Origin of the sequence: Shewanella sp. DW31 (assembly GCF_015767295.1) — a bacterium.
In the GTDB taxonomy this organism is placed as follows: domain Bacteria; phylum Pseudomonadota; class Gammaproteobacteria; order Enterobacterales; family Shewanellaceae; genus Shewanella; species Shewanella oncorhynchi.
The window spans coordinates 1-115343 of the sequence record NZ_JADWMP020000008.1 but is presented as its reverse complement, the minus strand read 5'-3'; the positions used below and the strand labels follow the sequence as shown (position 1 = coordinate 115343).

Sequence of the window (115343 nt, the reverse complement as noted above, 5' to 3'; positions counted from 1 at the left end):
CTGATATAAGCTCTCAATATCCGCCAATCATCATCTTGGCACAATACACCAAGGAGCCATCTGGATTTGACTGCATAGCAAAGGTGCTTTAGTCGCGGGATAGATCTACCACTTCTTTCAAGTTTTCTAATGGTACCCACCCTGATTCTTCGCTGACAGCTTTTATACACCATACCCAGCCATTCAACATTCGTGTGCCAATGAGTTGTTCCCCTTCATGCACATTAAGTTCTCTTGCCGTATAGTCCTCAAGCGCCAGCCCGTTGGCATTTTTTAGGCGCTGAATCACTTGACCAGGAACCCAACCAGCATCTTGCCCTGGCGTAGTGCAAAGGAACCAGAGATCCCAGCCTTCAGGGCCTGCATATTTGTCTCCAACGGTAAGAGGATCACCTTTTTTGAACGTAATGGGGTTAGGAAACTCACTTTCATGTGGATTGACAACGATATATTTCTTAGTAATCATGTATTCAGTTAACCTTTTGATAAATATTAGTAAAAATTAACTTTATTCGCTTATTAAAGCACGCCCAATTAACGCTCAGTTTGAGTGAAACTTATCAGTTTTCTATCAGACATACTATCCGACAACATACGCATGCACAGTTTTCAAACCAATTATCAGCATAAAAAACTGTAATATTTTGATTTTAAATACGATGACAATAAACTGCATTGTGAGTAGGAAAATGCCAGTTAGCGTAATATGAAGGTATATTCAGTTAGCCAAAAACCGCGCCAATTTGCACGCGGTTTTCAATGGAAATTAACAGCAAGCTAATGAATAATTACAACTTTTTTAACTTATTTTAAGGTCTTCCAAAACATGATCTGCAGCCTGGAATGCCAACGCTGCCAAAGTGAGGGTTGGATTACCCGTTGCAACTGTTGGAAACACTCCGCTACCGACTAAAAACAGATTGCTATGGTCCCAAGATTGCTGACGAGGATTCACCACCGACGTATCTCTGCAGTCCCCCATTCGATACGTCCCCACAATGTGTCCAGCACCGTAAAACGTAAAATTATGGCCCTGATATTCAAAATTATTCGACGTTACTTGACTCTTATCACCATAAAATACCGGCGCAGGCGGAGCCTTGGTATATTCCCGCGCATCAAGGGCGTCAAAGAGTTTGGTCGAAATATCTTTAGCCGACACGAACGCATTGCGCACATAATCCTCCCGTACACGATAGGTTAATTTGGGGCGCGGCAAACCTAAGTTATCTTTCAGCGTCTCCGACAACTCGACACGGTTTTCCGGATCAGGTAATTGTTCAATTAAATAGCCCATACGAATTTGCCGTGTGTAAATACCATTCAAGGTATTCACCAGTGAGGCACCAAATAAGGCGCTATTCGCAGACATGGCGGGATCAAACCGTAATGGAATCCCCTGCTGATTGACAGAATCCCCATTTAATTGCGAATTATTTTGTCCAAATACAAAATCAGCTAAGGTCGTGAATGGATCATTTGCTGCCCACTGCCAACCTTCATTGCCGATTTCAATACGATAGGCGGCACGGTCTTTACGAAAGGCGCCATCACGTAAACTTTCGATACCCGCGGTAGATAAAGGCCCCCGAAAACCATAGACAGGATCTTTCGCCAGACCCCAGGCCAAATACATAATGTGATCCATCAAATTACGCCCCACTTGATCGCTATGGTTGGCGACGCCGTTCGGACAGGCTTTATTACGTTTAGACATGAGCAATAATTTAGGCGTCTCAATCGCGTGAGCTGCAATCACATATTTTTTACCCGTAACGGTACCGCCGCCCGTCGCTATCCCCCCGTGAGTTTGATAGGTCACATAATCAATACCAACAACATCCTTTGTATTTTCATCCACTTGAACATTTGTCGCAACGTGACGATAAAACACATCTACATTGCCGGTTTGCAATGCTCGCCCGAGCGTCACAGTGGCATCGTATTTGGCTTGGATAGGGCAAATAGGAATACAATTTGTATTCCCCGCACATTGACGGCGTTCACCCGGTAATGAATTGCGCCCCTGAGGGGTTGGCGTGACTGACAATTGAATATTGTCGTACACCATATCGCTCACAGCTTGTTCATATTGTTGATCAACTAAAGATGAAATAATGCCAGGCATTGGGTAATCGTAATTCGGCCCATAAACACCATCAGGTGAAACATTAAATCCGCGATAAAGCTGATCCATCGCCTCTTTGTCACCGGCGACGCCAATCTCATTGGTCGCCTGTTCATAATAAGGAACCAGCGCTTGGTAAAATTGTTTTCCACCGGGCCAATCCACGCCCTGCTTATACTGGGTTTGCAACTCAAAATCATTGGGCAATAAATGCAAACTGGTTCCTAGCCAATGCCAAGTTGTGCCGCCGCCAATGCGCTCATAGGAACTCGCAAAAGCAAACTTTGCTTCAGGGCTGTCAGGTTTCAAATGCTCTGGTTGCGGCGTGTAATCGAAATAACATTGCTTTGGATTACGCCATGCGCCAACTTGCAACACGGTATAACGCGGCACATTTTCCTTCGCAGGATCAGGCAATCCGAGTGGATTATCCGCCGTCGATGCCGCTGGATTTTGCGTAGTAGGAGGATAAGGTGATTCAGGTGTTTTGGCATTGGCTTTAAAAAAGGTTTCCATGTAACCACTGCGGTCAACCGGCACTTCCTGCCCTGCTTCGAGGATTAATACTTTTTTCCCCGCCATCCCCAGTTGATAAGCCATGATAGAGCCCGCAATACCAGAGCCCACAATAATGACATCGTAATTGGTTTGAGTGCTCATACAGCACCTCCTTGATGACCCGTATATGCCGACAGTACAGCAGGTGGTTTCGCCCAATAGCCATAGCGATAATTTGAATCCCCCATCGGATGCGCCTGCATAACTTGCCAGACTAAACCTGTGGTATAACTTTTAGCCGAAATCATATCGCTAACCGTGGTTTCCGGCTCTGTATCCGTCGCGGGAATAATGGTTGGCCATGCACCTGAGTACCACATAAAAATTAATTTACGACAGGCCAACACAAAATTAGCCCCGTTATCTGGCGCCAGCATTTGCGTGCCAATTTGTTGATCTGATAATTGCTGCGCTTTTAACGCCGCAAATTTTTGCAGAATAGTTGTAACTAAAGTTGGGTCCTTCGATTCTTCGGTTATTTTTTGCGTAAACACGGCTAAGTATTCGGATTTAATATCCACGGGATCCAACGTCGGGGCAAAAATACTGGTCGCAAAGCCGGTTAATACCGCGCTCAAACCAATAAAGTTATTCATAGTGTCGGCAGTCGCGCCTGTAATATCAGTCATAATGAGTTCCTTTCGTAAATTATTGCGCGCGTTGCAGCAAGTAAGTGAAATCTGCAAAATTACCGTTAGTGGTTGCCGCATTATTGTGACAAGCCATACAGCTGCTTGATGTTTGCTTTACCGAACCTTGGATATAAGTTTCGAGCGTGGTGTTCGCTAAAAATGAGGGAGCAGGCACGCCCGTTGGATCGGTGGGATTTTTGGCATCGGTAGGCCATTGCGTGCTGATCAATTCGTAGTTCTTCCATACCGATCCCGGCACTACAGCGTCGAGTGCTGCGTGATAACTGGCATTTAAGGCTTTAGCATCGGCAGTGATAGGAATAACGCGTTCAACTTGAGTTGGTTTAGTGTGCGGGTTTGCCGGATCCCACGGGCGTGCTGGGGGTTCATTCACTTTGCAGTCAGTACATTTAGGATCGTAAAAATTATATGCCGACAATGATGCTGACTCACCTAGGGTTGGCGCATTAGCGACATGTTCAAAGGTAGACCAAATCCATTGTGGTTCGTCTGCGGTTTTGTGGGCAATGTGAAAACCCACTAGACCGACTTGTTCAAGCGCACACGCGGGCTTGACCCCGTGTTGCTCTTCGGGATTGTTATAAACAAGCGCGTAAGTTGTATAGTAATTCGTCGAATCAAACTTGCCGCCCATTTTTATCCATGAGGCTTTAAGCATGATAGAACCTACCTGCCCGGTTTTACTGTCGCTCGCGGTAAAGTCGACATCGGCATTAAACTGTTTCTGTCCTTTTTTACTGTAGAGGTTATTGTCCAAAATAAAATTGAACATGGTTTCATTGGTTAATATTTCATAACGGGTATAAAGCCCGTTTTGATCAATCAATGGACCCGTTGTAAAAGGCTCGCCACTTTCATCCAACACATTCGGGGTCTTCCCTACTTGCGTTAAATAAATAGTCCCTTGAGGAATGGACTTGGGATCAATACTTTTGCAAACATCCGGCACATTATTGGACTGATCCCACCCAGGTGGTTTTACGCCATCGGGTAAAAAAATCTCCCGGCTTTCCTTCCAATGCAGCCACACGACTGGCTGGTTAGTTTTTTGTCCAATGGTGGACGTGGTATTAGGTGTGCCATCGGCATTTGCTGGCCAGTTAAGTGCAATAAACGATTGCCAAGAAAAATCATCAAAATCATGTTGCAGGCTTTCGAGTGAGAACGGGGGGTTTGCTGTGATTTCCAGTGGCATAACAGGGCTTAACGTGGGTAGCGTTATCGCTGTTTTTGTCTCTACTGGTGCTTCTGCATGTACAGCAGCACTCATACACAAAAAAAGCGTACTGTAGCTAAAAGATTTGATAGACATGAAATTAACTCTCCTTGTTATTGGGACTTATTCAATGCTTAAAACGTTTACAACTCCACTTTCTTTAACGACTTAAAATCAGGGCTTTCACAACACTCGCCACTGCAGGCGTGATGTCACAATACAAATAGCGAACAAAACTTGACCTCAACCAAATCCCAATAAATGGGTTTCGATATTAAAATTGAAGTTTGCTGTTTTGATCGTAGTCTCTGGCTCACTGAGCAGGTCTGAACAGAATGATTGATACGGATAAATATTAACGTCTTTCATTGAAATTCCTTTTCATGATTGCGTTTTATCACGATACCTTGAGCCTAGATAATCCATTGAGGATCACCTCAAATGAAACCTAGTTATCTCAGTGGAAGGGTTAAACACTCCTGTGTTCCCGTAATGAAAACAATTCTATGCTGCAGAAAGAAAAGTAACCTTCTGAAAATATTCCATGTTAAAAGATTGTTTACGTTTCACTTATTGTCAAGCGTGAGGCAGGAGGTTTATTTTTTTGCAAAAAAGCCCGCCGCACGACACGACGATAACAGCGGTAAAAAGCATAATGTGATATCAAGAGTTCAACATTGCTCTGAAGTCTGCGAGGACCAAGCGTGGACAGGAACTAACTAAGCGATCGTAAAATCGGTCGCAACTACGCGTGGCCTAATTCTTATTTGGTAGCCATTGATTCAACAATAACTGTCAAAGTTTGGAAGATTTCGACTCATTTTCATCATTAGATTCTGTAAAGAGTCACTCAGCATCTGATTATATGGCCTTGCTAATGACTTTATAAACACTTTGACTGAAACAGAACACAACTTGTTCTTACTGTTGAAACAGGAAATCTATTTTCTTGTACTGACGAAAACTCTAAGATTAAAAATGATGCCATTTGGGGATGCTTTGACCTACTTAGGTAGCCCTGTGAAATATGATCATATCGTTCCACTTGCTTCCCACAATTGAGCCGCAGTGTACCTTCACAAACTTGTTATTCACCGATGTTTGTGCCCATAACCAATACATTTATACCTTTATAATTCACTTGTTCTATAGGCTTAAACCCATGAGGTAAGTACAAACCTCCAGTTAAATCTTCTGTTTGAAGATATAATTTTTTCACACCTATTTTATGTGCTAGCGATATTATCTCTTTCACAAGTTTTGAGGCGACACCCTGTCCCCTAGCCTGCTGAGTGACGTAAACACCACCAAGCCAAAATTCAAATTCTGGGTATATGTCCATTTCTCGAATTTTTAGCTCTGCTGAACCAGCAAGAACACCATTTACTTTTCCAATGATCAGAATAGGCGCGGTATCTCGATTTATTGATGCAGAGACTTTTTCAACGACTTCCTCCTTGGTATAGCTACCATTGTCTTGGCACCATTCGTTGAAATACCAACTAGCTACCGTGTCTATCGCAGAGGGATTATCGGCAAGTAATGAAATTTCCATATATGTCCTTAGATGTACAACGATTTGATTTTCTTTATGAACAACATCTTACCAACTTAACCTTGTAAGGCAAGCAGCCCACAACCATTGATGTTTGTAGTCAAACTATACTGCGATTTCCACTGACTTTGGTTGATGTCCCGATAATCTCACTTAAAATACTATGTTGCTAATTTAATCCCCCCCCATTGATGGAGCACAGTCAAACTCGCCCGTAACGGGTTACCGTTTTTCAACTTTCACATCCTCAATTAATCTTGGCAGTGGCTTCACATTGTCAAACCGCCACAGGTGAAACATCAGTTTGTTATCCTTATCCCTTACAAAATCGCGATTGTCATCAGCACTACAGCCTACATCAAAGTTATGCAATCCATCTGCTTGAACAAGAGTTCGATTAGCGCTCGGTGCAAACACGACTCGGCCATCGCTGTTGTCCACAGTATTAGCTCGCGGCAGGCTTAATAGACAGCAAGCAAAGTTATATCTATGAATAACATTATGATGATGTTTACTTTGCGGTGGCTTTATTACTTGGCTCAACATCACTGCGTATCCGCAGGAAACTGGCAAATCTGGGTAAGCCATTGACAGTAAGACCAAGATATTTATAGGTAATGATAGTGCCCACTGCGGGGGGATGTTGGCGCTCTGCGAGACTAAAACCTGTGCCAATACTAAAAATTCGGCCGTCTGGCGTTTGCACTTTTAATGCGCCCATCTGCCCTGCAAATTGACCTTTACCAGGGATATAAGCGATAACAGTAGCTTCAGCATCATAATAAGGTTTTAGCTTCATCAAATGAGGATTGCGGCCACTGATATAAGTCGCAGAACTGCGATGCAGTATCAAGCCTTCGGCGCCTTTTGCAACTGAGGCATCGAGTTTTTGATACAGGGCTTCAAGGCTTTCTACTTGGAACTGCACTATGACTTCAAGATAATTCGATTTGCCACTCAGTTCAGTCAGCGCAAATTGATAGCGATGCTGAAAGTCGCCACTCGCCTTGGGGACATCGAACACCATAAATCGCACTTTGCGCCAATCATCATCCTTAGCCGAAGTTTGTCGAACTAAACTCGACATCGCTTCAAACTGACCTCGCCCAAGCCATAATTCACCATCGAGGGGATAATTCGGAAAATTCGCAGTAAGCCAAATGGGTGTGACGATGGAATTTCCCTGCCGAGTGAATAATTCCTTGCCATTCCAGTAACCTCGAACCCCGTCGAGTTTCTCACTAATCAAAAAATTTTGAATATTAATATCTTGCGAAGTTCGAGTTGCATCAAATTCGGTAGCAAGTTGTATGGCAGGTGGTGAGGTTTGTGCGTTAACCGAAAGAGTTAAACCGCAAAGTATAAGCAAGCTGAGCTTAAAAATACTAAAACGGATGAAATGATTAAATGTTAAATTTCGTAACGGGTTTGTATGAGTCATTCCCTTGTCCACGCTGCAATATATCCTTCATCAAGCTTAGGCCGCACGGCTAAAGTTGCACTAAAATAACCGCAAAAGTCACTAACTCCCTAAGTTAACAACGAATGTTGATGATCAAATTTGCTCAGTTAATTGTTTATGCACTTTTCATCTCAGGCTATACTGCGGCCAAATTTATGACTCAGTCAAATGTTAACAAAGACAACAGTAGGATTTATCCACCCTGTTTTGAATGAGTAAAACCTCAGCGCTTTGTCGCTAACGTCAATTGGAAACACTATGAAACCAGCCAATAATCACGGTATTAAGCGCATATTCAGAGCGACGGGATTTTCGATGAAGGGCCTAAAGGCCGCTTGGATCCACGAAGCCGCCTTCAGACAGGAATTAATCTTAACGATAGTCATGTTACCCGTAGCCTTATGGGTTGATATCAGCACTATTGAACGCCTTATGCTGATTTTCACATTGTTTATCGTGTTGATTGTTGAGCTATTAAACTCGGCGATTGAAGCTGTGGTTGACCGTGTCGGCAGTGAAATACACCCGTTAAGTGGCCAAGCCAAGGACATTGCCTCGGCTGCCGTCTTTATGAGTCTTGCGCTTTGTGGATTAACTTGGCTGGTTGTATTAACACCACTAGTGCTTTAATTCTTAGTTTCTAAACTGTCGCATGAGCAATCATTGAGCCATCGTCCCTTAAAAAGTCGATGGCTTGTTTGATCTGGGCTAAGCGGTCATTCTCAGCCCAATACGCAAGATACACATTTCGTGAAATGGCATTCGCGCCGCTGACGAGATGCAATTCGCCGCCGCGCAATGCATGTTGCACTAGATGCTCAGGTAAAAATGCGCAGCCGCCATTATTCAAGATGAAATCTAACGCAATACGTGCTGAACTCGTGTGCAGCGTTGGCACTGGCAGCGAGGCATATTCCTGTGCGTGAACAATATTGAACGCCGTACCCCAATCGACTTTTACATATTGCCCCGGCACAACCGCTTTTACCGTTTGACCTTTTAAGCTCGACACCAACAACAAATTAATTTGCCCCAGTTGTACTATCTCAAATTGATCAAGCTTTGGCGGATCGAATGAAATCGCAATATCTAAGGTACGGTCCATTAGCTGACGCGTCATTGCATTCGCGGGTAGCACTTCGGTGCGCAACGCCACGCCAGGTAAACCAACATGCAGTCCCTGTAAATAACCTTGCAAGTAAGCGTCCCAAATATTCGGCCCTGCACCGATGGCAAGCTGCGTTGTCTGTAACTGGCTGAGGGAAACATCTTGCTTAGCCCGCTCCCATGCTGTTAACACCGCCTCGGCATGACCAAGCATACGTTCGCCTGCTGGCGTGGGCTGAATATTATTACGTTGCCGTTCAAATAAGGCGACACCCAAAATGCTCTCAAGCTGTTTCACCCTAAAACTCACAGCGCTTCGGGTGAGATAAAGATTCTCAGCCGCTTTACCAAAATGGCGAGTACGGGAGACTTCGAGAAAGGTTTTTAGTAAATCGGTATCCATAAAAATTCTTGACCAACATAGGCAAATTTTTTTGATTTATAAATCAATAATACTAGCCAATACTCCAGTTGCAAATCTTTGTATATCAAAAACTAGAGGGTATCTGCCATGTCTGAACAGTCTTTTTTTAACGCTAACAAGGGTTCTGAGACGTTTAACGGCTCAGTTGCTGCCAGTTTTGTCTCTCAAAAACGTTTCTACGACGATGCTAATTTCCCCAAAGGCTTTAAACGAAGCGGCGATTTTACCAATAAAGAAGCTGAACTCCTTGAATTGCATGGTCATGCGATGAAGAATTTAGCGGAAGGAAAAACGCTGCCTTGCACCTCTGATGAAGCCCAATTTGTGGAAGTCGCCAAAGGAAATATCGCGCCCAGTAGCTTGTTAGAGCAGATCTGGGTAAAGTATCGCAGGCTCGCCATGGGGAAACCCTTTTATGCCGTGGTTGGTACAGTGCATTTGCCTGCAACCAAGCCCGAGATAGAAATAGAGGCAGAGGCTGTATTTGATATTGAAGATGATGTTCAGGATGAACCTGAACCCGAGGATAAAGAATGAAGATTAAGGTTTGCTACTAAATGCGTGGTTGGATTTTATATAAAGAAACCGCGACTCAGCTAAAACCTGAATGGTATGAAATTGAGCGTCTACTGGCGGCAGCAAAAGCCGATAACATAGAGTTGGAAGTTTACGCACCTGATGAATTTGATCTGACTGTCACCAGAGAAGATAACAAGAGTATTTTATTGAATGGGCAAGCCGTCGAGCTGCCCGATTTTATCATTCCGCGAATGGGCTCAGGCACGACCTACTTTGCTTTAGCCATTATTCGTCACTTAGAAAGATTAGGGGTATATTGCCTCAATCCATCTAAAGCCATTGAAATCGTTAAAGACAAGTTATTCTCCCAACAATTGTTGGCCGAGAAAAATCTGCCTACGCCTAAAACCATGTTGGTTAAATTCCCCGTCGATATCGCCCTCGTAGAACGCCATCTCGGTTTTCCTGTGGTGATAAAAACACTTTCTGGCTCACAGGGCAGTGGTGTGTTTTTATCCCATAAGGCGCGTGAATTTGACGATTTAATGCAGTTGATTGAAGCGACCAATAAAAACGCTAACATCATTCTGCAAGAGTTTATCGCTAACAGTCATGGGCGCGATCTACGCGTATTCACTATTGGTGGTCGTGTGGCGGGTTGCTATGAAAGACGTGGTCAAGAAGACAGCTTCAAAGCCAATGTCAGTGCCGGTGGTTCAGCGCGTCCATTTCAGATCACTCCTGAAATTGAATGGCTCGCCACCCAAACAGCCAATATTCTCGATCTTGATGTTGCAGGTATCGATTTATTGTTTGATAACGGCCATTACAAAATTTGTGAGGCTAACTCATCTCCAGGGTTTGAGGGCTTAGAGTCCTGTTTGAATGTGGATATTGCCGCGCAAATTTTGCATTTTATTCGCATCCGTTTAGGCATGTTTAATAAAGATGAACCAAGTAGCCCAAAAATCGTGGCTGATAGCGTAGAGGCTGAGACTTCTACCCCGCCACCTCTATCGTCTGCGTCCTCTATCGAAACGAAATAGAAGCACTAGGACATATCAATATCTAGCGGGATCGTACCGCTAGATATTCTCAATATCGATGATTCTCCGCCATGTTTGTGTCTATATCCATTTGTATCTCGCCCCATCCAACACAACAACCCTAAAGCCGTTCAGGCAGGAAACACTTGCCCTGAGTCTTTCAATCCACAATTGATGTGATCGCTCACTCAAATTTCATTCAACCTCACGAGAACCAGCTCTACTTTTGTTTTGAATCACAATTTTTTGCATTTTTTAAAACATTTTGTTCACATTAAAAAATTTGCTGTTAAACTCCAAATGTTGTTTTTTTATGGCACTAAATTCTGACCTTATCGCTAAACATAATAAGAATAATGCAGGAGTCACTCCTTAACATGTCGATCCGCCTATTACCCCTAATCATAGCGTCACTGCTCAGCACTCAAGTGCAAGCCGATGATTTTACTATTCAGTTAGGCGGCTTTTATTCGCAATCAGACACCAATATGGAAGTCACTAACCCTATTTCGGGTAATAATTTCACCTTAGATTATGAGTCCGATCTACAACTTGCAGAAAACGAATTTTTACCCTTTATCGAGTTAAATTATCACTTTAACGAACGGCACAATATCTACCTAGACTGGAAACAGCTTCATCGTAACGCCGAAACCCAAGCCTTAACCAAACCCTTCCAGCTCGAGATTAACGACACCATTTACGATATCAAAGCAGGCGGTAATCTAAATTCAACCTTAAACATTGATGTACTGCGCTTCGGCTATGGCTATGATGTATTTCAAGGCAGTAACTATGATGTCGGTCTATCACTTGGTTTACATACTATGTTTATCAAGACAGGTTTTGAAGGGGTGATTGGTGTTTGCGCTTCATCGGAATTACTCAATAATGTCTGCGGTAGCCAAGCAATTCCGCGCATTGTTGACGAAAATGTCACTGCGCCACTGCCCGACATTGGCATATATGGTCAGTATGAATTTATTCCCGGTTGGCAAATCACCAGCCATGCACAGTATTTCTATATCAAACTCAATGATGTCAAAGGCGAACTGGTTGATATTAAAGTGGGGGTTAATGCGCAAATCACCCCAAACTGGCGTATGAGCGTGGCCTATAACTACTATAAAGTTGACGTTGATATCGCCCAAAATTCGCCGAATAAAGATACTCAAATCGCCGATTACAACATCTATTACAATTTTATTGGCCCTATGCTTTCTATCAGTTATTCCTTTTAATTTTAATGCTATAAAAAATCTCTTCCCATATTGTATTAAACACCCCTTCTCGCTCAAACAGTTGCCCGAACCCTAGCCCAAATTAGTGCTAAAAAATAAGGGCGCCTACTGGACGCCCTCATGATCCAACCCATTAAACCTATTTACGGCCATCCTGCTCACGCTTGGCTTTAAAGTCTGATGATTCAAGCCAATGGGGCCAATCTGAACCATTCGCTAAAGTGGTTATCATACTGGCGATCAAGTCTAGGTCTTGACTCACGCCCTCCAACGTCCAATTTGGATCATAATCATCGGCTCCTTGGTGATATTTATGCGCAATATAGTCAGGATCTGTATCCCCAAGACTCATAAATAACAATCCTGGTACACCTTGCTGGGCCAGCGCAAAATGGTCTGATCTAAACATCAATCCATTCTGTGGTCTTGGATCCGCTTTTACCGAACGGTCTTGGACTTTGGCGGCTTTATCTAAGTATTGCTCCAACTCAGATACCCCTTCCCCATAGCGCAAAATGTAATCCACGCCTTTATTTACATTCATGCCATCGATATTTAAAAAGGCGACGATATTTTTGGTTGGCACACTGGGATGCTGAGCAAAATGCTGTGCACCAATCAGACCCGTTTCTTCTGCAGTAAAGGCACTGAAGAGCACCGAGCGATCCAGTGCCGCCGTGCTAGCCTGCTGTTTGAAGTAACGCGCTAACGCTAAAACCCCCGCCACACCGCTGGCATTATCGACCGCACCGTTTAAAATCTCTGACTTACCGTCTTCAATCACAGTGCCAAGGTGATCCCAATGGGCATGCATCATCACCACTTCGTCGGGGCGCGTTTTACCGGGCAGTAAGGCCGCGACGTTATGGGACTCGGCGCGTTCAATTTTATTGTTTAACGTGAGCTGCGCGCTCAGCTTAAGTGGGATAGCCTTAAAGTTTGGCTTGGCTGCTTGCTGTTTTAAGGTATCAAAATCCAATCCCGCTTTGGCAAAGATTTTTTGTGCGGTTTCGTGCTGAACCCAGCCCATCACGCCCACTTGACCTTGGTTATTATTGGCATCGACCAGAGTAAACTTAGTGCCCGTGTTGGAGTTTTGCACCACTCCCCAGCCATAGGCGGCTGGCGCGGTTTCATGGACAATAAACACGGCCTCAGCGCCTTGACGCGCCGCTTCCTCATATTTATAAGTCCAGCGACCATAATAGGTCATAGCATTACCTTTAAATATTGTTGGATCTTGGGTCGCAAAGCCGGGGTCATTCACGAGTACGATGACCGTTTTGCCTTTTACATCTAGCCCTTGATAATCATTCCAGCCATATTCGGGTGCATTGATACCATAGCCAACAAATACCACATCGCTTTTATTCAGGCTCACGGTGTCGGCGATTCTTTGGGTTCTCGCAGTAAACTCACTACCATTAGCAAACTTCAGCCCACCGATATCAAGCTGCATGTTTTGATCGGCACTAATTTGCGCCAAAGGAACCGCCTGTAAATAGCTATCGCCAAATCCGGGTTTGAGACCCATATCTTTAAATGCTGTCACTAAATAGTCTAAAGTTAACGTCTCACCTTCAGACAAGGGCGCGCGTCCCCCAAAAGCATCGCTCGCTAAGGTTTTCACATCGGTTCGGTATTGCACGAGATCGAGACTTTTCACAAATGCCGTTTCAGCAAAGACAGGTAATGAGATAGTGGCCAACAGACTTGTGGTTATGATTAAATTTTTCACAACTTTCTCCCAAGTTATTATCATTATTTGGTTTTAAGGATAGACTTTACCATATCATCTTTAATTTATGATGGAAGTCTTAGCGCAAACGGAGTCGCTGCATCCAAGAGTAAACGGTAATCATGTTTCCATCTGACCGATATTCTTGTCGTTGACCTAAATCTGACTGCAACAGAATAAAAAATAGCGAAAATTTTAAAATATCCGTGTATTTTCATTGAGTAAGGTAACAATATGTCGCTAGAGTTATTACAAGCCGCTGCACTGAACCTCAAAAAAGCAGTGCCTCTGATGCTCAAACATAAAATTCCGACCACCCCCGTTAACTATGCGCTTTGGTACACTTATGTTGGTGAACAAAATCCCGAATTAAATCAACAACTCGATACTGTTATTGCCCAATACAATACTTGCCCTCCTGTCAGTAGCGAAATCTTGTATCGCCAATATGTTGCCGACCCAGTTGAACTCGATGTCAGAGAAATGCGCCAAAATCTGGATGCTATGGTGACTGAGCTTTCCCAATCACTCAAAGATACTAATCTAGATGCCAATGACTTCCAGTCACGTATCGAAAGTAATTTTGAAAAGCTCAACCGCATCGAAGACGAAGGCTTTAGCGTCGAACAAGTACTCGATCTGGTCCGCAGCTTAGTGAAAGAGTCGGACAATATTCGCTCGAGCACAGAGTTCTTTACCGGTCAGCTGCAGAAGGCTCAAACCGAAATAGACGCACTAAAGAAAAAACTTGAACAAACAGAAAAAGACGTTCTCTACGATGCACTGACGGGCTGCTTTAATCGCCGCGCCTTTGACACTGATTTTGCAGGAATGATAGCCCAAGCCCCCTTAGGCACTTGTGTGATCTTGGCCGATATAGACCATTTTAAAGTGTTTAACGACACCTATGGCCACCAGCTCGGCGACCAAGTGTTACGCGCCGTGGCGAAACGACTACAGGAATCCTGCCGCGATGGCACGAAACTGTATCGGTTTGGCGGTGAAGAATTTGCGATTATTGTCCCTAAAAGTCAGCTACGTATCGCAAGGCAACTGGCCGAAGCTATGCGCCGTGGACTCGAAAAACTCAGTTTAAAAGACAGACGTAAAGATGAACGCATCAATAATATCAGTGCTTCCTTTGGCGTCGCCCAATGGCAAGAAAAACAAACGGGTATGCAATTGATTGAAGCGGCAGACAAATTACTTTATGAAGCCAAACGCTTAGGACGAAATCGTGTGCTGCCTATCAGTAACTGATGGTTATAACTTAGCCTGAAGCCGATAATTCAGCTTCAGGCTAAGATGATTAACAAAGGAACATTTTTTGAAAGCTACATGAAGGATTTAAATGAGATTTCAGATTAATGTTTGAAACTGCGAGAAACAGTTCCAATATTCCCTTGCACGCCACTCCCTATTGAAACGGATACATTCGTACCGTGTGTTTCCATCGACTCATTTTCGACGGGTATCGCCTGCACTACAAACCGTAGTTCAGCACCACCTTGAAGTGAATCGAAGGGATAACACGTAATTAACGTTAAACGATTATCATCGGATGGCGCCATAAATTGAGTTTCGGTTTCATGTACTACCTGAGTCGCCACCACTTCATAAATAATGTGATTGCCTTTAAGCGTTTGTAACGATAATCGACGCCCCACCGCCATGCCATTAAGTATCGCAAAATGCGTGTCCCTGTGGCCGGCAATCACAGTATTGCCTTTTTGCCCCGCTGGCGCACTGGACAACACCAGACTCGGACCAAAGGCCAAATTTCGCCCAGAAGCCCCCGCAAGAACGTATAAACTGTCATTAAGCTCTGCTTCAATATTGTTGTTCGCCGCCACTTGCTCACGATAAATAGACAGCTTTGCCACGGGATAGGTATCCGCCCATGACCAAGGTTTATGGGATTGACCATCAGCCAAGGTTTTAGTCCACGCCTGTTCAATCAAATACTGGGCAAAGTGTGCTTTAGCTTGCATATAGAGTCCCTTTCCTAACAATGTTGCGCCAATTAAAAATAATCCCACCACTAAAAATCGCTGTGTTCTGCTTTTGCTCATCGCGCTTAACTCATCGTTCACTGGTAAGTGCCACCAAGGCCGCCTTCTCTTCCCGTCTTTGTCGAAGAATCGATCCCGTAAGAACCAAGGCGAGTAGCAAGGTCAGTGCACCTAATAACATATCCAAACGGCTTGACGTCGCGGTTTGCGGCAAGGCTCCAAAAGGTTGCCAACCTAAGGGCAAGTGTTGACGAACCACGGCATCACGGCTCATTGCAGTTGAGTCAATTGGGGTTAAGTCCACCGCCACTAAGCTGGTATAGGCGCTGACTAAGTGATAATTCATTGATAAGGCCGTCACTTGCTGTTTGACCTTGTCATCATTCGCGCCATTTTTACTCAACTCCAATGCACCAATCTGTTTACGCGCCCACAGCAAATCTAAACCCGCACCTTGATGGGTCATCAATCCTGCGGAGTTGTCCTGCAGCGAGAGCGACTGTTGCCAGTTTTGATGCCCTTGGCGTCCTGAAATCACTAACTCCTGTGGCTCACGGGCGCTGCGCTTTAAACTCACGAGCACTGGCTCACCGCGGTAAAGATCGGCAATCGGTGATGGCCAGTAATCGGGCACACTGCCATCATCAAAACGCACTTGAATATCGGTTAACACCGGATATTGAATTTTGCTGAGTAAGGCGCTGATCTTCTCATCGACTTCATCCACTTTGCCAATATAAGTAAAAGTGCCACGACCGAGTTCAGCCGCTCTTTGCATAAAGTGAGAATTAGGTGCCGAGCCTATGCCGACAGTAAATAGGCGGCTTTCACCTATTTGATAACGGATCAAATCAAATAACGCTTGTTCATTGCCCACAGAGCCGTCGGTCATAAAGATCACTTGGCGCAAAGGCTGCGTTGCATCAAGCGATACACTGCCCAAGGATTTTGGCAAGGCAGCATCCAGTGCTAACGCCATTTCAGTGCCACCATCGGCCTGTAAACGGCTCACAAACTGACGGGCCCGTGACAAATTCGACGAGGTCGCCGGTAATGGCACTGCTGAGAACTGAGACAAACTGGAGTTAAATTCGATAATGTTAAAACTGTCCTCCGGCTTCAGTCCTTTTAACGCGTATAACAGTGCATTTTTAGCTTGAACGATAGAATCCCCCGCCATAGAGCCCGAAGTATCAATCACTAAAATTAATTCACGGGGCAAACTCGGCTGAGTACTCTTTTCAACCTTAGGAGGCAACACCATGACGAGACTGTAATTATCATCATTTACGCCGCTGGTTTTACTTGTCTCAAGTGTATCCTGAGACAGATTTTCGCCATCGAGCTTATGGGTTTTACCTTGCTGATTAAACACCCAAGCCATTGGGCTAGTGCCCTGCTGTACTCGCCATTGCAGCACAAAATCCCGATTAGCGGGCACACGTTGCGCCAGCGATACATCGACCGCGCCGCTGTTGTCTTGCTTGAGTTTGATGTCATGGTAAGGACTCTCAATGGACGCTTTATCAACCCCCTTTGAGAGTAAAACTTGAATGTCTGCCTTCAGCACAGGATCGCATCCACTAGCGCCGTCCCGCACTGGTGCCACAATCCGGTCAGCATCAAACACCTGCGAACTTGTCACTCGGCTTGATTGGCGAACCAGTGCCATAGGATCATGTGAGTCGCTAGCACTTGAATCCGATGTTAATCCCGGAATATAACGGGGCGCGACCACCAGCGGAAAACGTAAACTAAACAAACCATCTTCATATTTAATGGTCTCCTGATAGCTGATTTCTACAATCAGCTCCTCTTGAGGTGCTAGGTTTGCGACTTCGGTCGTGAACATATTAGGCCGCTCTTGGCTCACTAAGCTGACACGTTTGCCTTCAGCTTTCGCTTGCTCAAAAATCTGCTTGGCATCGGCCTTAGGATGAATTTGCCCTTCGATCACTCTCTGGCCTATATGTAATCGCAACGAATCCACCGCAGCCTCATTGGGCAGCGGGAACAAATATTGCCCATTCAACACAAATTCAGTATTATTGCGAAAAACCTGTTTCACGCTCACGCGATTACTTAAGCCAGAGACTTGCATCGACACTTGTGTATCGAGCGGCAAAGATGGCACCCAAGCACCGCTCGGCTGGCGATAAAGCAACAGCCCCTGCGTAATATCATCGTAATTAATGATGTGTGACTCTGCCGTTCTGTGAGCACTATTTTGCCCGACCAATGCCGAAGCCATATTCTGTGGCACAGATAATGTGCCGGTACTATTCGGCGAAGCCAATGCCACAAAGGGAAAACCCCAACACACGGCGGCGCTGATCAGCAATACCGCTACCGCTTCACTCACTTCTTTTACCCTTTTCCCTGTGATCATCACAAAGGCTTCCTCTATTAACAAATATGAACTGATGTTGGTCGTCATTAATATGAACGACGTAAAATGGACTACTTAAATTGACCGCTAGTCAGCAGCATGCCTGGCCGTCAAGGCCAAATGAGGCTGTAGTGTTAATGTCACGCGGCGGTCGAACACATCCGATTCTCTGTCTTGGTCGGCTTTCAAAGGCGATAAAGCACCAAAGGCTTGAGTGGTCATACGCTCGGCAGTGACGCCTTGCTTAATCAGGTAGCCACGCACCTCCAGTAGACGCTGCTCAGAAAGGGCTTGGTTGTAACTCTCATCACCACGGCGGTCGGCATAACCCTTCAGCTCAAGATTGAGTTCTGGTGACAAATTCATCACCTCAGCCACATCATCTAATTGGGGCAAAAAATGCGATTCAACCTCAGAGGAACCGGTACGAAACTGTACGCTAAGCCCCAAAGCAAGTTCACTGAGCAATTGACGTTGCGCTGACAGCAACTCATCAAGCTCTTGCTGCGCCTTGGTATATTCGCTCGCCCGTTTTTCGGCGGCTTGCTGTTTTACACTCCACTCGGATAACTGGGACTCTTGCAAATGGATCTGTCTTTGCTGAACATGCAATGTGTCTGTATCGCTGACCGATTTGCCAATTAAGGTGCCTGTGAACGCACCAATAATGGCCCCCACTGGACCACCGACTAACGCCCCTACTAAGGCTCCACCACCGAGGCCAATTAGGGCTTCGGGTTGTTCATCCTCGCTTGCGTATTCGTCATCCATCGCTATACCGCTTGCATAGGCATCATTTTCTAGGGTGAGGTCTTGTCCTATCACTTGATTTTGCAGTGAAACCCGCGCCGACACACTGGCTACAGGTGCGCTTAATAAACTCAAAACCAATAGATTAATTAGTGTCTTTTTCATCATCTCATTCCTTTTTGATTATTAGCTGAGCTTGGACTCGTACCTGAAGCAATCCACTCAACACCACATCAGGTCAAACGGGTACAAAACTGAATGGGGCTATTAAACACAAGTGGAATGGCATGAGCAGGGATGGAAAATGGCAATACAACTATCAATTGTGGCAACAAAATGGCAATTGCATTTGTGGCCTTTTTTCTCGGGTAAAATCCTGTATAGTCACGAAAACTTACTCCCCCAAGTCAATAGGAATACGGCTCTATGAAGCGTATCGCCATAGTGGAAGATGAAGCGGCCATTCGTGAGAATTACAAGGACGTGCTGCAACAACACGGTTACAGCGTGCAAACCTACGCCGACAGACCATCGGCCATGCTAGCCTTTAATACCCGTTTACCGGATTTAGCCATTATCGACATCGGCTTAGGTAATGAAATTGATGGCGGCTTTATGCTATGTCAGTCATTGCGCGCCATGTCGAGCACGCTGCCGATCATCTTTTTAACCGCCCGTGACAGTGACTTTGATACTGTGTGTGGCCTGCGTTTAGGCGCCGATGATTACTTGAGCAAAGAAGTGAGTTTTCCCCATTTAACCGCACGCTTAGCCGCATTGTTTCGACGATCTGAACTTGCGGCCAGCCAAACGGCGCAGGAAAACTTGCTCGAACGTGGCCCACTGACCATTGATGCCAACCGCATGCAAGTCTATTGGAACCAGTTACCAATCGAGCTTACTGTGACCGAATTTTGGATGGTGCATGCGTTAGCCAAACATCCAGGCCATGTACGCAGTCGCCATGAATTAATGCAAGAGGCTAAAATCTTTGTCGATGACAGCACTATCACCTCCCATGTGAAACGCATTCGCAAAAAGTTTATCGCTACCGCGCCAGAGTTTGATTGTATTGATACTGTCTATGGTATGGGTTATCGCTGGGACAGCTTAGCCTGATCTATGGCTTAACCAACCTTTAAGCGCGGCGTTGAACCAGATAACCTTGGATGAATGAACTTTTAAACCCATTAATGCTGATCCCTAACTTATGACACGTTTCCCCTTTGGTCTACGCACTAAAGTCATCGGCCTTAGCCTGTTCTTGCTCTGCCTACCTTGGCTGGGGTATCAATATGTGTGGGAAATGGAAAAGTATCTTCGCCACGGCCAAGAACGCACCTTAGAAGGCACCACTCAAGCACTGGCCACCGCGCTGCACGAGCGGCCGAAATTGTTCGATGGGCAAGCGAGTTTTTTAAAGCAAGTAGAAAAAAGCCGCGATCTATACGCCTATCCACTGGCGGGGGCGATTCTACTCGACGGCAAACTCAACGAATGGCAGGAATATCAGCACAGATTTATCAAATACGGTGAGGCGCACCAAATTATGCGTGCCGATCCGAACGCTCCCCTGACCTTAAGCTTTACCCACATGGTCGGCCAATACGATGGTTATCTGTATGCTTTTTTTCAAGTCATTGATCCAACCGTGGTACTGCGGGGTAAAAATGCTCTAAGTGTCGATAGAAACGATCATCTCTCGATTGCGACACTCGCGCCCGACAATAAATTCAAACGCTATATCGTTGCCACGACTCAACCCGGCTGGATCAGCGCCTTCGAATTACCCGCTAATCCTAAGCAAACTGTGCCCGTCACACCTGAGGTACGCATCCAAGGACAATGGGCGACGACAGATGTAGGCTACAATGTAGAGCTGCGTATTCCCTTAGACATGGTCGGCAGCAAACTCGGATTTGCCATTGCCGATGTCAACGACAGCAAATACCGTGATGTGGCTGCAGTTGTCGGCACCTCGGCCTTAGATACGGTCGACAATCTCGGCACTGTGCTGGTACCATCACCGGAAATTGAAAGTATTATCAAAGGCATGAGCCACTATAGCTCACGTATTTGGGTGGTCGATAAACACGGTCGCGTACTGGCAAAATCCGGCGACATTCGCGCGAATGACAGTGTATGGACCCGCACCTTAGAAGATGAAAAGAGCACCGCGCTGTGGGATACCTTCAAGCGTGATTATCTGCATCCGCTGTACTATAAAATTCTCACAAAACCGCCCAAAGACTTTATTGATTCCTTACAAGATTCCACCGAGCTTGACGGCAGTCATATCCAAAAAGCCCTTGCGGGTCAGCAAAGTTCGACTTGGCGGTTAACCCCAGACAACAAAGCTGTGGTACTCGCCGCCGCGAGTCCCATTTGGATTGATAACAATGTGATGGGTGCCGTCGTCGCCGAAGAAACCACCCACGGAATTCGAACTCTACGTAACCGAGCGCTAGAAAAGCTCTTTAACGTGATTTTGACAATAATGAGTATGGGCACCTTGGCGCTGTTCTTCTTCGCCTCGAGTATTTCTAACCGCATTCGTAAATTGCGCGATGAAGCCGAAAATGCCATCGACAGCCAAGGCCGTGTGCGTAATCACCTCAAACCGTCGAAAGCTCGGGATGAAATTGGCGATCTGTCCCGTAGCTTCTCTAGCATTGTGGGGCGACTGGGTCAGTACACTCACTATCTAGAAAACATGTCGTCGCGCCTGTCCCATGAGTTACGTACGCCCGTGGCTGTGGTGCGTTCATCCCTTGAGCATTTAAACCTGCAGACCTTAGATAAAGACACGCAAAAATATGTCGATCGCGCCCAAGAAGGTGTCAGCCGCTTAAGTATGATTTTAAACAACATGAGCGAGGCAACACGCCTAGAGCAGAGTTTAACGCAGGCCGATATCACTAAGTTCCCACTCTCCCAAGTGGTCAGCGGTTGTATGCAAGGTTATCAAATGACCTATCCAGAACAAGGCTTTAGTGTGAAAGTGCCCGAGCAACCACTGATGATGCAAGGGGTGCCAGAATATATCGCCCAGTTAATGGACAAACTTATCGCCAACGCCATTGAGTTTTGCCATAAAGACAGTGCTATCGAAGTCACGCTCACCCAAGTGGGTAAGCAAGCAACTCTGCTTATCAGTAACTTAGGACCTGAACTGCCCATTGATATGTCGGAGCAGATTTTCGATTCCATGGTGTCGGTGCGGATTAATCAAGCCCAAGATAAACCCCACCTAGGCTTAGGTCTGTATATCGCGCGATTGGTCGCCGAGTTCCACCAAGGACAAATCCTTGCCCGTAATCGCAGCGAACATAATGGTGTGGATATCCTTGTTACCTTACCTTTAAATTAAGAACATGCGGGCTTTAAGTTAAGCGTGTTACAGCTTTTAAGCCCTGCGTCATAATCTCAGCAGCTAAAATACAGGAGGCCAATAACATGAGCCAAACTCATCACGTGCCTCCTGTCATTTATGCGGGCAGATGCTAAGATGACCGCCATAACAATCGATTAGAAATGCCAATTATTCTCCCAAATTGTTCAACCTCTTCATTCAACCTAAATGCCAAGGTAATGATCCAATGACAGATAAACATCATCAAGCCACTCAAATCGTCAGCTTAGGTCGAGACAAAAAATGGACCAAAGGCGTGATCAATCCGCCCGTCTTTCGCGCTTCGACTATCGTCTTCGAAACCATGGATGAAATGCGCCACGCCGCGAAAAATAAAACCAATGGCGAGATGTTTTATGGCCGCCGTGGCACCTCAACCCATTTTGCCTTTCAGGCCGCGATTGCCGAACTAGAAGGCGGCGTCGGTACGGCGCTGTATCCTTCTGGCGCTGCAGCGATCAGTGCGGCGCTACTATCATTTTTAAAAACGGGCGATCATCTGTTAATGGTTGATAGCGTGTATGAGCCAACGCGGGATCTGTGTACCCATATTCTCGGGGGGTTTGGTATCGAAACCACTTACTACGATCCGCTGATTGGCGCAGGCATTCGCGACCTCATTCGCCCCAATACTAAGGTTCTGTTTTTAGAGTCTCCGGGCTCAATCACCATGGAAGTGCAAGATGTACCGACCTTGTGCCGCATCGCCCACGAACATGGGTTGATCACTATGCTGGACAACACTTGGGCCTCGCCCATCAATAGCAAACCCTTTGAAATGGGTGTAGATATCTCAATTCAAGCGGCGACCAAATATATCGTCGGTCACTCGGATGTGATGATAGGCACGGCCACGGCCAACGAAAAATACTGGCCACAATTACGTGAACACAGCTATTTGATGGGACAAACCACATCGCCAGACGATGTGTACCTTGCTGCCCGCGGCCTACGTACCTTAGGCGTGCGTATGGCGCAACATGAAAAAAATGCCCTGCAAGTGGCCAACTGGTTGAAAACCCGGCCAGAAGTCGATCATCTACGTCATCCAGCGTTTGATACATGCCCTGGGCACGAATTCTTTAAACGCGACTTTAGTGCCTCCAACGGCTTGTTCTCCTTTATCTTAAAACAGGGCGATGGCGATGCGGTCACCGCACTGGTTGAAAATATGAGTCACTTTAAGATGGGCTTTTCTTGGGGCGGCTACGAGAGTTTAATCCTCGGCATTTTCGGTATTGAAAAAATCCGCTCTGCAACTCAATGGGATGCGAGCAAACCTTTGATCCGTTTACATATTGGTTTAGAAGATCCCGCTGATTTAATCGCCGATCTCAGTGCTGGGTTTGAACGTTTTAACGCTGTATTGGCGGCCAAAGCTAAGTAACGATATTTAATGTGCTAAGTGCTAGCTGAATATAAAAAAGGGGCGGAATAAATATTCCGCCCCTTCTCTTATCGATACTGACACAAATACGAATGTTTACTGCAATATCATTATGCTTATAGCAAATAAACCGCTAAACCATAAACTCTACGGCGATTAATTCGCTTTCGTTCCAATACTTAATGCAGGATCGACCCAAGCCGCAGAGCCATAAAGCGGCACTGTTGAGAGCGCATGTTTATGGCTACCATTGGTCTCTTTCGTCGAATAGGACAAATACAACAGAGTCTGATTTTGCGCATCGTAAATTCTACGCACTTTTAATGACTTAAATAAAATACTCAGGGATTCGGTGAAAATCACTTCGCCGTGTTTCCCCATGTCTATCTTCGCCAGATCGGCCGCAGTAATTGGCCCAGTTTGACGGCAACTGATCCCCATATCGGACGGATCAGCAAAATCTAAATTGGCTTCGATACGACTGATATGGCAAGTCACCCCAGGTATCTTAGGATCGTTTTTAGCATCAATAATCACATCTTTAGTGGTAAAAAGCCCTAAGCTCACCTTACCCACATCGTCACCACAACCCGCAAGCAATAAACCTACAGAGGCCGCAAACACACACTTCAACAGAGTTTTCATTCATACATCCTTTTACATTAGTGCTTATATACTAGCGCTTATATATTAATGCTTAGCGAATAATTTTTGTGCCCAGCGGGTTAATCCGGCTGTCACTGAGCCAAAGTGATCGCCGACCACGACCGGAATATCGGGATAAATACCAGCGATTTTCGCATAAATTGCTGGGCTTCGTGCCGTCCCCCCCGTCACGTAAATCACATCGGGTTTGCACTCTGCTTCAGCGGATAAATCCTCTGTTGCTGAGCGGTTTACCGCGACATTTGTTGCAGCCAAAGTTTTTGCAGCTTGCGCGAGCGCTTGGTGCATCAGGGCTTCCACTTTCGTCAGCGACGGCTCAATGGCATTTTCAAACAATTCACGACTCACACCTGCGTGCAGCGCCGCTTCGATAAAATCCAGATTAACATCAGTATTATCGGTATCTGACAGTGCAATTTTCGCACGCTCGGCTTGGCGAACCAGTTGATAGCTTAACTGCTGCTGTTGCACCTTTAACAATCGCTTCAGTAACTGTGGCTGCTCGGCTTCTTTAACCAATTCATCAATCAATTTACGGCTACTTAAGGTACTGAATTCTCGCTGGGCGCTAATATCATTCACTGCAACCGCATTCCAAAAGGTTTTACTGGGCATAGGTTTGCCATTGATCATCAAGGAACCTAAACCAAAGTGCGGCATAAAGGCATTCATTGCAAGAGCGATATCGAGATCGTTACCGCCGATCCGCTGGCCGCTGTGACCGAGGAAATCTTCACTGCGATCCGCTTTTTGTTTATGGGCGGGTCCCATTTTTACCACAGAGCAGTCCGTTGTACCGCCGCCTACGTCGACGACCAATACCGTTTTGTTGTCGGTCAAGGTCGCTTCATAATCCATCCCCGCCGCTAACGGCTCGAACAGAAAATCAACGTCAATAAAACCCGCGCGTTTTGCCGCTAAGGTCAAAATGGCTTCGGCCTGACGGTTACTCTCTTCACCGCCTATGCCTTGAAAGTTCACCGGACGACCAATAATCGCATGGGTGATCATCGCAGTGCTACCCTGTTTCACAAGGTCTTTTTCAACTAACACAGATTCGGCGCGCACTTTAATGTGCTGCATCATCAAGGTAACAATATCTTCAAACAGGGCCACTTGTTCGGGTCTAAGCCCTGTCGCGCCTAAAAAGGATTTTGGCGAACGGACATAGAATCCCTCCTCCGGCATTTCTAAATACGCGCTCACCGCCTGCTCGCCAACAAATACAGCCTGAACATCGGCATCGAGATCTAACTCATGGCGCACCATACGGGCACGACTCAATTGCGCGGCGCGCTTTTTGGCGTAATCGGCTTTTAACTCAATAGGAAGACCACGATAAACCGCCTCGGCGATCAGTTCCCTGTCCATCGCGTATAAGGTCGAAGGCAAATAAGCTGATTGCTCTGATAACGCCAATAACTGCACACCATCATCCAGCATGATCCCTACGGCGCAGTTAGCACTACCATAATCAAATCCAACAAACATACCTTTTACTCCCGCGATAAAAAAGCCGAGCAAGATAACATAGTTTGCGATAATGCCCAAGGAGTTAACACTGACGGATTTATCCTCAAGGAAGCCGCGCTTGCACAGTTTCTCAAGACTTAAATCGCAGTAACGCGAACAGAATTTAAGCTCAATCCAAGATGATCATCATAAGGTCATATTTCTGTCACACTCGTCATCAAGTTGACATATTTCCCTCGTATCTTTATCCCAGATAAATCCCAGACTGATTTTGGCGTGTACGCAATATTTATCATTGAAATTCCTTCACTTGTCGGCAGTAAATCTGATTGCACAACGGCGGATGAATGCTATTGTATATTGCGCCATGACGCTTGCTTAAAGGAGCTGTGCAGTGTCCCCGAATACCGATAAACTTTCGATTGATAAAGAACTCTCTTGGTTGTCTTTTAATGAGCGGGTATTGCAAGAAGCCTGCGATCATAATGTTCCCTTAGTGGAGCGAGTGCGCTTTTTAGGGATATTTTCCAATAACATGGATGAGTTTTTTAGGGTGCGTGTGGCTGCGGTCAGACGCTCCATTTTGCTGTCATCCCTGCAGGAAGGTCGCAGTAACAGCCGCCATTTAATGGCCAAGATCCAATCGAAAGTGATGGCATTGCAAGAAAGGTTCGATGGCATATACACGGATTTAATGCGCGAACTTGTGCGCCGTAATATTTTGTTAATCAATGAGAAACAATTAAGCGAGTTCCACAGCGACTGGCTGAAAAAGCATTTTAGAGACCATTTCAAACGCCATATCGCGCCGCTTATGGTCAATAATAATCGCGATCTGATCAAGCAAATCAACGACGACGCCACCTATTTGTGTGTGTGTTTGTTCACTAAAGCTCGCCGCCAATACGCCTTAGTCGAAGTGCCGACTAAAAATGTACCGCGGTTTATCGAACTCCCAGCCGAAAAGAGTAAAGCGAAAAAATATCTGATTTTATTAGATAACATTATTCGCCACTGCGTAGATGAACTCTTTGGTCCCTTCTTCGAGTACGATGCTATCGAAGTGTATTCGATGAAGTTAACCCGCGATGCCGATTTTGATATCACTGACGAGCTTGAACAAACCCAGCTTGAGAAAATGACCAAGGGATTGAAAAAACGTCTTACCGCCGAGCCTGTACGCTTAGTGTATGACAAAGAAATGCCTGAACACATGTTGGTGATGCTCAAAGAAAACCTGAACATCAGCTCGACTGAATGTTTGATCCCAGGCGGGCGTTACCACAGCTTTAAAGACTTTATCGCCTTCCCCAACCCGAGCCGCGACTACCTCGAAAACGAAAAACTACCGGCGCTCAATAGTGCAGGTTTTGGCCGCAGTGCCAACAGTTTCGATGCGATTCGGATGGGCGATATCATGCTCAATTATCCGTACCATAAGTTTTCCCACTTTACCGAAATGGTGCGCCAAGCGGCCTACGATCCGGCGGTGCGCTTTATTCGAATTAATTTATATCGAGTGGCGAAAAAATCCCATGTAATGCAATCGCTTATAGATGCAGTGAAGAACGGCAAACAAGTCACCGCCGTCATTGAACTCAGGGCCAGATTCGATGAGCAATCCAACATCGAATGGACCCGCATCTTGGCCGAAGCGGGCGTCAAAGTTCACCACGGTATCACCAGCTTAAAAGTGCATTCCAAGTTGTGTTTAATTGGCCGCGAAGAACAAGGGGAAATCAAACTCTATTGTCACGTCGGCTCAGGCAACTTTAACGAAGGCACGGCGCGGGTCTACACTGACTTGTCGCTATTCACCGCTAATCAAGAAATTGCCCGTGAAGTGGAGCAAGTGTTTGACTTAATTGAGCATCCGTATCGCCGCGATAATTTCCAGCATTTAATTGTGTCGCCCTACGATGCCAGACAAAAACTGAGTCACTTGATTGATAATGAAATCGTCAATGCCCAAAGCCATATGAAGGCGGCGATTACCTTAAAACTAAATAACTTACTCGATGAATCTTTGGTCCAAAAACTCTATGAGGCTTCAGCCGCTGGGGTCAAAATTAAGTTACTCATTCGCGGCATGTGCTCACTTATTCCGCAAATACCCGGGATCAGCGACAACATCGAAGTCTACAGTATCGTCGACCGATTCCTCGAACACTCGCGGGTGATGCTGTTCCACGCGGGTGGAGAGAACAAACTCTTTATCTGCTCCGCCGACTGGATGAGCCGCAACATAGATAACCGCGTTGAAGTGAGTGTGCCGATTTATGATCTGCGCCTAAAACAGATGATAATGGATATTTTATCCTTACAGTTCAATGACAACACTAAAGCACGTGTCATTAACAAGGAACAAAGTAATCCTTATCGGAATCGCGGTAACAAACGAAAAGTGCGTTCTCAAATTGCCATTTATCAATATCTGATTAATTATGAGAAGCGCCAACTGCAAGAATTTAATGCCTTACGTATGTCCACCCATGAGGGTGACGCTGAGCGAGAAGTGAAAACTCAGCCTGACATAACACCTGAGTTACGGGCCAAAGCCAGCTAATCGCTGGCTTTATATCGCTTTGATTGCCTAAGGATAATCCGATTGGTAACCACATATTCGCACACACAGTCATACGCTACGCCCAGCAATGTACTCGCAAACTCTAAATCGCGCCACTTTGTCGCCATCGATATGGGGTCGAACAGTTTTCATCTGGTCATCGCACGCGAGCAAGATGGTAGTTTGCAGATTTTACATAAAGAAAAACAACAGGTTCAGCTCGCCACTGGACTCAATGCGCAAAATATTCTCGACAATGACGCCATAGAACGTGGGCTCAATTGCCTACGGGATTTTAACCAACGATTTTCCAATCTCGACCAAGCGCAAGTGCGATTAGTCGCCACCCACACTCTGAGAATCGCCAAAAACCGCGATCAGTTTATCGAGGCGGCGCTCGCCATCATGCCCTATCCGGTGGAGGTCATTTCGGGCCATGAAGAAGCGCGTTTGATTTATAACGGTATTGCCCAAAGCCAAGTGCTAGGAAAAAGTAATTTAGTCATCGACATCGGTGGCGGTTCTACCGAAGTGGTGATCGGCCAGAAAAATACCCCAACTCAGTTATCTAGCCTGCGCTGCGGTTGTGTGAGTTTTAATGAGCGTTTCTTTATTGATGGGCTCATCACCCCAGCCTCATTTCGCGATGCCCAAAGTGCGGCCGATAAGCAGTTCGCGTCGCTCTCAAAGGAATATTTCGCGGGTGGCTGGGAACTCACCTTGGGTAGCTCAGGCACAGTAAAAGCCATCTGCGAAGCAATTCAAGAAGAGCACGGCGATGAAACCATCACGCTGCCACGACTCAAACAGCTCAAAATCAAGTTAATCAAATGTGGCCATATTAGCCAAATCCAATTTGCCAACGTCGATGATAAACGCATTCCCTTAGTGCCCGCCGGACTTGCCATTTTGATCAGCTTTTTTAGGCGCTTACCGATTCAAAAACTTGAGTTTAGCCCAGGAGCACTGCGTGAAGGCGTACTCTATGAACTGGCAAAGATTGGTCAATATCAGGATATTCGCCACCGCACCGTCGACAGTATTGCCCAGCTTTATCATATCGATATGGCCCACGCGGCTAAGGTACGCGACACTGCTATGGCCTTGTTTGAACAGGTCGCCGATGAATGGCAATTAAGGCCCCATGCGCGCTTGCTTGCCTATAGCGCGACTTTACATGAAATCGGATTACACATTAATTCAAAATCCCTGCACAAACACGGCGGTTACATTATCAGTAACAGTGACTTACCTGGGTTTAGCGAAGCATTACAGCTGGATTTAGCGCGACTTATCACCAACCACAGAAAAAAGCCTAACGAATTAATGCTCGCTGAACTCGATCCCAACCATAAGCTCACGCTCAATCGCCTACTCAGCCTGCTTAGGCTCGCTGTCTTGCTCAATCTTGGCCGTATCGCTAAGACGCTGACCTTAGATCATATTAAAGTGATCCCCGATGGACTCATGCTAGTACTACCAAGCCATAAGCGGAAAATCAGCTTGTTTATGAAAGATTTACAGCGAGAACAAAAACAAATGCTCACCCTTGGAATGAACCTGCGTTTAGTGTCTAGTCTGACTTAGCTGTTACGGCGTTAGCTCAGCCTAACGTGGCCGAGGCGAGTGTGGGTTAGCTCTGTGTGAGTGTATTTAGCGAAGGATTCGGCACTGTTCGGCGCTAAAATATTGCCCTTAATCGAGGGCCATTATCTCGCCTAAAACAAGGTTAAGTTAGCTGTCAATCTGGCTAGGTAACCGGATTTCAACAGCATAGCGGTAGACTTAATCCATGCGCCACAACAGATTAAAGTTTAAAGGATTTTTAACCCTTCACTAAAGCACAAATTCCTGCTCGCGCGTTTGCCGCTGAGTGGGAATTTCTGCTATCATCCACGGCTGACTAATCATAATTCCACGAATTTAAAGATAATCAGAGTCAAACCCTTTTTATCTCGCGATATCAGCCCCATCGCCTGCAGGTACAAGTATGATTAACCACTTTAGTGTGCTTGGTATAAAACCCAGTGCCAAAGAAGACGACATTAAAAAAGCCTATCGACGGCTGTCAAACAAATATCATCCCGACAAGTTGTTAGGCGCCTCGGAAGAGGAAAAGCAGCAAGCCGCCGTACAACTTGAACGCGTTAAAAATGCTTATGATGTGTTGTCCGATCCTAAGCGACGTAACGCGTTTATCAAAGATTTCAATAACGTCATAGTGACCGATCCCGCGAGCGCTATGCGCGAGCTGTGGGATCAATTTTATCCTTGAGCGTTTTCTAGAGTAGTGTCAAATGGTCAAAAAACTGAATATCTCACGCATTAATGAGCTAAAAAATAATGCCTACGACAATATCGAGTCCTACGACGATCCCGATACACCTAAAGCGCTAGAGCAATTTACTAGCCAAATCAAAAAGGTGTTAGAAGCCGATCCTAAGATGCTCGATACTGTGCCTGAGTACCTGCCTGTCGCGCTTTACGGTCGAATTAAGTTTCCCGCCGAAGCCAAACTCAAGTGGGCACATTGGATAAACACGGCAACTCAACCCGAGTGGGATGAGTTTAAAGTCACGATTGGCTTTAACAATGCTGATTTACCTTTAGTGTTAGCCGTGCGTGGTTACTCGGAAACCTTACTAATTGAAAGCTGCGCCGTGCTGTATTTACTTGAAACTCAAGGTAAAGCAACGCCAGCAGCAAAACATCACGACGATGAAGATGATGACAACGATTATGTTGGCACCTCAGATAACGACGACGATGATGAAGGCGAAGAGGAAGATGGCTACTACGATCACTACGATGATGAGGACCGCTAATGAACACTAGTCTCATTGAGATTACCGTCGCCGAAATTAAAGAGTTGGCGGACGTAGAGCCAAAACAAGCGAGCAAACGCTTTGAAATCATTGCAAATACCATGAGCGACGAGCAATTAGTCGAAGTTATCGAACACATGGATATCGTCACGCTGACCCAAATCAACAGTCATCATGATATCTCTTGCCCTTCGATCATGTCTGAACTCATGACCCCAGAACAAATTCGCGACATCGTCTGTCAGCAACCTTTGTACTGGGAAGAAAAAATCAAAAACAATGCCGAAGAGCTTATTCAGCATACCTTTGATTTTTTGACCTATTTAATTCGCATCCAAGATAGCGAAGAAAAGCAAACTGCGATTCTAGAATGTATAGCCGAAGATCCTGCGGGCCTCTTCTACCTGTCGATCCCTTTCATCGAAATGATGTTAGGCGAAAAGCATGAAGATGAAGACGGCTACACAGATCTCTATGATGACGAAGAAGACACTGAAACCATCGGCTACGACAGCCGCGTCGCCAGTGAAGATGCACACAGCCTCAGCATAGACGACCCACGCAGCCTAATGGCCTTGATCCACGAGCTCGCGCCCGATGTGGAAAAAGCCATTAAGAGTCTGCTGCGTAACGAAAGCTCAGGTTGGGAAATGATCATCAGTAAGTTTGTCAACGAGCTGGTTATTCAAGCCAAAGAGAAAAACCAAGTGACGGATGAATACGCTGAAGTCGATGATATGTTTAGCTTTTTGGATTAAGGAATTATTTGATGCAACTGGTACTGCGTGATGTAGATCAAGGCCCCTACCTGAGCAAGGTATTGATCCAAGGCCAAGCAGACGAAACGCTGAGCGGTGAACAGCTGTCACAAATCAAATCCAAAGCCATTTTGATGAGCCTCAAACTGGCCGATAAGTTTTACAACAAGTACAAAATGCACCTGCTTGAACAAGCGGCACACGATGTCATTGGTGTGGTGAGCCTTGGTTTGATGGAGTTATCAAACCAGAATCCGCAGCAGGCAATACGCCTGTTGATCACCGCCGATGGCGTAGTCAAATGCTTTCAAAAAGGCTGGAGCATGCTCAGCACTGTCAGCAAGCACAAACTCGTCAACGGCAAGTCACTGTACGGCGATGTCGACAAGTTCTTGCTTGAACAAGTGTCTAGCCCGCCAGATGCGGAAGAATGGTTAGGCTATGAAGCCTATCAAGATGCCCTGCTTGAACATCAACGCCAACAGTCGATAGCGGCCCTATTGGCACAGTTTTACGCGCAATCGAGCTATGATCCGCTAGATTTTCTCAATCTAGAGAGTGTATTAGCCGAAGCGGTACTGTATCGATTGTTGTTTGATGGCGCCAAAGTCAGACAGGATTTGAAAAAGCGTATCGGCAAAATCACCTTAAAAGAGGAATGGTTTACCCGTGAGCATATCGAATTGGAAACCCAGAAAGCGTTAGCAGAATTACCCGCAGAACTCGCTGAAACCATCAGTAAAGATCTCGGTAAAAACTTTGTCCCCGCCCTACTGCGTACCCTGCACTTTGCGAAAAGCTACCGCGAACTCTTACTCAGCGACGCTTCACCCGAGCGCTTAGAAAGATTCGAACATAAAGAAGGTCTCGTCGGCCTCCTTGGCTGGCCACTCTACATAGTACTTTGATCGGTCCTTTAATCAGTAGTGTGTTCAGTACGTTAACGAGTACTTAAGTCGTTTTAAAATGAGTGCTTTATTGAAAAATAAAGCACTTTTTAATGTCTTGTTTCTCTATGTCCAATCCCATCAATCAGTATTTAGGTCTCAGCTTTGAGTGTTTTTAGCTTTAAAATAAGTAACTTACAGAGATATAACTCTTCAGTTAGATAAATTCTGGAGATTCATCCCTCCTCAGATAACCCCAAATCCGAAACATACCATTTTCTATTGAATAAGGAATTGAATATTGGGCTAATTGTGCGCTTACAACATCAGAAAAGTCCGTCACTCGATCCGCCACTAATCTGCCTAGCCATTCTCTTTTGAATGGATCAACTTCTAACCACTCAATGGTTTCTGCTATTTCAAGCAACTCGTGCCACCACACAGCAGTAAAACCTGCATTAGGGTTTTCATCATAAATCAATTTGTATCGCACATGGGGAGTAAAGTCTTCAGACTCATTTAATGCCTTTTCAAGCTCGCACCACTTTGTTTTATTCATTACAGACGAAAGCTGATGCTCGTTTACATACTTCAAAACTTCAGAATTCATTTTTTAGTGTCTCAAGCGACTAAGTGAAAAACTTAATGATATAGCTTTAATAGATATATATTGCCAATAAAAACTAATTAAAATGACAGATAAAATGATGGGTAATAAATTAGGCCAGCCATTTTTAACCGTGGAGCGCTTATTGGTTTGACCTACTCATATTGGCTTGCCATCGTATTTGCTCGTCGACAGGGTGAATAGAAGCCTAGGGATTCTAAGTTTATGAACGAGAGCCATGGAGGGCGAACTGGCAGTTAAGCATGGATGTTGTTCCAGTCCATCCTAGAATGCCCGACCGCCCCATCCATGGGGCGGACGGTCGTATCGCAAATCACCACGGCTCACCTTTCGAGCATTCGCGTAACCTGTAGGTTTAAAAGGCATACGTAACATACTTTTGGACAAAACCTTGTTAGATAATTCACTCTGCTTAGTCAGATTCGGATTAGCTATTAGTAACGTCTCTGTTGACTGTAAATTAATCAACTCTCGATATTACTAGTCGGAATAGGCATAGCAGGGACATGAATCAATTCTATAAAGATTTGATTCATCTCAAGGGAAAAAAGCGCCCCAGAATAGCTGCAAACGGGGCATTGGGGATAGCGTGAATCAGTCTGATGTAGAGTGATTCACGGGCACGATTTTTAGTTAAACAACCATGAGGAAATCGATGGCTAATGCTCGACTCACCGAGCAGATTTAGTTGGTCGCTCTTTAGACGTGTTTTTTGCACTAAAGCTGACAACTACTATGCTTTTGAATTTATCAATCAACAAATATAGATTCTTCTGAAGAATCAGCATCAAGTAACATTTGAGCAAGGACTTTATCTACCCTCTTACCGTCCATATCCATAATTTCGAGTCGCCAACCTGCAACTTCAACAATATCTGTGGTTTGAGGTATTTTCCCTAATTCATACATTAAAAATCCATTTAGCGTTTGATAACGCCCATCCTCTTCATTTGGCAATTGCTTTATACCTAAAGCGTCTTTTAGGTCAAAAATAGGGATTAGACCATCTAGTAATAATGAGCCATCTTCCCTTTTTATCACCATCTGATCATTCACATCTTCCTGAAAAAACTCACCAGTCAGTGCATCCATCATATCTTGAAGCGTTACCAGCCCTTTCAAATCACCATATTCATCAACAACAAACACCATCTGCGAGCCTGTAGTACGAAAATGCTCAAGTAGCTCCATTCCAGATAAGCTGTTGGGTACAAAGTTACAATTCTTAACGAGATCCACCAATTCTAAACGTTCACCCGCGATAGACTGTGAAAGGAGTTGTTTAGCTGAAATAATACCCACCATATCATCGACATTGTTACGACAAACAGGAAATCGTGAGTGAGGAGACTGCATAACAGTTCGCAGATTTGCATCAAGAGGCAGGTTTAAGTCGAGAAATACAATATCAGACCGTGGCACCATCAAAGAAGAAATAGTACGTTCATCTAATCGAAAAACGTTTTTAACCATCGCATGTTCATTGTGCTCAATCACCCCTGCAGATGAGCCTTCCTGCAACATTGCCTGAATATCTTCCTGAGTCACATTGTCGTCAAGTCTATGCGAAAATCCCATTAGACGCATAAGAGCATGAGTTGAACCGGATAACATCCATACAAATGGTTTGGTTGCTATTGCTAGAAATACCATTGGTTTAGCCATTAGACAGGCAATACTTTCCGCACTGACTTGACCAATTCGCTTGGGAACTAACTCACCAATGACAATTGACACATAAGTGACAATGATGACCACTAGAACGGTTGAAAAGATGTTGGTTAAATCTGGACTTAGACCAAAAGTCTGAAGCCAAAGTGACAAAGGTTCGGCGAGGATGGATTCACCAAATATTCCGTTTAAGATCCCTATTGATGTTATGCCTATCTGCACAGTTGACAAGAATTGCGTTGGATCTTCTGCCAGTTTGAGTGCTGCTTTAGCAGTGCTGCTACCGCCATGAGCAAGGGCAGTTAGCCGTGACTTGCGAGCAGTCACAATGGCGATTTCCGACATAGCAAATAAGCCATTTAACACAATCAAACCAATAAGAATAAAAATTTCCATAGTCGTGGCTCTGGGTTCCGCTTTAAGTTGAACAAGAAAAAATGAATAGACAATTGATACTGAAACTCAATGAGCTCAGCTAAATATCGAAAGATAGCTTAGATACAACTCATGAAATAATCTTCTTAAATAACAAAAGAATATAACGAAAGGACCTTTCCCAGAACGGGCTTGGGGTATGATTTGAAATTCTCAGAACAAACCATCTACTACCTGCTATCAACTTTTTGATTAGCCGTGTATTTGATTGTGTAGAAAGTTGTCTTAACTCATTGAAATAAATGGAAAGACAATGCTTATTGATAATTGCTGCAACAACTGAAGTTACAGCGTATCGTCGGTGAGGGTCCATAATCCTACATAAAAAAGTGATTGTAATTCGCATATTAAACGAAAAGAGAGAGTTGTAAAGTATTAGTAATTAACATAATTAGTACGGATACTTAAGCTCTAATATTAAAAAATTATAGCTTAAGTGTATGAGTAGCGAAGACTACTTAGGTCATCAGTTGTACGGAGCACTTACGTTTTTACCTTACTTAAGCACACTAAGGTTAACAAAAATTTAAGAAAAACACCTAAATTTTAATGAAGCTCTAGTTGATTAGAATAAAACCAAAAGGCATAGTGCGCACATAGATTTTAACCGTTATCGCATTAAAGTGAATTTTTGCAAAGTGTCCTTATCCTATCTCCAATAACAGTGGCACTGAGTGAATGATCCATTTTGTAAGAGTGTAAAAATGCTATACATAAAAGTTTTGGGCAATGGATGCACAAAATGCACAAGTACAGCAGTGTTAATCACTGCTATAGCGACTAATCATGGCATCAGTATTAACTTGATTATGGAGTCAGATCCAGAAGTGATGATGGACTATAGAGTGGTGAGCTCACCAGCGGTTGTTATTAACGAAAGATTAATGCATTGGGGCTCTACTCCCCAACCATACATGGTTGAATCATGGCTAAACATTTTGCGCTGAATTGTTGCATTATCACTGCTCAATAAATCAATAAATCAATAAATCAATAAATCAATAAATCAATAAATCAATAAATCAATAATGTACTTTCTTATTTCACTCTCACTTCAACTCCCAATTAATATTCTATACATATAGAAAACAAAGAAAAATCACACATTATTATTGTTGAATTGTTACCTTATTTTCCAAAATATCTGTAAGCACAACAATACTCATTAACAAAGGCCGGTCAATATCCAAGCTTGATACGACGAGTCTACTGGTTTCAATTAAGAATGGGGCAGAAGCGCTTTAACCCAAAGCTAACGCCAAATACTAGATTTTGCTCCCGAGAATCACTTCAAAGTCTGATCAACTGTAACGGTTTATGAAATCCCTGATGGTCAGGCCTTACTTTTTGGTAGTCATTACTTTATGTATCTCAAATTATCAGACAACAAATGGCTGAACTTCAAGCTGTGGTAAACTTTGGGGCAATAGCTTTTTAGCTAAACGAACAGCAGAAGGGTTAGTTAAGATTGGCATTGTTGCACCTGTAACCTTCTAAAACAGGGATATTTTATTAGAGCCCTCAGGGAGGCTTCTTGTTAAATAAAGAGGTGATGAGTCACTGGGGAAACAATGAAAATTGATGCGTCACAACTGACAACAACTTTATTTTGCTTTTGGGCAAAAAGAAAAGCCCGCGGCTGCGGGCTTGGCGTCACTTTAAATATCAGCGGAATAAAAGGACTGGCTTAACGGTAAGTCAGCGTTGTGGTATCCGTTAACTTGTCGTTATCTTTAACGGTCAGTTCAACAGTGTGTTGTCCACGGCGGGCAAGGCGCAATACCACTTGACCGTTAGCACGGGTGCCATTGTCGAACGTCCACTTATGTTGTTTGATCACACCATCGGCATCATAGCTAGTCGAGATAAACATATCGACTAGCCATAAATTAATACGCTGAATTTGCGCAACGGGTGGTTGTTTAACATTGCCAGCAACCACTGTCAGCATTTGCGACGTGCTATGGGTTAGGCCGTCGTTATCAGTCACAGTTAGCGTGACCAAATACTCGCCGCTTTGGCTGTAACTGTGGGTCACAACCTCACCCACTGCCACAGTGTTATCACCAAAGCTCCACTCGGCTGATACGATTTGTCCATCACTGTCGGTTGAAGTGGATGTCAGTTGCACCGCTGCACCATTCACCACTTGAGTGAAACTGGCCACTGGCGCGACTTTTTCCGCTTCGAGCAAGAGTGAAATCACCACAGGATCGTGATCCGATGAGCGGTAAGCATCACTTGCGAATAAGTCTTGGATTTGAGCGGGCGTCTTAAACTCTTCGTTGTAATCCAATACACGTGGTTCGTCGGTATTGATATGCCACTGCGTCACATCCACCACTTTATCCAGCAGGGCTGCGTTCGCTAAAGCATGGTCCAACTGACCCGATTCAGCCGAGAATACATAGGAATAAGGATTTGGTTTTTCAAGTTTGGCAAACAGCTCACTAAAGCCTGCATTACCTAAGGCCGTTAATGGATCTTCCTTCGCATAGGCGTTCAAATCACCAATCAGCAGTACGCCTTGATCTGGATATTGCTCGCTAATCCATTGACCTGCAGCCGTCGCCGCACGGGTACGAGTGATATTACAGTTGCCTTGACCGTCGTTAAGATCAGGTTCGCCCGCACATTCACTGCCCTTAGATTTAAGGTGATTAACCGCAACAACCACGCCTTCTTCACTGCCGTTCACGCTAAAGGCTTGCGTCAGCATTGGACGGTTTTTACTGTCGTCAAACAGGGGCTGTTGATCGCTATCTAATGGCGAATTCGCACTGGATAAAATACGTGCAGCGCCCTGTGGCGTGACTTTATCACTGCGATAAATCAAGCCGACTGTGATGGCATCGGTGCCAATCGCATTCATGCCTGTTGGCGCGATATAAGCGTAACGTGCTTCACCCACAGCGGCATTCAAACCTGCGACTAAATCAGCAATGGCTGAATTGGCGCCAAAGCCATCGTTCTCGATTTCCATCAAACCGAATACGTCGGCACTAATGCCCACCATGGCGCTGACAATCTTCGCCTTTTGACGCTCAAACTCGCTTAAGGTATTGGCACCACGGGCGGTTGGGAAACCTGCACCTTGGCCATCACCATTGAAGTAGTTAAGCACGTTAAAGCTAGCGACTTTTAGATTACCACCATCAACCAATGTGGGCGCAACTGGGCGTGGGTTTTCCGCCACAAAGTTCACCGTTTCGATTGGCATAATGCGATACAGATTAAAGCCATAGTGCATTACACCTGTGAGCGATGTGGCTTTATCGCCTACACGCACTGTGTTTGATGCGCTCAAACCAGGAGCGGGGAATTGCACAGGATCAGGATTCTGCGCCGTTAAACCGTCATCCAGTAAAATACTGTCACGTTGGTTGGCTGCACTCACAGCTAGCGCATCCGCGCCCGGTGCAGCCACCTGCGTACCAATAAAGTGGCGCTGACTGCCTAATGAAATCTCGCCATAACGACCGAGGTTATAGACTTCATTCACCACTAAATCTTGGCTAAAACGAACACGCATGCCCTCAAAGGGCTCAAAATCATCACTGCTGTTAACTGGTAAGGTCACTAGCGCGGCCGTTGGTAACGTTTGTCCTGTAGCACACAACTTGTGATCAGATAAAGTCGTTAGTTCAGTTAAGCCTTGATATTCAGTGACTTTTGCTTTTAAACGAATACGATCGCCTGCCACATAAGCAGTGGGTGCAGTACCTGTATACACAAACACACCTTCCGAGGTTTGGGGATCGCTATCGGCTTCGTTATCGGCCATTTGTACAAAAATGCCCTTAAGACCTGCTTCTTGATTACTGACGACAACCGCCTCAACCACTAAAGTTTGACCATTGAGAGGGCTAGCAGCGCCCGCGCCTTGGAGCGCATGAATTGCTGTGGCTTCTTCGCCGCACACTAAAGAGCTTGGTGGAGGGTCGACGGGATCGGTTGGCGTACCCGCACTGAACTTACCAAGATCAGAAACATCGTCCTTAGCAAAACCTAGCCAAGTGCTAAAGCTTACTGCATCAGTACTGATAGGATCGGCAATCAGCAGATCAGGATTACGGCGCAGGGTATTATCTTGAGTGGAGAGATCACCACTGCCCCACTCGGCACCGGGATCAACACCGACTTTGCCTAAACTATCAATGACTTGATTTTGATAGGTCAGCTCAATCGCATCGTCGCCATTAAAGAAGCTGGCGCTACTCTGTTGATTTGTGACAGCAAGGATATCGGCAGAAGAGTCATTATCGGCAACCACATAAGTCGCCCCCGCCGCTAAAGAGCCCGTGAGCGCAATGGTCGTGCCGACGTTTGTGCTGCCATTAAAATAGAAGCGCAATTGGTATTGGCTTAAATCAATAGCGCCCGCGGTTGGGTTATACAGTTCGATAGCTTTATTATTGCTGCTGCCTTCGACATATTCAGAAATGATCAAATTATCCGCGCCATGGGCAAGCCCACAAACGCTGCTGATGGCTAACGCCAGCACAGTTTTAGTGTTAAACATTGAGACCCCTAAATGTATTGTTTTAATATTTGGTATTTAATTGATGCGCTTAGATGCTTCAAGGTGATGTCACCTCGAAGACTGACGATACTATAGGCGGTCAAGGTTACAAATTGGTTGCATCAAAGTTGCAACTTAAGGTGGATATTATTCGTGCGATTTAGCGATCAGAACTAGGAAGAAAGCAGTACGGGAGATGCTGGCCGAACTACACAGTGCGGCCAGAGATAAATCGAGGTTAATCAAGTAAGCAGAACAAATGGATGGCAATCATGACAATCATGACAATCATGACAATCATGACAATCATGACACAGGGTTATAATGGCTGAAGCTTTTCATCGAGTAAACTGACGAGCAGTAACTCACCTTGCAAATTCACTCTAAACTCACCGTATTTAGCTTCACTAAAATGATCGGCTTGTCCTTCTTCAAAGAAAAAGCTGTTCGATGCGAGCTTAATTTGATTACCACGGACACGAAACTGCACTCGTAGTTGATCTTTACCGAGTGCTTGGTCGGTATAAAAGTCCACAAAACGCGCCACTTTTTGCCCATCAACAGCCAGTAATAACTGCCCCTGCATTTGTTGCGGCGCTAAGGCACTACGCACATCGCGCGCAATGGCATATTCAAGCGCCATGTAATCACCCTGCATTAATGAGCGCGGATCGACCGGTGCTAATGCAAAACGCACCACTTGACCGTGATTAAGCAGTTGTTCGAATTTGAAAATGCGCCAATTCACGCCAGCGAGAATCGCAACAGTCGTGAACAGTACTATGCCCAGCGCCCATTTATGTGGGGCCGACAGTTTTCCCTTCACATTGCCCATCACATTTCCCATCACATAGTCTCCTTGGCATTTTCATTGGCAGGAAATAACCGCCACATCACTAACCTTGCCACCAACAGCAAGGCGCCTAAGCCCATCAAATAACCAGATTTAAGTAACAGAGTCGTCTCTAGGGAATAATAATACCCGCTGACAAATAACAGCGCCGACACCATTCCCATACCTTTCAACCAAGACTCGTTGCAATAATGACCAAGCAAGATCAATAGAATAGCCGTTGATAAACCCTGCATAGGTAAAGATAAACCGCTAACGATGACTAAACCGATAACACACCCTAGCGCCGCTGGTGAGCTTAGTGATTGCTGGCGCTCGCGCAAGATTGTCACCAATAAAAATCCGCAAATAGCGAAAATAATCAACAGATGAGTCAGTGTCAGCCACAGGCTTTGCTGCCAAGGGCTAAATAAGACTTCAAAAATACTGTCCATACTAAAAGCGTGCATCAACTGCAACGAAAGCAACGCGAGTGCGAAACCATAGATGAGCATCCGAGCCCTGCGATAATGACGCCCGAACTGATTGATATTTAATAACACTAGACTAATGACTACGGCAAAAAGGCTCGGGCTAAAATTGAGCAGTTCAAATTTTGCCATCAGGCCAATCACGCACCAACTTAAGCAAAAAGCGAATACAAACTGGGCTAGCCCATGGGCAATCAAGCACCACAATAACAATGTAATACCCGCCATACAGAGATACCATGTGAGGCTAAAATCATTGTTAATTAAATCAAATAATCCCCATGCCACACTGATCAAACCACTCAAACAGGCGGCAAAAGCAAATTGTTCAATAAAAATCTGTTGCCGCGGTAAAAAATACAGCCCAATCCCCAAGGCTAAATAGGTTAAGCCGATAAATAAAATGACATCTTCTTCAACATGCTCAAAAATGGCACCAAACACTGCCATCATGAAACTCAATAAAAACAACGCCGCTATCCAAGCAGCAAACGCCTGCATAGTGGCAATATACCAAGGGATATCATGGTCTTCTGGCATTTGAGCTGCACTAACATTGCCTTCGGCATACAAAGCTTGCCAGTGTTTGATTAGACTTAATTCACTCGAAGCGTCGATTGACGTAACACTATCAGTGCAGGGTCGAGTGATCATTTCGCTATCCTGTAAACCATTATTGTTGCTCATGAACATCTCCCACGCCCACGATCCCTTGAGTGACGATTCTTACAAACTGTGGTTTAAGTTTCCGGCTTAGCTCCCTCAACCAAATACTCAAACCTGTGCTTGCCAAAATGATATAAAGCCCAATAAACAAAAATCCACCTATGGGGTCATTATCCTCAAACATCAGCTTTATCAGTAACGCGGCGCCTACGGCAATCAGGCTAAAACCGCCCAAGGCCAAGGGATATATGCGTGGTAATCTATAACGAAAAATAACGAATCCGAATATCAGATGGGCAAAATAACCACAGAAGATCCCAGTGCTGAAGCTATCACGTTCAAGGAAATCGTCGAAAATAAGCCAAGTGATTAACCAAGTAAAACAACCCATAGCAAACAATGAACAGGCATATTCAAGGATTGGCGCATGCCAGCGCCCCGCGACTTTGTGGTCTAAAAGTACAAAAGCATAATAGATAAATAAATTCAAACAGATAAAGATCAGCAATTGTCCTTGAGCGCCCCAAAATAATCCCCAGAAATGGGAAAAGGAATCCAGAAATATCCCTATGCTGAGGTTTAACAATCCCACCAGCAACAGCCACAAACCATCAAATCCCGCCACCCAAGCAAAGGGTAATATAACGAATGCCCATAGCGCGAATAACTGCCAAGGATCGGCGCCCGTTTGATAGGTTTGCCCAACTAACGCTAATAAGCCACCAACTAACACACTTGCGGCCAGTAGCACGCCATTGGCGGTCGTCGCACCAAAAGTGCTGTCTTTACGATAAGAACTAACAGGGGAATAAATGTTGGCACGATAATAGAGCCAAGCAAATGCGCTGATAGCGAGTATTATCGCCACTTCAATCAGTCCAAATTTGGCAAATCGCCCCAAAGATTGCCAATTATAAGCAAAGAAAAAAATCACCCCACAGGCAAAACTTAACGCACCGAACCAGAGTAATAAATGAGCGATTAAGCGACGCCAACTCGACCCATCCGGCAAGACTGTCACCTGTCGATAAAGCTTATTCGCCTGCTCTTGCGTGATATGTCCCTGTTCAACCCAACCACACACTTGAGATTTTATCTTGCTCAATGTGAAATCTCCCTCATCCTGTTTGCGCTAGCTTACTATGACAGATTTAAAATTCGCACTTTATCGACAGCATTGAACAAATTAAATTGTGTATACTTGTAAAAAATCATTCATGCTAAAAATAACAAGGGGTGACTATGATATTGAGCCAGTTGTGTCGTCTACTCTTTTGTTTAGCCTTAAGCATTAGCGCATTTACCACGGCTATCGCCCAAGATAAAGTTCAGTCGCCAGCGATTCCCAAGTCAATTCCGACAATTCATGTCGGTGGTTATCAATTTGCTCCCTATGTTCATCAACAACAAGACGGCCGTTACACAGGTCTCACACTCGATATCATTAATGCATTAAATCAAGTACAACAAGAAGTGGTCTTTAAATTTGCCGTCACCAGTATTGAGCACAGATATAAAGCCTATTCTTTAGGTCGCTTCGACATGATGCTCTTTGAGAATCCCGCTTGGGGATGGCAAAAAATAGCGACTCAGTTTATTCCGCTACATATGATAGATGGTGAAGTCTTTATTGCACTTAAAACTAAAGCTCATAACCAAAGCTATTTCAAAAACTTAACCAACAAGTCAATTGCGTTCATCAAAGGATATCACTACCAGTTTGCCCACTTTGAAACCGATGCGAATACGCTGGCAAAGCAATTTCGTCCCTTGTTCGTCAGTCACAATAACGCCTCTATCGAAAGCATTCTGCGTGAACGCGCCGACCTAGCGCCCGTGACTAACTCTTACTTACAGTATTATTTAAAGGTTCATCCAGAAGAGAGAAAATTACTTTTAATATCAGATGAATGGGACCAAAAATACGCCAATGGCATTTTACTCAACCCCAGTTCACAGCTCGATAGCAAAAGGCTCTCACACTGGATTGAACTGCTCATCAATAATGGCAAACTCGCTGAACTCGCCGCCCAATACGGTATTCAATTAACCCCATAATTCGCTGTTTGTTTTTCAAACTCTGACGCTTCAATCGCGATGATTTATCAAGTTCTCATGAGCAATTTACGCGGCAGACAAGAGTGGCCCTAGCATAGCCAAAATACCAATGAGCAAGAAAATCAGCGCTTGCACTATGATCATCTGTCCACTATTTGGTGGACTCAGAGTGGCAATGTAAAACTGCCAAATCGCAAAGATCCCGTAGTTCATCCCGAGGAATAACAACAGGCTAAAGGCATACATCCCAGGGATCACCTTAAGTGCACAGGCTAAAAGTGCAACCGTTGAAACCACAAAAAATACCGATTGGCAGTGAAATAAGCACAGTAGCATTTGCTTGCTTTGCTGTGACACATTCGCCTTCAAGAGCGGCGCCAATAAAACCCGCTTACCATAGATTAAATGGTAGCCACAGACTCCAGCACTCAAAACAGTCGCTGCCATTATTGTTAATACCATAGTGCTCCTATTTAGTACTCATATTTGATTATCTTTGAATATCGTAAACTGAACTAAGAATTTAAAACTGAGGAGAATTTAAACCCAAGGCTTAAATACTTGACCATGTAACTAAGACCCTAAAAACTGCGGTTGAGTTTCAGCCGAGCGAAAATAAGCAACTTGGTTCTAAGCCCCTAAACCAAACAGGGCTAAAATCTATGGGAAAACCGACTCAATATGAATGACCCCATCAGCTCCTTAGTGCTTGTGCTTTAAGCAAAAAGGAGCCATCAGGCTCCTTTTCTTCACAATCCGTAAACGATTACCCTGACTAAAACCTACGATTACATAGTCGCCATAGTCCAATAATTTAAACGCTTTTGTGGATCGGCTAACAGGTTTTTACATTCTTCTTTATATTTACCCATTAACGCACCTAAGTTGCTTGACCCACCTAAGCTTTCGATTTGACGGGCTTTAGCATCGGCAACCGCTTGAGTGACCTCTGCTTCAGAGCTGTATTTCTTAGCTAAATTCTCAGACTCAATTTTAGAACTTTTTAAACGCTCACCCACGGCCTGCATTTGCGGTGCATTCATCGCCCCAATGGCTTCTGAGCTAATTTGATAGTAAGCGGCACATTCAATGGCTTCTTTACTAAACGCTTTTTCTGCTTCATCAGCCCAAACTGCAGTACTGGCACTTAAGACTAAACCACCTAATACTAACGTTTTTACCTGAGTTAACATGTTACTTTTCCTTTTAATCGCCATAAATAAACCTACTCAAGCCCTCGGTGGAGCTCAAGTTCGTAGATATAAAAATCTTGGTTACGCACAAAGCCTAAACCTTCATACAAGCCCTGCGCGCGCTGGTTTTTTTGCTGTGTTTCTAACATCAAATAACTCATATTATGCGCTTTGGCATAACTGGCGGCCTGTAGCACTAACGCCCGCCCAATACCGACACATCGGGCATGTTGAGTCACATACACATCATTGAGGATCAACATAGGGGCCAAACGTAACGATGAAAAACTGGGATACATTTGAACAAAACCTAATCCAAGCCCTTGATTATCTTTGGCTATAAATATCACCGATGAGCCATCTGACACTCTTGAATGAATAAACTGCTCCGCAGCCGCGAGATCATCCCTACGCCCATAAAACTGGCGGTACTCATTGAATAACACTGCAACCTCATGGACATGAGTCACATCTACTCGAGTTATAATGCTTGCCATGGGCCTTTCCTATTTATCATTAGAGTGTTAACGGTCGTTGTCGCAATCGAAATTGCAGACTGTTTTTCACCGTTGGCCACTCGGTATCAATAATGGAATACACCACGGTATCGCGGATCGTACCGTCCTTAAGAATCTTATGATTTCGCAATACACCATCTTGCTTAGCGCCCAGTCTTGCAATGGCTTGTCTCGAAGCTTGATTATGCCAGTGAGTACGGAACTCAACGGCAATGGCGTCTAAAGTTTCAAAAGCAAAGGTCAATAACAGCAGTTTAGCTTCAGTATTAATCCCAGTGCGCTGGGCACGTTTAGCATACCAAGTGTATCCAATCTCAAGACGGCGATTATCAGACTCCCAGTTGCAAATTCGCGTGCATCCGACGATTTCCCCTGACACTCTATCCCGCACCGCAAAGGGAAAACTCTGGCCCTGCGCTTTTTCTTCGAGCGCTTTAGCCACATAGAGCTTCATCTCAGTTGGCTCAGGGACACTGGTAAACCATAAACGCCAAAGTTGACCATCTGTGACGGCGAGACTCAATGCCGCCACATGGGACAAAGATAAGGGCTCAAGTACAATATGCTCACCACTTAAACAACCTAAGTTATCTTCACAGCCCACAGTATCGCCTCCGTTAGATGATATAAAAGTGTGTTGTAGCGCACGTTTTTATCTAGCCTAACATTAAACGAGAATAAAAAAATACCCTATTTTCAGTATGATTGGACAAATTTACCCCATTGTCGGCGGCTTAGATTACCTAAAGCTTAAGAGTGTAAAAAAATTTGAAAAAATGAGTAGAAGGTAGTTAAAACAGGTTGGAATAAATACTGCTGCGGAAGAACACGCCGTGATGGCCAATCAATATCCGAGAAATAGCCAATGACATTGCGCAGTCGCGATAAGTGATTGGTGATTGGTGATTGATGATTGATGATTGATGATTGATGATGACCAAAAGCGGCAATCGAGAGCAAAAACACCTAAACCTGTGGGCAGCATTTAGGCGTTTGTTATCTGGTGAAGTTAAAAGCTAAAGTTAAAAACCATGCACGCTGTTACTGACCCTAAACCAGCCCGCAATGCTATTACGCTGGGCCAAGGTTTTGGTCACTTCATGGGGAAAACGCTCACTGAGGAAAATCACAAAATGGCCCATTTTAGGCGCGATGCGCTCAATCTCAATATCGGCTTCATCATAGATAATCAACTCACCACAATCTGCCGCTTTCCAATCAGGATTTAAGAAAAACACTGTGGTTAAAATACGATTTTGGCTGCCCTTAAGTGCATCAACATGTTTTTTATAAAAGGCCCCAGGCTGATATACCGCATAGTGGCTTTCATAATCGAATAAGCCCATAAACAAGCGACGATTCAAGCCATTTTTGAGTTGTGTCATCAACTCAAGATACTGGGCATCGGGCTCATTTTGCTCTTCTAGCCACTGTATTCTGTCACGGCGAATGTCTGGATTTAAGTGCTGTTCAGAACCTCGACCGATAGAGGCAGCTTTTAATTCATATATTTCAGTTGATTGAATTTTTTCCAATAGTACTTGGCTAATACAGGAAGGAACTAAGTCAGATAAAAAGATATAGCCTTTGTCTACCAAGGCATCAGCGATCACGTCCAGCATTGCTTCACTTAATTGCGAAACCATTATGCTACATCCAAAAAAGGGCTACGCTTTTGCTGTACTCAAGGGCTCAAGGAGGGATTAAGTGAGCCTGATTTTCGAGGGGCGTCGATAAGAGATATGATTGCCATATCTCAACGATAAATTTTGCGAAATTCTAGAATAAAGAAGACGGAATTACAATAAAATAAAAACCTATATAAACAATACGTTAAGGTTAACCAAACAGTTCAACAGGCGCATCATGATCACTAAGCTGCAAACAACGCTCAAAGTGTAATCCAAGTTTGTTTAGCAAAGCTTTTGAAGCACCATTATGGCTGCTAACAATCGCGACAATACGCGCTATTCCTAGGCTTTTGCCTAAGTCCATAGAAGCTTTAGCCGCTTCGAATGCATAGCCCTTGCCCCAATATTGCGGCAAAAAAGCATAACCTATATCGACATTGTCCAGTGTCGGCCGTTTGATTAAACCGCAGATGCCAATGGTGAATCCATTCTCGGCGAGCACTACAGCATAAAAACCAAAACCGCACTCGGCATAACTTTTCATCGGTCCATTGACGATATAATCCTTAGCCTGCACAAGTGTGCGTACTCCTCTATCCCCGATATTCTCTATAAAGCCTTGGCTATTGAGCAAGACTAACATAAAAGAAGCGTCGGCTGGGATTAACTGCCGCAGGATGAGTCTAGGAGTACGCGCAACTTGCATAGAATTTCTCCACTAAAAAAAGAGGCGGATTTATAAATAACGGACGTACTGACTGCCGTCCTTTTGCGGTTTCTTAGGAGCAGTAACGGCTGGCGTACCCACATACAAAAAGCCGACGATTTGATCGTGTGGCTCAAGACCTAAAGCAACATTCACATTCGCATCAAAGGCAAAATCCCCTGTACGCCACACTGCCCCTAAACCTAAGGCGAAGGCAGCCTGCTGCATTGCCATCGTCGCGCAGCCCGCTGCAATGAGCTGTTCAAGCACGGGGACTTTAGGATGTTGCTGCGTTTTTGCCACGACAGTAATTACCATAGGCGCACGCATTGGCATACCCTTAGCTTTATTGACAAAATCCTCATCGGCGCCGCTCGCTTTCGCTGCCTCAACAAAGATATCAGCCAAGGTATCTAACCCTTTTCCTACGGCAATAATAAATTCCCATGGCGCTAGGGCGCTATGATCTGGCACACGAATGGCAGCATCTAAGATGATTTTTAATTGACTTGCATCTGGAGCAGGAGCAGTTAATCGTGGGGTTGATTGGCGAGTGAGTAAAAGTTCAATAGCGTCCAAGTTCTTATCCTAGTTCGATATAAATTGCGCTCAAGCATAGCAAATTGCTGACAAAGAGGCATAAAAAAATCCCACCGCTTGAGTGGGATTTAACTTGTTGAGTGCACTTAACAATCGAGTGGGCTTCAAAATTAAATGCGCTTGAAAATCCGATGCCGTTAACAATTGGGCCCGCTTGAGAAAGACTTACTTAATCCCACAGCGCTTTGCGATGAAATAATCTAGGCTAGTGTAACGACCACCGCCTAAGGTAAAAAGCGCCAGCAACATAATAAAATAGGTGATCGCAAACTCAATCCCATTATTAAGCACAGCTAAGTTACCTGAGCTAGTCAGCCAGTCATAGTTACCGTGCTCCTGCAATATTTCTTTGGCTTTCGCCAGTTTATCCCCTGCCTCAAGCACTCTGTCATTCGTAAGCCAAGAACTACCATCGGCAATCGCTAACCAACCATTTGGCCAATGCACAGTCAATGCGGCGACCAACATAGTGACCATTAAAGGGATAGAAATCAGTCGCGTCGCGAGCCCAAGCAGTAACAAGATAGCGCCAAAGAACTCAGTTCCCGCCGCCAATCCTGCCATTAACGCCGGCATTGGCAGACCTAAGCCCCAATCGGGATTGGCAAACCAAGCAACCGTATCTTCAAAGTGAGCGAGCTTGTTATAGCCTGCTTGCATTAACACAGGTGCAAGGTAAATCCTAAGGGCTAATGGTGCTAAGCCTTCGAAATAGCGGCTCATATTGAGCAGTTTCTGGTAAAGGGATACGAGTGGCATAAGGTCTCTATTTAGTCGTTAGTAGGCTGATTTATTGGCTTGCAGGAATAGACCCTAGCAAGGCAATAAATCTTTCATGGCCTAGGCTTCTTTTTCAATCGCTTCCTGATTCAGTTCCTTGAGATCTTGAATGAGTCCACCTAACTTTTTATAAAAATGCTTAGACTGCTGTTCCGATAAGCTCGCATTCATCGCCAACAACAAAGTCCCAAATGCCTCAGTATTTTTACGTAAAAACACTTTATGTTGCTCTGACTTAAGCTCATCGGGCTGCGTCATCAGCAAGGTCAAACGCTCGGTTAATAATGCTTTATCGGCACGCTGACCCAGTGCAACCTCAAACTGGCGTAACCATTCGTGCCTGTACTCAAGCCACATATCTAAGGTGGATAAACGCTGTTGATTATATTGGTGAATAAGCACTTTTTGCTCCGCAGTTACACTTCCAAGCCAATCATCAAATTGGGTTTGAAGGTTTTCATCGGCATCTTTTTGTAACTGTTCAGGGGTTTTTCCCGCAAATTCTTTAACGAGCTCCTGCTCTTCCTCCCGTAATTTTGTGAGGATCTGCTTCACCTGTTCATCGGACAAAGACATTATGATAGGTAGAAGCTCGGGCAAGGCGAACTCAAACAATCGAAACCAATGCCGCTTAGCAATATTCACATGATCTGCCCATAGCACTGGCGTTAACGTATTGGTTTTTATGAGGCCTTCGACTTCGGTCAATTGCACCACATAATGTGCTAACTCTTTGGATTGATGCCAAATGACAAATTTTTCAATGAGGGCATCAAATGCCTTTTGCTGAGATTTATCTAAGGTAACATAATCCTCTTGCTCCCAGCCGATGGCCCAGTCGAGGAAATGGTAACTGAATTTAGTGGAGCAGGCGCTTAAGCCTAAGAGACACACAAGTAGCATCACGCCTTTTTTCATACTGAATAATCCATCCTAGAATTGTTGCTAATAAGACGCTTGAGACTATATAAAGTTGCTTTTTATATCAAACAAGTTTGTCTAATAAAGGTTTTCAGTATGTTCTACCCGCATGTCCCACCAATCGCGCGGTCAATGCCATAAGGGAATGAACCATTATCATCAGATGGAAACTAAGCACACGCAATAATGACTATTTGGGGGTGATCAGCGGCCAGAAGCAATCAAACCAAGCAAGGTAGTCGGCGCTACGACTGGGTTCTGTTTGCGCTGCCATCAATAATGCCCAGTAGCAAGCAAATACCCAATACATGTCAATGGCAGCAGGCACTGCCGTGACGGCTTGTGCAGTAACATAAGGATGTCCACTCAGATACTGTTTCACCAACACACTTTGCTGATAGGGCGTTAACGCATGTGTCGCTAACACTACAGCTAACTCACACAGTGGATGCGACGCCGTCGCATACTCAAAATCGATACAACACAAGCGGTTATTTTTGAGTAACAAATTATGGGGATTAAGATCGCGATGGCAAAACTGCGGCTTTATTATGCAGGCTGCTAACTCATCACACCAATGTTTGATTTCGATTTGAATTGCAAGCAGCTTAGCCACCCGCTCATTCCAATCGTGAGTATTGCTATCACCAATATCTCTACCCTGCTTCAATGGCACAACACGCCTTAATACTGGCTCACTAAATGTTACAGAAGCCTGATAGGCAAGCATTTGCTGGTGATATTCCTGCCACTGCTCAGTGATGCTAATAGCATAAGGCCCTGTAGGCAGATCGCGTAATTGCAGCAATAACGCCAATAGCAAACAATGGGCTTGGTTAGGGTGCGTTTCTTGTTCTGCTGCCGGATACTGTAAATAATTAAACGTCGATTGTCCCAACACAAAATCAGCTGCACTCGTTTGGCGTTCTAACGCTGGCCAGTGAATTAAGAACTCGTTTTCAATATCGTCACTTTCAATAAAATCACTGAGGTAATAACGCTCATCTTCGCTCACCCACAACAGTTCAGGAGCAAGTTTAGCTTGAGCCAATTGCTGCCAGTAAAAACGCTCCTGCTGGCGGTTGCAAAAACTGTCCGCCGCATCGGCATTCACCCGCAGCACATAACTGCCTGTGGGCGTAGTAATTTTATAATTATGATTACTTAAGCCGCCCGCAAGCTCATGAATACTTAACACGTTAACTAGCCCAGCACTTTTGAGTATGGGGTAAAGTGCTTTGAATGGCTCGCCCACTGAGCGTTGCATCGAGGCGTTTATATCGAGCATTAACTAAGTAACTTCAAGGTATTAGCTTCACGGGCGTCGGCTAACGCGGTTCGCCACAGGAAATACCCCACGACCGCCAGACCCACATAAAGCACGAATAACAAGGATGTCAGCATCAAGCCTTTGCTGAGATAAAGGTAAATCGACACTATGTCGATAACCACCCAATAAAGCCAATTCTCAAGTACCTTTTTTGCCACTAAATAAGTCGTCATCACGGCGAAACAGGTTGTCGCCGCATCTAGATACGGGAATGCGGCTTGGGTATACGTCGCCATACCATGACCAACCAAAAGCGAAATCACGCCCGTCGCTGCGATCAACTTTAAATGGGTTTTCAATGGCCAAGTGGTCACTTTTACGCCTTGATGCTTATCACCACCTTGGGTCCAGAGCCAATATCCATAGAGCGCCATCGCCATGTAATACACGTTAAGCACAGACTCCATCAGTAGCGACACCTTCCAAAACAACACAGTGTAAATGGCGGTACTGGCAAAGGCCGCCGCCCAGCACCAGACGCTCGCCTTCATAGCCAGCAGTAAATATGCCATCGCCAACAATACCGCGAGGGCTTCCCATACGGTCATCACATGGACTTCACCAAAGGCCGTATTAACGCTCTCGACCAAGGTTAACCATAAATCTGTCATAGTGTTGTTCTCATTGCCTATTTGTCGCTTACATGGCGGTCAATCATTATTCGCTGTGGGCTAAATTCAGCTCACCACCGATAAACTTACACACAAATACCGCCTTGCCCCACTTCTCATGGGCAGCTTGCATCTCGGTCGCCAGCATAGTCATCACATCTAAATAATCGCCGCACACTTGAGTTGCCATCGCATTAGTCACACGCTCGATATTGGGATAGCTATCCACGCGGCCAATAAACCACTTGATAGGATCGAGGTAATTTTCATTAAAGGGATACATGCTAATTTCTGCGGTCAGTTTCATTTTAATTCCTTGATATTCTGAAGTAAGGCTGTAGCCCAAATACTGGGCTACAGTTCAGTTAACACTTAAATGATTATGCTCACTTTAAAATGAGCTATTACATAAACTTAACGTTAAAGGTTACGCCAATCTGACGCGGATCGCCGTAACGAATATATTGCTTTTCCGCCCAACCGTTATCTGGCTCATTGCCAAAATAGAAACCACGCACACCGTATTCCTCATTAAACAGATTGCGTCCCCATAAATATGCCGACCATGCGCTCGCCTCATAACCTACACGGGCATTGACGATAGTGTAGGGTTCAGAGCGGGATTCATTGCTGTCTGAATAATAGAATTCACTCTTACCGCTAAGATTCAGGTTAGCAAACCAACCCGAATTGGCACGATAAGTCCCGCCAAGGCTGTAGGTAACATGTGGAGAATGGGCTAGATCGCGGCCAGTTAAATCCACCTCAGTGCCATATTTGTCCTGATACTGGTAGTCACCGTAGGCCGTTTCTAACCAACCTAAGCTTGAGTAAACTTGCAGATTATCCGTGGCATACCAGGTTGCATCTAACTCAGCGCCATAGTTATTCGAACTGCCTGCATTTTCAGTGAACAAGATAAAACGCTGTGGTTTATCGGGATCTTGCTGTGATGCAGCCACCTGTTGATCTTGTCTGTCCATATAGAACAGCGCCAAATTAGTATCGATAAGTCCCGCTAACCAATGGGATTTAAGGCCGATTTCATAGTTATAGAGCGTCTCAGTACTAAACTCTTTTTTATCGTTCAACTCGACGGGCAAAGTCATGTTAAAACCGCCCGCCTTGTAACCGCGCGCAACACGGACATAAGCGTTGTGCGAGTCGTTCAGCACTTTACTCACAGCAATATGACCGCCCCACATGGTTTCGCTCGGGTCGAAATTATCGTTATTCGTATCAGAGTAATGGCTGTTGCGGCGCTCTAAACGTAGCCCCACAGATAAAGCATAATTTGAGCCCAAATCCGTATCGAGCTGACCAAACAGTGCATAGTTTGTCGCCTCATACTCTGAGTCTAAGACTTCATCCGGCGAAGCATTGTATTCAGAATACAATTGGTTATCTTCTTTCAGATTCATGGCATACACACCAAGCAACCAATCAGTACTCTCTGCAAAAATACGGCCCTGCTCGGTAGAACTTAGGCGAAACTCTTGCGACGCGGTTTTACGCTGACCCGTTTTATCCCAAAAATAATCGTATTGACACGGCGCCAGATTGCCATTGTCATCATTGCATTGCTTAGAGGCCCAATATTCTGAGTTAGCCCAATCGCCATCGTAACTGTAATGGTGATCGGTATTGGCAAAAGAGGTTAACGAAGTTAATTCGAAGTTTTCTGCGCCAGAATAGGTCGCTTTAAAACCCGCGCCTGTGGTGCGTTGGCTATCAACACCCGGTTGATCCGATGTTGTCTGGGTTGGTGAATTGGTTAAACTCCACACATCATAGCCATTATCGAAATCGGCATGCAGCACAGTTAAATCAAACTGCAAATCATCAGTCGCATACCAGCGCAGCTTAGCGCGGCCGCTGAATTCATCGCGACCATTGGTATCATCACGGTCTAAATACAGATTATCGTGGTAACCATTTTGCTGATGTTGCTGCATTGACACACGATAAAGCAGCTTGCCAGAATCCGTTAATGGGCCAGAACTGAAACCGCTAAAAGTGCGCAAATCATCATCGCCTAACGACACTTCGCCGCCATGCTCAAACACATCAGTTGGATCGTTACTCTTCAGATAAATCAATCCCGCTAAGGCATTCGCGCCGTAACGCGTCCCCTGCGGTCCACGAAGCACTTCGACCTGCTGTAAATCGTACATGCTCGACACCATACCAATACCGGATAAATCGATATCATCTATGATGTAACCCACGGAAGAATTAGGTGCGCCTTGGTATTGTTCCTGCTCTCCTACACCGCGAATTTGAAAATATTTCGGCCGCGAGCTTCCACCTGACCAGTTAAAATTGGCGATAGAATTAAGCAGATCTTCAAAGTGTTGCGCACTTTCATCTTGAATTTTTTGACTGTCGATAACGGTAATGCTGGAGGGCATTTTTTCTAAGCTTGAACTGCGAAAATCCGCCGTCACCACTATGACTTCCATCTCAGTGCTGGGATCGGGTTTATCGATAGCATCGGTTTGTGCAAATGCAGCAGTGCTCAGCGCTGCAGCGATGGCTAACGCCAGCGGCGCTCGGGCTAAAAATAAGCTTGGCGATACGGTTGAAAATGGAGATTGATGGTTTGACGTTTTACGGTTTGACATAGGACCTCAAATATAATGTTTGAGATCCGGCAACGAATAAGCGATTCAGAAGTGTGCTGTTGATTGGCCCATTCCTACGCCGGTATTAGCCGGATCAGGTTCTAAGGGTTCGTCAGATGACATCTCAGTTTGCAGCCGTTAACGTTAAAATCAGAGTAACATTAATGCACAACAAACACCCCTTGGCGGCGCCTAGTATACATGACAGAAATAAAAAGTGGGCACTCTTATCTCTGCGATTCAATTAAATGTCGCGAAAACCACTGCCCTTCAGTTCGTATGATGAAAATATCTTTAGTAGCCGCCTAAATCCTTTCGTCCATTTGACCGCCTATCATGATAATGCTATAGAAGGTCGCAATTTCGAACACAGTAAGAGGATCATAGTCGATGCAGCTAAAACCTTTATCGAAAGGACGTTATAGCCAGCGATGGGAGCAAGACTATCCACTTATTGAAGCGGTTGTACTTAGCTGTATCAGCGAAATAAAAATGCTCAAAAAAGGCGCTCACCTCATGACGCAGGGGGAAGCGATGGCATCACTTGTATTGGTGAAGCAAGGTCGCGTATCACTCGGCCATACCGCGAGAAATGGTCGGTGTTTTCAATTAGGTACTATTGATTGTGATTCACAGCTGTTTGGCGAAATGGAGTTCTTCACCCAGTACCATTGTCAACTAGACATTATTGCCAGTGAACCCTTAGAAATCATGTTGATTAGCGCTGAAAAACTGCAAGATTGCCTCGGTCAACACCCTCAACTCGCGCTATTTTTCGCTAGTGCAATTGCGATTGACTACCAAGACACAGTGGATATTTTTACTCGGCGACTGCTCTATCCCATCAGTTATAACGTGGCATTTGATATTTACCATGAATACTTAAATGACTTGCCCGTAGATGGCTTTAGTAAACGTTATTTAGAGGCTGAACGATTTGGCACTACCGACCGAGTCTACCGTCGGGCGCTACAAAATCTTGAGGAACGAGGCTTAATTGAGCGGAAAAAAGATGGCATTCGGATTTGTAATCTCAACGCACTCAAGAAATTTGTTGAAGCAGGTATATAACCGCTTTCAACATAACCCACACTCGACTTAATTTAACAACCGAGTGTGGGATGCATGCACAGGTAAATTAACTTACCGATGGCGAGTGTTGTTCCATAGCCGATTTCATCCGACTTGAAACGATCAATAGCATAAATATCGCTGCGTAAAGCAGAGGTATCACATACATCACTGTTTGTAATCCGATAATACGTTCAAAGAAAGAACTGATGGCTGGGCTAAACATCGCCCCTGCACTTCCGCTAATAAGAATATATGACACATTTTTGCTGCTAGCTTTTTTTACAAAAGACACGCCATAAGCAATAAATGCATTATAAAGAGCAGCACACACAAAACCATAACCATAGGTTAAATAAGCTATCCAATTAAGATTATTAGTACTGACAATGGCAGCGGTGATCACCATAGCTAAAGCAATAATACCGACTAAGAAATGGTGAATTTTTACACGAGTCACAATCACAGTCGAAATTAACGCCCCAACTAGCGCAGCGGACCAATACTGGGTAATAATATTACCGGCATCTTCAAACGGAATATCAAATTTTTGTTTTACAAATAAAGGTGCCCAAGTTAAAAAAGTATATAAAGCCAGCATTCCTAAAAATAAACCAATACCTCCACTAATAATGCCGAGATTCCATTCAGACTGTTGTTTCTCTTGTGTTGTAGAAGATTGCTCACAAATAGAGAAATGAGTGAACAAGGTAATAATGACTGTACCGAACGCCACTAAACCTACGGCTAAATAGCTATAACTCCATGATAATGAACTTGTTAATGCATAAGTCGTTATTAATGGAAAAATAACGCCTGCAATATTAAACGTTGCATCTTGCACCACTAACATTGTGCTTTGTAATTTCTCTTGCCACACAGACACCACAATCGTACCAGCAATACATAGACCGATACCGCCACAAAAACCAATTAAGGTCATTGCTACCATCACAACTTGTAGAGAACTGGTTAGATGTAAAGCCAGAGCAGAAAGAGCAACCAGACTGTAACTTATCAAGGTCATTCTTTTGATACCCATTTTTTCAATAAAGAAAAATGCTGCAATCGTCCCCGCGAGTGCACCACCATTGAGCAATGAAAAGATTGATGCAACTTCGTTAACATTAGCGGCAAATTTCTCAGCTATGGGTTCAATCAACATCCCAAATTGGGTCGCAAAGCCCGCCATAATAAAATTGGCGAGAAAACTGATGGCTGTTAAAGTAATTTTATTATTCATTATGTCATTCCATAAGTGAAATGCTAAGGGTTCAAAGGATGGCTTTAAACCTAATTGAGGGCGGTTTCTAACGCGAGCTCGATCATATTATTAAAAGAGAGTTGGCGTTCTTCGGCCGTTGTTTCTTCACCGGTTAAACAATGATCCGATACCGTTAAAATGGCTAATGATTCGATACCTTGTTGGTGTGACAATCCATAAAGCCCCGCCACTTCCATATCAATACCTAATACCCCAAAACGTTCAAGTGCAGGGATCATATCTTCATCGGGATCGTAATAAAGATCACCACTAAAGATATTGCCAACTTTTACACTAATGCCTTTCTCATTCGCTGTGGTATAGGCTTTATGCAATAAAGAAAAGGTCGCAGAAGTTGCCATTTGGTAGCCGCTACTACGCTTAGCGTTAGTAGGTGAATCCGTGCCTGCGGCTTGGGCTAAAATAACATCTCGCATTTGTACATGTTTTTGTGTTGCACCTAAACTGCCAATACGAATAATGCGTTTCACGCCAAAATAATTAATCAGCTCATGGCCATAGAGCACCATAGATGAAATACCCATACCATGCCCCATAACGGAAATGCGTTGTCCTTGGTAAAAGCCCGTGTAACCAAGCATATTGCGAACATTCGTGACTTCTACGGCATCGGTGAGATAGGTTTCAGCGATATATTTAGCACGGAGTGGATCACCCGGCATAATAACAGTTTCAGCAAAATCAGTAGGTTGAGCATTAATATGAGCAGTCATCTTTCTATCCTCATGTGGTAATATGCTGATAGTAGTGCTCAATCACTGAATGTATTTAGGACTAAAGTCCGGATTTCACCTTGCCGTAAACCTTTTTGCTTAAAAATGGGTAATTTATCGCAACTTTCAAGGTCAAAAAGACGAAAGCTTATAACATTTGAATGACCTTAAGATCACTAAAAGTTGATGTAAAACGAATAAAAAGGCTTACTCCTTAAAAGAAGTAAGCCTTTTTAGAACGGGTTTAATATCAAAAAATCAATTAAACACGGAATAAACTAAACAGAAGTAAACTCAAGCTTAGTTTGAAAAGGTTTCACGCACGTATACATCAAATTTAACCACTTGGGCATTAGGTGCAACAGCGCCGACTTGCAATTGCTGTTTGCCGTGTAATTTTACCGATTTCCAGCTGGTCGCTTCATCTTCGATAGTAAAGCCGCTGGCATCGTACCAAGTGAATTTATATTGCACACGCATATCGGAAGAGGATTTGCTAACAATCAACGCTGAGCCCTGCACTAAATCACCGACTCGGCGTGCATCCACACTCTGTACCGCAATGTCTCTGGCAAAGCTGGAATTATCGACGCGGGTTTCACCCAGTGAGCTCACTGAAATCCCTGCGGTATGTGAGGCACAAGCACCTAAGGTAAGCGCTGCGGCCAGTAATAACCCTGTATAAACTTGTTTCATATATTTCTCCTAGTCACGCCACAAAATACGCAGCTAGCGCATCATTTCCTATTAAACGATAAACTAATCGAACAGTGCTGAACTCATGCTTAATAACATAGGCTAAATAAAGCATTCTCAATCTAAAATAGTGAATCAGTCATGCTTCATCAATCTAAACTTAATCAGATTAATCAATCAAAAAATGTGCCCGTGCCGTAGCAATAAGCTGCTTACGATTGGTTTGCCAACAATCAATATTCACGTTAGCGACTCGTCGACCCTGACGGGTAATACGACACTCAGCAAAACTATCCTTGTGCAGACCTGCACGTAAATAGTCGATTGAAAAATCAACGACTTTAGGCACCTTTGCTGTTTGCATAAATACCATTAACTGCACTATCGCTGACATTTCCATAAAGCCCGCAATCACACCACCATGAATGGCGGGCAACACAGGATTACCGATATTGTCATCTTTAGCGGGCAATTTAAAAATCAGTTCATCACCAAAACGCTCCACCTTCATGCCAATAAATTTGGCATAGGGAACGTGCTCAAGTAAATGGCCAAAATCATTAAGTTCAGTGGCGCGTTTAACTATCCCTTGCACATCAATAGGCGCTTTAACCTGTGCGTTTTGAGTTGTACTGGCTGCATCTAGTATCGAATTATTTGCGCTCATCACTCTCTCCTATCGCAGGCACGGCTTCACCCATTAACGCTTGCCTAAAGGCATCACCGACCATTTCAGGGCTGATCCGCATAAAAGAGCCGACGGCATGGGCGATGGGATCGTCAATACTGTCTTGGTAAGCAATTGCACGGGTAAAGGCAATATTAGAAGACAACTTGTAGCATTCTGCGAAACCAAATACAGGCTTATGGGGCTGAGCGGGCTTCATGTAGTCCACCCGTAAATCGAGCGTGGGTGAGATTTCTAACAATTTGAATTTATGGAAAATTGCGCTCACGACTGCACTGCCACAGGCAGTATCCATTAAGGTAGTGATCACTCCACCATGGATAACGCCCGTATCGGGATAACCAATTAATTCAGTGCTGTAGGGCAACTCAATCAACACATGGTGCTCACTCGCCTCCAATACGGTTAAACCGAGACGGCGACACTGAGCGAGTTGATCCACAAACCGCTGCGCCATTTGGGTCAGCGGGAAAAAATCCGAATTGACCTTCATTTTCCTTGGCTCAACATGGGCCCCAGAGGCTCCCCGCCCACAAGGTGGAAATGAATATGATAGACTTCTTGTCCACCATGTTGATTGCAGTTCATGATCAGTCGGTAGCCATCTTTAGCGATACCCGCTTCCGCCGCCAATTTAGCCGCAACCGTCATCATACGGCCAAGCACAGGCTCATCAGAGGCTTTCATCTCATTAGCCGTTGGGATCAAGTGATTCGGCACAATCAAAATATGCGTTGGCGCCTTAGGGGAAATGTCTCTAAAGGCAGTCACAAGTTCATCTTGATACAGAATATCCGCGGGAATTTCGCGACGAATAATTTTGCTGAAAATCGTTTCTTCGGCCATGGGGCGTCCTCCTTGGGTTAGTTGGCATAGTATACTAGCAATTCAATACTTTGTGTCTGCAGATATTTTGCTTTTCATTTGCCAGTTGCAGGCATTTTTGGCAGCATGGCCACCATTAAAATACTCAGGTTTTGCAGGATAAATATGATCCATTACCAGATAATCCCCGTCGATCCGAAAGCCCATTTATTCGCTGTCACTATGACATTATCACAACCCAAGTCAGTGCAGGTCTTTAGCCTACCCGCTTGGCTGCCCGGCAGTTACATGGTGCGCGACTTTGCCAAAAATATCATTGAACTCAAGGCAAAAGATGCACAAGGCCAAACGCTTAAGCCCACCCAACTAGATAAGCAAACTTGGTCGGTTGATAATAATAGCAGCGAAATTATTCTGACTTATCAAGTGTATGCTTGGGATCTGTCGGTGCGCACCGCGCATTTGGACACGACCCACGGCTTCTTTAATGGCAGTAGCGTATTTTTATCTGCCCATGGTTTTGAAGACACTTTACACACCGTCTCTATAGAGCCACCAACAGAGCCAACATCAAGTGACTGGCGCCTTGCTACCAGCATGACTCGCACCAGTGGTGACGATTTTGCCTTCGGCCAATTTTCAGCTAAAAGCTATGACGAGCTCATCGATCATCCGGTGGAAATGGGCTTATTCACCTTAGGGAGTTTTGATGCCTGTGGCGTGCAGCATGATATCGTACTCAATGGTCGCCACCGTGCTTGCATGCCAAGGCTCTGCCAAGATTTAAAGACCATTTGTGAGTATCAGATTAACTTCTTTGGTACGCCTACACCGTTTAAACGTTATTTGTTTATGACCTCAGTATTAGACAATGGCTTTGGCGGTTTAGAGCACAGAGCTTCTACTGCATTAATGTGTTCACGCAAAGACTTACCACTGTCGCTCGATGCGCCAGTCAATAACGACTATCGCACTTATTTATCCCTGTGCAGCCACGAGTATTTCCACAGCTGGAACGTTAAGCGCATTAAGCCTGAATGCTTTTTACCCTATAAACTTGAGGCAGAAACCTATACGCCACAATTATGGGCCTATGAAGGCATCACCTCCTATTACGATGACTTTCTTACCTATCGTGCAGGTCTGGTAGATGAACAAAGCTATTTAGATATGCTGAGTGAGACCTTCACCCGTGTCTATCGCAGCCAGGGACGCTTTAAACAAAGTGTTAAGGACTCAAGCTTTAATGCTTGGACTAAGTTCTACAAGCAGGATGAAAACGCACAAAATGCCATCATCAGTTATTACACCAAAGGGGCTCTGTTTGCGCTGTATTTAGATTTAACCCTGCGCAGCGAAACCCAGGGCAAATACAATCTCGACCATGTTATGCAGATTTTATGGCAGGAATATGCTCTGCAAGATAAAGGCACCACAGATACTTGCCATCAAGCCATCGTGGAACGACTCCTTGGTCGTGATTGCCAAGATCTGTTTGCCTACTTAGATAGTACGGACGATATTCCGTTAGCGGCTTTACTCGCCGAATTTGGGGTCAACTTGAGTCTTCGATCCAGTCAAGGTGCGCAAGATGTGGGCGGCGGGCAAGCGAAAGGTTATGAGATTGCATTCGGCGCGAAAACCCAAGCAGCACCTATAGGATTAAAAATCGTGACTGTCACCCAAGGTAGCCCTGCACACCTTGCAGGGTTAAGTGCAGGTGATGTGTTAATTGCCGCGGATAACCTACAAGTCACAGGACAATTTGAGGCGCAGCTACAGCAATATCCGCTGGGTGAATCCTTGAATCTACATTGGTTTAGACGGGATGAATTGATGACGGGTGAGTTAACTGTTGCTGCCGCGCCTAAGGATACTGTCGCCCTATCCATTCGTGACAAAAGCAAAATAGTGGCTTGGCTTGGACGTTAATAGACTTTCGGCTTAAGAACTCTTTTGAGAAATAATAAAAGGGGCTTTAGCCCCTTTTATCTGAGATAAGACTTAACTTAAACGTATATACGTTTGTATATCAATACTGATATCGACTTAAACCACCACATCGTGCAAATAGGTTTGTGCCCACGCAATCGCTTGACCACGGCTAGACACTCCAATTTTACGGAATACTCGGTACAAATGGGTTTTTATCGTGCTTTCACTGACAAACAACTGATTGGCGATATCTAAATTAGTACTTCCCGTCAACAATGCTTGTAATACTTCACGCTCACGGATAGTTAACGGTTCAGTGTCTTCGAACAATCCAAAATCATCATTTACCCCATTAATGAGCTGAATTGGGATGACCCTATGACCTCGTAAAATATTCGAGAGTCCTAGGCTTATTTCAGTTAAACCTGCATCAAGATAAAACACCCCTGCAGTTGTGGCAGCTTGCATTAAAAAACGTGCATCCACTTGTTTAGGGAACTGTAAATAGACAACTCGCACACTCGGTTGCTCACGGGCAAGTAAACGTTGAAATTGATGGGCTTTTTGAAGATCAACAGTCGCTAAATCGATCACGACCATGGAGGCATTATTATCTTTGATTTTCTCACACATCTCATCAGGGCTGACTTGGGTCAACTTAACGAGAAACTCCTGCGGCCAACGTCCTGCGAGCAATTCCATCAATACTTGCGATCGTGACACTACAATCCAATGTAATATTTTGAACATCCTGCTCACTCCCTGTCTGGTTAACGATTATTCACTTTAAGGATCTAAGATCCTCCAAATACGACTTCAACATCCGTTCAATAGACTTCCAAGTCTACCGTGGTCACGATATTAGCATTAGATAAAACAGATTAAAAAGACTTACGTAAAAAATATTTACCGTACGCAAATCAAAAACTTCTAACACTTTCGTTGACTACACTATCAATCAGAAGTCTTAATTGAAACTGAAAAAAGTTACTGAAATTTTAGGATAAAAGCGTAAGATCATACCAACACAAAAAATAAGGAAATTCCATGTCCAGCAGTAACCCCACCGCTTTTGAAATAAAATCCTATCCTGTGTGGGACAAACCGACGCGATTATTTCATTGGATTAATGTCATTCTTGTGCTCGCACTCATCTTAGTCGGTGGCATCATGATGTATCGCACTGAGCTAGGCATATCTGAGTTAACAGGTAAAATTGGCTTGAAAACTTTACATGTGTGCATAGGATATGCGTTCGCAATAAACCTCATAGTCCGCCTTGTGTGGGGTTTTATCGGTAACAAATATGCGCGTTTCAGCCACATGTTTCCCAATGCTAATAGCAAAAGCGAATTAATAGCTTATAAGACTGAATTAGCCGCGGGGAAAAATCCGCAGTATTTAGGTCATAACCCTAAAGGTAAATTTGCCGTGCTGGCCATCATGTTGCTATTAGTGACCATAATGATCACTGGACTTTTGCGTGCAGGTACAGATATTTATTATCCGCCGCTAGGTAGTGCTGTACAAAGCTATCTTGCTGATACCAATGTCGAACCAACAAGCTTAAAACCCTATGATGCAACGGGTGTGAATGCAGAAAAAGCGGATGCACTTAAACCAATGAAAGGATTGGCAGGTCAAGTGCACGTCTATGCGGTTTATGTGTTGTTACTGCTGATGTTATTACATGTATTTGCGGTGATTTATACTGAAGTAAAACGTCAACCAGGGATTATTTCAGCCATGTTCTCCGGCAAGAAGATCATCCAAGGTCAGCCAAAAGACGAGTAATCGGTTAGTAAACGGATAAAAATAACGCCAGCATTTGCTGGCGTTATTTATTTAGACATGAAGGTATATACCAACTTTTCTAAACGTATTTTTGAGATTATTTTTTCAGAACAGTTGCTGGGGTACGACCATCATCATGGCAACTTTCACAGGTAGGTTTTTGACCGACATTCATATCATGTACCGCATGACAATCTGCACAGACTAAATTACCGTCATGTGGCTTATGCACAGCGTCCATTTCAGCATAGGTACCATGACAACTTTGGCACTGTGCAAATTCAAAAGCACCATCCGCAGAAGGTGTACCATCTTTATGACAGCTTTCGCATCCACCCGACTCAGCATGGAAATCAGACAATTTTTGATCTGCAGCAAATGCGGTTGGCGACAGCGCTAACGCTGCCAGACTTGCCCCGAAAAGCGCACTTAATAGTTTTTTGCTCACAATAGTATCCTCCAATGGCGATTGTCAGTGGAAATTCTTGTCAGGGTGACTTCCATCTCTCAACCAAAATAAATAGCACGACTCGATATAACTTAGCTAAGGATGAACGAATAAGCAAACCCAAACTAAGCGACACAACTTTATCAACATACTCAAGGGTAAAATGTGCGCTGCATCATGTAACCACATGCTTATATAAGAGTTTTACATCTACCTAACCTAGAGGCTACATAATGTAAATCCCTAAACTGGCAAGCGACAGAATAAATCCCCCTTAATCTAAAACTAAAAGCTCGATTCATGATGATACTTAAGACAAAGTGATAATAAAAAGGAATGACAATAAGTGAATGGGTACAGAGTACTAGACGAGGATGCTTTAAATAGTGAAGGCACAACATTCAACCAAAACGCCTCTGGCACTTAATTCAAATGCCAGAAGGAATTGCGATAACAGTTAACTCGCCCACTATAACCAATGATACAAATAGCTATTAGACAGGTAGGCATCAACTCGCATCAAGTTTATTGTCAGCCTCAAGCTCTGTTTTAGGCCAAGCGTTAATCACGGCTTTGACCAACGATGCTAATGGAATGGCAAAGAATACTCCCCATACACCCCATAAACCGCCAAAGACTAAAACGGCCGCTATGATGATCACCGGATGCAAATCCACCGCATCGGAGAATAAAATAGGCACGAGTAAATTACCGTCGAGCGCCTGAATAATACCGTAACCCAACATTAAATAGCCAAATTCAGAACTAAAACCCCACTGAAAAAATGCCACTAGGGTGATAGGTAATGTAACTAAGGTTGCACCGACATAAGGGATCAATACCGATAACCCCGTTAACACACCAAGCAACACCGAATATCGCAGTCCCATCAAGGCAAACAAAATATAAGTTGCGACACCAACAACCACGATTTCGATCACTTTGCCACGAATGTAATTAAAAATCTGTTGGTGCATTTCAAACCACACTTTACGCGCTAACTGGCGATTTGCGGGAAAAAATCGCTTACTGCCGCTAATCAGTTGATCTTTATCTTTTAAAAAGAAAAACACCAGTAAGGGCACTAAAATCGCGTACACCATCAAGACGAGTAAAGAAGCTGAATAACCGATTAATTGCTTAGCAATATCCAACACATGTTGAGTATCGAGCAGTTTTTTAAGCTCACCAACCATCAGATCTAACTGCTCTGGATTGATAAATCGTGGATATTGATTGATCAGTGTTTGTATTGTCAGCAAGCCTTTATCTATCATGCTAGGCAAGTCGGCAATTAAGCTAACACCTTGACGCCACACACTCGGAATTAAGCCAAATGTCAGTAAAACCACGATTCCCAAAAACAACACAATAACCAAGGACGCACCAGCGGTGCGATTAATCCCCAATTTAAGCATTTGCGCCACAGGCCATTCCAATAGAAATGCCAACACAAGAGCGACCAACAGCGGAGCAAGTAAACCTGCCGCAAAATAAATCACTAGCGCGAGCCCGACAAGAATAGCCATTAAGGTCACAGCTTGTGGATCACTAAAGCGCTCTTGGTACCAACGAGAAAAAACAGTAAACATGGATCATTCCAATATAGTGATGGCTGGCGAGGCTTCCCAAACGCTCAGGAAAGTTTATTTATCATGATGCTATTCGAGACTTTACTCAGTTAGACTTTCGCTTCTACACGTCAGCTAAATCAAAAAATAAACTGACAAGAGTAAACAACCGAGCCTGAGCGGCACTCTGGCTCAGAATTAAGCGATTAATGTTAGTCTAAGAGGATTTAAACATAAAAATCCTCAATTTATCCCTGAGATAGATCAACTTTGGTGACCATCAAGGCTAACAGACCTGCATCATTACGCAACTCTTGCACGACATGCCCTTGTTTTTTTAAATATTGGGGAACATCTCGCCGCGAACCAGAGTCTAAGAGTAAGATATGCAACTGCTCACCCTCTCGCATTGGCTTCAATGCAAGCTTCACTTTCACTAAGGGTACTGGACAACGAAAGAGCGTTAAATCAATAAAAATCATAATGAACTTGCTATAGACGAACTTGGGCCATTATCCTAAGTTGCACCTCAAACTACAAGCTAAGTGCAGTATCTGCCTTTAGTTGAGATAATTAGAAATAAAAGGATCCGCTTGCGTAACTTGACTTTTTTGACTCGATTCAAACCTTTTGTTGCAGGCGCACTCTCCTTGATGCTGCTAACCTTCGCCGCCAAAAGCTTTGCCAACAATGACTTACCGGATTTAGGTACCGCCGCAGTTAACACCTTCAGCCTTGAAAAAGAAATGGTTTACGGTGATGCTTATATGCGCATCATTCGCTCATCGGCACCTATGCTAAATGACCCCGTGTTGAGTCAATATCTTACCGAGCTTGGCAATAAACTGGTCGCCCATGCCACAGGCGTAAAAACGCCGTTTTATTTTTTCCTATTACAAAATGATGAAATCAACGCCTTCGCCTTCTTTGGTGGCCATGTTGCCGTGCACACAGGCTTATTTCTCAATGCCGACAATGAAAGCGAACTCGCTTCAGTATTAGGCCACGAAGTGACTCACGTTACTCAACGTCACCTTGCCCGATCCCTTGAAGCACAGCAAAAAAGTAATCCTGCAACAATTGCCGGTTTACTCGGCGCCATTTTGTTAACGATTGCAGTACCACAAGCAGGTATGGCGGCGCTTGCGACAACCCAAGCCATGGCGACACAATCGAAAATCAACTACACCCGTTTGCATGAAAAGGAAGCCGATCGCATCGGAATGCAAATTCTAGTGGATGCAGGCTTTAATCCTAATGCTGCAGCGGATTTCTTTGGTAAATTAGCCAGTCGTTATCGCTTTACCACCACACCACCACAAATGTTATTAACTCACCCATTGCCTGAATCGCGGATCACTGAAGCCCGTAACCGTGCCGAGCAATACCCTAAACGTTATATCCCTGATAATCTTAATTTTCAGCTAGCAAAAGCTCGTATTCAAGTCCGTTTTTCCAGCTATAGCGACGAAGCAGTATTAAGCATGTTTGATCGGCAGCTCAACAAACAGACCTATACCTTCAAAGAGGCAGCACTTTATGGCAAAGCGCTGGCTTTATATAGATTGAAGAAGTTTAATGAATCAGAAAAAATCGTCGATGAGCTGTTAAAAATCGATGATAACAACCTGTTTTATATAGACACTAAATCTGATTTACTGATCGAACGTAAGGACTATGCAAAAGCGATTACTATGCTCGAAGCCCAGCGTAAAATGAAACCAACGTCTCAAGTGATCAATGCCAACTTAGCCAATATATATATCGAAGCCGATCAAGCCCCCAAAGCAATCCCTTTGCTGGAAGATATGATTTTCCTCGATAAACAAAATGAACTGCCTTATCAATTGTTGACTATGGTGTATAAAAAAACCGGCAATCAAGCATTGGAATATTTTTCCACCGCAGAGCTGATGGCCTTAGGTGCTAATTATAAGGGCGCAATCGATCAACTTAACTTTGCCTACCGTGCATCCGAAAATAATCCATTACAGCTTGCACGTATTGAAGCACGTATTCGCCAGTTTAAAATGGCTGATAAAGAGATGGATGCGCTTAAGTAATAAGTTGTTTTACAAATAGATTAAAGACAATTACCCATTTATGCGCCCCGAACACACTGACGGGGCGCGGTTTTTTCTGTTATTATCCGCGCCATTGTTATTTCAGCCCGTATTGAGCCTCTAGTACTATGACCCAAGCGACGATTTACCATAACCCACGTTGTTCAAAAAGCCGTGAAACCTTAGCTTTACTCGAGCAACAAGGCTGCGACATTACCTTAGTGGAATACTTAAAAAATCCCCCTACGGCTAAAGATATCGGCGACATTCTGGTTAAATTAGGCATCAGTGCTCGCGAATTAATGCGCACCAAGGAAGCAGAATATCAAGCCTTGGGACTTGCAGACTCATCACTAACAGAATTGCAGTTGATTGAGGCTATGGTCAACACACCTAAACTCATCGAACGGCCAATTGTGCTCGCCAATCAAAGCGCAGCCATCGGCCGTCCTCCTGAGAATGTACTTACTATTCTTTAACCCATAATTTTTAAACAAAAATGGCTTTTATTTTCAACCCTTAGGTAGACTTATGACGTCCAACACCTTATTTATCCTTAGCCGTTTAGGCTACTTTGCGCTAGTGCTGCTGTTAGGCGGTTGGTTTGTTGGCCAAGGGATTAGCGGTGAATACACCCTGCTATTTAGCCTCTTATGGATAGTGCCGTTATTACTACCCGCAAAGGGAGTTTTCCAAGGTAATCCATACACTTACGCTTGGGCAAGTTTTATTCTGTGCTTATATATGTTACATGGGCTCACCCTGCTTTATGTCACCAATGATGCCTTCGCTTTTGCCTTAATCGAAGTATTATTGATTGGCGTACTGCTAATCGCTTTCCCATTTTATGCCCGCATACGTGGTCGTGAACTGGGATTAGGCCTGAAGAAAAAATCTAAAGAATAGTCCGTTCAATGTATTTTCAGTGCCGTCTCACCTTGCTAGGTATGGCGGCATTTTTTATATTAGAAGGCCAAACCTTGGCTCAAATATCCCTTATGATCTCAGTCTGAATACCCATTTTAACCTTAGTTCTAACCTCCGTTCCGACGTCAATTCCCATCACGACAAAATTAACACTTATTATACTTACACTGACTTTTTGCAACTAAGTGCCCGTGTTATAGTCAGTTTCTCACAGTATAAGCGTCCCATGACGCCACAAAAGTCTAAATAGCACAGCAGAGTTAACAAGGGAGAATGGTGTAATGGGAATGTCGATACCACTGAAATTTTTCGGATTTATGGCCTGCTCGGGCCTACTTGCGGCATGCGGAGGCGATGGTGATAGTCAACCAGATGATAGTGTAGTAACGCCCCCCTCCACTTCACTAGCACGCTGCACAGATAGCATTTCGCCACTCATTACCACCACGTCATCCTCAATTCGCTTTCAAACCGAGCAAAATTATGTGGCGGGTCAATCTAGTATTATCATTGCCAATATCCTAAATCGTGACAGCCAAGACTTAACCTTCCGTTGGCAGCAAATCGATGGCCCTAACATAGCACTAGTCAGTCAAAACAGCCCTGTATTAGCCTTTGATACTCCCACCGCAGGCGGCTACCGTTTTAGCTTGCATGTGACGGGCAGTAATCTAGATGCCACCGGAGAAATTGGCATTAATGTCGATCCCGCATCGACGGGTGTGCTAAACGTCCGTCAAGATCACCAAGTGGTTGAAGGCAATAATGTGAGCTTAAGACTCGGACAACAATCGGAATTAAGCGCAGCAAATATCTCTTGGTGTGTAGCATCTGGCCCAGATTTAATGGTCGATGTGAGCGATCCGTTTAGACCCTTGTTTACCGCGCCAACGGTCACCCAGGATACAATCACTCGGCTCAAAGTGAATGCCAACGTCAATGGCAATCAGCTTAGCGATGATGTCTTTGTGCTAACAACCTCGGTGCCAGCGATAAGCTCACCATACTTCGATACCCCAGTTGCGCGCACCCATGCCTATCGTCCGACTTCACCTTACGCCAATGTGCTAGCAAACTGTGTTTACTCCAATCAGCTTAATGATAGCTGCACTATCAATACCTTACCTTTGATAGGTCAAACCTCAAGCGATCTCAATCACGAGACGATTCTAAATCGAGTACTGGTTTCCCACGATTGGATGGGTGATAACTTTGCCGCTTTCTTAGCCCAGATGGACCCCAATAGCGACTTTGCCCGCCTGTTACAATCCGTTACAGCCGTGGTGATTAGCTATGATGTACGCCCTTCTTTTTACTGGGTAGTCACAGGGGCAATTTATCTCGATCCCAATGATTTATGGCTTACGCCAAGCCAACGCGACACTATTAATGAAGCGCCGGATTACCGCAGTAATTTTGGAAATGATCTTAACTTTGTGATGCCTTGGCGTTATGTAAAAGATAACCAATATGCCTCCCTTGGCGTGCCTATCACCGTCAGAGCAAACCGCACATTAGCGCAAATCAACCCCAATCTGGCCTCCTTGTTGTATCACGAGCTCGCCCATGCCAATGACTTTTTTCCACGCAGCGTGCATGCCACACTCACAGGGCCAAGACTGTTAGATGACTACAGCCGCCGCAATGCCAACAAGAGTCTAATTTCAGATCAAGTCAGCAAAACCTACCCATTAACGAGTACTGAAATGATGGGACTTGCCAATGTTAGTTTCCTCGGTGCAGCGGCGAGTAATGTGCAAAAGACCTATCAAGCATCGGATGTCAGTACTTTCTTTTCTGCCGATATCGCCAGCGACTTCTATGCCTATTCCAGTACCCGTGAAGACACGGCCATGTTATTTGAGGAAGCCATGATGAGTTATCGCTATCAAATATTGCGTGATGTCGCCGTCACCAATAAACCTCCGATATTAACTGCGGATTCGCTGATTATTGACTGGGGACAAAGGGGAAGAATTGCGCAAGACAGTCTAGAAAATCGCGCCGCGTTGGTGATTGATGAAATGCTGCCAGAGCTTAATGGGATCAGTCTGATCGAAAGCCTACCCGAGCCAATTAATATGGTGCAAGGTCAAAGCTGGCGTCAAACACTGGCAATATCGCCTGCGAATACGCAGCTCAAAGGCCAAAGCAATTCAGCTGCAATTAATGCCGAGTCTCGTTTTGAAGCCGAACTTCGCTTAAGTGGTGACCGTCACCAGCATCCACAACAATAGCGTTTTAAATTTTAGATAAACAAAAGCCCGTATGCATTAAACATGACGGGCTTTACTCTTTTTGGCTTTAATGCCAGTAGGTTTTGTATCTTCAGAACGAACGCAAACCATGCTGTATCTAAAGGTGTAGCATCTCTTTGGCAAACGGAATCGTGAGCTTACGCTGATGCACTAATGAGGCTTTATCTAACTTATCCAATACATCAAACAAGGTCCGCAAATCCCGCGCCATACGGTTCAGTAAAAAACGCCCGACATCTTCCGGTAATTGCAGGCCACGCATAGCGGCGCGGCGTTGCAGTGCGGCAAGTTTTTCATCATCTGCCATGGGTTGCAGTTGGTAATTCAACCCCCATTGCATACGTGAAACAAGATCTGGCAAGAGGAACCCAGCATCCGCAGGAGACGAGCTGCCGCTGACCACTAAGGCGCAATTCTTATTTTCTGCGACGCGATTGTAGAGATCAAAAATCGCCTCTTCCCAAACGGGGTGGCCGGCGATGGCATCGACATCATCAATACAAACCAAATCCAACTGTTCTAAGCCTTCAAGCAATGCGGTCGAAATACTCGCATGTATGCCTAAGGGAATATAAAAGCTGCGACGCTCCACTTCATTAGCGTGCGCGCAAGCAGCGTGCATTAAATGGGTTCGACCCGATTTAACTGGGCCCCACAAATAAATGGCAGCTTCACCATGCCCTTCGGCATTCGCTCTCAATTTTTGAATAAGCTCATCATTACCCGCTGCGGGGTAATAACTATTAAAGGTTTCGTCATCTGGCAAATGCACAGGTAACGAGAGTTGCAGAGGTGAGTTTAAGGGCACTCGGTCTTCTCAATATTAAATAAAAACAATGCCGTGCTTAACTAAGCACGGCCGATAACATCTTAATGTAAACGCCATTCATACACAGGTTTGCCAGTTTGATTAGAGACAGGGCTAAATTCACCTGCACTCACAGGTGCGACCACAGAAATACGCGGCTCTAAGCTTAATAAGCGTTGTAAATCCGTCTCTGAGCCGAATAAATCTAACGAAAAAGTCACTGTATTACCTTGAATATGCGTTAACGTGGCATTTTTAATCGCGCTGAGTTGCTTCAAATATTTTTCAACTTCAACTAATTGCGCCATTTTTTGGATATTAACGAAGGTAACACTCGCACCAAGCTGAGTACCAGTATCGGCAATCGCATACTTAGTAAAATAGTATTCACCTAACGCCGCCATCATAGCGGTAATCGCTTGGGCCGAATTTTCAGCAGTACCGTTGTAACTGAATAACGGTGGCGTCAAAGAGTCAATGGTAGCCTTAGTATAAAGATTTAAACGATAACGAACCTGATTCCCGGCGGCATCAATTGCCACTAGCGCCAAAAAGTCAGCTTGATAGCGGCCAGATACACTCGCCACGATGTCGGCAAACATCCCTTTAATATCGTTAGGATTTATACCCATCAACTCATCAAGATCTAAGATAGGCAAGAGTACAGGTATACCGCGGGCATAGGAAAAATCGCTAAAAATCTTACGTTCGGCTAACGCAGATGAGTCGCCCAATATCATAGTGTCGCCATCACCAGGCATAGCGACCCAAAATAACGTCAGCGGGCGTTGAGTTCCCCAAACGGGCAATTGTGCCTGACGCAGTAACGCCACTATGCGGCGGTGCTCAAAACTCGCGGTCAACAGCAATTGGCCATTTTGCTCGATATAACCATACTGGCTCAGCAAGGTATCAGGATTACTGAGCTGAGATTGGATCAGGCTGTTATCGAGGGATCGCGCCGTCCCAGTGTTCTTGATAATGACATGCTCAAGTGCACTTTTTAAGGCTTTGTCGCGTTCAGCAACTGCGCGCGAAGACACAGGCACATTGGCCTCATCTAATTTACTCACCTCAACAGCATTGACGCTATTAATCGTGAACAGACAATATAGAAATGCAATTAAGCTCGGCTTCAATAGGAATTTCAGCATCTTTGAGTAGTTGAAGTAGCGTCAGATGAGGCAAATTGTACCATAGTTAGCGCCTTAAGCGAGTCTTGCCAAAATTTAGCCCCATTTCCGTGCCAGCCATAGCACAGAAAACCCAAACAGTGATCAACGTCGGCAAAACAGGCGATTTTCTTCTGCTCAAAATCCAACAAACTGTTATCATTTGGCGGTTTACCCTAAATTAACGAGAATAATAAATGAGACGACTCGCTATCCCCCTACAGGGCGCGCAAATGCTATTTGTGGCCTTCGGTGCCCTAGTACTAATGCCGCTACTTACAGGACTCGACACCAGTGTGGCATTGTTTACCGCTGGTATCGGTACCCTACTCTTCCAATTGATTACTAAACGCCAAGTGCCTATCTTCCTCGCATCTTCCTTCGCCTTTATTGCCCCCATACTTTATGGCGTGCAGACTTGGGGAATTCCATCCACAATGGGCGGCATTATGGCCGCGGGCGTGGTCTACGTCATGCTCGGCGCCTTGGTTAAAGTGCGCGGTACTGACTTTATTCACAGACTATTGCCCCCAGTCGTAGTGGGACCTGTGATCATTATTATCGGCCTTGGCTTAGCCCCCGTGGCAGTGAATATGGCATTAGGCAAGAGTGGTGATGGTAGCTTGACTTTAGTCGCTACAAATACGGCGTTATTTATTTCGCTCGCATCGCTTGGTACCACTATCGCGGTGGCGATTTTCGCAAAGGGCCTACTCAAAGTGATGCCGATTTTAGCAGGTATTATAGTAGGTTACAGTTTAAGCCTAGCCTTTGGTATTGTTGATTTTGCAGTCGTGACCGCTGCAAGCTGGATTGCTATTCCTAAATTTGTCGCGCCAGAATTAAACTGGTATGCCATCGCATTTATGATCCCAGTGGCAATCGCCCCTGCGGTAGAACATATAGGTGATATTCTGGCGATATCCAACGTCACGGGTAAAGATTTTATGAAAAAACCCGGCCTGCATCGCACGCTAACGGGTGACGGGATTGCCACAATTGCAGCCGCAGCCTTTGGTGGTCCACCTAACACGACTTACTCAGAAGTGACAGGTGCAGTAACCTTAACCCGAAATTTTGATCCTAAGATCATGACTTGGACTGCCATTACCGCCATCACTTTAGCCTTCGTTGGCAAACTAGGTGCGCTGATGCAAACTATTCCCGTCCCAGTGATGGGCGGTATTATGTGTTTGCTATTTGGTTCCATTGCCGCAGTTGGCCTCAACACCCTTATTCGTAATCATGTGGATTTATCTGAGCCACGTAATTTAAGTATTGTCGGTGTTACCTTAGTCTTTGGTATCGGCGGCATGGCATTTGGCATAGGTTCATTCAGTCTGACTGGTATTAGCTTGTGCGGTATTGTCGCTATTACCATGAACTTATTATTACCCGCGACTAAGCCACACAATAAACACCACGAGTCTGATGTGACGCCTCATTAATTACGGCTTGAAGACACGATCAATTTCGAAGTAGGTCGTTGAAAAATGACCACTTTATAAAATTGATCGTTTCTTAAGAAACCACCATAAAAAAGGCCGCTGTGATATCAATCACGGCGGCCTTTTTTATGAAGCAATATTTTTATGAAGTAAGAATTAACTCTTACTCTTCAGTCTTGATCTTAGCGGCAGCCGCTTTGATCAAAGGTTGTAATTCGCCTTTTTGGAACATGTCCACTACGATATCACACCCACCGATCAACTCGCCTTCGATCCACAATTGTGGGAAAGTCGGCCAGTTAGCAAACTTAGGTAATTCTGCGCGAATGTCTGGATGCTGAAGAATATCCACGAATGCAAACTGCTCGCCGCAGTTAATCATGATCTGAGCTACCTGTGACGAGAAGCCACAGCTTGGTAACTTAGGAGAGCCTTTCATATAAACAATGATAGGGTTTTCCGTGATCTGCTGCTTAATTTTCTCTACTGTTTCCATTTTGATTCCTAAGTAGGATGACGTTGACTCAATGCGACTATTGTACGTCAGCTAGACGCAGAACAAAATCCCACAGTTTGTAAGGTTATGTCGACATTTGATTTTTCGATGGCGTCTATCTAGTCAATTAGCTAAACAATGATTCACATCACAAATTTTATCGGTACAATAGTCATAAGTGAGCACGTTTAAGAAACGATAACCTAAGACCATGGAGAGATACTAATGGCTTTCGAATTACCCGCATTACCATATGCAAAGAACGCACTAGAACCACACATTTCTCAAGAAACCATAGAATACCACTACGGCAAGCACCACAACACTTATGTTGTGAAGCTAAACGGCTTAATCGAAGGAACTGATTTCGCTGGCAAATCTTTAGAAGATATCATCAAGACTTCTACGGGTGGCGTATTTAACAACGCAGCTCAAGTGTGGAACCACACTTTTTACTGGAACTGCTTAGCCCCTAATGCTGGCGGCGAACCAACAGGCCCAGTTGCTGATGCAATCAATGCCGCTTTCGGTTCATTCGATGCATTCAAAGCGCAATTTACTGATTCAGCAGTAAACAACTTCGGTAGCGCTTGGACATGGTTAGTGAAAAAAGCCGATGGCACTCTTGCTATCGTTAACACTAGCAATGCAGCAACGCCACTGACTGACAGCACAGTAACGCCAATCATGACAGTTGACGTGTGGGAACACGCTTACTACATCGATTACCGTAACGTGCGTCCTGACTATCTTGCCCACTTCTGGCAATTAGTTAACTGGGACTTCGTTAACCAAAACTTCGCAGGTTAATTCATTTAACCTAACGTAGTTTACTGCCGAATGAGCAGTGGGTTAATCCCAGTAAAAAGAGTCCTAGTGGCTCTTTTTTTATGCCCCTCGTTTGCCGCCCATCCCTTATCCCACCGATTTATCCTCCGCTAACTACAAGTGCAATAATTGCGTTTGCAACTATTTGTTATTGTTTTTATTTGATATTTTTTTGACACAGATAGTGAGTTTGTGTCTAAGATTAGAGTAGGAGGCTGGCTAGCCAGTTATCCGTTCCATGACATCACTGGCGTTTCAGGGGGTTTATATGGGCATTTTCGAGCATTACCAAAAGCGCTACGAACAAAAACTCGATGAAGAATATTCTTTGCAGGAGTTTCTGGACATCTGCAAGGGAGATCGCAGCGCTTACATGTCAGCATCAGAGCGACTACTGCTTGCAATTGGTGAAGCAGAAGTCATTGATACCGCAAAAAATCCAACACTTAGCCGTATTTTTTCGAATCGACTTATTTCACGCTATCCCGCATTTAAAGATTTCTTCGGCATGGAAGACGCCATAGAGCAAATTGTGGCTTACCTAAAGCACTCGGCTCAAGGATTAGAAGAATCCAAACAAATTCTATACCTACTGGGCCCAGTGGGCGGCGGTAAGTCATCGCTAGCCGAAAAACTCAAAGCCCTAATGCAAAAAGTGCCCATTTACATTCTGAGCGCGAATGGAGTCCGCAGCCCAGTCAACGATCACCCCTTCTGCCTGTTTGATGTGGAAGAAGATGGACAGCTGTTAAAAGATGAATTCAACATTCCCAACCGTTATCTGAAAACCATCATGTCGCCTTGGGCGGTAAAACGTCTGCATGAGTTTGGTGGCGATATCTCCAAATTTCGCGTGGTGAAAGTCTTTCCATCCATTCTGGACCAAGTGGCAATAGCGAAAACTGAACCCGGTGATGAAAACAACCAAGATATTTCGTCCCTTGTCGGTAAAGTCGATATTCGGCAGCTCGAACATTTCTCCCAAGATGATCCCGATGCTTACGCCTATTCAGGCGCATTGTGCCGTGCAAACCAAGGGGTGATGGAATTCGTCGAGATGTTTAAGGCACCCATTAAAGTGCTGCATCCACTACTAACTGCAACTCAGGAAGGTAACTATAACGGCACAGAAGGCTTATCGGCCTTGCCCTATAGCGGGATTATTCTGGCTCACTCAAACGAGTCCGAGTGGTCAACCTTCAAAAACAACAAAAACAACGAAGCCTTCCTCGACCGTGTTTACATCGTCAAAGTGCCCTACTGTTTACGGGTCTCAGAAGAGCTGCAAATCTATCAAAAACTGCTAATCAACTCTGAGTTATCGAAAGCGCCCTGCGCTCCCGGCACCTTAGAAACCTTAGCGCAATTTAGTGTGTTGTCACGCATCAAGCCGCCTGAAAACTCCTCCATCTACTCTAAGATGCGGGTATATGACGGTGAAAGCCTGAAAGATACCGATCCTAAGGCTAAGTCTTACCAAGAATACCGTGATTACGCAGGTGTCGATGAAGGCATGAATGGACTATCCACCCGTTTCGCCTTTAAGATTTTGTCGCGGGTATTTAACTTCGACCATTCAGAGATCGCCGCCAACCCAGTACATTTATTCTATGTCCTCGAACGACAAATTGAACAAGAACAGTTCCCCGGCGATACCGCCGAACGTTATCTTGAATTCCTAAAAGGTTATTTGATCCCTAAATATGTGGAGTTTATCGGTAAAGAAATTCAAACCGCTTACTTAGAGTCTTACTCTGAATATGGCCAAAATATCTTCGACCGCTATGTCACTTACGCCGATTTTTGGATACAAGATCAAGAATACCGCGACCCAGAAACAGGTCAGCTATTCGACCGCGCCGCCCTCAATGCTGAACTTGAAAAGATTGAGAAGCCAGCGGGGATCAGTAATCCTAAAGATTTCCGTAATGAAATCGTCAACTTTGTGCTGCGCGCCCGCGCGAATCATGAGGGTAACAATCCGCTCTGGACCAGCTACGAGAAACTTCGCACAGTGATCGAGAAGAAAATGTTCTCCAACACAGAAGATTTACTGCCTGTTATTTCCTTTAACGCCAAAACGTCGAACGACGATCAACGCAAACACGATGATTTCGTCAATCGCATGATGGAGAAAGGCTATACCAAAAAACAAGTCCGACTCTTGTCTGAGTGGTATTTACGAGTTCGTAAATCTTCTTAAACTTGCGCTAACTAAGTATAGGGCTTTGGTGTTGCCAAAGCCTTCGCTGGGTTTTGGGAGGTGCGTATGGCGAACTTTATCGATAGACGGTTGAATGCGAAAGGAAAAAGCACAGTCAACCGCCAACGCTTTATCAATAGATATAAGCAACAAATTAAAAAAGCCGTCAGCGATGCAGTGACTCGTCGCAGCGTAACGGATGTAGATAAAGGCGAAAAAATCAGTATCCCAACACGGGATATCAGTGAACCTATGTTTCACCAAGGCAAAGGCGGTGTCAGGGATAGAGTGCATCCCGGTAATGACCAATTTACCCGTGGCGATAAAATTGACCGACCACCTGGTGGTTCAGGCGGCGGTTCGGGCAAAGGTGAGGCCTCAAACTCGGGTGAAGGCGACGATGACTTTGTGTTCGAAATCTCTAAAGATGAGTATCTAGAGTTATTGTTTGAGGACTTAGAACTCCCCAATCTACAAAAAAATCGCCTCAATAAACTGGTGGAATACCAAATCTATCGTGCTGGGTTCACCAATGATGGCGTCCCCGCTAACATCAATATTGTCCGTTCATTACGTTCATCCCTTGCACGTCGCATTGCTATGTCGGCCAGTAAAAAGAAACTATTAAAAGAGTTAGAACAAGAACTTGCTGAACTGGAAAATATTCCAGGTACTAAGGCTGAGTTGATTTTGGATTTAAAAGCTCAAATTGAGGAATTAAAACAAAAGATTGCTAGAGTGCCGTTTATCGATACCTTCGATCTGCGCTTTAATAATTATGCGAAACGAGAAATCCCCTCTAGCCAAGCTGTGATGTTCTGTTTAATGGATGTGTCTGGTTCTATGGATCAGGCAACTAAAGATATGGCAAAACGCTTCTATATCTTGCTGTATTTGTTCCTCACTCGTACCTATAAAAATTTAGAAGTGGTTTACATTCGTCACCATACCCAAGCCAAAGAAGTCGATGAACACGAGTTCTTTTACTCCCAAGAAACGGGCGGCACCATAGTGTCCAGTGCATTGAAATTAATGCATGAAATTCAACAAGCCCGCTACCCCGCCGATGAGTGGAATATTTACGCAGCCCAAGCATCCGACGGTGATAACTGGGCTGACGATTCACCTACCTGTAGGCAATTGTTAGAACAAAAAATATTGCCACTCGTGCGCTACTACAGCTATATCGAAATCACCAATCGCGCCCATCAAACCCTGTGGCGCGAATATGAATCCCTGCAACAGCATTACGACAACATCGCCGTGCAGCATATACGTCAAGCCGAAGATATTTACCCTGTCTTTAGGGAGCTATTCAAGAAACAAGCGGTTTAAGGGGGCACTATGGGGATAACTAAATCAACATCTTGGACACCACTGAGCGATGGTCCCGACTGGAGCTTCGAGCTACTGCAAGACTACCTCAAGGAAATTGAGCGGGTGGCAGCGCTCTATAAACTCAGCACTTACCCAAATCAAATTGAAGTCATCACTGCTGAACAGATGATGGATGCTTATGCTGGCATAGGCATGCCCATAGGTTACACCCATTGGTCTTTCGGCAAACGTTTTATCGAAACCGAGCAAGGTTACAAACGTGGCCAAATGGGGCTCGCCTATGAAATTGTAATTAACTCTAACCCCTGTATCGCTTACTTAATGGAAGAAAACACCATCACAATGCAGGCGCTGGTGATAGCTCACGCCTGTTTCGGACATAACAGCTTTTTTAAAAACAATTACTTATTTAAGACATGGACAGATGCGAGCTCGATTATTGACTACCTTGTCTTTGCTAAAAACTACATCAGTGACTGCGAGCAAAAATACGGTGTAGAACAAGTCGAAAGCGTCATAGACTCCTGTCATGCGCTAATGAACTATGGTGTCGATCGTTATAAACGTCCCTCTGAAATCTCATTCAGGGAAGAACAAGCAAGACAAAAGGATCGCGAGGCTTACCTTCAAAGCCAAGTAAATGATTTATGGCGCACCATTCCGACCCATCAACATGAGCAGTCTCAATCTAAAAAACGTCGTTTCCCCGCCGAACCGCAGGAAAATATTTTATATTTTATCGAAAAAAACGCTCCTTTGCTTGAACCATGGCAAAGGGAAATAATCCGTATTGTGCGTAAAATGGCGCAATATTTTTATCCGCAAAAACAAACTCAAGTCATGAATGAAGGCTGGGCAACCTTCTGGCATTACACTATCTTGAATCACTTGTACGACGATGGCGTGGTTACTGACCGCTTCATGATCGAGTTTTTGCAAAGCCATACAGGCGTTGTGGCCCAACCCGATTACAACAGTCGTTATTACAGCGGCATCAACCCATACGCCTTAGGTTTTGCCATGTTCACCGATATTCGGCGTATTTGTGAAAATCCAACCGATGAAGATAAAGCTTGGTTTCCCGACATTGCTGGCAGCGATTGGATTGAAACCTTACACTTTGCGATGCAAAACTTTAAAGATGAAAGTTTTATAAGCCAATATCTCTCACCTAAAGTTATCCGCCAATTTAAATTGTTCGGTATCCATGATGATGAGAAACGCAATTATCTTTCGGTATCTGCAATCCACGATGAACGGGGCTATCAAGATATTCGCCAGTTACTATCACAACAATATAACCTGTCTAATATTGAGCCGAATATCCAAGTACATAATGTAGAAATCAACGGTGATCGATCCTTAACCTTACATTATGTGCCAAATAACGATATTCCCTTAGCCAACAGCCATAAAGAAGTATTAAAGCATTTACATCGATTATGGGGTTTCACTGTCACCTTAGAGCAAAAAAATGCAGATGCGAGTATTAGCGTCTTAGCATCCTGCCCTGAAGCCAATAAACCAGAATAATAAGCACAATAAAAAGGCCGTTTCCAATTGAAACGGCCTTTTTGTTTATTTAGCGCTATCTTAACGCGATATCACTCACAGAGTTTAATGATCTTGAGCAATAGAAGCCGGCATATCTTCGCGTAATTGTAACCACATCTTACCGCTATTCATGCCATAGGTACGCATTAGCGCAGAGACATCGAGGTAATTTTTCGCCTGAGCCAACAGTTCTAATTCTTTGTAAAAGTTCAATGCTAATAAACGCGCATCTGAGCTGGTAAAGTAATAACGACCAACTCGACTATACAAACCTTTAAATCCGTTTAATATCAAAACGTAAAGCGGATTTCCTGACGAAAACGCTAAGGTGTGATGCAGTAAGTAGTCAAATTCAGCATAGGATTCAGCCGTATCTTCAAGCTGGTGTATCTTTGCAAGTACCTCCACAGCGGTATCCGGGTTATAACGCAAAGCACCGCGAAAATAGATAGCACTGACGTTCGTTCTAGCTGACAAGAGTTGGTCAACCAATACCGGAAAACCCTCGGGATTCAAATCAGCAATAGTCTCAAGAATGTTTAAGCCTGAGGTTTCCCAAAAGTTGTTAACCCGTGTTGGTTTGCCATGCTGAATTTTCAACCAACCGTCACGCGCCAAGCGCTGTAGCACCTCACGCAAAGTGGTGCGAGTCACACCAATCAATTCTGAAAGCTCACGTTCAGCCGGTAAAATGGACCCTGGAGGAAATTTGTTTTCCCAAATTGATCTCACAATATACTTCTCTGCAAAACTTGCAGGTCCTTTGGCATTGATAATCATCAGCCCACTTATCCAGTTGTTGTGCGTCGTAATGGTCACTGATCATACCAGAGCGGTAAAAAATGGAAACCATTCACTTAAAATCACTGTGTTATCGCCGTGTAAATGTCACAGAATCGTTCAAAAAAACGACCAAGGTCAATACAGGATGGGCCAATTTTGCCGCTTAGCTCCGCTTTTTGAAATGTCGGTATCAGTAACTCATTACATTAGCTTTCTCTTTAGGCTAGACTCATTTAACTAACGCAGGTATTGATAATAATCACGTGCAATTTTTAACATAATTAGAAGAGAGGCTGCCATGCCGGCGACAATGAGTCAGGCGTTTATTGGGAACTTCTTAGGAAATTCTCCTAAGTGGTACAAAACCGCAATACTGTCATTTTTAATTATCAATCCAATACTCTTTTTCTATGTCGACCCCTTTGTGGCTGGTTGGGTATTGGTGCTTGAATTTATTTTTACCTTAGCAATGGCATTAAAATGCTATCCATTACAGCCTGGCGGATTATTGGCAATTGAAGCCGTCGCGATCGGAATGACATCGGCAAGCCAAGTCTTACATGAAATAGAAGCCAACCTCGAAGTATTATTACTCTTGGTGTTTATGGTCGCTGGTATATATTTCATGAAGCAATTGCTGCTATTTGGCTTCACGAAGATCATTACTAAAGTGCGCTCTAAAATTTTAGTGTCATTAATGTTTTGTTTGGCTTCAGCCTTTTTATCAGCCTTCTTAGATGCGTTAACGGTTATTGCCGTCATTATCGCGGTCGCTGTGGGTTTCTATTCTATTTACCACAAGGTCGCTTCTGGAAAAGATTTCGGCGCTGATCACGATCATACCTCTGAAGGTAAAAATGATGATGGTGAAGATCAGTTAAACGAAGAAGAACTCAGTGCATTCCGTGGTTTCCTACGTAATCTGTTAATGCATGCGGGTGTGGGTACTGCACTGGGCGGCGTGTGTACTATGGTCGGTGAACCACAAAACCTTATTATCGCCGCGCAAGCAAATTGGCAATTTGGTGAATTCGCCGTGCGTATGTCACCCGTTACTGTTCCAGTATTAATCTCGGGTATCTTAACTTGTTACTTAGTTGAAAAATTTGGCATTTTTGGTTATGGCGCTAAGTTGCCAACGGCCGTTCATCGGATCTTATGTGAATATGCCGCCCATGAAGATGCGCGCCGTACCAATAAAGACAACATGAAGTTAATCGTCCAAGCCTTAGTGGGTGTCTGGTTGATCGCTGGACTTGCATTGCACTTGGCCTCAGTGGGCTTAATTGGTCTTTCTGTGATTATTTTAACCACAGCCTTTAACGGCGTTACCGATGAGCATGCCCTCGGTAAAGCTTTCGAAGAAGCACTGCCTTTTACCGCGTTATTAGCTGTCTTCTTTGCGGTTGTTGGTGTGATTATCGACCAGCACTTATTCGCACCAGTGATCCAATGGGCACTGAGTTATCAAGGCAATACTCAGTTGGTGATTTTCTATATCGCCAACGGATTACTGTCTATGGTGAGTGATAACGTGTTCGTCGGCACTGTGTACATTAACGAAGTGAAAGCGGCATTGATTAACGGTCAAATCAGCCGTGATCAATTCGACTTGCTGGCCGTTGCGATTAATACTGGAACTAACTTACCTTCGGTTGCCACGCCCAATGGTCAAGCGGCGTTCTTGTTCCTACTAACCTCAGCCCTAGCGCCACTTATCCGCTTATCCTATGGCAGAATGGTATGGATGGCATTACCTTACACTATCGTGCTGTCTATCGTAGGTGTCATGGCGATTCAAACGGGTTTCTTAGAACAAGCTACCCAATATTTCTATGATTCCCAGATAATCATCCATCACAGCGCTAGTGAAGTTTTAGAGCCGATGACTGGACATTAATCTTCTTTATTGACTGAACTTTATTTAATAAGTAGAGTCCAAAAAACGCCCCATGTCTGAGGGCGTTTTTTGTTGATATGGAGCTCACTTTGACTGTAATGACTCGCTTTGCCCATTCCCGTTCATCTTGGTTTATTCTCGCAGGCACAGCCCTTGGGTTAGAAGCAGCCGCCCTGTATTTTCAATATGTTATGAAACTGGAACCCTGTGTCATGTGTATTTACCAAAGACTCGCTATTTTTGGTTTATTGGCAGCAGGTCTCATTGGCATGACAGCACCCAAATATCGAATCGTCAGGATCTTAGCTGCCGTGCTCTGGGCCATCAGCGCAACTTGGGGATTAAAACTAGCCTTATCGCTCGTAGATATGCAAGCCAACCCATCCCCTTTTTCAACCTGCTCATTCTTACCTGAATTTCCAGCTTGGATGCCATTACACGAATGGTTCCCTGCCGTTATGATGCCTACTGGCATGTGTACTGATGTACCTTGGGTCTTTATGGGTGTAACGATGCCCGAATGGATGGTAGTGGCTTTCAGTGGCTTCTTAGTCGCTTGGTTACTCTTTATTGTGCCTGTCCTAAGTGGTTCAAATAAACCGTCTCTTTATAAATAACGAGTTTGAGATAAGGCAGGCATAAAACCTGCCTTTTTATTGACGATTATATTCCACTTATCCTATTCAATCCTCGCAACTTAAACATATGCCAATAGCAAAACAGTGAGAAAGCGCTACACTGGCTCAATGAAAAGTGGTGATTTGGAAACTGGGGATTATGGGAAAAAGTTCGACATCTGAGCCACACACGCCATTAACCCAATGGCAAAACAGTTTGCCATTCAAATTTAGCCTTATTCAGCTCGTCATTGCCGCTATTTTGATTTGTAGTACAGCTTGGGTGATGCTGAGCATTCAACGCCAACAAGTTCTTGATCAGCAAGCCGTGTTAAACCAAAACTATGGCCAGTTGATTATTGCCAAACTGCAAGAAATGACTTCACAGGTTGAAACCGTAGTCGACTCTATTTCCAGTATTGCCAAACTTTACCGCTATGATCATGAGCAACTGGTGAAAACCATTCCCACGTTGCTGAAACTCGATAGTCAACAACGCATCATTTCTGGTGGCGGCGTCTGGCCGGAACCCGGCGCGTTTAATCAGCAAAAATTTCGAGATAGCCTGTTTTGGGCACACAATGTAAACGATGAATTAGTCGCCATTGATTCCTATAACAAAGACACGTTCCCAAGCTACCACACCGAAGAATGGTATCGCCCGACGCGCTATTTTCCTACTGGTAAAATTTTCTGGTCAAAATCTTATTTCGATCCGACAACCCATGAGTCAATGATCACAGCCTCAGGCGCTATGTGGATGGACCATCAGTTTATTGGTGCCGCCACTGTGGATATCAGTTTAGAAAAGCTCAATGTGCTGTTACGCAATGCTATGATTAATGTCAGAGGCTATGTCATAGCCTTAGATCATCAAAACCAAGTACTCGCCTATCCAGATGCCAATAACAATCTTAAGCATCAAACCAATACCAATCATTCTTTCGTCACCTTCAATCATCTCGCCAGCCAACAGCCAGATTTCAGCCCCGTCGAAGTCGCATTACAGAGTGCAGATAAAGCCTTTATAGAAGCGGCGATTGCCGAGCGCGTTTTTACCCAAGAACAGATGCAGCATCTAACGAGACTAAGTCATCAAGATGAGCGTGACATGTTAGCGGCCATCGTAAATAACAATGCTTTAAATCATTTTACTGCCCCGAAATTACTGACATCGGTAACTTTGACCCATGATCCAATCCTTAAAACGGCATCCCTCGTTTCGGTATTTCTCATGCCAAATACCTATTGGAAGGTACTTGTCGTCACCCCAATTTCACCGCTGCAGGATACCGCTAAACATTTAATCGAAAAGGTCGGCGTTTATTTAGTCTGTATTCAACTATTAGGCCTAATTCTATTATTCTTACTCCAGCACCAACTATTTATTACCCCCATTATTGAAATCGTCCAAGCCTTAAAACGTAATGATTCCGCCTCTATCGAACTCAAAGCCAATAACAGCCATGACGAAATTGGCTTATTGGCAAAAACATTCCTGTCGCGTACTCGACAGCTTGAAGTGGCAATGGCGAGCTTAGATGCGAGTAACCTGGCGCTAGAACAGCAATTGCAGAGCCAAAATCTGTTTCAACTGGAGTTAAAGCGCCATAAAGAACAATTGAGGGCTTTGCTTAAATTTTCTCAAAATCTCATCTATATCAAAGATCTTCACGGTAAATATATTCTCGTCAATGACAAATATTGTGAAATCTTAGGTATAGAACGCAGACGCATTATTGGCACCTCTGATTTTGAGATATTTCCCAGCCAATTTGCCCACGAATATCAACAAAATGATCGACGCGTTCTGCATAATCATGAAGCCATAAACTTCGAAGAAGCTATTCCATCGCCCCTAGGCAATCTTATTTATATCGTGACTAAATTTAAGATCAAAGATGATGACGATACCGTTATTGCAGTCGGTGCTATCGCCTTTGATATCACCTTGCAAAAAATCAAAGAGCAAGAACAAGAAAAGTTACTTTTAGGGCAAGTCGAGGCGCTTAATCACCTACAAGAACAAGTTCGCCTCAGTAATCAACATAACCATGAACTCCATCTGCTCCAAGACAAATCAACCCAATTACTTGAGAAGCATCATCAACTCAATCTCAGTCGTGAACAAAGCCAACAGCTAATGCAAAATTTTCTAGCTGAAATGATGACGCAAATTATGCATGAACAAGATCAGCTACTCGCCAAAGTGTGCCAACTTCAGCCAATAGATAATGCTAGCGACCAAAATCAGATCACCGAAATCATGGTGACTCAGGCAGATAAACTGCGACATATTGCCCAGTTATTAACGAATCATCAAAATGACATTCGGCCACTGCATCTCGCACAATTTATGCGCCATCTCTTAGGGTTGCTAAAGGTACAATTAGCTAAAACAAATGTGGAAATAGCGTTAAATTGTGAAGAAAATATCATCATTGATGGCCCTTCTTGGCAATATTTGCAGCTGTTTTATCGTCTAATCACCAACACGTTGAATCATGCATTTAAAGCTCACAATGAACAGCGTGAAATAACCATTAATATCGACAAGTCGAGTGAAGAGTTACACATCAGTATTATCGATAATGGGATAGGTATGACAGAGCCGCAACTCGCACAGTTACGGCAAGAACTAGCGCAAGAACTCTGCCTTGGAACGCTGACCTGTATAAATCTGTGGCTTAAAAATGATCTCAATGGCAGCCTTAGCATCAGTAGCCACTTGAACCAAGGCACACACATTCAATGTCGTTGGCCACTGAGTACAGGTTTAGAACCGCAATAAACAAAGGTGCATTATTGATCTAACCATGCCTTGGCTTGGCTATGTTCATCGGCGGTAAATACCTTTACCGGACATGGCAGCATGCAGGCTAGCGCATTAACCATAGCATTTGTTTGAGTGGCATTGGCAATCATCACGACCCTTGAAAAATCACTTAAATGAAATAAACCTAATACCGCATCATCCCACAGGGCCCCAACGGATATACCTTCAAATTCAGGGGAAAACTCGTACCAAAGGCGAATACTGGCGTGGTCTTGCAGCTTGGCTTCTATGGCGGGAACCAAATAGCCTTCAACATCCCCATGGTTAACACGGCCAGATGCGACCACAGCTAATATATCATCGGCATGACCCGAAGAAATCGTTAGCATTGAACACTCCTTATCAATACATGAAGGGAAAAATAGTTAAAGCTCATACACTAAAGATACACAGACAATGACATAAATGCGGGAAAGATGGGATTTTTATTTTAAGCTAACACCATTTTATACATACACATTAGCAATGCAAATGACGCCAAAAGGAGCGAATCCACAGCGATAACTCGCATAACCCAGCAACAAAACTTAGTCGCAGAACTCGATGAAAAATGGTGACCATACGAAATAACATGAGGTGAAGCAAAGAGCAGATATTTACCTCACACTCAAGGCTACGACTGCTCGAGCTTAACAATAAGAGTGAGGAAACACATGGTACTCAAACGATGATGATTTACGCCGCTAAAAATTAGTATTAGTCGTGACTTACCTGAAATCACGCATTAATAGATAATCTAATTGCTATTCTGACTAAGCACTCACTTGAAGTTTAGCGATTTCTTGATCGAACAAATTCTTAATCAAACTAGAAAACTCGGTAATAAATAAAGTCTGTGCGGGAGTCGCTTTATGGTTGGCAACTGAAGCTAAAATCTCTTCTAAATCATACACAATTGCATCCACTTCACGGATAATCACATTACGTTGCGTAAAAGACAACGATGGATTTTGGCCACACACCATAATGATCTGTGCCGACAATTGCTCTTCAAATAATTCCATCACAGTATCGTCTGAAACTACCTCTGAACCTGGTGTTTCAAATAAGCCAAGATGTTCAGTTAAATACTGGACCAAATGCATGTAACCATCTTTATCTGTGACCATTTTTTACCCTTTAAACTCATTAACTTAATATCTATTGTGATGCTATTAATAGCACATCAGAAAATATCAAAGAAGCCAAAAGCTCGGCTTCTTATCAAGATCTAGCATACGCCACTTATTTAACTCTAGCCTATCTTCGATAACAGACGTATTGATCTATACCAATCTTATTGAAGTTACTGCGTTAAGGTTAGTACAAATGACACAGGAACAGCTTGACTAATGCTCGATAAACCCGCAATTTCACGTAATTTATCAATCCCAGCCACAAGATCAAACTCATTGGCATTAACAATTACCGGTTGAAAACTGTTCACTAAAAGTTTGTTATCAGAAACTTTAGTGATAATCACCGAAAAAGCCTTAGTTTGCGATTTGCCGTGTAACGCAATTTTTCCATCAATATCAAAAACTTTACTCTCACCGACGCCAAGATTTTTTAGTATCTTAGGGTCTACTTGTGATGACAGTTTCAGCTCTGGATACAAAGACACTTCAAATAACAAATTTTGCATCCGCTCATCGCGGACATCAATACCCGTTGCCACACCGATTAGTGGAATTGTTAATTCAAATTGACCGTTATCTTTTAGCGTACCTTTGAGTTGTTTAAAGTGATGGACTTCACCTATATCACCTTTCTTTACCGAAATAAAACTGACTCGCGAATCTTGTTCCATCACTTGCCATTGCGCGGCACAGCTAAAACTGGCCATAGCAGATAAGGCGACAATTCCCATCCATTTTTTCATCGTATCCGTCCTTAAAGAGTGAGTTTAAAAGCCATGTCGTAAAGAAATTCGACATCCGCAACAGGCTAAAATCCTGCCCAGTTAAACGTGATCAACATCACCTAACTTAAGCTAAAGATACTCTGTTTATCCATTAGCGACCAGTAAACTATGATTCATACGCGCACTAACCATTTATCTAAGCTATTGGCAAAAGCCTGTTTATCTGCTTGAGAAAACGAATCAGGCCCGCCAGTGTGCACGCCAGAACCGCGCAAATCCTCCATAAAATCGCGCATCGTCAGCTTTTGTTTTATGTTATCGACGGTATAAAGCTCGCCACGGGGATTGAGCGCCAATGCGCCCTTTTCAATGATTAAAGCCGCTAAGGGAATATCCGCGGTGATCACTAAATGCGTCGGTTCAACATGATCGACAATATATTGATCGGCCACATCAAATCCCGCACCAACGCGAATTTGGCTGATATAGGGAGATGGCGGTACACGGATCATTTGATTAGCCACCAGCACCAGCGGCAGGGCTTTGCGCTCCGCCGCCCGGAACAGGATTTCTTTGATAGGATTAGGGCATGCATCCGCATCAACCCAAATTTTATAATCACTCAATGTCTTTTAACTCTGTTGTTAGGTTCACAAACTCAGTTTTATGCTGAGCTATCGTACTATGCACCGTACTAAGGCGCTAAACGATCGATTTCCCACTCTGCATCATGGCGAGAATAAATAAAACGATCATGCAGCCTATGTTCTCCACCCTGCCAAAATTCGATACTCGAAGGTCTCACTAAGTAACCGCCCCAAAAACTGGGTAAAGGCACATCGCCCTTGGCGAACTTAGCTTTCATTTCGAAGAATTTGCCTTCAAGTACTTGTCTAGCGCTGAGTTTACTCGACTGCTGCGATACCCAAGCCGCAATTTGGCTGTCCTTAGGACGGGTCATAAAGTATTTAAGCACTTCAGCGGTGGACAGTGCCTGCGCTTCACCGAGCACCGATACTTGACGCTCTAGAGGATGCCAAGGGAAATGCAAACTGACTTTATTATTAGCAGCAATTTGCTGTGCTTTGCGGCTGCCAAGGTTAGTAAAAAATACGAAACCTGTGTCATCAAAACGCTTAAGTAATACTATTCGTTGAAAAGGTTGGCCGTGCTCATCCACAGTCGCCACACACATGGCAGTGGGATCGCTAAGCTCTGCATCCCTCGCCTGCGTCATCCACAGTTCAAACAAATCCATCGGGTTTTGCGGTAAGTCGGCACGTCTTAAGCCGCCTTTGGCATACTCGCGGCGGATATCACTGAGATCTGTCATAGGGTTTCCTTAAGCAAACGCCAAAAATTCACATGAGTTCAGGGATCAGCACTTCAGCCTGAAGCTGCTGATAGTGGCTAAAACCAATGTTATAACCTTGCTCGGTCGTTAATGAACACCGCCCTAAGCATAAATGGGCAGGAAATCCCTGCGTTGAGTCGTCGGTATTAAAGCGGATTGTGTCCCAACTGACAGGAGCAAACAAGGTTAATAGACGCCCCAATAGATCTTGCGGATACTGCGCTAAATCCAGATTCGTTTCAAAGCTCACATAGGAGCTAGCGCACGCATTCTCGCTTTGAGGCGTAATATGCAAAGTAACATAATATTTGCCCCAAAGACCGTTCATCGAAAAGCCTGACGGATCAAATAAATGGGCGTCAATCTCAAATTCAGGGAGTAAATCGTTAAGTTCGAGTGCGGCGCAAATCTCATCTTTACTCTGCGAGCCGCCATTAAGATAGTCAGCAAATTCACCACGAATGTGGTACATCAACAGCTCACTGGTTTGATCATCCTTTGGTGCTCGATAATCACTGTCAGAGCAGAAAAAATAGTGATGATGGCTGTCGAGATGGCCCACTCGAAAGGCTTTACCGGCAATACGTTGGCGCAGTTTGCCAATATCCTCGGAAAAACTCGTGGTTTGCAGATGAGCTTGGTATTCGTTTTTACGCTGATAACTCACCAATGCCATGGCAGGCACGCCAAGCGCGCCGATAAAGTAACAGGCGGCGTCCACTAAGGTACTGTTACCACAGGTGAGCATGACAAATCTGTCGTGCCATACGAACAAGCTGGATTCGCTCAAAAGATAGGCATCACAGTCCGCATTACTTAACTGCGACAGTATCTCGGCGTGGGCACAGTTGACTAAGGCAGACCAAAAACTCACATCGAGTTCTCGTAAATTCGGCGCAGACGCCGTCACGATAATCTCGAGTTTTTTTTCTGAACCTTCAAAAAACATCAACCCTTTGACCTCATGATCGTCACTCATCCTTTACTTGATCCTAGAACAACGCGATTTTACACGACTAAAACGGCAATAAAAGCGAAAAATCTGTCCTTATAAAAACAAAAATCAGCCGAGGTTACCCAAGGCTGATTTATTTTAACACGCTAGAAATTAAGAAAAATCTTCTAAATAGGTATAGCCTTTCAGCCCTAGTTGCAATTCTTCTAAAATTTGTGCGCGTTCACCTTCGGCGATATGCAGATTCACTAACTCTTCATAAGTGCGCATAAAGGCCACCGCATCTAAGTTAACGTAACGCAATACGTCAGCAACCGTGTCACCCGCCAATACAGATTCGATGTTAGTCACACCATTATCTTCGATGCGAACCACTGCTGAGTTTGTATCACCAAACAGGTTATGCATATCACCCAAGATTTCTTGGTATGCACCCACAAGGAAGAAACCAATCAGGTACGGGCTATCCGCACTCCATGCTGGCACTGGCAGTGTGGTTTCAATCCCTTGACCATCAACGTATTGATCGACAATACCGTCAGAGTCACAGGTGATATCGAGCATGACAGCACGGCGCTCAGGGGCTTTATCTAGGCCCGATAACGGCAATACTGGGAACACTTGGTCAATACCCCAAGCATCCGGTAATGACTGGAATAATGAGAAGTTAACAAAGAACTTATCGGCTAACTTTTCATTGAGTTCATCAATGATAGGTCTGTGATAACGGTTTTTCGCACTCAATAGCCCTTGCACTTCATGACACACGCGCAGGTTAGCTTGCTCAGCCCACGCACGCTCCGCTAAGGTCAATTGACCTAAAGCGAATAGCGAATGCGCTTCTTGTAAGTCACTTTGGCTATCGTGGTAAATCTCAATCAAAGCACGTTGATCGGCGCGGCCGCTGATCTCAGACCATGAATGCCACATGTTATGCAATAACTGTGGTGAATCTTCCGCTGGCGGTTGAATATCTTCAGGCTGATAAGCTTCAGTACCGATAACATCGGTGATAAGCACAGCATGGTGCGCCGTTAAGTAACGACCCGATTCTGAAATAATACGTGGCATAGGTTGCTCGTATTCATTACAGATGTCAGTCAATACGTTAACTATGTTGTTGGCGTATTCTGTCAGGCCATAGTTCATCGAGTTATTACTTTGGCTACGAGTACCATCGTAATCCACCGCTAAACCACCACCGACGTCAAAGCAGTTAACGCTTGCGCCTAATTCACGTAATTCACAGTAGAAACGACCCGCTTCACTCACACCTTGGCGAATATCACGGATATTAGCGATTTGCGAACCTAAGTGGAAATGCAGCAATTGCAGCGAATCCAGCATATCGTGTTGCTTAAGTTGCTCTACAACCAGCAAAATTTGCGCAGCAGATAAACCGAACTTAGATTTTTCACCGCCGCTCGCCTGCCACTTGCCTTTGCCTTGGAACGCTAAACGTGCACGTAGACCTAAACGCGGTGTCACACCCAGACGTTTAGATTCAGCTAACACCATTTTCAGTTCAGACAGTTTTTCTAAAACGATGTAAACCTTATGGCCTAACTTTTCACCAATCAGTGCTAAACGGATATATTCATTATCTTTATAACCATTACATACAATGACTGAACTGGCTTTTTGCGCCATGGCTAACACAGCCATCAGCTCAGGCTTACTGCCCGCTTCTAAACCCAGTTGTGGTACTTCTTTTGATGCCTGACTCGCCAGGATCTCTTCCACCACAGTTTGCTGTTGGTTTACTTTAATCGGGTAAACCAGCAAATAGTCCGCCTGATACTCGTACTTCTGTATCGCTTGGTCGAATGCTTGGCACAAACTGTTCACTCTGTGGTGCAGGATCTGCGGAAAACGAACTAGTACAGGTAAAGCGACGCCCGCTTTAACCATGTCTTTGGCTAGCTCATTTAAGCCAATCTTGTAATCAGGATTTTTGGGGTCCGGTGACACAGTCACCTCACCTTGATCGCTAATCCCATAAAAACCTTGGCTCCAGTGAGTAACATTGTACCCAGCACGAGCATCATCAATAGACCAATCATTCATTATTATTTAGCCCGTCTATTAAAAAATGGGTTAAACGGTTATGGCTTAATAGCACAACCGCCCGTTCGACAAACCCAGGCAAAGGGACACCTTACCTGACATACACGAAGGTAGATTTTACCTTCTACTTAATGCCGCAACGTCACGCTAGTGTAAGTGACATTGCTGCGATTTTCATTAATAGCGCAAGAGACAACGCATCTTAGCGCAATACATCGTATCATATTGAAGGGAAAGCTTATTCCCTTACCTCAGTAAAGCTATCTTTACTTGCCTCGCTTGCATTTATCCTCAGGCTAAAGGGCGCAAATACCGCCAAAAAGCCAAATAAGATCCTGAGTCGCATCCTTAAAACATCAAGCTAATAAGTAGCTTAAAGACGTTCAAAAGAGGTTAAGACCTTCAGAAACCGATAACACAAGTAGAAAACGAAAACCGATAACACTGAACTAGCGAAAACGCCAAACCAGCTTATCTCTAGGCAAGATTATTTTAACAGGGGACTATTGGCTTCTTCGCGGCCAGAATTGATGCGGATCAACGTGAGATGCTTAAGGCCAGTATCATCGTATGGTACGACAATCGAGCGTTGGCATTGTGACACTTTTAGGCAAAGTGCAAAAAATGGATGCTTGTGCATTAGCTAATAAAAACCCTCTTAACCCCATGTAACTACATCTACTGTTAATTACACGGTTAATGACTGGTGAACCATAAAACCTTTATTACTCACGTAATATTTGTAATGTCTGCAACGAGCGGAATCGTTGAACGGCGCAATTAAACCGCGCAATGTCACAGAATGCAAGCAAGAATCTCATTTAATCTTTTACATTAAAATATAATAAACACCTGCTTAACAATCACCCGCCACCCATTGGTTTTAAATAGAGTAATATTAGTTAGTTAACCCATAAACGTCGTACGAGTCTGTTCAATATTTTTTATATCACCTTTGTCACTTTTATTGACATTTACCCCTGCAAATATCCCTGATTTTTGTGTGTCACTCAAGTGATGCACATTTGCCAACATTAAGCAAAGCCAAACAACCAATATCACGGCGCCAAACCCCGCCACAAATCAGTGGTTCCTCCGAGACACAATGCGTGATCAAGCCTTCGCTGAGTGACGGCCCACACACGCTAAAATAAAGCGCAAAGACAATAATGCTGCAGTTTCAGCACCGAAGTGTATAATCGCAACCGAATCACATTCCATTATGCACAGAGAGATCCATGGTACAGATAGGTAAAACCTGCAAACTTGAGGTTGTAAAACAAGTCAGCTTTGGCGTGTATTTAAACGCCCACGAATTAGGGCAAGTACTGCTGCCAAACAAAGTCACCCCAAAAGACTGCCAAGTCGGTGATCTGCTTGACGTGTTTCTGTATCTAGATTCTGAAGATATCGTGATTGCTACCACGCGCCGTCCATTGGCACAGGTAGGCGAATTTGCCTATTTAAAAGCCGTTGCAACCGGTCCTTATGGCGCCTTTTTAGACTGGGGCTTAGATAAAGATTTATTACTGCCCTTCGGTGAGCAACATAAGCCTATCGAAGAAGGCCGCTCATATCTGGTCTATGTACACGCCAACCGCGCCGATGAACGCATCATGGCCTCATCAAAAATCGATAAGTTCCTCGATAAGACAGAGCCTGAGTACACAGTTGGTGAGCAGGTTGATTTATACATCGGCGGCACCACAGATTTAGGCTACAAAGCCATTATTAATCATGCCCATTGGGGCGTGATTTACGAAAACGAAGTGTTCCAAAAACTGCGTTTCGGCCAAAGACTCAAAGGTTTCATCAAACAAGTGCGCCGAGATGGCAAAATCGATCTTGTGCTGCAACAAGGCAGTAAACAAGAGTTAGAGAAGCACGCCCACATCATTCTGATCAAACTCAAACAGGCTGGCGGCTTCTTAGCCCTGACCGATAAAACCGATGCTGAAATCATTTACGATCAGCTTGGCATGAGTAAAAAGGCCTTCAAAAAAGCCATAGGTGGCTTGTTTAAGAATGGCCAACTGAGCATAGATAATGATGGTCTGCGTTTAACTGAAACCGCAGAATAATCAACTCTATTCAGGACTTAGCGTTAAAATTGTACAGTTTACCGCCACTAAGACAGAGTTTGACTGACAACTCCTAGGATATTAAGCATGGCTCTGTTATAAACAAAGCCATGCTTTTTTCTTTGGAGCTTATATGGAACTCACGTTACACGAAGCCAGAGTCATCGGATGCCTGCTTGAGAAAGAAATCACCACCCCTGAGCAATATCCACTCTCGCTAAACTCTTTGACCTTAGCCTGCAATCAAAAAACCAGCCGCGAGCCCGTACTCGAACTCAGTGAAACCCAAGTGCAAATCGCCGTTGATTCCCTAAATCGGAAACGTTTGATCAGCGAACAGTCGGGATTCGGCAGCCGCGTCGTTAAATACAAGCACAGATTCTGCAATACCGAATTCAGCGAACTTCAACTGTCCCCCGCCGCACTCGCCATCGTCTGTTTGTTGCTATTACGTGGCCCACAAACACCGGGAGAACTTCGGACCCGCAGCAACCGCCTACACGAATTTAAAGACGTGATCGACGTGGAAGATTGCATCCGTCAATTAATGAGCCGTGAAAAGCCCTTCTTAAAACAATTACCCAGAGAAGCCGGTCGCCGTGAATCCCGTTATGTGGAATTATTCTCTGCAGCATCATCGCACGAAAGTGCTAGCCAATCCCATAGCACAAGTCATACCTTAGCCCATGTCGCTGTGTCTGTAGACGCAGAGCCGCTTGAATTAGTGAACAGAGTGACAGAGCTTGAACAACAAGTCGCCGAACTGACGCAAAAGCTCGATGAATTAATCGCCTCATTGAGCTAATTAGCGATAGATAATGACTGATAAATACCGATGGATAATAAGTGCTATGTGAGCAACATGGCACTTATGGACCAATCCACTGTCTACCCAAGGGTGAGAAACTGAACCGCACCAACATAGTCGCGCCAAGCACCATAGCCCCTGAACCTAGCGCAAAAAAGAATAGAGACAGCACATGACCAATAATCCACCCAGCAGTTTCAACAACATGTTGATTATCGCCATGTTTGAACTGCGCAAATTTTTATTTAATACCCGCGGGATCATCGCCTTGGTCGCCTTTGGTTTAGTTTGGGGTGTACTTCTGCTTTACCCCATTCAAAGTGCATCGGCCATGTTATTGCAGCCCAATGTAAAAGATATCATCGACAGCTTATTTGGTGCCAATACCCTCAATGTGCTCTTTGAGTGGCCCGTGGCCGAAATGGCAGTGTTTTGGTGTTTTGCGCTGTATTTGTTTCCACTGTTCAGTATTCTTATCGCCGCCGATCAGTTCTCATCGGATAAAACCCGCGGCACGCTGCGCTTTTTAACCATACGCACTAGCCGTGACAGCTTATTGTTCGGCCGTTTTCTCGGCCAAATTCTGATCCAAGGTTTACTGATCCTATTAACGATTATCGCCACTGTAGCCCTCGCGCTCAGCCGCGACAGCCAACTGTTTTTATCTGCGTTAACGTCTGGCGCCTTAGTGGGCCTTAACCTCATCATAGTGATCTTGCCCTACACGGCTGTGATGACTTTATTGTCCCTGTATGCGCGCACGGCACGCCAAGCTATGGTGTTTGCCACCATTTTATGGACAGTGATTTCCATCACTATCGTGGTGTTAGCGAATCAATCTAGCCTACTAGCACAACTCCAGTGGGTATTACCCGGTGCTCAACTGTCGGACATGCTCAATACCAATGGACTCAATAGCTTAGTCTATGCCCCTATTCCACTGTTACAAACCGCTGTGGCCCTCTTGCTCGGCAGAATTTATATGCAAAGGAGCTCGCTATGAGTCTGATCCAATGCCAAGGGCTGTCGAAGCTTTACGGCAGCAAAAAGGCGCTGAATGATGTGAGCTTCAGTCTTGAAGCGGGTGCCCCCATCGCCCTTGTCGGTCCCAATGGCGCGGGTAAAACCACACTTTTTAGCCTGTTATGCGGCTATTTATCACCTAGTTCTGGAACCATAACCCTACTCGGTGAAGCCCCCAATAGCCCTAAGCTCTTAGGCAAGATTGCCGCTTTGCCCCAGGATGCAGTACTCGATCCCAACTTGACGATTGTCAGCCAGTTAATATTTTTCGCTCGCCTGCAGGACATGAACGTGGAGCAAGCAAAGCAAGAGGCACTGCGCGTGTTGGCCTTGGTCGATCTAATTGATGTTGCAGAGCAAAAACCGCCTAGTCTTAGCCACGGTATGAGTAAACGTGTATCGATTGCGCAGGCGCTGATCGGCTCGCCAGAATTAGTATTATTAGATGAACCGACAGCGGGACTCGACCCTGCCAATGCAAAAAAAGTCCGTGAACTGGTTAAAACCTTATCACCCACCACAACTTTTATGATCAGCTCCCATAATCTCGATGAGCTCGAAAAGCTGTGCGATCAAGTATTGTATTTAGATAAAGGCCAACTGAGTCAAGCTGTGTCAATGCATGCGTCGACCGACAGCGATTACCTGACGTTAACCATGCAAAACTGTGACAGCGATGCATTGCAAGCGGAAGTGGCAAAACTGGCGGGAGTGGTGAACATCAGCTCAAAACAAAGCAATGTGTTTATTATCCAGCTAGACACAAATACAGAAAAAGCGCACAACAGTGATATTGAAATGCGCCTATTCGCCCTCTTCAATCAGCATCAATGGCAATACAAGATACTGCTGAAAGGCCGCACTCTGGAAGAAACACTCTTTTCATAGGCAAGCGTTAAAAGGGTTTCTCATCACCCAACGGTTGATTAGTGTTCAATTTATAGCTTAAGCGCAATACGCCTTGCGCTTAAGCCTTTTAACTAAGGTTTTAAATTAAGGCTTTAAATTAAGGCTTTCAATAAGCCTTTAAATTAAGTCAGTCACTTCGCCCAGTAAAATCAGCCCACCACTCAATCCGACAAACTTGTACTTACTTTAGCAACACACAATCACCAAAAGCCTCACAAGCCTGTCAATAAAACACCAATCAACCGCGCTGAGCTTGCTATGGCTTTCAATCTTAAGGCGAGCTTGTTATAACTCCCCTTCGATTGAACCTAAGCTGACTTCAGAGGTTTCTATGAACAAAGCACAACTTATCCAACGTATTGCCGCCGAGCTCAATGCATCGCAAGCGAGTACTAAACCTGTGGTTGAGCAGATACTGCAACAGATCCACGCCGCCTTGAGCGAAGGCGAGAAAATTTTCCTGCCACAATTTGGCACCTTTGAACTCAGATACCATGTCGCTAAAACAGGGCGTAATCCACAAACGGGCGAAGCCATAGAAATCGACGGTTACAATCAGCCCAGCTTTAAAGCCTCAACCGCATTGAAGCAGCAAATCAATAGCGGCGCTTAGCTTTAATGTGCAGGCACTATTTTGCGAGATTTTGCGAACATTAGTCAGCAGCCTTGATAGAAATGAGCCTCAACATAATTTGAGGCTCATTTTTTATCAAAAGAAAAATAACTGTTCCGCTTAGGGGAAAGTCTTAAACAATTATGCAGTCGCTAAGTATTGCTCTCCTCACCTTGATAAAGTGGCGCAATATCGACATAGTCAGCAGCGTTTTCAGCACTTGGATCCTCAAGAAATGGCACACAACCGAGGAAAGGTGCTGTCATCATCTCTTTAAGGCTCGTCAGATTCTCCTCAAACATACTCATATTCGGGTCGACACGATTAGCAACCCAGCCTGCAATCTTAAGCCCATCGGCCAATATCGCCTCTTGAGTCAGCAATGCATGATTTAAGCAGCCGAGTTTCATGCCAACCACGAGTATCACTGGCAGTTCTAATCTCTGTACGACTTCCGAAAGATACCTGCCATCACCTAAGGGTAAACGCCAGCCTCCCGCGCCCTCAATCAAGCAAAAATCCGCTTGAGCAAATGCCACTAAATCTAAACTTTCAATGATAGCTTCAGGTGTTAAACTCACGCCCACTTGGGCGGCGGCAATGTGCGGTGCAATCGCAGGTTCGAAGGAAAAAGGATTGATGAGTGGATAAGCCAATTTTAACGATGATGACGTCATCAACTGTAACGCATCGGCATTACGCAATCCTTCAGAGGTTTGCGCGCAGCCCGAGGCGATGGGTTTAACACCTAAAGTCAACATAGTGTTAGCTGCAAGAATACTCACAGCAGAGTCAGCATTGGCTATGAGCCCTAAACGATTCACAGCGGTTAATAATGCCGCCGAAACCAAAGTCTTACCGCTATCGGTATCTGTACCTGTTACAAAATACATATTAGATCCTTATCTGTTGCTATGAGTTCTGCTTTGTTAAGCCCACTCTCCATAAGCTAAATGTCCATATAGCTAACGATCTCTATACGTAATGTTAAAAATCCAACGTTTTCTAGATATTAGTGCTAATTAATAATGCCATGACTAAAGGCATAATCGGTGAACTTTAAAATCTGCGCCGAGCACGTATTTGAACTATCTGGTAGGTTAACGGCAAACCTTGGGGTAAACGTAGCGATTCGGCTTTGGCCTGCATGGCCTGCCAATCTTGACGACCACGCAGCCGTGGAGTGAATTCTGAAGCACTCACTGTTGAACCTGAAACCCGAGTTGTTGAACTGGCGACATGTACAGAAGCCCCCACACCTTTAATTGAATAGAGTAGTGCCTTAAGAGTGTCAAAATACACTGTCATAGGGACGAGTCGCACTTCAAGTAATTCCCATGTATCGAGTTTAAATGCAGCCTTGAGTGCTTGCATCGTCGAAAAGTCATTCACTCTTAACCCTAATTCAGCTAATTGATTCAAACTCCCCTGCGCCACAAGGCTCAGATGACACTTGCCGTTCGGCTTAAGTACCCGCGCCATTTCGGCTACCGCAGCAGGAAAATCAGCACACCATTGCAGGGCTAGATTAGAGTAAATAACATCCATGCTGCCATTGGTAAAAGGTAAACACTGCGCATCGGCACATACGCCATGATAATCGGGATAAGTTTGTTTTAGCTTATGTAACATGCCAAGGGCAATATCCACGGCAAATACTGTTGTGGATGAATTTTGCGTAGAGAGATCCGCTGGTTGAGAGACACTGTGATACCCAGAAAAATCCGTGCCTGGGCCTGCCCCTATGTCTAACAGATAACCTGCTGCCGAAAACTCACTGAGTAAACTGGCAGCGCTCAGGCGTTGTAATTGATTATGATCTTGGTAACTATGGGCCGCTGCGGAAAAACGTTCAGCAATTTGAGTCCCGTGCACATTGGACACAGTCCCCGCGAGAACGCCCCCATAAGAAACGCCCGCATTAAGCTCACTCAACTTAAGATCGCAAGAAATAAACTTGTTTGACTCATGAGCAGACTCACTACAGCTTAGATCACTAGACTTTATCAGGCTTGGCATTTTAACTAACACTCAACCATAAAAACTTAACATTCAATAAAATAACGCGCTCTATAGGGTACATTTATCTGTACTCATCGGTAGATTCTCGTTCACTGACAAGCGGGATACCAACACGACTGAGCACTTGGGCTAATTGCTCAACACAAGCAGCAATATCTTCAGCAGTATGGGTCGCCGTTAAGGTAATGCGTAACCGCGCCGACCCTACAGGCACCGTCGGCGGGCGAATCGCCCCAACCCAAATGCCTGAGGCTCTTAACGCTTCGGCGACTTGCAGGGTTTGCTGCGCATCGCCAATGATCAACGGCTGAATTGCGGTATCCGAACCTAAAAGGGGCACGGCAGCATCGAGGCATAACTGTTTGAATAGCGAAATATTCTCAAGCAGTTTCTGCTGTAACTCAGGATGTGCAGTGCAGTACCGAGTCGCGGCTAACGCTAATGCGGCATTGGCGGGCGATAAGGCGGTCGAATAAATATATTCGCGGGCATTACTGACCAAAAAGTCGATCAGCGCCTGACTCCCCAAAACCGCTGCGCCTTGGCAACCTAATGCCTTACCAAAGGTCACCACTTGCACATCGATAAGCTTGGCGGCTTTATCTCTTGCATCACTATCTTGATAGCCATCGAGCACCGCAAAACCATGGGCATCATCAACAATCAACCAAGTATTCTGTTGACGACAAAGCGCCGATAACTGCGTGATCGGCGCACAATCCCCGTCCATGCTAAACACGCTTTCTGTGATTAACGCCGATGCGTGATTTCGAGTCAGAAGCCGCTCAGCGCTCTCAAGCGAATTGTGTAAAAAACGTTTAAGCTGCGCGCCACTATCTTGTAAACCATCAATAATTGAGGCGTGCACAAGTTTATCGGCAATCACAGTATCTTGCTGATCAAACAAGGTTTTCATTAACGCCGTATTGGCACTAAAGCCCGAGCAGAATAGTAATCCCGCTTCATGCCCCGTTAAGGCGCAGAGTTCACGTTCAAGTGTGACATGCGCATCACTGTACCCTGTCACTAAGGGCGATGCGCCGCTACCCACACCGTAGGTCTGCGCTCCAAGGTGCAGCGCTTCAACCAACTCAGGAACGCGGGATAAGCCTAAATAATCATTACAGCTAAAATTAACATAGGATCGCCCTTCGAACACAAAGCGTGGACTCGAAGTGGGTGCGTTAACATCAAAGCTGTGATCAACACTCAGCATTTTACGTTGCCGTAATAAACCTTGCTCACGTAAGGCTTGCTGACGGGCGGCAATTTTCATCTCGAGCAGAGAACTCATCGATTTAGCCTCAAGAATGATTGTCTTAAAAATGCTTGCTTGAAAAATGGAGTGCGGCCAATAAAGCTATCGGCCGCAATCAAAATAGGCTGCAGCCAACAAGGTTTACAGGCTATTCGACCTGTTTGTCGGACAACATGCGCTCAGCAGTATTACAAAGCACCCGCGTCATAGAATTGTGCCGATGACTTATCTTGATAGGCCGCCGCTTTTGCTAAAACAGCACTTTCTTCTTCCAGTTTTGCCGCGGCGCCCTGCTCGGGACGTAAGCCTAAACGTCGAAATAGCCCCATATCATCGCTTTCTTCTGGGTTTGGTGTGGTCAGCAATTTACAACCATAGAAAATCGAGTTAGCGCCAGCAAAGAAACACATGGCCTGCAACTCATCACTCATATTTTCGCGGCCAGCCGATAACCGCACGCGGGAAAGCGGCATTAAGATACGCGCTACGGCGATAGTACGCACAAATTCGAGTGGGTCGAGGTCGTCAAGCTTCTCAAACGGCGTGCCCGCCACTTTAACTAACATATTGATCGGCACTGAATCAGGATGCTGCGGTAAATTAGCCAGCTGTTGTAGTAAGCCTGCACGATCCGTCGCCTTTTCACCCATGCCGACAATCCCGCCCGAGCACACTTTCATGCCAGAAGCACGCACATGTGTCAGTGTATCTAAACGATTTTGATAGGTACGTGTCGTGATCACATCGCCGTAATATTCAGGCGAAGTATCTAAATTATGGTTGTAATAATCTAAGCCAGCACTGGCTAAATCGTTCGCTTGATCTTCAGACAGCATACCAAGCGTCATACAGGTTTCCATACCTAAGGCTTTAACTTCTTGCACCATTTGTTTAAGGTACGGCATGTCTTTTTCTTTTGGATTACGCCAAGCAGCGCCCATGCAGAAACGAGAGGCACCCGCGGCTTTAGCACTGCGTGCCTCGGTCAGCACAGTTTCCATTGCCAGCAAACGCTCTTTTTCTAGACCTGTGTCATAACGGGCGCTCTGTGGGCAATATTTACAATCCTCAGGGCAAGCACCGGTTTTAATCGATAACAAGCGGCTAATTTGCACTTCATTAGGATCGTACACTTCACGGTGAATGCTGTGGGCTTTAAATAACAAATCATTCATCGGCAGCGCAAATAAGGCTTCGATTTCTTCCCGCTTCCAATCATGACGAACTTGCAACTGCGACATTGAACACCCTTTTTATTCTGTTTTTTATCTTGGCTAGGATAACCTCAGCCCTTAAACTGTCAACGCCAACCAGTGAACCCAGTTTACTAATGACTATTTTATCACCAAAAAGTGAGCATTTATGCGCAATTTACTCGATTTTGACTTTGATAGCGCCCATATTTGGCATCCTTACACCTCAATGACCCGATCTCTTCCTGTTTTTGGTGTACACAGCGCCAAAGGCTGTGAATTGGAATTAGTTGATGGCCGCAAGCTGGTCGATGGCACTAGCTCGTGGTGGGCCTGTGTGCACGGCTATGCACATCCCGAGATATTAACCGCGATGGAAAAACAGTTGCATCAACTGAGCCATGTGATGTTTGGCGGTATCACCCATGAACCCGCCATTGAACTGTGTAAAAAACTTATCGCTATGACCTGCAAACCGCTAACAAAGGTCTTTTTGTGCGACTCTGGATCTATCTCAGTCGAAGTGGCAATTAAAATGGCGCTGCAATATTGGCAAGGTCAGAGTCGGCAAGGGCGAAGTGTACATGGAGAAGAGCGACCGCTAAAACAACGCATTCTTACCGTTAAGAAGGGTTACCACGGCGATACCTTTGCCGCGATGAGCGTATGCGATCCAGAAGGCGGCATGCACACTATGTTTGGCGAGGCAGTAACCAAGCAATCATTTGTGCCCGCGCCACAAACCGCCTTTGGCGAAGCCTTACAAGCCGATGATTTAACCGCAATGCGTGACATATTAAGCATTAATCACAATGATATTGCCGCAGTGATTATAGAGCCGATAATGCAAGGCGCTGGCGGTATGCGTTTCTACAGCGCAGATTATTTAGCGGGTCTTCGTGCCCTATGTGATGAATTTGATGTCCTGCTGATCTTAGATGAGATTGCCACTGGCTTTGGTCGAACAGGCAAGCTTTTTGCCTATGAACACGCCCATATTACCCCTGATATCTTATGTTTAGGCAAAGCGCTGACGGGCGGTTATATCAGCCTAGCGGCAACGCTATGTACCGATAAAGTTGCCCAAGGCATAAGCCAATCTCCCGCGGGCGTGTTTATGCATGGCCCTACTTTTATGGGTAACCCGCTAGCCTGCGCCGCGGCGTGTGCAAGCTTAGACATAATTAACCGTAATGAATGGCAAGCGCAAGTGGCCGCTATCGAGCAGCAAATGCGCTTAGAACTTAAGGATGCGATTGATTTGCCGAGCGTAAAAGACGTGCGCGTGCTCGGCGCGGTGGGCGTGTTAGAGATGCACGAACCCGTCAATACCGCAGAGTTACAGCAGCAATTTGTCGATTTAGGCGTCTGGGTGCGCCCCTTCGCCAACCTTATCTATATCATGCCGCCCTATATCATTAGCTCAGCACAATTAAGCCAACTCACCAGCGCGATGAAGCAAGTCGCAGCAGGTATTAGCGCGGTATCAAAAAGTCTTGAGCCGCAGCTTATCAGCCACGGTTGATGCTTTAACGCTTGACCATCTTTTAGTTTAACGCTCTTTCAACTCAATAAGCCTTTAACGTCGAATAAACGAACCCCTGCGCACTGTGCGCTAGGGGTTCGAACTGCCTGGCTTATATCAGACTCAGCAGCCCTTCCCTTGTTCGAATCTCGCATCCTCTCGATAGATAAACGCGCTAAGGTTGCAATTGCAATATTGCTCACAATTTCCATTAAAACTCTGTAATTTAGTGCATTTATTTAATCCGCCAACTGGAAATTTTATCAAAGCCAACGATGCTTATATCACTCACTTTACACAACATATCTTTCGCCAAAAGCTGACAACAACTTGAGCAGAGGGAATGGCTTAAATCGCTACACAAAGAAAAGGAGATCATATGTTCAAACTCGCTGACATCCCCGTTAATCGAAAACTCGCACTACAGCTCATTATCGCCCTCGCAGGTGCCTTAATTTTACTCACTATTTCCGTCACAGCCCTAAAGCACAACCTGATGGCAGAGCGTGAAGCACGACTTAATGCCGTATTGTCCCTCGCCAGCACCCGTATCCAAGCGTTGTCGCAATCGCTCCCCCTAGAGCAAGCACAGCAAGCCGCTAAAGACATGTTGAACGACATGCGTTTTGATGGTGATAACTACTTGTTTGTGATTGATGAATCGAGGCACGTTATCGTTCATCCCATCAAAAAAGAACTGGTTGGCCAACAAATGGGTAATCGAGGCGAAGAGAATTATTGGTTCGAAATGGTCGAACTCGGCCGTGATGGCAAACAAGGATTAGTCGAATACCGCTGGACGACAGCGAATGGCAAATCAGCGCAAAAAATCTCACTTGTCATGGGATTTAAACCTTGGGGCTGGATCTTAGGCTCAGGTATGTTACTCCAAGATATCGAAGCCACCATTTGGAATGAATACCTCACCATGGGAGGCATTACATTTGTCATTATTGTGCTTATGGCTTGGCTAGGTTATGCCATTAGCCGCTCTATTACTCAGCCATTGGATGATGTGAATCTGGCTATGCTCGCCATCACAAAAGGTGATTTAACGACTCAGCTAAAAATCTATGGTAAAGATGAACTTGGCATCTTAGCCCACAATATAAACCAAAGCATAGACTCCATTCGTAGCACTTTACTTCAAGCGAGTCATAGCGCTGACAATGTTGCACAGGCCTCGGCTCGGATCGCCTCAACTGCAGAGGAAACTAATCAAGCGGTAAATAATCAGCGGGATCAACTCGCCCAACTTGCCACCGCCATGAATGAAATGAGCGCCACTATCGCCGATGTCGCGAATAATGCGGAGAGCACAGCCAAAGATACCAAAGAAGCCACTTGGGAAGCAGGCCTTGGCGACCAAGATGTTCACGCCAGCGTAGATGGTATTCATGCTCTTGCCAAAGAAGTGGAGCAAGCGACGGATCAAGTAAATATGCTTAAAGAGGAAGTCATGCAGATCAGCGAGGTCACCTCAGTGATCAGCGCTATTTCAGACCAAACCAACTTGCTGGCACTGAATGCGGCCATTGAAGCCGCCCGCGCTGGCGAGCAAGGGCGAGGGTTCGCTGTAGTCGCCGATGAAGTGAGGCAACTTGCCAGTCGCACTAGGCAATCGACCGAAGAAATTCAAAACACGATTTCATTATTGCAACAACGGGCCGTGAGCGCCGCTAAGGCAATGGATGCAAGCCGAGCTTTGGCAGAAAACAGTGTGAGTCAATCGGCAAAAGCGGGGAAGGATTTATCGCTTATTGTTGCTCATATAAAACATGTGAGTGACATGGCAACCCATATCGCCACCGCCGCAGAAGAACAAAGTGTGGTCGCAGAAGACATGAACAGAAACGTGTGCGGGATTAATAACTCAGCGCTCGAAGTCTCTGAATCGGCAACTTATTTGGCTCAAGAAAGTGAAAGTTTGGCCGAATTATCACTGAATTTAAACAATAAACTGGCCATATTCAAACTCTAGTCATGTATTTAGTTACACCCACAAACCTGTGTCAAACCGTTTAGCCAAGATAAGCCGCATAAAAAATTACGCGATTATCTTGGCATTTCGTTAAACGTACCGACGTCACTAAACTCATGTTACCGAACACGTATACCAAGCTTATTTTACCAAGCTAGAAATCAAGGCACGTAGCGCGGCAGGTTTTATCATTTTCGCCATATAGTGATAGCCGCGGCGTTGCACATCTTCCACCAGCTCTTTGCGGGTATTGGCGGTAATCAAAATGCCGGGTAAATCTTTGCCATACAGGGCACGAATACCGTCCATCGCATCGACGCCATTTTGGCCATCATCTAAATGGTAATCCGCGAGCACAATATCAGGCGCGACGCCTTTCAGTCCTAGTTTAATGCGTGCATCAGATAAATCTTTTGCACAGATAACCTCACACTGCCAGCGGCTTAATAAGCTTTCTAATCCAGCTAAAATGGCCTCTTCGTTGTCGATACACAACACTTTGATACCCGATAACGGCTGCAGCAGCGACGGTAACGCCTTCACTTGTGGCTGACGCACAGTTTCTCCAAGCGGCACACAAATGGAGAAGACCGAGCCGCGCCCTAAATGGGACGAAACCTGAATACCGTGTTCTAACACTTTACTAATGCGATCAGCAATCGCCAGACCTAAGCCCAAGCCGCTAACATTGTTGCTCTTAGGATTATTCAACCGCTTAAATTCTTTGAAAATTTCTTGGGTTTCTTTTTCATCAATACCACAACCCGTGTCTAACACTTGGATTTCAAGGTAATGACCTCGATGACGACAACCAAATAACACTCTGCCACCGCGAGCATAACGGTAGGCATTGGTTAAAAAGTTTTGTAATACTCTGCGCAGTAACGAAGGATCAGAATTAACGGTTGCGCTGCATGGGACCATCTTAAAACGAATTTGGTTATCCGCCGCCATCGCTTCAAATTCAACGGATAAGCCATTGATCAGTTCTGAAATCGCAAAGTCACGGCGATTGACATCCACCATACCTGAGTCGAGTTTAGAAATATCCAATAGGTCGGTGAGCAACTCGCCGGCAATTTTTAGCGAGCTATTCACATGGGATAAGGTGGTTCTGGCCTCACGATCTAGATTGGGATACTGAGATAACGACGCAGTAAACAGCCGCGCGGCATTAAGCGGTTGCATTAAATCATGGCCAACAGCAGCCAAGAAGCGACTCTTAGAGGCGTTGGCGATTTCTTCCTGCGCTTTAGCCTCGAGTAACTCACTGTTCAACATGGCTAATTCATAGGTTCGCTCATTAACGCGGCTTTCTAAGGTTTCATTGGCTTCGAGCAGCGCGCGCTCCTGTTCGCGATACTGAGTAATGTCGGTAAAGGTCATCACAAAGCCGCCATCTGGCATAGGATTGCCTTGAATTTTAATCACTTTACCGTCCCTGCGATGGCGCTCAGAAGTGTGCGGTGTGCCATTACGCATATGCTGCACCCGCTGCTCAACCTGCTGTTCTATTTCCCCTTCACCACAATAACCCCGCGCCGCATTAAAGCGGATCACTTCACTGATGGGCATGCCCTGCTGCAAAAATCCATCGGGATATTGATACAGCTCCACATATTTGTAATTCCATGCCACGAGATTGAGATCGTTATCGATAACACTCATGCCTTCATAGGCGTGCTCAATCGCGCCGCGCAACATGTCTTGACTGAGCATAATCTTCGATGAGGCTTCATCGACCAGACTAAAGACTTCATCCAGCGCTAAATCGCGCCCTTGCAGCACGGAATCCATCACTAGCGCTGCGCTTGAAGCGCCGAGTACGCCCGCCAATAAACGTTCAGTGTGGGAAATCAACTCCGGCGGCGCCGCTTTATGCCAACTATCACTTTTTACCGCATCAATCGAGAAACGGCTAAAGCTCTCGTAGGCGCGTGTTGGGCTAACGAAGCGACTCGCCAGTATCAGTAAATCTTGCTGTGAAATCGGACCATTTTTCTTATTAGCGCTGTTTTTCAATTTGCCAGGGCTCACAAAAGCACTGGCCTGAATACGCTCAGCCACACCGGCTCTAAACCAAATAGAACCCAAAATATAACAGGCGATATTGGCAAAAAGAGCCGTCAGCGCATCACGCACATTGGGCGTTATTGCATCTAGCAGGCCTTTCTCGCTCGCGACACTAGACAAGAACGCCGATGAACTTTGCACATCGGTCATGCCCTGCAACATGATGTAGAACCACAGCGAAAAGCCCACGCCGAGTCCTAAAAATACCCCAGCACGATTGCCGTGTTTCCAATAGAGTCCACCGACTAAAGCTGGCGCAAGTTGGGCAAAAGCCCCAAAAGACAACATGCCTAAATGGGACAAGGAATCACTGTCTGATAATGCCAAATAGCTGCCATAGCCTAAGCCAAGAATAATCACGATCGCCAAGCGGCGGGCATTAAGTAACAGGTGCGAGAACTGACTGAAGTTTTTCTCGCGGATATGGCCTGTGCGCAGCATCACTGGCACCAGCCATTCGTTACTTACCATCACACTGATAGTCACCACCGCCACTATCACCATGCCAGTTGCCGCCGAAAGTGTGCCAAGTAATGCAATCACCGCCAGCAAAGGTTGATCTAACGCCAGCGGTAAATTAATCACATAGGTATCGGCCGACACTGAATCGCCGAGGATGATCTTCCCCGCCAAGGCGAGCGGTCCAACGAATAAACCAAAAAGTGCTAAATAAATGGGAAACAGCCAACGCCCTTTTGACAACACGGACTCATCGGCGCATTCCACCACCATTACATGGAACTGCCTTGGCATACATAAAAAGGCCGCCATTCCGACGAGTAACTCAGGCATTAAAGCTTCAATACGTGGATTGGGATAATTAATTAGTGACTGCGCATTGGCCTGCTGCCAAATATCCCCAAAACCATCGAACACTCCGAAACTGATGACGATGCCGACCAACAAAAATGCGGCAAGTTTCACCAGAGACTCAAAGGCAATCGCGAGCATCATGCCGGGATTATGCTCGGTCGCATCGAGTTTGCGAGTACCAAATAAAATGGCAAATATGGCTAACAGCGAAGTGATCAGTAACGGAATCGTCACGCCATCGAGGGGATCGTCAGCGGGTTGAAACAAATTAAGACTGAACACCATCGCCTTAAGCTGCAGGGCGATATAGGGCATGATGCCAAACAAGGCAATTAAGGTGACTAAGGCGGCTAAGGTTTGAGATTTGCCATAACGGGCGGCAATAAAGTCGGCCACGGAAGTGATATTTTGCGCCTTAGACACTAATACCATCTTGCGTAACATGCCAAAACCTAAAGTAAAAATCAGAATAGGGCCGATAAAAATCGGTAAGAAAGACCAAAAATCCTTAGCCGATTGCCCAACTGTGCCTAAAAAACTCCACGAGGAGCAATAAACCGCTAAGCTCAGACCATAGATAACGACCTGAAGCTTTTTAGTGATCTGAGTAAACCAACGCTCCGCCCCCCAAGCCAATAGGAATAAAAGCGAGACATAACAGACGGCAATAACAGCAACGACTAAGGTTAAATTCATACTTTGCTCTTTTTTCTGATTATTGTGCGATAAAACCTGTCTAAAATCTAGCCGGATTTTTAATGCAACAGACTAAATATAAAGGAAAATTTAACACTAGACCAAGGTCTAATGGAGTTGCCGCCCCCTTGCATACCATACTCAGTCCACGCAATTTTTCAAAAGGGAAGCCCTATGAGCTCGCAGTCTCTCTACAAAGTCTCCGGCAATATCGCTGCCAATGCACTTGTAAACAACGATAAATATAAAACAATGTACCAAGAGTCGATTGTCAATCCTGAAGGTTTCTGGAGAGAACACGGCAAGCGTATTGATTGGATAAAACCCTATACCAAAATTAAAAAAACCTCTTTTGATGACCATAACTTATCGATCAATTGGTTTTACGATGGCACCCTGAATGCTTCTGCCAACTGTTTAGATCGTCATTTAGCCGAACACAGTGATCGCGTGGCGATTATTTGGGAAGGCGATAACGCCAGCGAACAACGCAAAATCACCTACGGTGAATTACATGCAGATGTGTGTAAGTTTGCCAACGCACTGCGCAGCCAAGGCGTGCGCCGCGGGGATATAGTCACAATTTACATGCCTATGGTGCCAGAAGCAGCAGTGGCTATGCTTGCCTGTGCCCGTATCGGCGCTGTGCACTCTGTGGTCTTCGGTGGTTTCTCGCCGGATTCAATCGCCTCTCGCGTGATTGACGGTAAATCCAAAGTCATCATTACCTCCGATGAAGGTATGCGCGGTGGCCGTGCTATTCCATTGAAGCGCAACATAGATGATGCCTTAAAGCACCCTGATGTCACTACGGTTGAAAAAGTCATCGTACTTAAACGCACAGGTGGCAAAGTAGATTGGGTAGAAAGCCGTGATGTGTGGTGGCATTCACTGATGGAAACCGCATCAGAGCACTGCCAACCAGAAGAAATGGACGCCGAAGCACCATTATTCTTGCTTTATACCTCAGGTTCAACTGGGAATCCCAAGGGCGTATTGCACACCACTGGCGGCTACATGGTTTATGCGTCTATGACCCATGAATATGTGTTCGACTACAAAGCGGGTGAAGTGTACTGGTGTACCGCGGATGTGGGTTGGATCACTGGCCACTCTTACATGGTTTACGGCCCGCTCGCCAATGGTGCGACTGTGCTTATCCATGAAGGTGTGCCGAATCATCCAAGTCCTGCCCGTTTAGGCGAAATGATTGACCGCCATAAAGTGAACATTCTATATACAGCGCCAACCTTAATTCGCGCGCTGATGGCCGAAGGTAAGCAACACTTCGATAAGTTCGATGGTAGCAGCTTGAGGATCATGGGCTCGGTAGGTGAACCTATCAACCCAGAAGCATGGCGTTGGTACCATGAGGTGATAGGTCATGAGCATTGCCCTATCGTCGATACTTGGTGGCAAACTGAAACCGGCGGTATTTTGATCACGCCACTGCCAGGCGCGACCGACACTAAACCTGGCTCAGCGACCCGTCCGTTCTTTGGCGTTCAACCCGCCTTAGTGGATAACATGGGGAATATTTTAGAAGGTGAGAACGAAGGTAACTTAGTGTTACTCGATTCTTGGCCGGGCCAAATGCGTACTGTGTATGGCGACCACGAACGATTTGTACTGACCTACTTTAAAACCTTCCGTGGCATGTATTTTACCGGTGACGGTGCCCGCCGCGATGAGGATGGTTACTACTGGATCACAGGCCGCGTCGATGACGTGATTAACGTATCCGGCCACAGATTAGGTACAGCAGAGGTTGAAAGTGCGCTGGTATCACACGAACTGGTTGCCGAGGCTGCAGTAGTTGGCTACCCACATGATATTAAAGGCCAAGGTATTTATGCGTATGTCACGCTAACCCGCGGCACTGAAGAAACCGAAGAGCTACGTCAAGAGCTGCGTCAATGGGTCCGTAAAGAAATTGGTGCGCTGGCAACCCCAGATCTCATCCAATGGGCGACGGGCTTACCTAAGACACGTTCAGGCAAGATTATGCGCCGCTTCCTGCGTAAGATTGCCGCTAACGAAGTGACCAACTTAGGGGATGCATCAACCTTGGCCGATCCAGCTGTGATCGAGACCTTGATTGAATCACGCTTAAATCGTACTGAGTAATATCCGAGTTAAGAATAACGTCCACAACACTTAGTCTATGCCCAATAGGCTAAGCGTAACCTGAACCTCCCTTTTTAAACCTCAGGTTAAAAGTGAACCCTGTTGAGAGAGTGCGTGTGATTGCTCCTTTCTCTAGCTTGCCCCTCCAACCAGGGGCATTTTTTTTTGCCTGTTATGTTAAGCTTGCAGCCTCACTTTTATTCAGCATAGATTTTTTATCAGCGTGTCAGTCAAACTCAGAGACTATCAACAGCAAGCGGTTAATGCCGCCATCGCCCATTTTAGGCAAAGCCAAGCTTCCGCCGTACTCGTATTACCCACAGGCGCGGGCAAAAGCATAGTGATCGCCGAACTGGCACGCATCGCCAAAGGCAGAGTCTTAGTGCTCACCCATGTGAAAGAATTAGTTGCGCAAAATGCCGAGAAAGTCGGCCTCCTCACAGCACAAGCCAGTATCTATGCGGCGGGACTCAATCAAAAAGCCACCGACGGAAAAACCGTCGTTGCCAGTATTCAATCGGCGGCGCGGGGGTTAACCCAGTTCGATCAGCCGTTCTCGTTAGTCATTATTGATGAATGCCACAGAGTCAGCCTAGAAAAAACCAGCCAATATCAGCAAGTACTCAACCATTTACGCACGAAAAATCCTCAATTAAGATTGCTCGGTCTCACCGCCACCCCCTATCGCCTTGGCACTGGCTGGATTTATCAGCAACACTATCACGGCAAAGTGGGATCTCCCGAACATGCCGTGTTCGAACATTGTGTGTTCGAGCTGCCCATCAGGCCACTCATTAAACAAGGTTACCTCACAGCGCCAACCCTATTTGATGGCCTAAGTGCCCAGTATGACTTCAGCCAACTCAAAGCAAACGAGAATGGCGAATATGCCGAAGCCGAGGTTAACGATTTACTGGGACATTACGGCCGCGCGACCACTGCGATTGTGAAACAGCTCATTGAACTGAGCCAACATAGAAAAGGCATTATCATTTTTGCGGCAACGGTGCGCCACGCTAATGAGATTTTTGGCCTACTCAACCAAGCTCACGCAGCGCAGAGCGCCATTATCACGGCACAAACGCACGACAATGAACGTGACGCGACGATTGAACGCTTTAAAGCCCAAGAGCTTAAGTTTTTAGTCAACGTGGCTGTGTTGACGACAGGCTTCGACGCGCCCCATGTGGATTTGATTGCGATTTTGCGCCCTACCGCCTCAGTCAGTCTGTTTCAACAAATGATCGGCCGTGGATTGCGAATCGCTGAAGGCAAAAAAGATTGTCTTATCATCGACTATGCAGCCAATGGTTATGACTTGTATTTCCCCGAGGTCGGCCAAGCTAAACCCAACAGTAAAACGGTACCTGTGCAAGTGCATTGCCCTGTATGCGATTTTGCCAATATATTCTGGGGACTCACAGACGACGATGGCGACATTATCGAACACTTTGGTCGCCGCTGTCAGGGCATAGTCGAACAGCAAGGTAAAAAGCTGCAGTGCGACTTTCGATTTAGATCTAAATCTTGCCCTGATTGCGGCGAAGAGAATGATATTGCCGCACGCATTTGCCAGCACTGCCAATCGACCCTCATCGATCCCGATAAACGCCTACGCCAAGTGCTCAGCCAGCAGCACCATCATTTATTCCGCTGCCAGCATATGAGCCTCATCGACGATGACGGCAATCTGAAAGTGCAGTACCTCGATATCGACGGTAATGAATTCAATCGCCGCTTTAAATTACAAACGCCGGCCCAGTGGCGAGCCCTATATGCCTTATTCATCTTTCCCCATAGCCGTACACCGGGATTAAAACCGAAAAAATACACTAAGGTGACAGAGTTAATCAGCGACGCGGATAAATTCCGCATGCCCGATCTCTTGCTGCTGAAGAAACATAAAAAAGGCTGGGATCTGCTCGAAAGCTATTTTGATTATCAAGGTCGCTATCAAACTGAAAATAAACGCGGCTGACATTATCAATTCACTTAGGCCTATGGTATAAAACGACTAAAGTAATCCTAAGGAGCTATTATGTTCGTTGTTATTTTTGGCCGTCCAGGCTGTCCTTATTGCGTTCGTGCTGTGCAATTATCTGAGCAACTCGTTGAAAAACGTGATGACTTTAAGTTCAGATATGTCGATATCCATGCAGAAGGCATCTCTAAAGCAGATTTAGAAAAAACTGTCGGTAAGCCAGTTGAAACAGTACCGCAGATTTTTGTCGATGAGAAGCACATAGGTGGCTGCACAGATTTCGAGCAATATGTTCGTGAAAACAATCTGTTAGATTAAGCGCTATAGATATGTAATCCGCTTAATGCAAAAGGAGACCTAAGGTCTCCTTTTTAGTCTTTATCACAACCCTGTGGGATTAGAGCTTTCCATAAGATAGTGCTCGGTACATAAAACTACCTAGAAAGCCCCCCCCTTGAATCCATCGCACCATTGTCATCATCACTGCACATAATGTCAGCTTTAATATAATCGCCAGACTCAAGATACGTTTCTTTTTAAAGATGCCGCATTAGTCGAACTTGCTAATGCCAATAATTGTGTTAGAAAAATATGTGCAGTGGAATAAGTAAAACGAAGGTATTAAATTCGGTACTCAGTATTGGAGTTTAACGTGGGACATTCAGGGGGAAATTCGAAAGATATACAGCTGAAGAGATAAGTGGTGGGTCGTGAAGGATTCGAACCTTCGACCAATTGGTTAAAAGCCAACTGCTCTACCGACTGAGCTAACGAC

The 115343-nt window shown here is 44.9% G+C and carries 100 protein-coding genes and 1 riboswitch; of the genes, 41 read left to right on the top strand and 59 right to left on the bottom strand.

What is annotated here, in order from left to right:
• Positions 1 to 88: 88 nt before the first annotated feature.
• The 6 genes from GWI56_RS09135 to GWI56_RS09110 all read right to left on the bottom strand — a co-directional run bounded on the left by GWI56_RS09135 (position 89) and on the right by GWI56_RS09110 (position 7551).
• Positions 89 to 466: an SH3 domain-containing protein gene (locus GWI56_RS09135; protein ID WP_198572726.1), complete on the bottom strand. Its 378-nt coding sequence runs from the start codon at positions 464 to 466 to the stop codon at positions 89 to 91.
• Between the two features lie 333 nt (positions 467 to 799).
• Complete coding sequence (locus tag GWI56_RS09130; RefSeq protein WP_198572725.1) at positions 800 to 2788, bottom strand: GMC family oxidoreductase; 1989 nt, start codon at positions 2786 to 2788, stop codon at positions 800 to 802.
• A complete protein-coding gene (locus GWI56_RS09125) occupies positions 2785 to 3315 on the bottom strand; it encodes a hypothetical protein (protein WP_198572724.1) in 531 nt (176 codons plus the stop codon). Before GWI56_RS09125 ends, GWI56_RS09130 begins: the two co-directional genes overlap by 4 nt.
• 19 nt (positions 3316 to 3334) lie before the next feature.
• Positions 3335 to 4651, bottom strand: a complete 1317-nt coding sequence (locus tag GWI56_RS09120; RefSeq protein ID WP_198572723.1) for a hypothetical protein — start codon at positions 4649 to 4651, stop codon at positions 3335 to 3337.
• 991 nt (positions 4652 to 5642) lie between these two features.
• Entirely contained in the window at positions 5643 to 6110 is a 468-nt protein-coding gene (locus tag GWI56_RS09115; protein WP_198572722.1) for a GNAT family N-acetyltransferase, read from the bottom strand.
• Between the two features lie 511 nt (positions 6111 to 6621).
• Positions 6622 to 7551 (bottom strand): DNA ligase, encoded by a 930-nt coding sequence (locus GWI56_RS09110; RefSeq protein ID WP_198572721.1) that lies wholly within the window; start codon positions 7549 to 7551, stop codon positions 6622 to 6624.
• Positions 7552 to 7830: 279 nt separating this feature from the next.
• On the opposite strand from GWI56_RS09110, the gene GWI56_RS09105 reads away from it, so the two are divergent.
• Positions 7831 to 8202, top strand: coding sequence for a diacylglycerol kinase (locus GWI56_RS09105; RefSeq protein WP_028760259.1), 372 nt, complete (start codon positions 7831 to 7833; stop codon positions 8200 to 8202).
• 10 nt (positions 8203 to 8212) lie between these two features.
• On the opposite strand, the gene hdfR is transcribed toward GWI56_RS09105, so the two are convergent.
• Positions 8213 to 9082 carry an HTH-type transcriptional regulator HdfR gene (gene hdfR, locus GWI56_RS09100; RefSeq protein WP_028760260.1) on the bottom strand — a complete coding sequence of 290 codons (870 nt, stop codon included), beginning with the start codon at positions 9080 to 9082 and terminating at the stop codon, positions 8213 to 8215.
• Positions 9083 to 9190: 108 nt separating this feature from the next.
• Between hdfR and GWI56_RS09095 the strand changes: the two genes are divergently transcribed.
• From GWI56_RS09095 to GWI56_RS09085, 3 genes are all read left to right on the top strand, one after another.
• A complete protein-coding gene (locus GWI56_RS09095; RefSeq protein ID WP_028760261.1) occupies positions 9191 to 9640 on the top strand; it encodes a DUF413 domain-containing protein in 450 nt (149 codons plus the stop codon).
• 20 nt (positions 9641 to 9660) lie between these two features.
• Positions 9661 to 10668 (top strand): RimK family alpha-L-glutamate ligase, encoded by a 1008-nt coding sequence (locus tag GWI56_RS09090; protein ID WP_198572720.1) that lies wholly within the window; start codon positions 9661 to 9663, stop codon positions 10666 to 10668.
• 377 nt (positions 10669 to 11045) lie between these two features.
• Positions 11046 to 11909, top strand: coding sequence for a hypothetical protein (locus tag GWI56_RS09085; RefSeq protein ID WP_198572719.1), 864 nt, complete (start codon positions 11046 to 11048; stop codon positions 11907 to 11909).
• 139 nt (positions 11910 to 12048) lie between these two features.
• On the opposite strand, the gene GWI56_RS09080 is transcribed toward GWI56_RS09085, so the two are convergent.
• Positions 12049 to 13671: a M28 family metallopeptidase gene (locus GWI56_RS09080; protein WP_198572718.1), complete on the bottom strand. Its 1623-nt coding sequence runs from the start codon at positions 13669 to 13671 to the stop codon at positions 12049 to 12051.
• Between the two features lie 210 nt (positions 13672 to 13881).
• Here GWI56_RS09080 and GWI56_RS09075 point away from each other — a divergent pair, with 210 nt between their 5' ends.
• Positions 13882 to 14907, top strand: coding sequence for a GGDEF domain-containing protein (locus GWI56_RS09075; protein WP_028760265.1), 1026 nt, complete (start codon positions 13882 to 13884; stop codon positions 14905 to 14907).
• 104 nt (positions 14908 to 15011) lie between these two features.
• Here the strand turns inward: GWI56_RS09075 and GWI56_RS09070 are convergent, their stop codons facing one another.
• The 3 genes from GWI56_RS09070 to pdsO form a co-directional block, all read right to left on the bottom strand.
• Positions 15012 to 15719 (bottom strand): class GN sortase, encoded by a 708-nt coding sequence (locus GWI56_RS09070; RefSeq protein ID WP_198572717.1) that lies wholly within the window; start codon positions 15717 to 15719, stop codon positions 15012 to 15014.
• Positions 15720 to 15729: 10 nt separating this feature from the next.
• The gene (locus tag GWI56_RS09065; RefSeq protein ID WP_198572716.1) at positions 15730 to 18048 is read right to left on the bottom strand and encodes a marine proteobacterial sortase target protein; all 2319 of its coding nucleotides are present in this window, start codon (positions 18046 to 18048) and stop codon (positions 15730 to 15732) included.
• 87 nt (positions 18049 to 18135) lie between these two features.
• The gene (pdsO, locus tag GWI56_RS09060) at positions 18136 to 18966 is read right to left on the bottom strand and encodes a sortase-associated OmpA-like protein PdsO (protein ID WP_198572715.1); all 831 of its coding nucleotides are present in this window, start codon (positions 18964 to 18966) and stop codon (positions 18136 to 18138) included.
• 258 nt (positions 18967 to 19224) lie between these two features.
• Between pdsO and pdsR the strand changes: the two genes are divergently transcribed.
• The 3 genes from pdsR to GWI56_RS09045 all read left to right on the top strand — a co-directional run bounded on the left by pdsR (position 19225) and on the right by GWI56_RS09045 (position 23597).
• On the top strand, positions 19225 to 19917 hold the full coding sequence (gene pdsR, locus GWI56_RS09055; RefSeq protein WP_006081337.1) for a proteobacterial dedicated sortase system response regulator: 693 nt from the start codon (positions 19225 to 19227) through the stop codon (positions 19915 to 19917).
• Between the two features lie 91 nt (positions 19918 to 20008).
• The gene (gene pdsS, locus GWI56_RS09050; RefSeq protein WP_168823992.1) at positions 20009 to 22168 is read left to right on the top strand and encodes a proteobacterial dedicated sortase system histidine kinase; all 2160 of its coding nucleotides are present in this window, start codon (positions 20009 to 20011) and stop codon (positions 22166 to 22168) included.
• Between the two features lie 229 nt (positions 22169 to 22397).
• Positions 22398 to 23597: a cystathionine beta-lyase gene (locus GWI56_RS09045; RefSeq protein ID WP_198572714.1), complete on the top strand. Its 1200-nt coding sequence runs from the start codon at positions 22398 to 22400 to the stop codon at positions 23595 to 23597.
• 156 nt (positions 23598 to 23753) lie between these two features.
• On the opposite strand, the gene GWI56_RS09040 is transcribed toward GWI56_RS09045, so the two are convergent.
• Positions 23754 to 24242, bottom strand: a complete 489-nt coding sequence (locus tag GWI56_RS09040) for a CreA family protein (protein WP_198572713.1) — start codon at positions 24240 to 24242, stop codon at positions 23754 to 23756.
• A 45-nt stretch (positions 24243 to 24287) separates the two neighbouring features.
• Positions 24288 to 25754, bottom strand: a complete 1467-nt coding sequence (gene yegD, locus GWI56_RS09035) for a molecular chaperone (RefSeq protein WP_198572712.1) — start codon at positions 25752 to 25754, stop codon at positions 24288 to 24290.
• 376 nt (positions 25755 to 26130) lie between these two features.
• Here yegD and ppk1 point away from each other — a divergent pair, with 376 nt between their 5' ends.
• From ppk1 to GWI56_RS09005, 6 genes are all read left to right on the top strand, one after another.
• Entirely contained in the window at positions 26131 to 28302 is a 2172-nt protein-coding gene (ppk1, locus tag GWI56_RS09030; protein ID WP_028760273.1) for a polyphosphate kinase 1, read from the top strand.
• A 42-nt stretch (positions 28303 to 28344) separates the two neighbouring features.
• Positions 28345 to 29889, top strand: a complete 1545-nt coding sequence (gene ppx, locus GWI56_RS09025; RefSeq protein WP_198572711.1) for an exopolyphosphatase — start codon at positions 28345 to 28347, stop codon at positions 29887 to 29889.
• Positions 29890 to 30292: 403 nt separating this feature from the next.
• Positions 30293 to 30577, top strand: a complete 285-nt coding sequence (locus GWI56_RS09020; RefSeq protein WP_006081330.1) for a J domain-containing protein — start codon at positions 30293 to 30295, stop codon at positions 30575 to 30577.
• 22 nt (positions 30578 to 30599) lie between these two features.
• Positions 30600 to 31127 (top strand): hypothetical protein, encoded by a 528-nt coding sequence (locus GWI56_RS09015; RefSeq protein WP_115015148.1) that lies wholly within the window; start codon positions 30600 to 30602, stop codon positions 31125 to 31127.
• On the top strand, positions 31127 to 31885 hold the full coding sequence (locus tag GWI56_RS09010; protein WP_006086363.1) for a hypothetical protein: 759 nt from the start codon (positions 31127 to 31129) through the stop codon (positions 31883 to 31885). Before GWI56_RS09015 ends, GWI56_RS09010 begins: the two co-directional genes overlap by 1 nt.
• An 11-nt stretch (positions 31886 to 31896) precedes the next feature.
• Complete coding sequence (locus GWI56_RS09005; protein WP_006081327.1) at positions 31897 to 32793, top strand: hypothetical protein; 897 nt, start codon at positions 31897 to 31899, stop codon at positions 32791 to 32793.
• A 196-nt stretch (positions 32794 to 32989) separates the two neighbouring features.
• Here GWI56_RS09005 and GWI56_RS09000 read toward each other — a convergent pair whose 3' ends face one another.
• Together GWI56_RS09000 and GWI56_RS08995 are read right to left on the bottom strand one after the other, a co-directional pair.
• On the bottom strand, positions 32990 to 33382 hold the full coding sequence (locus tag GWI56_RS09000; RefSeq protein WP_131525557.1) for a DUF6678 family protein: 393 nt from the start codon (positions 33380 to 33382) through the stop codon (positions 32990 to 32992).
• Between the two features lie 768 nt (positions 33383 to 34150).
• Positions 34151 to 35467, bottom strand: a complete 1317-nt coding sequence (locus tag GWI56_RS08995; protein ID WP_131525558.1) for a hemolysin family protein — start codon at positions 35465 to 35467, stop codon at positions 34151 to 34153.
• Between the two features lie 743 nt (positions 35468 to 36210).
• Here GWI56_RS08995 and GWI56_RS08990 point away from each other — a divergent pair.
• Positions 36211 to 36453 (top strand): thioredoxin family protein, encoded by a 243-nt coding sequence (locus GWI56_RS08990; protein ID WP_131525559.1) that lies wholly within the window; start codon positions 36211 to 36213, stop codon positions 36451 to 36453.
• 740 nt (positions 36454 to 37193) lie between these two features.
• Here the strand turns inward: GWI56_RS08990 and GWI56_RS08985 are convergent.
• The 4 genes from GWI56_RS08985 to GWI56_RS08970 all read right to left on the bottom strand — a co-directional run bounded on the left by GWI56_RS08985 (position 37194) and on the right by GWI56_RS08970 (position 43122).
• Positions 37194 to 40028: an ExeM/NucH family extracellular endonuclease gene (locus tag GWI56_RS08985; protein WP_198572710.1), complete on the bottom strand. Its 2835-nt coding sequence runs from the start codon at positions 40026 to 40028 to the stop codon at positions 37194 to 37196.
• Between the two features lie 319 nt (positions 40029 to 40347).
• Positions 40348 to 40863 carry a GDYXXLXY domain-containing protein gene (locus GWI56_RS08980; RefSeq protein ID WP_198572748.1) on the bottom strand — a complete coding sequence of 172 codons (516 nt, stop codon included), beginning with the start codon at positions 40861 to 40863 and terminating at the stop codon, positions 40348 to 40350.
• 11 nt (positions 40864 to 40874) lie between these two features.
• Positions 40875 to 42038, bottom strand: coding sequence for a DUF4401 domain-containing protein (locus GWI56_RS08975; protein WP_198572709.1), 1164 nt, complete (start codon positions 42036 to 42038; stop codon positions 40875 to 40877).
• On the bottom strand, positions 42025 to 43122 hold the full coding sequence (locus GWI56_RS08970; protein WP_198572708.1) for a DUF2157 domain-containing protein: 1098 nt from the start codon (positions 43120 to 43122) through the stop codon (positions 42025 to 42027). The genes GWI56_RS08975 and GWI56_RS08970 overlap by 14 nt, the downstream gene beginning before the upstream one ends.
• A 137-nt stretch (positions 43123 to 43259) precedes the next feature.
• Here GWI56_RS08970 and GWI56_RS08965 point away from each other — a divergent pair, with 137 nt between their 5' ends.
• Positions 43260 to 44075, top strand: a complete 816-nt coding sequence (locus GWI56_RS08965) for a transporter substrate-binding domain-containing protein (protein ID WP_198572707.1) — start codon at positions 43260 to 43262, stop codon at positions 44073 to 44075.
• 66 nt (positions 44076 to 44141) lie between these two features.
• Here the strand turns inward: GWI56_RS08965 and GWI56_RS08960 are convergent, their stop codons facing one another.
• From GWI56_RS08960 to GWI56_RS08900, 13 genes are all read right to left on the bottom strand, one after another.
• On the bottom strand, positions 44142 to 44537 hold the full coding sequence (locus GWI56_RS08960; RefSeq protein ID WP_113938740.1) for a hypothetical protein: 396 nt from the start codon (positions 44535 to 44537) through the stop codon (positions 44142 to 44144).
• A gap of 326 nt (positions 44538 to 44863) precedes the next feature.
• The gene (locus tag GWI56_RS08955; protein WP_105252762.1) at positions 44864 to 45268 is read right to left on the bottom strand and encodes a hypothetical protein; all 405 of its coding nucleotides are present in this window, start codon (positions 45266 to 45268) and stop codon (positions 44864 to 44866) included.
• Between the two features lie 32 nt (positions 45269 to 45300).
• On the bottom strand, positions 45301 to 45765 hold the full coding sequence (locus GWI56_RS08950; protein WP_028760288.1) for a GNAT family N-acetyltransferase: 465 nt from the start codon (positions 45763 to 45765) through the stop codon (positions 45301 to 45303).
• Between the two features lie 19 nt (positions 45766 to 45784).
• Positions 45785 to 46390: a GNAT family protein gene (locus tag GWI56_RS08945; protein WP_198572706.1), complete on the bottom strand. Its 606-nt coding sequence runs from the start codon at positions 46388 to 46390 to the stop codon at positions 45785 to 45787.
• A gap of 418 nt (positions 46391 to 46808) precedes the next feature.
• Positions 46809 to 47432 (bottom strand): 2OG-Fe(II) oxygenase, encoded by a 624-nt coding sequence (locus GWI56_RS08940; protein ID WP_028760290.1) that lies wholly within the window; start codon positions 47430 to 47432, stop codon positions 46809 to 46811.
• 193 nt (positions 47433 to 47625) lie between these two features.
• Positions 47626 to 48123 carry a GNAT family N-acetyltransferase gene (locus tag GWI56_RS08935; RefSeq protein ID WP_198572705.1) on the bottom strand — a complete coding sequence of 166 codons (498 nt, stop codon included), beginning with the start codon at positions 48121 to 48123 and terminating at the stop codon, positions 47626 to 47628.
• 30 nt (positions 48124 to 48153) lie between these two features.
• Entirely contained in the window at positions 48154 to 48702 is a 549-nt protein-coding gene (locus tag GWI56_RS08930) for an NAD(P)H nitroreductase (RefSeq protein WP_198572704.1), read from the bottom strand.
• 186 nt (positions 48703 to 48888) lie between these two features.
• Positions 48889 to 49482, bottom strand: a complete 594-nt coding sequence (locus tag GWI56_RS08925) for a DoxX family protein (protein ID WP_198572703.1) — start codon at positions 49480 to 49482, stop codon at positions 48889 to 48891.
• A gap of 81 nt (positions 49483 to 49563) precedes the next feature.
• Positions 49564 to 50421 carry a DUF6279 family lipoprotein gene (locus GWI56_RS08920; RefSeq protein ID WP_113938746.1) on the bottom strand — a complete coding sequence of 286 codons (858 nt, stop codon included), beginning with the start codon at positions 50419 to 50421 and terminating at the stop codon, positions 49564 to 49566.
• A 193-nt stretch (positions 50422 to 50614) separates the two neighbouring features.
• A complete protein-coding gene (locus GWI56_RS08915) occupies positions 50615 to 51712 on the bottom strand; it encodes a phosphotransferase (protein WP_198572702.1) in 1098 nt (365 codons plus the stop codon).
• Entirely contained in the window at positions 51712 to 52365 is a 654-nt protein-coding gene (gene pnuC / locus GWI56_RS08910; RefSeq protein WP_028760296.1) for a nicotinamide riboside transporter PnuC, read from the bottom strand. Before pnuC ends, GWI56_RS08915 begins: the two co-directional genes overlap by 1 nt.
• 46 nt (positions 52366 to 52411) lie before the next feature.
• Positions 52412 to 52672 (bottom strand): hypothetical protein, encoded by a 261-nt coding sequence (locus GWI56_RS08905; protein ID WP_028760297.1) that lies wholly within the window; start codon positions 52670 to 52672, stop codon positions 52412 to 52414.
• A 97-nt stretch (positions 52673 to 52769) separates the two neighbouring features.
• Complete coding sequence (locus GWI56_RS08900; RefSeq protein WP_198572701.1) at positions 52770 to 54989, bottom strand: TonB-dependent receptor; 2220 nt, start codon at positions 54987 to 54989, stop codon at positions 52770 to 52772.
• 54 nt (positions 54990 to 55043) lie between these two features.
• Positions 55044 to 55182, bottom strand: a riboswitch (TPP riboswitch).
• A 197-nt stretch (positions 55183 to 55379) separates the two neighbouring features.
• On the opposite strand from GWI56_RS08900, the gene GWI56_RS08895 reads away from it, so the two are divergent.
• Complete coding sequence (locus tag GWI56_RS08895) at positions 55380 to 56060, top strand: Crp/Fnr family transcriptional regulator (protein ID WP_198572700.1); 681 nt, start codon at positions 55380 to 55382, stop codon at positions 56058 to 56060.
• 67 nt (positions 56061 to 56127) lie between these two features.
• Here the strand turns inward: GWI56_RS08895 and tsgA are convergent, their stop codons facing one another.
• The 6 genes from tsgA to hinT all read right to left on the bottom strand — a co-directional run bounded on the left by tsgA (position 56128) and on the right by hinT (position 60288).
• Complete coding sequence (gene tsgA, locus GWI56_RS08890) at positions 56128 to 57303, bottom strand: MFS transporter TsgA (protein WP_113938750.1); 1176 nt, start codon at positions 57301 to 57303, stop codon at positions 56128 to 56130.
• A gap of 50 nt (positions 57304 to 57353) precedes the next feature.
• The gene (deoD, locus tag GWI56_RS08885; RefSeq protein ID WP_012196924.1) at positions 57354 to 58058 is read right to left on the bottom strand and encodes a purine-nucleoside phosphorylase; all 705 of its coding nucleotides are present in this window, start codon (positions 58056 to 58058) and stop codon (positions 57354 to 57356) included.
• 300 nt (positions 58059 to 58358) lie between these two features.
• On the bottom strand, positions 58359 to 58754 hold the full coding sequence (locus GWI56_RS08880; protein ID WP_028760301.1) for a YcfL family protein: 396 nt from the start codon (positions 58752 to 58754) through the stop codon (positions 58359 to 58361).
• Positions 58755 to 58923: 169 nt separating this feature from the next.
• Positions 58924 to 59421, bottom strand: a complete 498-nt coding sequence (locus tag GWI56_RS08875; protein WP_168823948.1) for a PaaI family thioesterase — start codon at positions 59419 to 59421, stop codon at positions 58924 to 58926.
• Positions 59408 to 59935 (bottom strand): PaaI family thioesterase, encoded by a 528-nt coding sequence (locus GWI56_RS08870; protein ID WP_028760303.1) that lies wholly within the window; start codon positions 59933 to 59935, stop codon positions 59408 to 59410. The genes GWI56_RS08875 and GWI56_RS08870 overlap by 14 nt, the downstream gene beginning before the upstream one ends.
• On the bottom strand, positions 59932 to 60288 hold the full coding sequence (gene hinT, locus GWI56_RS08865) for a purine nucleoside phosphoramidase (protein ID WP_113938752.1): 357 nt from the start codon (positions 60286 to 60288) through the stop codon (positions 59932 to 59934). The genes GWI56_RS08870 and hinT overlap by 4 nt, the downstream gene beginning before the upstream one ends.
• Before the next feature lie 144 nt (positions 60289 to 60432).
• On the opposite strand from hinT, the gene GWI56_RS08860 reads away from it, so the two are divergent.
• Positions 60433 to 62199, top strand: coding sequence for a PDZ domain-containing protein (locus GWI56_RS08860; protein WP_198572699.1), 1767 nt, complete (start codon positions 60433 to 60435; stop codon positions 62197 to 62199).
• A gap of 117 nt (positions 62200 to 62316) precedes the next feature.
• On the opposite strand, the gene GWI56_RS08855 is transcribed toward GWI56_RS08860, so the two are convergent.
• Positions 62317 to 62952 (bottom strand): LuxR C-terminal-related transcriptional regulator, encoded by a 636-nt coding sequence (locus tag GWI56_RS08855; protein WP_028760305.1) that lies wholly within the window; start codon positions 62950 to 62952, stop codon positions 62317 to 62319.
• A 297-nt stretch (positions 62953 to 63249) separates the two neighbouring features.
• Between GWI56_RS08855 and GWI56_RS08850 the strand changes: the two genes are divergently transcribed.
• The gene (locus GWI56_RS08850) at positions 63250 to 63996 is read left to right on the top strand and encodes a cytochrome b/b6 domain-containing protein (RefSeq protein WP_105252822.1); all 747 of its coding nucleotides are present in this window, start codon (positions 63250 to 63252) and stop codon (positions 63994 to 63996) included.
• Between the two features lie 97 nt (positions 63997 to 64093).
• Here GWI56_RS08850 and GWI56_RS08845 read toward each other — a convergent pair whose 3' ends face one another.
• From GWI56_RS08845 to GWI56_RS08835, 3 genes are all read right to left on the bottom strand, one after another.
• Positions 64094 to 64444, bottom strand: coding sequence for a cytochrome c3 family protein (locus GWI56_RS08845; RefSeq protein WP_105252823.1), 351 nt, complete (start codon positions 64442 to 64444; stop codon positions 64094 to 64096).
• A gap of 509 nt (positions 64445 to 64953) precedes the next feature.
• Positions 64954 to 66036, bottom strand: coding sequence for an AI-2E family transporter (locus tag GWI56_RS08840; protein ID WP_198572698.1), 1083 nt, complete (start codon positions 66034 to 66036; stop codon positions 64954 to 64956).
• 227 nt (positions 66037 to 66263) lie between these two features.
• A complete protein-coding gene (locus GWI56_RS08835) occupies positions 66264 to 66497 on the bottom strand; it encodes a sulfurtransferase TusA family protein (protein ID WP_113938755.1) in 234 nt (77 codons plus the stop codon).
• Between the two features lie 111 nt (positions 66498 to 66608).
• Here GWI56_RS08835 and GWI56_RS08830 point away from each other — a divergent pair, with 111 nt between their 5' ends.
• From GWI56_RS08830 to GWI56_RS08815, 4 genes are all read left to right on the top strand, one after another.
• A complete protein-coding gene (locus GWI56_RS08830; RefSeq protein ID WP_198572697.1) occupies positions 66609 to 68078 on the top strand; it encodes a M48 family metalloprotease in 1470 nt (489 codons plus the stop codon).
• Positions 68079 to 68206: 128 nt separating this feature from the next.
• Complete coding sequence (arsC, locus tag GWI56_RS08825; protein WP_168823940.1) at positions 68207 to 68557, top strand: arsenate reductase (glutaredoxin); 351 nt, start codon at positions 68207 to 68209, stop codon at positions 68555 to 68557.
• 52 nt (positions 68558 to 68609) lie between these two features.
• The gene (locus tag GWI56_RS08820; protein WP_028760312.1) at positions 68610 to 68984 is read left to right on the top strand and encodes a DUF2069 domain-containing protein; all 375 of its coding nucleotides are present in this window, start codon (positions 68610 to 68612) and stop codon (positions 68982 to 68984) included.
• Positions 68985 to 69286: 302 nt separating this feature from the next.
• Positions 69287 to 71242 carry a hypothetical protein gene (locus GWI56_RS08815; RefSeq protein ID WP_198572696.1) on the top strand — a complete coding sequence of 652 codons (1956 nt, stop codon included), beginning with the start codon at positions 69287 to 69289 and terminating at the stop codon, positions 71240 to 71242.
• 118 nt (positions 71243 to 71360) lie between these two features.
• On the opposite strand, the gene hda is transcribed toward GWI56_RS08815, so the two are convergent.
• Together hda and GWI56_RS08805 are read right to left on the bottom strand one after the other, a co-directional pair.
• Positions 71361 to 72071 carry a DnaA inactivator Hda gene (hda, locus tag GWI56_RS08810; RefSeq protein ID WP_168823935.1) on the bottom strand — a complete coding sequence of 237 codons (711 nt, stop codon included), beginning with the start codon at positions 72069 to 72071 and terminating at the stop codon, positions 71361 to 71363.
• 62 nt (positions 72072 to 72133) lie between these two features.
• The gene (locus tag GWI56_RS08805) at positions 72134 to 73225 is read right to left on the bottom strand and encodes a DUF2066 domain-containing protein (RefSeq protein ID WP_198572695.1); all 1092 of its coding nucleotides are present in this window, start codon (positions 73223 to 73225) and stop codon (positions 72134 to 72136) included.
• 215 nt (positions 73226 to 73440) lie between these two features.
• Here GWI56_RS08805 and GWI56_RS08800 point away from each other — a divergent pair, with 215 nt between their 5' ends.
• Positions 73441 to 74691, top strand: a complete 1251-nt coding sequence (locus tag GWI56_RS08800; RefSeq protein ID WP_028760316.1) for a uracil-xanthine permease family protein — start codon at positions 73441 to 73443, stop codon at positions 74689 to 74691.
• A 163-nt stretch (positions 74692 to 74854) separates the two neighbouring features.
• Here GWI56_RS08800 and grxD read toward each other — a convergent pair whose 3' ends face one another.
• Entirely contained in the window at positions 74855 to 75187 is a 333-nt protein-coding gene (grxD, locus tag GWI56_RS08795) for a Grx4 family monothiol glutaredoxin (protein WP_011846572.1), read from the bottom strand.
• 225 nt (positions 75188 to 75412) lie between these two features.
• On the opposite strand from grxD, the gene sodB reads away from it, so the two are divergent.
• The 4 genes from sodB to GWI56_RS08775 all read left to right on the top strand — a co-directional run bounded on the left by sodB (position 75413) and on the right by GWI56_RS08775 (position 81089).
• A complete protein-coding gene (gene sodB, locus GWI56_RS08790) occupies positions 75413 to 75997 on the top strand; it encodes a superoxide dismutase [Fe] (RefSeq protein WP_028760317.1) in 585 nt (194 codons plus the stop codon).
• 286 nt (positions 75998 to 76283) lie between these two features.
• The gene (locus GWI56_RS08785) at positions 76284 to 78218 is read left to right on the top strand and encodes a PrkA family serine protein kinase (protein ID WP_131523897.1); all 1935 of its coding nucleotides are present in this window, start codon (positions 76284 to 76286) and stop codon (positions 78216 to 78218) included.
• A gap of 66 nt (positions 78219 to 78284) precedes the next feature.
• Positions 78285 to 79553 (top strand): YeaH/YhbH family protein, encoded by a 1269-nt coding sequence (locus GWI56_RS08780; protein ID WP_063883574.1) that lies wholly within the window; start codon positions 78285 to 78287, stop codon positions 79551 to 79553.
• A gap of 9 nt (positions 79554 to 79562) precedes the next feature.
• Positions 79563 to 81089, top strand: a complete 1527-nt coding sequence (locus GWI56_RS08775; RefSeq protein WP_198572694.1) for a SpoVR family protein — start codon at positions 79563 to 79565, stop codon at positions 81087 to 81089.
• 84 nt (positions 81090 to 81173) lie between these two features.
• Here GWI56_RS08775 and fadR read toward each other — a convergent pair whose 3' ends face one another.
• A complete protein-coding gene (fadR, locus tag GWI56_RS08770) occupies positions 81174 to 81890 on the bottom strand; it encodes a fatty acid metabolism transcriptional regulator FadR (RefSeq protein ID WP_028760321.1) in 717 nt (238 codons plus the stop codon).
• A 301-nt stretch (positions 81891 to 82191) separates the two neighbouring features.
• On the opposite strand from fadR, the gene nhaB reads away from it, so the two are divergent.
• From nhaB to GWI56_RS08755, 3 genes are all read left to right on the top strand, one after another.
• The gene (nhaB, locus tag GWI56_RS08765; RefSeq protein ID WP_028760322.1) at positions 82192 to 83793 is read left to right on the top strand and encodes a sodium/proton antiporter NhaB; all 1602 of its coding nucleotides are present in this window, start codon (positions 82192 to 82194) and stop codon (positions 83791 to 83793) included.
• Positions 83794 to 83882: 89 nt separating this feature from the next.
• On the top strand, positions 83883 to 84410 hold the full coding sequence (dsbB, locus tag GWI56_RS08760) for a disulfide bond formation protein DsbB (protein WP_028760323.1): 528 nt from the start codon (positions 83883 to 83885) through the stop codon (positions 84408 to 84410).
• Between the two features lie 160 nt (positions 84411 to 84570).
• The gene (locus GWI56_RS08755) at positions 84571 to 87201 is read left to right on the top strand and encodes a PAS domain-containing protein (protein ID WP_198572693.1); all 2631 of its coding nucleotides are present in this window, start codon (positions 84571 to 84573) and stop codon (positions 87199 to 87201) included.
• Positions 87202 to 87212: 11 nt separating this feature from the next.
• Here GWI56_RS08755 and GWI56_RS08750 read toward each other — a convergent pair whose 3' ends face one another.
• From GWI56_RS08750 to GWI56_RS08715, 8 genes are all read right to left on the bottom strand, one after another.
• On the bottom strand, positions 87213 to 87575 hold the full coding sequence (locus tag GWI56_RS08750) for an STAS/SEC14 domain-containing protein (protein WP_028760325.1): 363 nt from the start codon (positions 87573 to 87575) through the stop codon (positions 87213 to 87215).
• 423 nt (positions 87576 to 87998) lie between these two features.
• Positions 87999 to 88355 carry a DUF3802 family protein gene (locus tag GWI56_RS08745; RefSeq protein WP_028760326.1) on the bottom strand — a complete coding sequence of 119 codons (357 nt, stop codon included), beginning with the start codon at positions 88353 to 88355 and terminating at the stop codon, positions 87999 to 88001.
• Between the two features lie 176 nt (positions 88356 to 88531).
• Entirely contained in the window at positions 88532 to 89107 is a 576-nt protein-coding gene (locus GWI56_RS08740; protein WP_028760327.1) for a YceI family protein, read from the bottom strand.
• Positions 89108 to 89262: 155 nt separating this feature from the next.
• Positions 89263 to 89715 (bottom strand): YaiI/YqxD family protein, encoded by a 453-nt coding sequence (locus GWI56_RS08735; protein ID WP_006081277.1) that lies wholly within the window; start codon positions 89713 to 89715, stop codon positions 89263 to 89265.
• 68 nt (positions 89716 to 89783) lie between these two features.
• The gene (gene pdxH, locus GWI56_RS08730) at positions 89784 to 90422 is read right to left on the bottom strand and encodes a pyridoxamine 5'-phosphate oxidase (RefSeq protein WP_131523902.1); all 639 of its coding nucleotides are present in this window, start codon (positions 90420 to 90422) and stop codon (positions 89784 to 89786) included.
• 28 nt (positions 90423 to 90450) lie between these two features.
• On the bottom strand, positions 90451 to 91392 hold the full coding sequence (locus tag GWI56_RS08725) for an adenosylmethionine decarboxylase (RefSeq protein WP_198572747.1): 942 nt from the start codon (positions 91390 to 91392) through the stop codon (positions 90451 to 90453).
• A 159-nt stretch (positions 91393 to 91551) separates the two neighbouring features.
• Positions 91552 to 93465 carry a biosynthetic arginine decarboxylase gene (speA, locus tag GWI56_RS08720; RefSeq protein ID WP_028760330.1) on the bottom strand — a complete coding sequence of 638 codons (1914 nt, stop codon included), beginning with the start codon at positions 93463 to 93465 and terminating at the stop codon, positions 91552 to 91554.
• Positions 93466 to 93952: 487 nt separating this feature from the next.
• A complete protein-coding gene (locus GWI56_RS08715) occupies positions 93953 to 94105 on the bottom strand; it encodes a hypothetical protein (RefSeq protein WP_011846564.1) in 153 nt (50 codons plus the stop codon).
• Between the two features lie 598 nt (positions 94106 to 94703).
• Here GWI56_RS08715 and GWI56_RS08710 point away from each other — a divergent pair.
• The 5 genes from GWI56_RS08710 (at position 94704) to GWI56_RS08690 (ending at position 98899) form a co-directional block, all read left to right on the top strand.
• Complete coding sequence (locus tag GWI56_RS08710; RefSeq protein WP_198572692.1) at positions 94704 to 95546, top strand: S1-like domain-containing RNA-binding protein; 843 nt, start codon at positions 94704 to 94706, stop codon at positions 95544 to 95546.
• 133 nt (positions 95547 to 95679) lie between these two features.
• Positions 95680 to 96351, top strand: coding sequence for a DUF480 domain-containing protein (locus tag GWI56_RS08705; protein ID WP_113938766.1), 672 nt, complete (start codon positions 95680 to 95682; stop codon positions 96349 to 96351).
• Positions 96352 to 96526: 175 nt separating this feature from the next.
• Positions 96527 to 97357 (top strand): ABC transporter permease subunit, encoded by an 831-nt coding sequence (locus GWI56_RS08700; RefSeq protein ID WP_198572691.1) that lies wholly within the window; start codon positions 96527 to 96529, stop codon positions 97355 to 97357.
• A complete protein-coding gene (locus GWI56_RS08695) occupies positions 97354 to 98265 on the top strand; it encodes an ABC transporter ATP-binding protein (RefSeq protein ID WP_198572690.1) in 912 nt (303 codons plus the stop codon). The genes GWI56_RS08700 and GWI56_RS08695 overlap by 4 nt, the downstream gene beginning before the upstream one ends.
• Before the next feature lie 334 nt (positions 98266 to 98599).
• Positions 98600 to 98899: an HU family DNA-binding protein gene (locus GWI56_RS08690; RefSeq protein ID WP_258547583.1), complete on the top strand. Its 300-nt coding sequence runs from the start codon at positions 98600 to 98602 to the stop codon at positions 98897 to 98899.
• Positions 98900 to 99051: 152 nt separating this feature from the next.
• Here GWI56_RS08690 and bioD read toward each other — a convergent pair whose 3' ends face one another.
• From bioD to bioB, 4 genes are all read right to left on the bottom strand, one after another.
• Positions 99052 to 99792: a dethiobiotin synthase gene (bioD, locus tag GWI56_RS08685; RefSeq protein WP_198572689.1), complete on the bottom strand. Its 741-nt coding sequence runs from the start codon at positions 99790 to 99792 to the stop codon at positions 99052 to 99054.
• Positions 99793 to 99958: 166 nt separating this feature from the next.
• Positions 99959 to 100918 carry a methyltransferase domain-containing protein gene (locus tag GWI56_RS08680; protein WP_198572688.1) on the bottom strand — a complete coding sequence of 320 codons (960 nt, stop codon included), beginning with the start codon at positions 100916 to 100918 and terminating at the stop codon, positions 99959 to 99961.
• A gap of 64 nt (positions 100919 to 100982) precedes the next feature.
• Complete coding sequence (locus GWI56_RS08675) at positions 100983 to 102215, bottom strand: 8-amino-7-oxononanoate synthase (RefSeq protein WP_198572687.1); 1233 nt, start codon at positions 102213 to 102215, stop codon at positions 100983 to 100985.
• Between the two features lie 152 nt (positions 102216 to 102367).
• Complete coding sequence (gene bioB, locus GWI56_RS08670; protein ID WP_028760338.1) at positions 102368 to 103420, bottom strand: biotin synthase BioB; 1053 nt, start codon at positions 103418 to 103420, stop codon at positions 102368 to 102370.
• A gap of 121 nt (positions 103421 to 103541) precedes the next feature.
• Here bioB and bioA point away from each other — a divergent pair, with 121 nt between their 5' ends.
• Both bioA and GWI56_RS08660 read left to right on the top strand, forming a co-directional pair.
• Positions 103542 to 104897 carry an adenosylmethionine--8-amino-7-oxononanoate transaminase gene (bioA, locus tag GWI56_RS08665; RefSeq protein ID WP_198572686.1) on the top strand — a complete coding sequence of 452 codons (1356 nt, stop codon included), beginning with the start codon at positions 103542 to 103544 and terminating at the stop codon, positions 104895 to 104897.
• 379 nt (positions 104898 to 105276) lie between these two features.
• Positions 105277 to 106878 carry a methyl-accepting chemotaxis protein gene (locus tag GWI56_RS08660; RefSeq protein ID WP_198572685.1) on the top strand — a complete coding sequence of 534 codons (1602 nt, stop codon included), beginning with the start codon at positions 105277 to 105279 and terminating at the stop codon, positions 106876 to 106878.
• A gap of 141 nt (positions 106879 to 107019) precedes the next feature.
• Here the strand turns inward: GWI56_RS08660 and GWI56_RS08655 are convergent, their stop codons facing one another.
• A complete protein-coding gene (locus GWI56_RS08655; protein WP_198572684.1) occupies positions 107020 to 110460 on the bottom strand; it encodes a PAS domain-containing hybrid sensor histidine kinase/response regulator in 3441 nt (1146 codons plus the stop codon).
• 174 nt (positions 110461 to 110634) lie between these two features.
• Here GWI56_RS08655 and acs point away from each other — a divergent pair, with 174 nt between their 5' ends.
• From acs to GWI56_RS08640, 3 genes are all read left to right on the top strand, one after another.
• Positions 110635 to 112587 carry an acetate--CoA ligase gene (gene acs / locus GWI56_RS08650; protein WP_198572683.1) on the top strand — a complete coding sequence of 651 codons (1953 nt, stop codon included), beginning with the start codon at positions 110635 to 110637 and terminating at the stop codon, positions 112585 to 112587.
• A gap of 223 nt (positions 112588 to 112810) precedes the next feature.
• The gene (locus tag GWI56_RS08645; RefSeq protein ID WP_198572682.1) at positions 112811 to 114565 is read left to right on the top strand and encodes a DEAD/DEAH box helicase family protein; all 1755 of its coding nucleotides are present in this window, start codon (positions 112811 to 112813) and stop codon (positions 114563 to 114565) included.
• Between the two features lie 60 nt (positions 114566 to 114625).
• The gene (locus GWI56_RS08640; RefSeq protein WP_028760344.1) at positions 114626 to 114886 is read left to right on the top strand and encodes a GrxA family glutaredoxin; all 261 of its coding nucleotides are present in this window, start codon (positions 114626 to 114628) and stop codon (positions 114884 to 114886) included.
• Positions 114887 to 115343 lie beyond the last annotated feature (457 nt).

What these genes read in the sequence shown, in the direction of transcription:
- GWI56_RS09130 (WP_198572725.1), bottom strand. Translation starts at nt 2,788, where the DNA reads ATGAGCACTCAAACCAATTACGATGTCATTATTGTGGGCTCTGGTATT.
- GWI56_RS08660 (WP_198572685.1), top strand. Translation starts at nt 105,277, where the DNA reads ATGTTCAAACTCGCTGACATCCCCGTTAATCGAAAACTCGCACTACAG.
- GWI56_RS09085 (WP_198572719.1), top strand. Translation starts at nt 11,046, where the DNA reads ATGTCGATCCGCCTATTACCCCTAATCATAGCGTCACTGCTCAGCACT.
- arsC (WP_168823940.1), top strand. Translation starts at nt 68,207, where the DNA reads ATGACCCAAGCGACGATTTACCATAACCCACGTTGTTCAAAAAGCCGT.
- GWI56_RS09075 (WP_028760265.1), top strand. Translation starts at nt 13,882, where the DNA reads ATGTCGCTAGAGTTATTACAAGCCGCTGCACTGAACCTCAAAAAAGCA.
- GWI56_RS08840 (WP_198572698.1), bottom strand. Translation starts at nt 66,036, where the DNA reads ATGTTTACTGTTTTTTCTCGTTGGTACCAAGAGCGCTTTAGTGATCCA.
- GWI56_RS08860 (WP_198572699.1), top strand. Translation starts at nt 60,433, where the DNA reads ATGATCCATTACCAGATAATCCCCGTCGATCCGAAAGCCCATTTATTC.
- GWI56_RS08875 (WP_168823948.1), bottom strand. Translation starts at nt 59,421, where the DNA reads ATGAGCGCAAATAATTCGATACTAGATGCAGCCAGTACAACTCAAAAC.
- GWI56_RS08800 (WP_028760316.1), top strand. Translation starts at nt 73,441, where the DNA reads ATGAGACGACTCGCTATCCCCCTACAGGGCGCGCAAATGCTATTTGTG.
- GWI56_RS08640 (WP_028760344.1), top strand. Translation starts at nt 114,626, where the DNA reads ATGTTCGTTGTTATTTTTGGCCGTCCAGGCTGTCCTTATTGCGTTCGT.
- GWI56_RS08805 (WP_198572695.1), bottom strand. Translation starts at nt 73,225, where the DNA reads ATGCTGAAATTCCTATTGAAGCCGAGCTTAATTGCATTTCTATATTGT.
- GWI56_RS09065 (WP_198572716.1), bottom strand. Translation starts at nt 18,048, where the DNA reads ATGATCACAGGGAAAAGGGTAAAAGAAGTGAGTGAAGCGGTAGCGGTA.
- tsgA (WP_113938750.1), bottom strand. Translation starts at nt 57,303, where the DNA reads ATGAATAATAAAATTACTTTAACAGCCATCAGTTTTCTCGCCAATTTT.
- speA (WP_028760330.1), bottom strand. Translation starts at nt 93,465, where the DNA reads ATGAATGATTGGTCTATTGATGATGCTCGTGCTGGGTACAATGTTACT.
- pdxH (WP_131523902.1), bottom strand. Translation starts at nt 90,422, where the DNA reads ATGACAGATCTCAGTGATATCCGCCGCGAGTATGCCAAAGGCGGCTTA.
- GWI56_RS09120 (WP_198572723.1), bottom strand. Translation starts at nt 4,651, where the DNA reads ATGTCTATCAAATCTTTTAGCTACAGTACGCTTTTTTTGTGTATGAGT.
- GWI56_RS08695 (WP_198572690.1), top strand. Translation starts at nt 97,354, where the DNA reads ATGAGTCTGATCCAATGCCAAGGGCTGTCGAAGCTTTACGGCAGCAAA.
- GWI56_RS08725 (WP_198572747.1), bottom strand. Translation starts at nt 91,392, where the DNA reads ATGTTTTTTGAAGGTTCAGAAAAAAAACTCGAGATTATCGTGACGGCG.
- pnuC (WP_028760296.1), bottom strand. Translation starts at nt 52,365, where the DNA reads ATGACAGATTTATGGTTAACCTTGGTCGAGAGCGTTAATACGGCCTTT.
- GWI56_RS08680 (WP_198572688.1), bottom strand. Translation starts at nt 100,918, where the DNA reads ATGCCAAGCCTGATAAAGTCTAGTGATCTAAGCTGTAGTGAGTCTGCT.
- GWI56_RS08785 (WP_131523897.1), top strand. Translation starts at nt 76,284, where the DNA reads ATGGGCATTTTCGAGCATTACCAAAAGCGCTACGAACAAAAACTCGAT.
- GWI56_RS08820 (WP_028760312.1), top strand. Translation starts at nt 68,610, where the DNA reads ATGACGTCCAACACCTTATTTATCCTTAGCCGTTTAGGCTACTTTGCG.
- GWI56_RS09080 (WP_198572718.1), bottom strand. Translation starts at nt 13,671, where the DNA reads ATGATAATAACTTGGGAGAAAGTTGTGAAAAATTTAATCATAACCACA.
- GWI56_RS08870 (WP_028760303.1), bottom strand. Translation starts at nt 59,935, where the DNA reads ATGAAGGTCAATTCGGATTTTTTCCCGCTGACCCAAATGGCGCAGCGG.
- GWI56_RS08990 (WP_131525559.1), top strand. Translation starts at nt 36,211, where the DNA reads ATGCTATACATAAAAGTTTTGGGCAATGGATGCACAAAATGCACAAGT.
- GWI56_RS08850 (WP_105252822.1), top strand. Translation starts at nt 63,250, where the DNA reads ATGTCCAGCAGTAACCCCACCGCTTTTGAAATAAAATCCTATCCTGTG.
- GWI56_RS09090 (WP_198572720.1), top strand. Translation starts at nt 9,661, where the DNA reads ATGCGTGGTTGGATTTTATATAAAGAAACCGCGACTCAGCTAAAACCT.
- GWI56_RS09125 (WP_198572724.1), bottom strand. Translation starts at nt 3,315, where the DNA reads ATGACTGATATTACAGGCGCGACTGCCGACACTATGAATAACTTTATT.
- GWI56_RS08920 (WP_113938746.1), bottom strand. Translation starts at nt 50,421, where the DNA reads ATGAAAAAAGGCGTGATGCTACTTGTGTGTCTCTTAGGCTTAAGCGCC.
- GWI56_RS09070 (WP_198572717.1), bottom strand. Translation starts at nt 15,719, where the DNA reads ATGAGCAAAAGCAGAACACAGCGATTTTTAGTGGTGGGATTATTTTTA.
- GWI56_RS08975 (WP_198572709.1), bottom strand. Translation starts at nt 42,038, where the DNA reads ATGAGCAACAATAATGGTTTACAGGATAGCGAAATGATCACTCGACCC.
- pdsO (WP_198572715.1), bottom strand. Translation starts at nt 18,966, where the DNA reads ATGATGAAAAAGACACTAATTAATCTATTGGTTTTGAGTTTATTAAGC.
- GWI56_RS08995 (WP_131525558.1), bottom strand. Translation starts at nt 35,467, where the DNA reads ATGGAAATTTTTATTCTTATTGGTTTGATTGTGTTAAATGGCTTATTT.
- GWI56_RS08980 (WP_198572748.1), bottom strand. Translation starts at nt 40,863, where the DNA reads ATGGGCAATGTGAAGGGAAAACTGTCGGCCCCACATAAATGGGCGCTG.
- hdfR (WP_028760260.1), bottom strand. Translation starts at nt 9,082, where the DNA reads ATGGATACCGATTTACTAAAAACCTTTCTCGAAGTCTCCCGTACTCGC.
- GWI56_RS08925 (WP_198572703.1), bottom strand. Translation starts at nt 49,482, where the DNA reads ATGCCACTCGTATCCCTTTACCAGAAACTGCTCAATATGAGCCGCTAT.
- GWI56_RS09015 (WP_115015148.1), top strand. Translation starts at nt 30,600, where the DNA reads ATGGTCAAAAAACTGAATATCTCACGCATTAATGAGCTAAAAAATAAT.
- hinT (WP_113938752.1), bottom strand. Translation starts at nt 60,288, where the DNA reads ATGGCCGAAGAAACGATTTTCAGCAAAATTATTCGTCGCGAAATTCCC.
- yegD (WP_198572712.1), bottom strand. Translation starts at nt 25,754, where the DNA reads ATGTTTGTTGGATTTGATTATGGTAGTGCTAACTGCGCCGTAGGGATC.
- GWI56_RS08780 (WP_063883574.1), top strand. Translation starts at nt 78,285, where the DNA reads ATGGCGAACTTTATCGATAGACGGTTGAATGCGAAAGGAAAAAGCACA.
- GWI56_RS09005 (WP_006081327.1), top strand. Translation starts at nt 31,897, where the DNA reads ATGCAACTGGTACTGCGTGATGTAGATCAAGGCCCCTACCTGAGCAAG.
- GWI56_RS08915 (WP_198572702.1), bottom strand. Translation starts at nt 51,712, where the DNA reads ATGCTCGATATAAACGCCTCGATGCAACGCTCAGTGGGCGAGCCATTC.
- GWI56_RS08905 (WP_028760297.1), bottom strand. Translation starts at nt 52,672, where the DNA reads ATGAAACTGACCGCAGAAATTAGCATGTATCCCTTTAATGAAAATTAC.
- acs (WP_198572683.1), top strand. Translation starts at nt 110,635, where the DNA reads ATGAGCTCGCAGTCTCTCTACAAAGTCTCCGGCAATATCGCTGCCAAT.
- deoD (WP_012196924.1), bottom strand. Translation starts at nt 58,058, where the DNA reads ATGACTGCTCATATTAATGCTCAACCTACTGATTTTGCTGAAACTGTT.
- GWI56_RS08715 (WP_011846564.1), bottom strand. Translation starts at nt 94,105, where the DNA reads ATGCACAAGCATCCATTTTTTGCACTTTGCCTAAAAGTGTCACAATGC.
- GWI56_RS09000 (WP_131525557.1), bottom strand. Translation starts at nt 33,382, where the DNA reads ATGAATTCTGAAGTTTTGAAGTATGTAAACGAGCATCAGCTTTCGTCT.
- fadR (WP_028760321.1), bottom strand. Translation starts at nt 81,890, where the DNA reads ATGATTATCAATGCCAAAGGACCTGCAAGTTTTGCAGAGAAGTATATT.
- GWI56_RS08815 (WP_198572696.1), top strand. Translation starts at nt 69,287, where the DNA reads ATGGGAATGTCGATACCACTGAAATTTTTCGGATTTATGGCCTGCTCG.
- pdsR (WP_006081337.1), top strand. Translation starts at nt 19,225, where the DNA reads ATGAAGCGTATCGCCATAGTGGAAGATGAAGCGGCCATTCGTGAGAAT.
- GWI56_RS08740 (WP_028760327.1), bottom strand. Translation starts at nt 89,107, where the DNA reads ATGAAAAAATGGATGGGAATTGTCGCCTTATCTGCTATGGCCAGTTTT.
- GWI56_RS08705 (WP_113938766.1), top strand. Translation starts at nt 95,680, where the DNA reads ATGGAACTCACGTTACACGAAGCCAGAGTCATCGGATGCCTGCTTGAG.
- GWI56_RS08745 (WP_028760326.1), bottom strand. Translation starts at nt 88,355, where the DNA reads ATGGTCACAGATAAAGATGGTTACATGCATTTGGTCCAGTATTTAACT.
- GWI56_RS08675 (WP_198572687.1), bottom strand. Translation starts at nt 102,215, where the DNA reads ATGAGTTCTCTGCTCGAGATGAAAATTGCCGCCCGTCAGCAAGCCTTA.
- GWI56_RS08985 (WP_198572710.1), bottom strand. Translation starts at nt 40,028, where the DNA reads ATGTTTAACACTAAAACTGTGCTGGCGTTAGCCATCAGCAGCGTTTGT.
- GWI56_RS08700 (WP_198572691.1), top strand. Translation starts at nt 96,527, where the DNA reads ATGACCAATAATCCACCCAGCAGTTTCAACAACATGTTGATTATCGCC.
- pdsS (WP_168823992.1), top strand. Translation starts at nt 20,009, where the DNA reads ATGACACGTTTCCCCTTTGGTCTACGCACTAAAGTCATCGGCCTTAGC.
- GWI56_RS08940 (WP_028760290.1), bottom strand. Translation starts at nt 47,432, where the DNA reads ATGGTTTCGCAATTAAGTGAAGCAATGCTGGACGTGATCGCTGATGCC.
- GWI56_RS09115 (WP_198572722.1), bottom strand. Translation starts at nt 6,110, where the DNA reads ATGGAAATTTCATTACTTGCCGATAATCCCTCTGCGATAGACACGGTA.
- GWI56_RS08960 (WP_113938740.1), bottom strand. Translation starts at nt 44,537, where the DNA reads ATGGTATTAACAATAATGGCAGCGACTGTTTTGAGTGCTGGAGTCTGT.
- GWI56_RS09020 (WP_006081330.1), top strand. Translation starts at nt 30,293, where the DNA reads ATGATTAACCACTTTAGTGTGCTTGGTATAAAACCCAGTGCCAAAGAA.
- GWI56_RS09045 (WP_198572714.1), top strand. Translation starts at nt 22,398, where the DNA reads ATGACAGATAAACATCATCAAGCCACTCAAATCGTCAGCTTAGGTCGA.
- GWI56_RS09110 (WP_198572721.1), bottom strand. Translation starts at nt 7,551, where the DNA reads ATGACTCATACAAACCCGTTACGAAATTTAACATTTAATCATTTCATC.
- sodB (WP_028760317.1), top strand. Translation starts at nt 75,413, where the DNA reads ATGGCTTTCGAATTACCCGCATTACCATATGCAAAGAACGCACTAGAA.
- grxD (WP_011846572.1), bottom strand. Translation starts at nt 75,187, where the DNA reads ATGGAAACAGTAGAGAAAATTAAGCAGCAGATCACGGAAAACCCTATC.
- GWI56_RS08955 (WP_105252762.1), bottom strand. Translation starts at nt 45,268, where the DNA reads ATGTTAACTCAGGTAAAAACGTTAGTATTAGGTGGTTTAGTCTTAAGT.
- GWI56_RS09135 (WP_198572726.1), bottom strand. Translation starts at nt 466, where the DNA reads ATGATTACTAAGAAATATATCGTTGTCAATCCACATGAAAGTGAGTTT.
- GWI56_RS09040 (WP_198572713.1), bottom strand. Translation starts at nt 24,242, where the DNA reads ATGAAAACTCTGTTGAAGTGTGTGTTTGCGGCCTCTGTAGGTTTATTG.
- bioB (WP_028760338.1), bottom strand. Translation starts at nt 103,420, where the DNA reads ATGTCGCAGTTGCAAGTTCGTCATGATTGGAAGCGGGAAGAAATCGAA.
- GWI56_RS08710 (WP_198572692.1), top strand. Translation starts at nt 94,704, where the DNA reads ATGGTACAGATAGGTAAAACCTGCAAACTTGAGGTTGTAAAACAAGTC.
- nhaB (WP_028760322.1), top strand. Translation starts at nt 82,192, where the DNA reads ATGCCGGCGACAATGAGTCAGGCGTTTATTGGGAACTTCTTAGGAAAT.
- GWI56_RS08855 (WP_028760305.1), bottom strand. Translation starts at nt 62,952, where the DNA reads ATGTTCAAAATATTACATTGGATTGTAGTGTCACGATCGCAAGTATTG.
- GWI56_RS09010 (WP_006086363.1), top strand. Translation starts at nt 31,127, where the DNA reads ATGAACACTAGTCTCATTGAGATTACCGTCGCCGAAATTAAAGAGTTG.
- GWI56_RS09105 (WP_028760259.1), top strand. Translation starts at nt 7,831, where the DNA reads ATGAAACCAGCCAATAATCACGGTATTAAGCGCATATTCAGAGCGACG.
- GWI56_RS08950 (WP_028760288.1), bottom strand. Translation starts at nt 45,765, where the DNA reads ATGGCAAGCATTATAACTCGAGTAGATGTGACTCATGTCCATGAGGTT.
- GWI56_RS08655 (WP_198572684.1), bottom strand. Translation starts at nt 110,460, where the DNA reads ATGAATTTAACCTTAGTCGTTGCTGTTATTGCCGTCTGTTATGTCTCG.
- GWI56_RS08880 (WP_028760301.1), bottom strand. Translation starts at nt 58,754, where the DNA reads ATGAAACAAGTTTATACAGGGTTATTACTGGCCGCAGCGCTTACCTTA.
- GWI56_RS08900 (WP_198572701.1), bottom strand. Translation starts at nt 54,989, where the DNA reads ATGTCAAACCGTAAAACGTCAAACCATCAATCTCCATTTTCAACCGTA.
- GWI56_RS08835 (WP_113938755.1), bottom strand. Translation starts at nt 66,497, where the DNA reads ATGATTTTTATTGATTTAACGCTCTTTCGTTGTCCAGTACCCTTAGTG.
- GWI56_RS09095 (WP_028760261.1), top strand. Translation starts at nt 9,191, where the DNA reads ATGTCTGAACAGTCTTTTTTTAACGCTAACAAGGGTTCTGAGACGTTT.
- GWI56_RS08755 (WP_198572693.1), top strand. Translation starts at nt 84,571, where the DNA reads ATGGGAAAAAGTTCGACATCTGAGCCACACACGCCATTAACCCAATGG.
- GWI56_RS08750 (WP_028760325.1), bottom strand. Translation starts at nt 87,575, where the DNA reads ATGCTAACGATTTCTTCGGGTCATGCCGATGATATATTAGCTGTGGTC.
- bioA (WP_198572686.1), top strand. Translation starts at nt 103,542, where the DNA reads ATGCGCAATTTACTCGATTTTGACTTTGATAGCGCCCATATTTGGCAT.
- GWI56_RS08935 (WP_198572705.1), bottom strand. Translation starts at nt 48,123, where the DNA reads ATGCAAGTTGCGCGTACTCCTAGACTCATCCTGCGGCAGTTAATCCCA.
- GWI56_RS08965 (WP_198572707.1), top strand. Translation starts at nt 43,260, where the DNA reads ATGATATTGAGCCAGTTGTGTCGTCTACTCTTTTGTTTAGCCTTAAGC.
- GWI56_RS08895 (WP_198572700.1), top strand. Translation starts at nt 55,380, where the DNA reads ATGCAGCTAAAACCTTTATCGAAAGGACGTTATAGCCAGCGATGGGAG.
- bioD (WP_198572689.1), bottom strand. Translation starts at nt 99,792, where the DNA reads ATGTATTTTGTAACAGGTACAGATACCGATAGCGGTAAGACTTTGGTT.
- GWI56_RS08775 (WP_198572694.1), top strand. Translation starts at nt 79,563, where the DNA reads ATGGGGATAACTAAATCAACATCTTGGACACCACTGAGCGATGGTCCC.